Here is a 115,343-nt window from a genome sequence, read left to right on the forward strand (position 1 = left end):
AGCCCCGCGATCAGAACAATCACGGGAAATGGCACACCAAAGGCAAAGATCGCAATGAAGGCCAGAACCGAAATCCCGATCATCACATTGTTTTTAAGCGCACGTTTGCCAATGCGATAAACCGCCTGCGCCACGATCGCCAGAACCGCTGCCTTCAATCCGAAAAACAGGGATTCGACAATGCCGGTATTGCCCCAGATCGCGTAGATCCAGCTCAGCACCATAATGGCGATCATCCCGGGCAGAACAAACAAGACACCGGCAATTACCCCGCCTGCTGTCCTGTGCATCAGCCATCCGATGTAAACCGCAAGCTGCTGCGCCTCCGGCCCCGGAAGCAACATGCAATAGTTCAGCGCATGCAGAAATCGCTTCTCGCCAAGCCATTTGCGTTCTTCGACCAAAATCTGATGCATCAAAGCAATCTGTCCGGCCGGGCCACCAAAACTGAGCAACCCGATCCGCGCCCACACCCTGATTGCCTCTGTCAGGGTCGGGTATTGTGATGCTGCCATGTCACACCTGCGGCTTGTTGGTCGGCCAGTTATGCAGCTCATTGCTGGCATCACGGGCCCAGCGATAGAATGCGTCATATAGAAGCATGCCGGCATCAAGCTGCTCTAGATCATCGGAATAAATCCGTGACAGACCAAGTGATGCGGCCAACAGCCCGGCGGCCTCGGGCGCAAGATCAAGTCTGGCGGTATCAGCGCCACGCACAAGCAGGGCAAGCTGATCAAGGGCGGGTATCGACAAGCCAAATTCGGCAATCATCACATCAAAGGTACAAAGATCGCCCCGATGACTCCAGAACACGTCTTCGATATCAAAAGGCGCTGCCTGATAGCGTTCGGCGACACCAAGAACTTCGGCCGGTGCGACGTATAAAATCACGGCACGCGGATCAATGAACCGCCGGATCAGCCAAGGGCAGGCAATCCGATCTATCTTTGGCCGGGATCGCGTCACCCAAACTGATCGCCCCTGCTTGTCACGCTGGGGCAGTTTGCCGGGATTGAAAACCGGAAGGCCCGATGAAATCCAGGTCTCAAAGCCACCTTCAAGATATTCGGACGGGCAGCCTTCGGCACGCAGCCACGCTGCCGTGCCCTGACTTCGTTTATGTCCGGCCTGACAGATCACGATTGAGGGTGCACCATTCAGGCGTGATGCCAGATCCGCTAAATCGGCATCATCCATGTGGATGGAACCGGGGATCAGACGCGGATCCGCGTTAAAGTCCTCTTCGGAGCGAACGTCGAGAAGAAGCGGGACACGTGCAGTGCCAATCAGCTTGGAAAGTTTGTCGCAGGAAATTGCATTGGGCGCAGGCATGTGCGTTCCTCCTTTGCAGGGTTCATTGGAACGCGATCTTCAGCTGGCGCCTCGTGGGGAGTTCGCGTTTCCCCATGCCCTTAAGGAAACGCCATGCCGACTGGTTAGTCAAGATCAAAGCATTGCGGAGCAAAGATGCCCTGCACGAACTGAACCTAACTTTCGCGCGGCACACCGGCCGGGTCTTCGCTGCCGCGATGATATTTGAAGGTCCCGGTTGCTGTACCGATCACATCGCCATCGGCGTTATAGGCGGTTGCCTCGGTAAAGACGATCTTGCGGCCGCCGCCCTGCTTGCGCCCGACTACGCGAACGACACCGTCCTTGGCCATGCCGAGGAAATTGGTGGTCAGCGAAAGCGTCAGAGTCTTGCGTAAATTTCCCGGAACCGGGCAGTAGCAGACCGAATAGCCAGATGCCGTATCAATAAGGGTCGCCAAAACCCCGCCATGCAGGATGCCCGCGCGGTTGCGATGGTGGTCCTGAAGTTCAAGTTCGACCACCGCATGGTTTTCCGCCCATTCAACAAGGCGATAGCCCAGATGGCTTTGCAGGCCGCTGCCATTGGCCTGCTCATAGGCGAGATTTTCGTCAATTTCGGTCATGTCGCGACCCTGATTGTGAATGTTTCCAAACCTATAGCAGATTTGCATGCGCAGAAGATAGAAGCCCGCCTTCGAAAAGACCTCAGTGAGTCGCCGCAAATTCACTGTCTGGAAGGGCTCAAAACAGGATCAAGCAGCTCATCACATGCTTCTTGTTGCGCAGCGCAACATCGATTTCGTATTTATTATCAATGTAATAACAGTACCGTTCTCCAATCAAGAACGGGATAGCGGTGAAACGAGAATAGTCGCATCACCGGTCGTTTGGTATCTCTGAAATCACCCCAGACACAGACGATGTCGCAAAGGATTAGAGCCATGACGACGATTGCTTACAAAGACGCAACCAGCATTGAACGTGAAGTCCGTACCGGCTGGTTCACCAGCTTTGTCCGCGCCCTTCAGGTTGCCGTGATCATGAAAGCATCCCAGGCCAAGAACCACGCAGAACTGACTGCGGATTGGAACAAGGCATGGCGTCAGGTTGAAGGTTAAGGCATCTGCCTCCTTCGTTTGAGGTTGGTGCGACGATCTGCACATCTGCCGCACCCTCAAACTTCTTGACGCTTCGGGTTGAACCACCGACAACGGTTCCATGCAAAAGTTTGATATTGTGACCATCCGGCTTTTTGTCGCCATCGTGCGCGCCGGAAGCATCAATGAAGCCGCACGGCGCGAACATATCGCGACTTCGGCTGTTTCACGCCGCATTGGTGAGCTTGAAGCCATGCTGGGTGTCACACTTTTGCGCCGCCTGCCCCGCGGGGTCGAACCGACCGAAGAAGGCGCGATCTTTGCCCGATATGGCGAAAAGCTTCTGGGCGATCTGAACCATCTTTCCAATGAATTGCGCGATTACAACGCCGGTGAAAAAGGCAAAATCTATCTTGCTGCTGTCACCTCGGCGATCCTGACCGGCCTGCCATCTTTCCTGGCCGATTTCGAGCGCGACTTTCCCCACATCACTGTTGATGTCCGCGAACTGACATCGCGCGAAAGTGCCGATGCCGTACGTGAAGGCCGTGCTGATCTGGCGATCCTTGCTGATAACAGCCCGCTTGCCGGTTTATCCCATGATGTATTTTGTGATGATCCGATCTGGGTGGTAACGCCCAAGGGCCATCCATTGATCCCCAATGCCGATAATCCCAAGCCAGTCAAATTCACCGAAGCCGCTAAATACGACATCATTTCGCTGCATGAAGGTGGGGTGATTGACGATCTGATTTCCGAAGCCGCATCCAAGATCAAACTCGACATGCACCCGCATATCAAGGTGGTGCGTTTCGGATCGCTGCGTCAGATGATTGCTGCGGGTCTTGGCATCGGTTTTCTGCGCAAAAGCTCGGTCGCGGGATATCTTGGCCATATGGAAATTGCCGCTACCCCGATTTCTGATGAATGGGCAAAACGCCAATTGCTGATCGCGCATGAAGGGGATGCCAATCTGACCAGTGCGGCCAGATTGTTCCGTGATTACCTGCTGAAGAAAACTTCGGAAACCAGTTTCAAGCCCGTTTTGGGCTAAGCCAATCACAGACCAAAATCACGCCGAGCGCGCCATCCGATCGGCCCAGATATCATCACCCGTCGGGCCAAGCGGCACGGCCTGCCCGCCAAAGCGCGCAACATGACGTTCGGCTTCGGCCAGAACAAGTTCCGGCAAATCCGCCCATTGGCCGATCGGCGCCAGAATTTCAACTTCCTCGCCATCGCGCAGATCAATCATTTCGGGCAAATCTTCGCGGGCATGCATGCCACCACCGGCCAACATCGGAACAACCAGTGCCTTTTTGCGTGATCCGATTTCGCGCCAATCAGAAAGCGAAGGATTGCCTTCGATGTTGCCAATGCAAACTTCGGCTCCGACACAAATACGCCCCAACTGATCGGCAAGACGCACAGTTTCGGGCAAGGCTTCGCTCAATGTTTTCAAGCCATGCGGCACAAGAAACACCGATGTTTCTTCCATAAGCCAGCCGCGCTTGGTCACTGCGTTTTTCACATGGCGCGCAACCATATCGGTAAAGCCCGGAAGATTGATCGCAGGCGGCAAGATCACGGTGTCATTTAATCCGGCACGGTGCAGATCGCGCGGCAATTCTTCAAACACCAGATAACCTTCGCTGAAAAACAGCGGGAAAATGATCAGGCGTTCGGCAGTACCATTCTGTTTCAACGCGGCCAACTGATCGGGCAAAGCAGGCTGGCTGCGCATATAGCCATGCGCCATCGGGCCATCCCAATGCGGCGCAATTGATCTCGCCAGATCACCAGCCGGATCACCGCCATCGCCACTATTGCCGTGCGACACCATCATCAATGTTGGCATTTCAAACTGTGTCATGCCCGCCTCGTCGAGATTGGGATCAGAATTGGGATTGTTAAAATCGTAGTTTGTCTTACGCACAGCGCAAGTGTTTGGATCGGAAAAACCGCATATGAAAAGCGATAATTATTGCACCAAGTCCCAGCGCGGCTGATCCCCAAACCGTTCATGAATGAATTCGACCAACAATCTGATCCGCGATGCCAGCTGACGGCTGGGCGGATAGAGCAGATAAAGGAATATCTCGGCCGGGACATAATCACACAGGACCGTCACCAACCGCCCGGTCTGAAGCTCCGGCCCGGCGATAAAGGTCGGCATTTCAGCAATGCCAAGCCCGGCAATCGCCGCATCGCGCAGGACTTCTGCGTTATTACAACAAAATACCCCATTCACCTGCACCGCAACCGGCCCATCGGGCCCGGTCAATTTCCAGCTCGACCCAGATAAAAGATTGCCATAATGCAGGCACGGCAACCGGGCGAGATCACGGATATCGGTCGGCTCGCCATGTGTTTTGATGAATTCCGGCGAGGCACACATCACCCGGCGGATCGGGATGATTTCATGATCAATCAGCGCCAATGTTTCGGCCGGGCGGCTGATGCGCACCGTCATGTCAAATCCATCGGCGACCGGATCAATGAAATGATCATCAAGCTTCAGATCCACCCGAATATCGGGATAGCGTTTGGCAAAATCGACAAGGGCCGGTCCCAGATGCAATGTGCCAAAGGACATCGGCGCATTGATGCGAATATCGCCCGTCGGTCGATCACGACTTTCGCGAATTGAATCTTCCGCCTCCCCCAAATCGGCAAGGATACCCTTGGCCCGCTGATAAAATGCCTTGCCGCTTGGCGTGACCGATACCTGGCGCGTGGTCCGATTAAGCAACTGAACACCCAGATCATCTTCAAGCGCGACCACCGCGCGGTTCACCTGCGATCTTGATTGTCCAACCGTTCGGGCGGCTGCGGCAAAGCTTCCATCTTCGACCACACGAATGAAACTTTGCAGGCTGGCGAGCTTGTCCATTTTCCGGATCCTTGTTGACCGTAACCACATCATTGTCGTGTCATATGCAACACTATGGGCATTATTACGTTAATTGTCACATTTTTTGAAAAGCGTATTCTACCTCCAACAGCAAGACACCTCATGGAGGGTTAAAATGATTATCAAGGTAGATGCAGACACCCGTGGCCGCGCACAGTTTGGCTGGCTCGATTCCAACCACACTTTCTCGTTTGGTCACTACTATGACCCCAACCGCATGGGCTGGGGCCCGCTTCGGGTGATCAACGAAGACCGCGTTATTCCGGGTGCCGGTTTTGACACCCACGGTCACAAGGATATGGAAATCATTTCCTATGTTCTTGATGGCGCACTCGAACACAAAGACAGCATCGGAAATGGATCGGTTATCCGTCCGGGCCGCCTCCAGCGCATGACCGCTGGCACCGGCATCCGTCATTCGGAATACAACCATTCCAAATCCGATCCGGTCCACTTCCTGCAGATCTGGGTGATCCCCGAAGCTGCCGGTCTGGAACCGGGCTACGAAGAAAAAGACATCGCGCGTTCTGACGCCGGTTCGGGTCTGACCCTGATTGGCAGCCGTGATGGCCGCGAGAATTCCGTCACCATTCATCAGAATATCGATCTTTATGTCGCCCATCTGAGCGACGGCGAAAGTGCCAACCACAAGATCGAAAAAGGCCGCATCGCCTGGGTTCAGGTCGCACGTGGCAGTCTGACTGTGAATGGTGAAACCCTTAAGGCTGGCGATGGCGCAGCAATCAAGGATGAGGACGAACTGGTCTTCTCCAACGCCAATGACGCCGAAGCCCTTGTTTTTGACATGGTCGCCTAAGCAGCAAGGTCTGCGCGCACCATCGATAGGAGAACTATCATGACGACGTTTACTTCAAATACCGAAACCCGTTCGATCGTCCCGGCCTTTGGCAACATCTGGTCGGCCCTGCAACCGCTTTCACCTGTCATCATTCGTGTCACCACCGGTCTTCTGATGGTCCCGCACGGTGCACAGAAACTGTTTGGTGCCTTTGGCGGCTATGGCCTTGAAGGGACTGCTGGCTGGCTTGAAAGCATCGGCTTTGTTCCGGGCTTCCTGTTTGCCCTTGCCATCGGCCTTCTGGAATTCGTTGGCGGTCTGATGCTGACAGTCGGTCTTCTGACCCGCCCGGTTGCTGCTGCGGTTCTGGTCTTTATGGGTGTGGCGGTATCGACCCATCTGCCGGCTGGTTATTTCTGGAACGAAGGTGGTTTTGAAATGCCGCTGATGTGGGGTCTCCTTGCCCTTTCCGTTCTGATCCAGGGTGGTGGCAAATTCTCGATCGACCGGAAAATCGGTTACGAATTCTGATCTCTGATCAAAAGACCCAATGATTTTAACGGGCTACCGCATCGGTGGCCCGTTTTTCATTTGTCTCCCCAAATGGGGATATTGGGAAATGCGCAAACTGACGATGATGGGCATCAGAAAGGCTGGTTTTCATCACTAAACGACTTGGGTTTGAGCCATGAACAGTGCCGCAAAAAGCAACAGCATGAATGACATCGAAATTGCCGATGGTCTGCGCCTGTGCAAAGGCGACAACGCATTTGGCAAGGAAAACGCGAATAAGCGCTTCCTGATCGTTGATGACAGCATCGAAGTCCGTTTTTCCATTCGTCGCTTGCTGCGCAGTGCGGGCGCACGCCATGTTGATGTCGCCGAAAATGGCGAAACCGCATTGCAGATGATGGCTCAGATGGGCCGTAAACAGTCGGCTTATGACGTTGTATTTCTGGATTACATGATGCCGGGCATGTCGGGCATCGAAACCCTTTATGAAATCAAGCGTCGCGAGATCAAAAATGCCGACGGTACGCGCAAGATCATGCTGACCGGCTTTTCCGATCCCAATGTTTGCGAAGAGGCAAAATCGGTTGGTGCGGCTTTTGTCTTGAATAAACCCTGTGACTCGGCAAGTCTTGCAGCAGCAATAGCGTAATTACGCTGGATTTGATCATGCCCGATAATGCTTCGATCATTTTTGTGGATGACGACATCAATGTGCTGCGCGGTTTGCGCCGGCGCATGATGGGCCAACGCCCTAACTGGTCATTGCGCTTTTTCGAAAGTGCCGAGCAGGCCTTGGTCGGACTGGACCAAGAAGAAGCCGATGTGGTGATTTCCGACATGCGCATGCCATCCATGGATGGGGCGGAATTCCTGCGCATCGTTGCCAAACGTTATCCCCAGACATCCCGCATTCTGCTATCGGGTTATGCCGATGAAGTTGCCATTCAGAACGGCACCGCCGCCACCCAGCATTTCCTGACCAAGCCTTGCAAAGACACAGACATCATCCACGCGGTCGAACGCGGCCTGATCATGCGTCGCTACCTGCGCGACCCGATCCTGACGGATATTTTATCTCAGCTTCCTGAGAGACTTGCATGGCCCGAAACCTTCCAACGCTTGCACACGATTTTGCAGTTCAGTGGTCAAAAAAGCCGCATCGAGCTTGATGATTTTGCCCGACAACACCCCGGTCTTACTGCCCTTGCACTTGAGCAGGCAAAACGCGAACAGCTTGTCCCTCATGGTCAAACCATGGAGCTGATCGGGTTGGTCAGTATTTTGGGGATAGAGACCATAAAGGCGCTTTGTGTCCTTTGGTCCGAATGTGGACAGCCTGACATACTGGATCCCGATCACATTGATCTGAAACTGCATCGCCCGATGGTTCTTGGTCAGATGGCAGCAAGCATCGCACGGATGCAAAACATGGCCTATGAGACGGTTGATCACATTCGTGCGGCCGCCCTTCTGTGCCATATCGGCGAAGTCGTGATCAAACAGGTCCGTCCGGAGGGATATGAAGCAAGTCGCCGTCGTGCTGATCAGGATGAATGTGACATCATCTCGGCTGAAATTGCTGAAATGGGATTCGCCCACCCCGGCATTGCGGCAGGCCTGTGTGCTTATTGGGGGTTCCCGCACGAGATTGTCGAAAATATCGCCTTCCACCACCGCCCGGAGGCCGCACCGACATCTGCATCCCAAAGTCTGCTGATTGTCTATGCCGCACAGCATTTCGCCCGCAAAGCCGGCGTTGATGGTGCCGCCCGCGCTAGAAAGTATGACCTCGCAAGCACCTTTATTTCACAATGCGGGGCGGATCGGAAATGGGCACATTGGGAACAAAGCTGCATCTCCAACCACATTCCACTGGACCGCGTCACGCACTAGCTAACGTGATATCCGCTTGTGAAAACATAAGCAGATCGGTTGATTAACGCAGAAGCGCGTTGAGATCAGCCGGTCCCTCAACAGTGGTGGTCTGCGATTGCACATCACTGTTCGGATCAGGTTTGGGCAAGCGAATGACGAATTCTGCGCCCTCGCTATAGGTTGGTGACAGGGTCAGATCACCATTGAAATCATCCTGAATAAGTTTGCGGCAAATCGGCAAGCCCTGACCGGTCCCCACGCCACGTTCCTTGGTGGTGAAGAAGTAATCAAAGATGCGTTCACGGATATCGTCGGGCACACCGCCGCCATTATCGCGTAGCCGGATATAGACGTTGTCATCGTCGGAGCTAACAATAAGATCAATCCGTCCACGGCGTTGGCCACTTTCGCGAATGGCCTGGGACGCATTGACGATCAGGTTGATCAGTGCCTGTGACAGATGGTTGCGTCGACCATTGACCTCTGTCACGTCGGTTTGCATACCAACTTCAAGATCCGCAACATGTTTGACTTGGTTGCGCGTCAGGGTCACGGCGGTATCGATTTCTTCGGTGATCGAAATCATCTCAACCGCATCTGTGGTCGGATGGGCAAATTTGCGAATACCGCGGACAATCTCGGCAATCCGGTTCAGGCCCTGGATGCTTTCATCGATCGCCATGGGAATTTCTTCGGTCAGGAAGTCCAGTTTGTCTTTCTCAAGATTGAGGACCGCAGATTTTCCGTCTTCTTTGCGCTCCACCGCACCGACCAGATCGGCAAAGCTGTCAGACAGGAATTCCAGATTGTTCTGAATATATTGCGCGGGCGTGTTGATTTCATGCGCCACACCACCGGCAAGCGTGCCAAGCGCATGCATCTTGGCGTGATCGGCGGCTTCTTCGATGACTTCCTGTTCCTGACGCGCCTTTTGGGCGGCGATATCGGCAGCAAAGATTTTCTGGCGCTGGCGCACCATGAAACCGCCCAGAACCGCCATGACGACAACACCGCAGAAGAACAGATATGACAGGATTTCGATGTCGGTCTTAACGCTGGCAATGTTGTTGGCGTTATAGACCGACACAAAGTTGGTGGTGCGCACCACTGCCTGCTGCAGGGATTCGTTCATCGGCTCAAGCAGGCGATAGAGTGCCTGTAACTTTTCGCTCGAGTCTTCTGTTGCCAAAAGTGCGTCATCAATCTCTTTGATTTGTTGTTCAAGCAGATCGACCGATTGGGCAACTTCGGGAACAGAAAACAGCACCTTGAAGCCATCGCCATCACGCAATAGATGCACGCGACTGACAAAGATTTCATATTCCAGCAGGATTTCGTCAACGACGTCTTCAGACAGGCCGGTACGACCAAAAGCGGCCTCGATATCGCGTTGCACGATAAAGAACTGCCGCTGAATCTGAAACACCGCCCAGACGAAGTTTTCGCGGTAATTAAACCGCTCATCTTCGAGTTGGTGGACAATGGCTGTGGAAAACACGCCATACAACGCGACAAACAGGACCAATGCGATAAACATGGCCCTGCCTGATGCGTTCAAAAAAAATGTCTTAATTCTCTTCATCAACCGACTTTACTTGCCAGACGGAATAAGACCAGTAGGTATCCGTCTGGAACCGGACATCGGCGTCATAAGGGAAGATCACCCAGAAAGGTCCCTTTTCACGGATCGACATTTCCGCATCATTGAGGTGATAGGCAAGGATCGCCCCATCTTCGCGCAGAACACTGGCCGGGACCATGACGTTGTAATCATTGAGTGCCGAAACACGGACGATTTCCGAGCTGATCCCGTAGGCTTCAAACAAGGCATCAAACGGCACACCTTTGAACTTCTGAACACCGTCGGTCCACGGGGTCGAGGTGTAAATCTCGGTGGTTGGCATCGCCATGAGCTTGTTCATCGAAACCTTGACCACCTCACCATCGGATTTGGTCATCGTCAATGTGCCACCTGCCAGGGCCGGGCTGGCATAAAAACCAATCAATCCGACCACGACAGCAAACAGCTTAAGATAGCTTTTCATCTTCATCCCCTTGCTTCGTCACATGTTTAAACAGTGGTCACGGACCGGGTATATCTCAATGCCCGCAGGACCAATTTAACGGAAACTTTTATCTTCAAGAAGCACTTAGCGGCATGATTGCCTCAGCTTCCCATTGCTCAAGCGGCATCGGACTGCCCAGATGGAAGCCTTGGAGCTCGGTGATGCCATAGATTTGCAGCTTCTCGGCCACCTTCTGGCTTTCGATCCCCTTGGCCGAAATCGAAATCCCCATTTTTGCGCAAACCTGTGCGATCCATTCGACAAATGCATCGTCGAGGAAATCTGTCATCACACCGCGCACCAGATCACGATCAAGCTTGATCCCGGCAAAGACTTCGTGACGCAACAATTCCAGCGAATTATTGCCCGAACCAAAATCATCGACCAAAAGCCCGATACCACGTTCACGCAGGCGGCTGGCACTGGCAAGCAATTCAAGATCATTTGGCGACACTTGCCGTTCAGGGACTTCATAAGTCACCCGAACACCGCGCATGCGCATCTTTTCATAGAAGCGAATGGCCAGTTCCAAAAACTCCGGTGTCTTGAGCGAATAGGCGGCAAGATTGATCGAAAGACTTGCGCTATCGCCCATCAGCGCGCGATAGCGCGGCGCCTGATCGACCATGATCCCCATCAGTTGCCCGGTCAGCCGGTTGATCACCGGATGATCGTTGCAAACTTCAAAAATTTCATCGATGCCATATTCTTTGGCCAGTGTCGGCATCCGACACAGAACTTCGGCACCACAAAGGCCAAGGTCACTGGCGCGATAACGCGGCTGCAGGACCGTGTAAAAATCTGCGCGATCAATCGCGTTATTGACCATATTTGGTGACAGGCCGCTATTTGGCTTTGCCACTGGCACATTATTGTTCAAGACACGGTCAATCGCGTCTTTCAGAACGGCGACTGAAACCGGCTTGGCCAAGACACGAGTCACCATCGCCTGATTGATCGCTTCGCGAAGAGACACGCTTGAAACGTTGCCAGACAACAGCATCCTGTTGACCATCGGCGCCATGCGCGCAGCCTGTTTCAGGAACGTGATCCCATCAATGGCGGGCATGACAAGATCAGCAATAATCAGATCGGTCTGGTCACGATTGGTCGCAAGCCATTCCAGTGCCGACTGCCCTTCGGTGTAGGTGACAAAATCAAAGTTGCTCGACAGCGTGCGGCGCACAGCTGCAAGAAGCTTTTCATCATCATCAACCATCAAAATGATGGGGCGTTTTTTGCTGACCATATCCATAAATGGATAACTCCGGTGAACTTCGTGTCGTGGGTGTTGTCACCAAAGCCACTGTAATTTGTGCATCCGTCGCACGGCGGGGCTTTGAAGCTTCGGAGATTAGTGTCAGACTGGCCTTCTCCAATATCCCCATTTGTGGAGGGCATGTTGAATGGCGGCAAAAAAGTCGGTCCGAATTGCGTTTGTTGATGACGACGAGAACCTGTTGTCATCCCATCGGCGAAACTTTGCCCGCTTGCGCCCCGATTGGGATGCCGTCTTTATTAATGACCCCTATGCCGCACGTGATGCCATCAGCAATGATCGCGACATCCTTGCGGTAGTTCTTGATATCCATATGCCGGGCATGACAGGGCTTGAACTTGCCGCCGAGTTGCGCACAACACGCAATGATCTGATCATTGTCATGCTGACCGGTTATGCCGATCTGCAATCGGCCTTGCTTGCGGTGAATGAGCTTGGCGTGTTTCGTTTTTATCCCAAGCCAACTACGGTTCAGACGATCCTTGATGATATCGAGACAGAGCTGAAATCACGTGCGGGTCAAAGCGACGATACACTCCCGACCGAATTCCTTGATCTTTTTGAACTGGGCGTGATCGCCGTTGATGATGCGCTGACCATCTTGCATATGAATTCGCAGGCCGCCGAAGTGCTTAGAAGCTCATCACTGGTAAAGTCCGGCACGCAGGGCAAGCTTGTGATTGATCCAAGCCCGGATGGATTGGCGGGTTTCCTCACCCCGCCGACCAAACAGGTCCCGCGCAGCCATCAAAGCTTCTCGCTTGAACGCGATGGAGAAAAGCTCTCGCTCCTGATCCGGCGCGTGCCGCAAAAACCCGATAGCTCACCAACCTTCATGGTTGTCCTTGTCGATCCAAACCAACAAAAGCCACCGGCAATCGATGATCTGATGGATCTGTTCGGCCTGACCCGGTCCGAAGCCAAACTGACCCAAAAACTCGCCGAAGGCCTCGCCCTTGATCAGGCCGCCGAACTGGTCGGCATCTCGCATAGCTCGGCACGCACCTATCTTAAAACCATCTTCTCAAAGACGGGTGTCAACCGTCAGCCACAACTGATGAAAACCGTACTGTCAAGCATTCCGTCGCTCCGGTAATCCGTCATCGGGCAACACAGTCGGTAACTGCCCATATCCAAGCCAATCGATTTAATTACTTGAAATAACCCCAAACACATCTACCCTAAGTTACATTCCAATGGGTGATCATGATGGTTTTGGGGGCATCAAGATTGACTGGGACCAAACATCGCGCTGAACAGCAGCAGGCAAATAACCGGCGTAATCTGGTTGCCAAACGACTGCTCGACATATTTTTTGCAATCCTTGGCCTGGTCCTGCTTGCACCTGTCATGGTTGCTGTGGCTTTGGTTCTTTACGGTCTTGGCCACATGCGACCGATCTTCGTGCAGAAACGGGTCGGCAAAGACGGGCAGCTCTTTCCAATCTACAAATTTCGCACCATTCGGGACGGTTCGTGTCGATCATTATCAACGCGCCCTCAAAGGTATCAGAACGCTTTCACACAATTTCTTCGGGTCAGTGGCCTTGATGAATTGCCTCAGCTGCTCAACGTTTTGCGCGGTGACATGTCATTGGTCGGGCCACGCCCGCATACCTTGACGGATCACATTCTGTTTGCTGCGCGTTGCCCGGCGTATGAAACCAGACTCATTGTACAGCCCGGCATAACTGGCTGGGCGCAAGTTCACGGTTGGCGCGGAACGGTGCAAACCGAAGACCATCTTCAATCCCGTATTCATTTCGATCGCGCCTATGTCGAGCGCTGCGGTGTGCTGTTTGACTTGTTTATCCTGCTTTTGACAGTTTCCTTGCCTTTTCGGGCCGCAATCAAACGGGACAAACACCCCAGACTTGATGAACGGCGGGCTTGATGGGGCGATCCACGTTAAGCACATCAGCAAAGCAAAGTTGGGCATATCTGATTGCAATTTCGCTTTGCTTGCTTGCTGCCCAAACAAGTGCATTCGCCCAGACATCTGAAGATAAAGCACCGGACCAATCAAGCATTCGCTTTGGCCGCGTTCTCATTTCACCAAAGCTCACCACCAGCACGCAATTTAACGACAACATCTATCTGGCTGAATCTTCTCCAAAGTCCGATCTGATCACCACAATCTCACCAAGGATTTCGATCGAAAGTGATTGGCAGACATTTGGTTTACGGCTTGCTGCGGGTGCTGATCTTGGCCTCTTTGCAAAGTCCAAGCCTGATGACTATCAGGATCTGGAGTTAACAGCCGCAGGTGACCTGAAGATCGGAGATGCCACGCTACAGGGAAGTACAGAATGGAGACGTGCACATGACCCACGGGGTGGGAATGACGTCCCAACAGGCGCGGATGAGCCTGTCATTTATCACGATATGACAACACGCGCGGGCGCACGCTATGTGTCGACGCTTTTGCGATATGAAACAGAGGTCTCACTACGTCGCCTCGCATTTGACGACAGCAGAACAGTTTCCGGTAACTTGATCCGAAATGATGATCGTGATCGGCTCGAGATGCGTGAAACGCTGCGCTTTTTGGTACCGATAGACCGCGGGCGTGAAGTTTATGGAGAAGTAACCCTCAACCAGCGCCAATATGATAGCATACCCGATGATACGGGCATTGTCCGCGATTCTTCCGGTTATCAGCTCTTTGGTGGGTTGCGTGTTGATCTAACCAACCTGATTTCGGCTGATTTGGCCGCGGGATGGATGAGCCAAACCTACTCGGATCAAAGCTTTGGCGATATTAACGATTATACCCTTCGTGCAAACACGGATTGGGCAGTAACCCGCCTGACCTCCATTAACTTGGATGTCGCACGCACAATCCGCGAAACCACCCTTACCGGTGCAAGCGGTGTTCTGGCATTTGAAGCCGGGCTTGGTGTAACCCATGAGCTCCGCCGGGGATTAGACATCGGTGTTTCTGCCGGACATATCCGCGAACAATTCAAACAAATCACCCGACATGATGAAATCAGTAAGTTGGGTGCCAGCCTGTCCTACGATTTGAACCGTTTTGCTCGCATTGACGCGGCAATCAATCATGATCGTCGTTCGTCAAACAGTGCCGGACACGATTATCGCCGTTTTCAAACGCAGATCAGCCTCAAGCTGGAGATGTAGATGAACCGCACCCAGTCAATGCTCACAGAATCTAGCTTCTTAACCTTCATCACCTTGCTCTTTGTTTTCCTAGCGTCCGCAACACCCACTCGCGCACAAACCATCTATCCGATTGATAGTGGTGATACGGTCAAGGTCACCGTATTTGGTGAACGCGAGCTATCTGGCGAGTTTGTCGTTGATGCACAAGGCAGGCTTAACCTTGCCCTGATCGGACCAGTCGTTGTGCGTAACCTGACCGCGGATCAGGCACGCACCGTTATTCACGACGCTTATCTTGATGGTTATCTTCGTCACCCCGATGTTGCCGTCGAAGTCATTGCATTTCGGCCATTTTTCATCTTGGGTGAAGTTAATCAACCGGGTTCCTATGGCTTTGTGCCGGGCATGAATGTTCTAAATGCGATCGCGATTGGTGGCGGCATGACTTATCGCGGGGATGAAGATGATATCGAAATCCTGCGCGGGAATGACTCCAGCCGTGTCGCACTTGAAGCCAAGCTCAGCACTATCATCCTGCCGGGTGACATCGTTCGAGTGACGGAGCGGTACTTTTGAAATCACTGCGATTTTTGAGTTTCGCAGCAGAACCTGCTGCACATCCCTGCATCAATCCCCTCTGAATTAGAACAGCTAAACACTGCGTTGAATTTTGGTGATTTTTATCGCCTTGGCACCTTTACCTTTGCCCCGCATTCGTGATGAAATCGCGGATATGATTGCGCATCCACAGCGCCAAGAACAATGACAACAAAGCAATCCAAATTGCCCCACCACACGGAGTTCTTCTTTCATGTCCGGGAAAACGCAAATGCGCCACGGCGGTCGTATTCTGGTTGATCAATTGGCCCTGCACGGCGCGGAACGCGTCTTTTTGGTGCCAGGTGAAAGCTATCTTGCTGTTCTTGATGGCCTTGTGGATCATCCCGACATTGATCCGATCATTTGCCGTCAGGAAGGCGGGGCAGCGATCATGGCCGAGGCCTATGGCAAGCTGACCAATAAGCCCGGCATTTGCATGGTCACCCGTGGTCCCGGTGCGACCAATGCATCGGCGGGCGTACATGTTGCCCATCAGGACAGTACACCAATGATCCTGCTGGTCGGGCAAATCGGGCGGGATATGGTCGATCGTGAGGCGTTTCAGGAAGTCGATTATCGCAAGATGTTCGAACCGCTCGCCAAGTGGGTCGGGCAGATTGATGACATCAACCGCATCCCCGAATATATCAGCCACGCCTATCACATCGCGACATCCGGCCGCCCCGGCCCGGTGGTTCTGGCGCTGCCAGAAGACATGCTGTCTTCAAGCACAGAGGTTGCGGATGCCAAACCCTATGTCCCGGTTGAAGCCAAAACAGCCCCGGAAGACGTCGCGCGTTTCCGCGAAGCCCTATCGAAATCCGAAAAACCGGTGATGATCGTCGGGGGTGGTGGCTGGACCCGCGAAGCGACTGAAAACCTTAAATCGTTTGCACTTCGTAACAATGTCCCGATCGCGACGAGCTTCCGCTGTCAGGACTATATCCCTAACACGCACAGCCACTTTGTTGGCGATGTTGGCATTGGCATTAACCCGAAGCTTTCCGAATTCATCCGCGACAGCGATCTGGTGATTTTGGTCGGCTCGCGCATGGGCGAAATGACAAGCAGCGGCTATAGCCTGCTGGATATCCCCTGCCCCAAACAAAAGCTGATCCATGTTTATGCCGGACCGGACGAACTCGGCCGTGTCTATCGCCCCGATATCGCGATCAACGCGTCACAACGATCCTTCTTGCGTGCCATCGCCATGATGGAGCCTGTGGATGGATCAGCCCGTGATGACATGATCGAAACGGCACATGCCAATTACATCGCGTTTTCCACACCGCTTGATACGCCGGGCGACGTAAAAATGGCCCATGTGATTACCGAGCTGCGCGACAAACTGCCTGATAACGCCATTGTCACCAATGGCGCGGGAAATTACGCCGCCTTCCTGCATCGTTTTTTCCGCTACCGGGAATATCGTACCGAACTGGCCCCGACGTCGGGTTCAATGGGTTATGGATTGCCGGCATCGGTTTCCGCCAAGCTTGCCCATCCAGACCGCCCGGTAATTTGCCTTGCCGGTGACGGGTGCTTCTTGATGCACGGGCAGGAATTCGCCACCGCCGTTCAATATGGCGCGAATATCATCACGATTGTGGTCAATAACGGCATGTTTGGCACCATCCGCATGCATCAGGAACGCAACTATCCCGGCCGCGTTTCAGGGACCGAGCTCCATAACCCGGATTTCGCGGCCTATGCGGTCGCCTTTGGCGGATATGGCGATACTGTCACCGAAACGGCTGATTTCGGCCCGGCCCTGGATCGCGCGGTGGCAAGCGGCAAGCCCGCCATCATCGAAGTTCAGGTCGACCCACAGGCCCTGACCCCGATCAAAACCCTTGATCAGATCCGGGCAGGCACTTGAATAAGCTGAACTGCGTAGGCAAAGAAAATGGGATCAGCCTAATTGGCGGCTGATCCCATTTTTATAAGGCTTATGCAAAAGCCGAGTTTGACCGGCCGAGTATGACCCGTTGTTACCCCACTGTACTGCCAAGCCACAGCGTAATGACTGGAAACGCGACGAGCAGAACCAAACGGACCACATCAACTGCAATAAACGGCACCAATCCGCTGAAGATCCGCAGCACTGGGACGTCGGGCAATACTGACTTCATCACAAACACATTCATCCCCATTGGCGGGGTGATCAGCGCGATCTCGGTCACGATAATGATCAGAATGCCAAACCAGACCAAATCAAACCCCTGACTGGCAACAATCGGGGCAAACAGGGGCACAAAGATTAGAATCATGGCCATGGAATCCATGACACAGCCCAAAACAAGAAACACGGCCATAATGCAGAAAATCAGGGCCAGACCATCAAGACCACTTAGTTGAACGAGGCCAAGCAACCCACCCGCAAGCCCAGAAAGGGTCAAAAGCTTGGAAAACAGCATCGCACCAAACAAAACGGCGTAAAGCGAGACTGAGGTATATGCGGTTTCAACAATGACTTTCTTCAAAGTCGCGGGGTTAAGGCGTCCATGAAGAAAAGCAATCAGGATCGACAACCCGGCCCCCATCCCGGCCGCTTCTGTGGGTGTGAACAGCTTGCCATAAAGCCCGCCAATGATCAGACCAAACAGCAGAATGAATGGCCAAACTCCTTTAATGGACGCAAGACGCTCTGCCCAGGAAGCCCTATCCCCCTTGGGCGCATCAGACGGTCTTCGTGTGGCGATTCCGACAATGACAAGCAGATAAAGCCCTAATCCCAAGAGTCCCGGTAGAACACCGGCAACAAACAGATGGCCGATATTAGTCTGGGTCAGGATGCCATAGACCACCATGATGATCGATGGCGGGATCATGATACCGAGTGTTCCACCCGCAGCGATCGTGCCGGCAGAAATCTTGTCGGAATAGCCATATCGCTTAAGACTGGGATAGGCGACCTTGGTCATGGTCGCGGCGGTTGCGTAGCTGGAGCCACACACTGCCGAAAACCCGGAACATGCGATCATGGTCGAAAGCGCAAGCCCACCGCGCATGTGCCCGACAAAGGCAAATGCAGCCTTAAACAGGTCGCGCGCAATACCCGTTTTGGCAATGACGTTGCCCATCAAAATGAACATCGGCACAACTGCAAGATCATAGGAGAAGACCGCATCAGATATGGTAATTGGCACTAGCAGAAACGCAGTCTGCCAGCTCACGGCCAAGCCCATCCCGACAATCGAAACCCCAAGCAAAGCAAAGGCCAATGGCACACGCAACATCGCCAAAATGATGACGGCGAGCATGGAAATACTGCCGATCAACATAGCTCGTTCTCCGGATCTTGTTCTGAGGTTTCATCACGTCGGAACGTTGCAAACAACACGGCATAAGCTGCAAAAACCGAAAGACCACAACTGATTGCGATGTAAAAATAAAATGGTGCTCGTGGGATGTTTAGCGCCTGACTGACTTCTGAAATCGAACTGGCATTCTGTGCATGCCCAACAAACAAATAGGCAATCAACGCCAAAATAGCCGAGACCCCGACAGCCGTCACAACCCGCCACCAGTAGAACCCGGATTGGAGCAGATATTTATCAAAAATATCAACGGTCAGATGCATCCCCGCCACCGTCACCAACGGCAAGCCGGCAAAAACCACCAGCGCCATCAGATGTTCGATCAGATCATTTGCCCCATAGATCGGATAACCAAACAGATGACGCCCGATCACATCACAAAAGGTCAGCCCGACCATTGCAATCATAAGGACCGTAATCAGTGTTTCGGTAAGTCTGCGCACGCCAAGAGCAATGCCACGCATGGTATTATCCTTTGGATGACATAATCCCCGGGGCATTGATGACCTGCTTCCCGGGGCTTATGTGGTCTCAATGTCTGGTTCTATTTGGCGAGCACGTCTTTATAGGCCGCACTGTAGAAATCAAGAACTGCCTGCGGATCTTCCAGACCAGCTGATTTCGCGCTATCCACCCAGTCGGAAACCATGGTTGCGTATACTTCATCGACAGCGGCGACAAGTTCCGGTGAAGCGTCGACAAATTCATGTCCTGCGCCCTTGAGCTTTTCAGTGGCACTTGCACTTTGAACATCAAAGTTCTTGCCCCAAAGTGCTGACAAGCTCTCGCCGGATATACTGTCGATCGCGGCTTTGTCGGCATCACTCAGACCATTCCACTTCGCCTTGTTCATGACAAAGAAGAACGTGCCATCATAAAGACCATTTGGGAAAATGGTATGATGGGGAAGGCTTTCTTCAAGTCGGAAATTCACAATCGATTCCAACGGATGCAGCGATCCGTCGATCACATTGGCATCAAGCATTTCATAGGCCTTGGGGGCTGGTGCTGCAACCGGCACAGCGCCAAGCGCACTGAGAAGCTTTTCCTGAATCGGGCCGCCCATGCGGAACTTTTGATTGGCGACGTCGTCCGGCGCAACAATCTTTTTGCTGCCATGATGAAGCTGCCCGCCGCCAAGCATGCCGACAGCCAACATCTTCACATCGCTATATGGTGACATGTCAGAAAGATACGTTTCATAGGTCTGCCAAAGCGCACGGCTTTGGGCCTCTGCATTGGTTCCGGCATTCGGGAATTCAGCAAACCAGATCGATTTAAAACGTTCCGGCTCGTAAGTGAAATTGCCCCACGTAATGTCGGCAACGCCAGTACGCGCAAGTTCCCAATGTTGCGGCGGGCTACCAAGCGGGGCTGGAAGAATGTTGATCGTTACCCGCCCTTCGGTCGCCGCTTCAACATTCTTGGCAAATGGCACAAGGAAGTCGGTATGGACAAAGTGAGTTGCCGGCACCCAAGTTGACAGGGTCAGGGTTTCTGAATGTGCAGAACCCATTCCAGCGCCTGATATCGCCCCGATCACAATGGCCCCCAACACCATTTTTCGCATGTATTTATTCATCTGATCCACCTCTGATAAACCAAGTTTTTCGTCGTTTTTACGGCTGCTTTGCACAGCGCTTTTTCGCCAGATCAGCAAATATTTGCGCGCCGATCGGGATGATGTTCGGGTCAAAGGCATAATCCGGATGATGCGGATAGCGGCCATCTTGCCCAATAAAGAAATAAGCCCCGGGTACAAGTCCCAGCATTTCCGAGAAATCCTCTGACGCCATCAGGCTCTTGGAGGCTTCAACCACACGATCCGCACCAAACAAATCAATGGCCGTTTTTCTAACGGCATCAACGCCAAGTGCATGATTGCGGGTCAGCGGTGCTACGGTTTCCACAGTCAAGGCGATTTTTACGCCGTGCGATATCTCGATGGATTTTGCGCTGTCTTCCAACAGGCTTGTCAGGCGGTCGCGAACTTCCTTTGAGTGCGTCCGCATGGTGCCTTGCAGGGTGACGAAGTCTGGCAAAATGTTGCGCGCTGTTCCGCCCTGACACACCCCGAACGAGATCACACCAGCAGATCGGGTATCAATCACCCGGGTCGCAAGTTGCTGAACCGTCGTAATAAAGCTTGCCGCAGCAAGGATGGCGTCTTCGCCAGTCTGCGGCGCAGAACCATGCGTGCCATTTGCAAAAATCTTCACGTCTATATTGTCTGACGAAGCCAAGACCACATCATCAGGAATGCAAACATGCCCGACCGGCAGCCCCGGAATGTTATGCAGGGCATAGATCTCGTCACATGGGAAGCGATCAAACAGACCGTCTGAAATCATCGCCCGTGCGCCCTCAAGCAGCTCTTCGGCAGGCTGAAATATAAAGCGCACAGTGCCGTCAAAGTTGCCATGTTCGGCCAGATAGGCCGCGGCGGTCATGGCCGTCACGGTGTGGCCGTCATGGCCGCAACCATGGAAACGGTTTGGCAGTTCAGAGGCATAATCAACATCTGCCGTTTCGTTCATCGGCAGGGCATCAAGCTCTGCGCGAAAGCCGATGGTGCGCCCGTACCCGTTGTCATCACCCTTGGTCAATGAGGCGACAACGCCGGTACGCCCAATGCCTGTTTCGATGTCGTAACCAAGTGCATTGAGGGTTTCCGCAACCAAGCCAGCGGTGCGGACCTCTTCAAACCCAATCTCGGGATGGCGGTGCAATGCCTGAAGCCAGGACAGGCTTTTCGCTCTCTGGCCCTCGTACCAAGTTTCGAACATCGATCCCCCATATAGTTGCATATTGAGATAATTGCAGATTAAGATTGTTGAAAAGAAAGATCAATAGCGCATTTTGAGGAGGAAACCATGAAACCGGAGACACTGGCCCTAATGTCCGAGCAGAAAACCTTCATGAACATCCGACTGACCTACCGGCTTGAGCTGTTGGCGCAGCGGGCCATCGCAGAGAATGACGAGATTTTCCTGCGCGAAACCGGCTGTCGCATTCGTGAGCTAAGGGTTCTGCGATTGATTGATGACATGCCTGGAACGACATTCGCCAAAATCGCCAAGGAAACCGGCCTTGAAAAAAGCCTGACGTCGCGGATCATTCAGAATCTGATCGCAAAGGATCTTGTTTCGCGTGAAAACTCGGATGCAGACGCGCGCATCTTTCGCCTTTCAACCACGCAAAAAGGCAAAGACGTCAGATCACAAGCCCGCATCATCTCTGATGAGCTCGACCAGATTTTGCACAGCCCGCTCAACAAGATCGAGATGGAGCAGCTAGATAACCTGCTAGAAAAATTGGGAGAATGGGTCGCATCCGACACCTATCGAACTCGACTTTCCGAATTCTGATTGCTTGCACGACAAAAGCCACCGGTAGAACCAATACCGGATCAAGGCGTGTCGAGTGCGGAATGCGGGGAGGGAGTTACAAACAAGACCAAGATCAGCGTTTGGGAATGCTGATCTCGCCACTTTCAAGACCGGCTTTGAGCGCATCAACGGCCACAGCCAGCTTTTCATCAATCACATGCAGATAGGCCGTCCAGTCCGAAAGCTTCTTAAGCTCTTCCTTGCCATCGGAAATGCCGCGAAGACCGATCAGCGGCACATCAAATTTATGGCACGCGCGCAGGATGGCAAAGCTTTCCATATCGACCATATCAGCATCAATCACGTCATAGGTCGCACCCGACACCACATTGGCCCCGGTCGACAAACGTGCTTCCGGGACGCCTGGAATGCGCAACGTCATCTCGATCTCGGCTGGCAAATCAACAAAAGGCGTACAGCCCTTCTCAAAGCCCAGAACAGATGCATCCATGTCGCGATATGATACCGACACGGCCTGATAAACCTCGGCCTGCTCCAAGGTCCGCGACCCGGCCGATCCCAACGTGACCACCAGATCAGGCAAATCACCCGCCAGCTTCAGCTCGGTCAAAGCTTCCGTCAGATTGATCGCTGCCTCCACCGGGCCAACGCCGATCATCAAGGGCGTAAATCGCGCTTTGAGAAAAGCGCCATATTCCGCCGGTGCCGCCATTGCGAACAATACGTTATGGCCAGCAACATCATGAAGGTATCCGCGCATTTCTGATCTTTCGCTTTCTTAAAATCCTGCCCGCACCATAGCGACACGCACACGCTTTAGCAGCCCTAAATTGGCCTGATCACGCCGCCACATGACGGGATGGAACACACAGCTTGGCAAGAAACGCGATCCCCATAATCAGCGCAAGCGCATCAAAGAATGCCATCGATGCAACCCCAAACGCAGCCACAAACGTGTCTTCAAGCAGCGGTTCAAAACACTGATCGTTGATTTCCATGATCAGGCCGATGATCAGCAGATAAGCGCCGTATCGTTCGGAAAGTTCGTTCAGCTCATGCTGCTTCTCGGCGATTTCTTCGCCGTAAGCTCGTTTTGCCAGCATCTCGCGCATTTCAAGAAACACGCCGAATGCAACAAGGATGACGGCAACGTCTTCTTCGAGTGTGACATCGGCATCAAAAATACCGGTTTCAAATGCCAGTGACAGGGTCGCGAAATGTGCCCAGCCGGTTGTGACCACCATTGCCATGACGACAAGGGTCCAGACGGCGAGCGAAACCGGATGAATGGTGAACAGGAAGAAGAGTTTCTTCATCGATAAGCCCCAAAAGAATACGACAACTCAGTCCAGCCGGGCCTGGTAAGGCGAAGCGGTCCTTACGCGTCCTATCTGGGGATCGCCAATCATGTATCACTTTTTGGAGGAGTGGCGCACCCGACAGGATTCGAACCTGTGGCCTTTGCCTTCGGAGGGCAACGCTCTATCCAGCTGAGCTACGGGTGCGCAATAGATCGGTCCACAACTGGATCAAGTGGCCCGAATGCGATGGGTGATACAGGGTTTGGCTCTTACGGGCAAGGGTTTTTGAACCCGTCCCGCACGCCCGAGTATCACCTGATCTGGTTAACGTAACCTTGCGTCCGGATCGCGGCAATCAGCTTTCAACATCGCGGCGATCATATGGATCACGCACGACCCAGGTGCCATTCCATTCGCGGTCCTGCTCACGACGTTCAAGACGTTCCATCCGGTTCATCATCAGCTGGGCGGCAAAGTCGCTGTCATCAAACTCAAGGACTTTTTCATAAAGGGGGCGGGCCTGATCAAACTCGCCCTGGCGGTAATGCGCCATGGCAGTTTCATATTTGGTCCGCCAGTCACGGCGATCATCGGAAAGCTGCCCACCGCTTGCCAGAACCTCGTACAGGAACACGACCTTTTCCGTGCCGAGCAGCACAACATGATCAAGATCGCGCATTTCAATCTCGCCGGCTGCCATATTGGCAGTTTCGTGCGAGGCCAGAATGCGCGTGCCATAGACCCGGTTGGCCTTTTCCAGACGGTTGGCATAGTTCACGCAATCACCAACCACCGTATAGGCGCGCGATTTATCAGTCCCGATGGAGCCCACCACGACCTCGCCTGTCGCAATACCGACACGGATATCAAGCCCGTAATCACCGATCAGATCGGCATATTTGGTCTTAAGCGCGTTAAAGCGCGCGACCTGTTCAAGTGCCGCCTGACAAGCATGACGGGCATGGGCATTTTCCCCGCAAAACGGCGGGCCCCAGAAACCGATTACACGGTCGCCAACGAAATTATCAATGATGCCGCTTTGACTTGCGATCGGCTCGGTCATGGCGGTCAGATAGTCATTGAGGAAATCGACAAGCTTTTCAGGCGGGGTATGTTCGGCCAGCCAGTCAAACCCGGTCAGGTTCACGACACTGACCGTCATCACACGCTTTTCCGAGCTTTCAAGCGCGGTTTCCTGCGCAATAAGGTTATTCACAACCTTTGGATCGACATATTTGCCAAACCGTTCGCGCATCCGGAATCGCACGCGAAGTTCGCGCGTCATGCGGTTAAACGCATCGGCAAGCCGGGCGAAATCGCCCTTGGAACTAAATTCAAGCTTGGTATCCAGCTTGCCCGATTGAATGGAATTGAGCGCATTGGTCGTCTGACGCACCGCCACCACCACCGCATGGGCAAGGTAATAAGCCAGCGACACGCCAATGATGACCGCAGCCAGCATCATGATGAATTCGGCCTGGATCAGGAAATCTTCGCGCTTGGAAACGCTTTCGACCGTATCGGCCGAGTATTTTTCCAAAAGCAAAATCTCGTTACGCAGATCCAGCACAATGTTGCGATGAAGAGTGCGAACAATGTTTTCCTGACGCTGGGCATCAAGGATATCGCCGTCATTCACACGGCTGAGCAGCCGTTCAACACCCAGCGAAAATTGCGCAGAAACATCGGCGAATTCGCGCATGCGCACATCAAGATCAAGCAGGACACCTTCTTCAAAATGTCCGGCAGCCTGTGCACGACCAAGGGCGGCAAAGGTGAATGATTTGCGGAAAGCCTGTTCGATCTGGGTTTGTTTGGCATCGATTTCAATTTCGATGCCATTGAGCAGCGGCGCGCTAGAGCCATCATTTTCGACGACCCGCATATAGCGATCAATCAGCGAGATTTGTTCAAGCTGACGCGCACGCACGTCTGACAGCGCATCTTTGACCGGCGTCACATAGCGCGACACAGCTTCAAGATCACCATTAATGCCAAGGGACTGAATCACAGAGAACCCGGTGGCCACCACAAGCCACACGACGAAAAAGGCCGCGACACCCAGGAACTTTGCCCGAATGGTCCTTAGCATGCCGGTCCTGATCCTCCGTTTATGTGACGATGCACCATGGTCGCTGCTTGGCATATCGGGACGAAGCAGCGGTTCGACAACCCGCATAATGCATTGCAACTCTTTAAAAAAGGCTACCTGATCACCGATCCTTGGTCAAAAAGCAATCATGATCCTGCGCAGGAATAATTTTCTGCTGTTGCCCTGCCCATAACCCACCGACGGATATCTTCGATCACGGTTGGCCCATTCAAATCACGCAAAAGCATGTGATAGCCCGCCTCATAAAGGCAATGCCGATAAAATGGCAGATCAAGAGCCGAAAGATCGCGATCAAGGGCCACCACCGCATCGGGCGGAATGACCTGATCCTGAACACCTGATAGCAACAATGTCGGCACACGAATGTCAGATGCCCGGATGCGCGCCAAATCCATCAAATCCGCCACACCGGCCACCAGATCCACCCGAACGGCTGACATCATATGGGGATCACGCGACAGACGCCTGAGCATCTCGATATTATCTGATGGCCAGATCTCAAGCCCCCGCCCCGTCAATGGCAACCACGGAAGACTGTGCGATATGATCGAAAGCGGTGCTGTTTGATACCAAGGCATCATGTCGCGGTTCCATACCGCCGGTGCCACCAATATCACCCCATCCATCAAATGCGGGCGGGTGGCCGCCGTGATGATCGCCACAGCCCCACCCATGGAATTTCCCATCAGGAAAACCGGTCGCGTTGGATAACGGGCCTTGAGGATCGCTAAAACATCACTTGCATCATTAACCATGCTGTATGCTCCAGCCCAGAACGGCCGTGACGGGCTTCGGCCAAATCCACGTTGGTCAAAGGCATAGATCGCAAGGGTCTCTGATCCAATTTGTTCACCCAACTCCATGAAGGCATTGGCGTAATCCCCCATCCCGTGCAGGGCGAGGATCACCGCATCAGGATCATCAAGGTTGCCCCAAGTTTGCAGGGCAAGCTCGGCCCCGTCACCGGCGCGATAGGTGGTCGCGCTCAGTTCGGTTTGCGCAATTGGCGGCCCAGCCGGGTGAATGGTTGGTGCGCATGCCCAAAGTACGCTCAGCATCAGGCACGGGACCAAAACGCGGGCTGCGCGGGACAGAAAGCCGGATGCAAATTTGGTGATTTTGGCGCGCATGTGAACCCATATCAGCGACAGGAATTCAAAGTTAAAGCCATAAAACAAAACCCCGCAAGTCTTTGCGGGGTTTTGATAAAATCAGCAATCAATGATCTTGGATCAGGCAGCTTCGCCGGCGCGCTGCGCGTTATTGTCACGCGTTAGCATCAGGAAGATGTCTTCAAGATCACCTTCCTCGGTCGAGAGATCCTTGATCGCAAGGCCGCAACCATGAATGGCTTCAAGGATTTCCGCCATCTGGGTGTTGCTTGGACGGTAATGAAGCGCAATCTGGTTTTCAGATTTGAGCTCCGCCCCCCAGGGTGCCAATGCATCCGGTACCGCGTTCAGCACATTGTTCACCGTCAGAACCAGCGTCTTGTGATCAATGCGACGCAGAAGGCTGCGTTTATCTTCATGGGCAATGACCTTGCCCTTGTTGATGATCGCGATCTGATCACAAAGTTCTTCGGCTTCTTCAAGGTAATGCGTGGTCAGAACGATCGTCACACCGGCTTTGTTGAGTTCCTTGACATAAGCCCAAAGCTGCTGACGCAGTTCGATATCCACACCTGCGGTCGGTTCATCAAGCACAAGCACCGGTGGGGTATGGACCATCGCCTTGCCAACCAGAAGACGGCGACGCATGCCACCAGACAGCGAACGCGCATAAGAATCTGCCTTATCTGCAAGACCAAGGGCTGCGAGAATCTCGTCTGTCCGACGTTCCGGTTTGGGCACGCCATAAAGGCCCGCCTGCAATTCCATCACCTGACGCGGGGTGAAAAATGCATCAAGGTTCAATTCCTGTGGCACGATCCCGATCGAGCAGCGCGCAGCACGCATTTGCGCTTCGATATCGTTGCCCCAGATTTTAGCCGTCCCGTCGGTCTTGGTCACCAGACCCGCCAGGATGTTGATAAAAGTAGACTTTCCAGCCCCGTTCGGCCCAAGCAGGGCAAAGAACGAGCCACGCGGGATCTTCAGCGAAACGTTATCAAGGGCGAGTTTTTCGCCGTTCGACCCCTTATAGATCTTTGTCAGCCCTTCGACTTCGATGGCATAGTCGGGCATTGCGTTCATATGTCAGTGATCTCCACTCTTTTCCGCGTCGCTTGTTTGCGCTAAGACCATGGAGCGCCATGAGCATGCGGAAGTATTGATTGAATATGCCCAATCGGTATCATTCCCGGGAAACCGGGGTCAATGCTGACCACATCGCGTGGCCAATCCCGATGGTCACTCAAGCCTGAAATTGGCAAACTTGGAACTGGATATATGAAGATCACCGAAGAAATCAAAGTCGGCACGTTAAATGTTGCCTGTGACGGCGGTAAAGGTCACCTTGGCCACCCGACGGTTTACCTCAATCTTGAGGACAAGGGCGAGGTGGTCTGCCCGTATTGCTCGAAAAAATATATCTTCGACAAATCCCAGGCCGATCACGCAGCCCACTAATCCAAGCGCTACGTTTTTGGGTACAGTGTCGTGCCGGAATTCGCGTGGCAACTCGCCACCTGGTTTCTGGCAGACCATGTAACTGTCACCTGCCTATGCTGTCGTGAACGCCATCACGGCCAATCCACGGGGAACTTCCATGACGTCTTCTACGCCCTCGCTTAACAGCTATCGCGCTCTGCCGGATCCGGACGGGCATTTTGGTAATTTTGGTGGACGCTTTGTCGCCGAAACGCTGATGCCGCTGATCCTTGAGCTGGAGCAGGCCTATAAGGATGCCAAGAACGACCCCGCGTTCAAAAAAGAGATGGATTACTATCTCCGTCACTATGTTGGCCGTGAAAACCCGCTGTATTTCGCTGAACGCCTGTCTGATCACCTCGGCGGTGCAAAGATCTATTTCAAGCGCGAGGATCTCAACCATACCGGCGCGCACAAGATCAATAACTGCATCGGCCAGATCCTGTTGGCCAAGCGTATGGGCAAGACCCGTATCATCGCCGAAACCGGCGCCGGTCAGCATGGCGTTGCGACCGCGACCGTGTGCGCGCGCTTTGGCCTGCCTTGCACGGTCTATATGGGCTCCAAGGATATCGAGCGTCAGTCGCCCAACGTCTTCCGCATGAAGTTGCTCGGTGCTGAGGTCAAACCGGTTGTTTCCGGTTCCTGCTCGCTCAAGGATGCGATGAACGAAGCGCTGCGTGACTGGGTCACCAACGTTGAAGACACCTTCTACATCATTGGTACCGCTGCTGGTCCGCACCCCTATCCGGAACTGGTTCGTGATTTCCAGTCGGTAATCGGCAATGAAGCCCGAGCACAGATCCTTGAAGCCGAAGGCCGCCTGCCGGATCAGGTTCTGGCAGCTGTTGGTGGCGGTTCAAACGCAATCGGCCTGTTCCACCCATTCCTTGATGACAAGGATGTCGAGGTTGTTGGTGTTGAAGCAGCAGGCCACGGCATTCATACCGGCAAACATGCCGCAAGCCTTTCGGCCGGCAAGCCGGGCGTTCTGCATGGCAACCGCACCTATCTTCTGATGGATGATGACGGCCAGATCAAAGAAGCCGACTCGATTTCGGCCGGTCTTGATTATCCGGGCATTGGTCCGGAACATAGCTGGCTTAAAGATATCGGCCGCGCACGTTACGAGCCGATCACCGATACCGAAGCCCTTGATGCGTTCAAGCTGTGCTCGGAACTCGAAGGCATCATTCCGGCCCTGGAATGCAGCCACGCGATTGCGCAGATCGTCAAGGAAGCGCCCAAAATGGGCAAGGACAAGATCATCCTCATGTGTCTGAGTGGCCGGGGTGACAAAGACATCTTTACCGTGGCCGAAGCACTGGGAGTTAAACTGTGAGCGACGCTATCATCGGCGGCCAGGACCGCATCGCCAAACGTTTTGCCAAGCTCAAGGAAGAAGGCCGTGCCGGTCTTGTAACCTTTATCACCGCGGGTGATCCGGACCCGGAAGCTTCGTTTGAAATCCTCAAGCAGCTGCCAGAAGCCGGTGCGGATATCATCGAGCTCGGCATGCCGTTCACCGATCCGATGGCCGATGGCCCCGCCATTCAGGAAGCATCGAACCGAGCACTCGCTGCTGGCATGCATATGCGCAAGACCCTGTCACTTGTCCGTGGTTTCCGCGATCAGGACCACGAAACGCCGATCATTCTGATGGGCTACTACAACCCGATCTATATCTATGGCGTTGCCGAGTTCCTTGAAGATGCGCGCAATGCCGGTGTTGATGGCCTGATCGTCGTTGATCTGCCGCCTGAAGAAGACGCAGAGCTTTGCGTTCCGACTGTGGAAAAAGGCTTGTCCTTCATTCGTTTGACCACGCCGACCTCGGACGACAACCGTCTTCCGAAACTTGTTCAGAATACATCGGGCTTTGTTTACTATGTCTCGGTTGCAGGCGTGACCGGTGCCGGTTCGGCCAGCAACGATCAGATTGTCGAAGCCATGGGCCGCCTGCGTCGCCATACCGATCTTCCGATTGCGGTTGGTTTTGGTATCAAGACCGCCGAGCAGGCAGCCGATGTTGCAAAACAGGCCGATGCGGCCGTTGTTGGTTCGGCAATCGTATCAAAAATTGCCGAAAGTCTTGACGAAAACGGCAAGGCCACCGATAAGACCGCCTCTATGGTTACCGGCCTTGTTCGCGAACTTGCTGATGGGGTCCGAAACGCACGCAAGTAAGGGCGCTGCGTTTCATAGAACCGATATAGACAGAACCAAGGATCAGTATCCGATATGTCGTGGCTGACTGAATTCGTCCGTCCAAAGATTCAGAAACTCGTTCGCCGTACAGATGTGCCAGAAAACCTTTGGCACAAATGCAAATCGTGCGAACAGATGATCTTTCACCGTGATCTGGCTAAGAACAATCATGTTTGCCAGCATTGCGGCCATCACATGCGGATTTCCGCCAAAGACCGTCTTGAGATCCTGTTCGATGGTGGCAAGTACCAGACCATCGAACTGCCGAATGTTCCGGTCGATCCGCTGAAATTCCGTGATCAGAAAAAATACACCGACCGCCTCAAAGCGGCTCAGTCCAAGGCGACCTACAAGGACGCGCTGGCTGTGGCCCATGGTGAGGTTGGTGGTCATCCGACCGTTGTTGCCGTGTTTGATTTCTCCTTTATGGGTGGGTCGATGGGCATTGCCGTTGGCGAAGGCATCGTTGCTGCCGCTGAACTGGCAATCGTTCAGGATGCTGCACTGATCATCGTCCCGGCTTCGGGTGGCGCACGTATGCAGGAAGGCATCCTTAGCCTGATGCAGATGGCGCGTACGACGGCTGCGATCGAAAAGGTCAAGGAAAAGGGCCTGCCCTATTTCGTGCTCCTGACCGATCCGACCACCGGTGGCGTTTCCGCATCCTTTGCCATGCTGGGCGATATCCAGGTGGCAGAGCCGGGCGCACAGATCGGCTTTGCCGGTCGCCGCGTGATCGAAAGCACCATTCGCGAAAAACTGCCTGATGACTTCCAGACGGCCGAATACCTTCTGGAACATGGCATGGTTGATATGGTTGTTGCGCGTTCCGAACTGAACGCGACCTTTGGCCGCCTGATCGACATGATCCGCCGCACCAAACCGGGTGCCAGCGTGGTTCCGATCAAGGATGCCAAAGCCAAGGCTTCCAAATCCAAAGACCTGAGTGCGGATAAGTAACTTGGCGCGCAGCGACGCAATTCTTGCTCGTCTTGGCAAGCTGCACCCAAAAGTCATCGACCTTTCATTAGGGCGGATTACCCGGCTTCTTGAAAAGCTGGGCAATCCGCACCTTGCGCTGCCGCCGGTCATTCATTTGGCCGGGACCAACGGCAAAGGCTCCACCCAGGCCTATCTGCGCGCCATCTATGAGGCCGCCGGATTACGGGTTCATTGTTCGACATCCCCGCATCTTGTGCGTTTCCATGAACGCATCACGCTTGCTGGTGAAATGATTTCCGAAGACGCGCTGTGTGATCTTTTGGAAGAAGTCGAAACCGTTAATGGCGGTGAATCCATTACATTCTTTGAAATCACGCAGGCAGCAGCGTTTCTGGCGTTCGCGCGTGTTCCGGCCGATGTGCTGGTTCTTGAAACCGGGCTTGGCGGACGTGTTGATGCGTCAAACGTGATTGATCAGCCCGCCGCAACCGTGATTACCCCGATCTCGCTTGATCATCAGGGGTTCCTTGGCGACACGATTGCCAAAATCGCCTTTGAAAAAGCCGGGATCATGAAGCCCGGCGTCATTAGCGTTCTCGCCCCCCAGACCCTGGATGCGTTTAATACGCTGGTGACCCACGCCAATAACATCAATGCCCGCATCTTTAATGATTTCGATGTCATTGAAGAACGCGAAGACGGCTTTGATCTGCGCATTGGCAAGGATGTGATTTCCCTGCCCCACCCGGCACTTCCGGGGCGTCATCAATATACCAATGCCGCGACCGCAATTGCGACGGTACGCAAGGCCGGAATCCCCGGGTGTGACGGCATGGATGTCGATATTCTCGCCCGTGGCCTGCAAAACGCCAGCTGGCCTGCACGGCTGCAAAAGCTGACCAAAGGACCGCTATGCGATGCCCTGCCCGATGGCTGTGAGCTGATTTTGGATGGCGGGCATAATATTGCTGCGGCCGAGGTGATCTCGGACTGGCTGTCACGCCAGCCAAAGGGCGATACGCTGGTGATCATGGGCATGCTTGATAACCGTGACGCTGAGGCGTTCTTAAAGCCCGTCGCACCGCAAATCAGCGCCTTTGCCGGTGTCCCGATCCCCGGCGAACATCAGGCTCATCTCCCCGAAACCCTGCGCGACGCAGCAACGGCATGCGGCATCGCACCGTCATTTGCCTGTGACGGGTTCCAAAACGGCCTTGAAACACTTTTGGCAGCACATCCCAATCCCAAACGGGTTTTGATCCTGGGATCGCTGTATTTGGCCGGGCTGGTTCTGGAGAACCACGCCTGATCAGGCGTATATAAGAATTTTATCAATCAATAGATCAATATCACCGTCCAACATCATGTGTCCGGCGGTGTTTAGTGTAATCTGATTGGCGCTGGGAAGCCTGTCCAGATAGGTCTGGCAATGGGAAAACCCGACAATCTTGTCATCCTTGCTGTGACAGAAATGCATTGGGTTACAGTGCGCTAGAACGCCAAGCTCATCCTTGTTTAAAGCAAAATCTGTTACTTCCCAGTCTTCTAGCCCCCAAAATGGTGCGGCAATGCTAAAAACCGCTGCAAAGCGGTTGTTATCACGCCAAATTTGCGGATTTCGCGCCAGATATTGCAAGATCGACGACCCGCCCAGCGAATGACCGACCAAAACAGCGCCCGATTTGGCCTGTGACACTGCCTGATCAATGCCAGATAGCCACGCATTAATATCGGGACGTTCAGGGTCTGGCATGGCAGGTGCGATGATGTGACACGTATCGCCAAGCGCTTCATTCAGGCGGGAAATCAAACCACTACTGCCATTTTGCCCACCTTGTGGGCCAGCACTGTGGATAAAAACCAGATCGCGGCGCATTGTCGTGTTGCCTCCGTCTTCTGTTTGTCGGCACCCCGGCGGTCAGCGATCAGATTTCTGGCAAGCGGACCTTTGATCCATTACCACCACCGCCGGCAGCAGGTCCGTCATCCGTATCGGAACTGCGCAACCGCAGACTTCCTGCCTTATGGACCTTGCGGCGATCCCGGCGCACACCCGGTGCCAGATTGGCCGGGCCATCTTTGCCAGCCCCGCCATAGACCCGTTCAAAATCGCTGTTTTTAGCAGTATCACGGCGAACTTTCTGGCCGGTGACCCAGGTATATCCAAGGACATAAAGCAGGAACCCGCCAACACCGATGGTCAGGGTCAGGAACTGCAAAACCGGAATGAAACTGCCAAAAATCTGCCCGCCGCCATAGATCATGAAGATGCACAAGGCGGCAACCGGGGCCAGGGCCAGGAAGAAGATGCTGCGCACCTTGTGCCGGATCGGTCCGTAATGCATCAGCATCGCATAGAACAGATACATCAGGGCGACAAACACCACGAGTTTGATCAAAAGAATGAAGTGATCAAAATTGGCAAGGCGTTGATTACGTTCGTAAATACCGAAAAACAAAAACAGGCCATGGACGACAAGGCCGAAACTACCAAAGGTCAGGACAAAGCGCAGCCATGCGGTGACGCTGAAAAATCGGCGCCATCCGGTTCCGTTCGCCGTTGTGGTGCGACGGTTTTCCTTTTTGCCTTTGCGCTTCCGGGTGGCGAGTTTCATATCGTCTGAAATCTCGCGCGCCGGACCGGCGGTTTCCACACCGATGCCCTTTGGGCTGAATACTGGCTTTTCTGATTTCCGGGCCACGAACCCGATCTCCCATGTCCCTTGGGATGAATTTATTCATCACCATAGCAATCCGAAGTCAGACTGATAAGCACAAAGAACCCGGTCTGAATAAATCTTCGGAAAACCGCAGCTTAACTCGCTTATTTCGACACCGTAATATTATGACATTTCCCATTTAATCATCAGACAAATATCCTGACATTTCCTGTCAGGAACCGGGCTGTTTTTGCCCAAATCGCGCAGGCTATACTCGACTTGCGTGCCCGGATCGGGCATTCTTCGGGCCAACTCATTTCACGATCAAAAGAGCACGAGACGCATGACAGATTCCGCCCCGTCCACCGCCAATACGTCCACTGGCTCAGCACCGCGCCGTGTCGTACTGGTTGACGGTTCCGGCTTTATTTTCCGCGCTTTCCACGCCCTGCCGCCAATGACCAGCCCCGATGGCACCCCGGTCAATGCGGTTTATGGCTTCTGCACCATGCTGATGAAGCTGCGCGAAGATACCAAACCCGACCATATGGCGGTGATTTTCGACACCAAGGGCAAATCTTTCCGCAACGATTTCTATCCGGATTACAAGGCACACCGTCCGCCAGCCCCCGAAGAACTGGTGCCCCAGTTCGGACTGATCCGGGATGCGACGCGCGCCTTCAACCTGCCGTCGATCGAGCTTGAAGGATATGAGGCCGACGATCTGATCGCGACCTATGCCCGTCAGGCCGAGGCCGAAGGTTCTGACGTGATTATCGTGTCTTCGGATAAAGACCTCATGCAGCTTGTCACCGATCGGGTGCAAATGTTTGATGCGATGAAGAATCGCACCATCGGTGCTGCCGAAGTCATAGAAAAATTCGGGGTCAATCCGGACAAGGTCATTGATATTCAGGCACTTGCCGGTGATTCCGTCGATAACGTGCCCGGTGTTCCGGGTATTGGCATTAAAACCGCTGCCCAACTTATTGATGAATATGGCGATCTTGATTCTCTACTGGAACGCGCAGGCGAGATTAAACAACCCAAGCGCCGCGAGAAACTGATCGAGAATGCCGAACTTGCCCGTATTTCGCGCGATCTGGTGACGCTCAAGACCGATGTTCCGGTGGTCGAGGCACTTGATGGCTTCGAGCTTAAGGAACCGGACCCGGAAGTTCTTTTGAGCTTCGTGGCAAGTCACGGCTTTAAATCACTGCTTTCTAAAGTAAAAGCCAAATTTGGTGGTGACGTTGAATTTGAAAGCCCGACGGCCGCCGGTGTTGGTGTTAATGATATCAAGGTCGAAAAGGCCGAATATGAACTGGTGCAAGATGAAGAACGTCTAAAGCACTGGATTTCCTCGGCTGAGTATCTTGGCACCGTTGCGGTTGATACCGAAACCACATCGCTTGATGCCCATCAGGCCAAACTGGTTGGCATTTCGCTTTCGACCGAGCCGGGCAATGGCTGCTATATCCCGCTTGGCCATGTCAGCGGCGAAGCACAGGGCGGCTTTGATTTCGGTGACAATCCCGCAGAAAGCAGCGACGCACCCAAGCAAATCAAGCTTGAGCGCGCGATTGAACTGCTTAAGCCGCTTCTCGAAGATCCGGGTGTTCTCAAGGTCGGTCAGAACCTGAAATACGATATGATCGTTCTGTCGCGTCACGGCATCAATGTTGCGCCGATGGATGACACCATGGTTATATCCTATGTCCTTGATGGCACCAGCCACGGGCATGGCATGGATGAACTGGCCGAACTGCATCTTGATTACAAGCCGATCCCGTTCAAGGACGTCTGTGGCAGCGGCAAGACCCAGATCACCTTTGATCAGGTCCCGCTTGATAAGGCGCTTGATTACGCTGCTGAAGATGCCGACATCACGCTGCGCCTGCATCGCTTGTTGAAGCCGCGCATTGCCCAGGAACATATGGCAAGCGTCTATGAAACGCTTGATCGTCCGCTGGTGCCGGTTCTGGCGCAAATGGAACGCCTTGGTGTGAAAGTTGATGCGGAAATCCTCAAAGGCCTGTCTGAGGACTTCGCCAAACGCATGGCAAGCCTTGAGGTCACCATTCATGAACTGGCTGGTGAGCCGTTCAATCTGGGCAGTCCCAAGCAGCTTGGCGAAATCCTGTTTGACAAGATGAGCCTGCCGGGCGGTAAAAAGACCAAGACCGGCGCATGGCAGACCGGCGCAGACGTGCTTGAAGGCCTTGCCGCCCTTGGCCATGACCTTCCGGCCAAGCTTTTGGAATGGCGTCAGCTTTCCAAGCTTAAAAGCACCTATACCGATGCGCTGGCCCATCACATCAATCCGCAAACCGGACGCGTGCATACCAGTTACGGTCAGACGCATGTGAATACCGGGCGTCTGTCGTCAAACGATCCGAACCTGCAAAACATCCCGATCCGTAGCGAAGACGGCCGGAAAATCCGTACCGCCTTTGTCGCAGAACCGGGTCACAAGCTGATTTCTGCCGACTATTCGCAGATCGAATTGCGTCTTCTGGCCCATGTTGCGGAAATTGAGGCGCTTCGCGAAGCCTTCAAGAACGGCGAGGACATTCACGCTGCGACCGCGTCCAAGGTCTTTGGCGTTCCGATCGAGGGCATGGACCCGATGGTCCGTCGTAAGGCCAAGGCGATTAACTTTGGCATCATTTACGGCATTTCTGCCTTTGGTCTCGCCAATCAGCTTGGCATTCCACAAAAAGAAGCCAAGGCGTTTATCGAAGCCTATTTCGAGATCTATCCAGGCATTCGCAAATATATGGATGAGGCCAAAGAATTCGCCAAAAAGCATGGCCATGTCCGCACCCTGTTTGGCCGCAACATCCATATCAGCGGCATCAATGACAAGAACGGCATGCGCCGAAGCTTTGGCGAGCGTGCGGCGATTAACGCCCCGATCCAGGGCGGTGCGGCCGACATCATCAAACGCGCCATGATTGCGGTGCCCGGTGCCTTACTTGATGCCGGGCTTAAGACCCGCATGTTGCTTCAGGTCCACGATGAATTGATCTTTGAAGCCCCGGAAGACGAGGCGGAAAAGGCCATCAAGGTCATCCGTGATGTCATGGAAAATGCCGCCCATCTGTCCGTACCGCTGATTGCCGATGCCGGCATTGGCGATAGCTGGGCGGACGCGCATTAACCGCGCGATCTACCTTCAAGGTCCCAACCAAAAGCCTCGATCCGTGATCGGGGCTTTTGCACATTCACCTTCTGCATTGAAATTCTTCATTGTTTGGTAAACCAGCAGGTTCTGATACCGTATAGAGGTTAGCCTGATCAAACGAGGCAACCTTTGACCAACATCGCAAGAAAACCTGCCGTGACAGTGCAAGGACGGCTCTGCATACCAATTTTCCGTATGCTGGCTGTTACTATGTTTGGTCTGATGTTTGCGATTCTCGGCGGACCCATGGCGATTGCGCAGGAGCCACTGCCGGGATCAATGGACCATGTCCGGCTGGTAACGACCGAATGGCCCCCCTATTCCGGCGAAGACCTGCCCGGCAAGGGTCTTGTCAGCATCATCGTCAAAGGGGCCTTTGCCCGCAACGGCACGGAAATCCAACTCAGCGTCATTCCGTGGCGGCGCGCCCTGCGGTCGATGTCGCCAGGCGAAAACACGGCCGATGCCATCTTTCCGCTTTATGGCAGCGCATCGCGCCGATCCACTTTCTATCTCAGCGAAGCCATCAGTTTCAGCCCTGTCGGTTTTGTCTTTATCCGCGGCAGCACCTTTGACTGGCAAACCCTTGATGATCTTGACGGTCTGACGATCGGAACGGTTGGAGGATATGTAAATACGCCGACATTTGACGCCCGCGTCGCATCGGGGAAAATCAAAACCATTGAGGCCAATGATGATCTGTCCCTGCTGCGCCTGTTACAGGCCGGCCGGGTTGATGCTGTCGTGATGGATCAACTCGTTGCCCGGCAACTACTGGATACCTTGTCAGAATTTCAGACCACACGACGCTTGTTTGTCTTTCATAACCAGCCACTTGCCTTTGAATCCCTTCATGTCGGGTTCAAACGCACGCCTGACGGACGACTTCTGCGCAATATCTTTAATCGCGGCCTGCGTGCGCTTCGCTGCACCGATAATGACTGTCGGAATTCATGGCCAAGCACTGCCTATTTCTCATATGACAATCGTCATTAACACCACCGTACCGAACGGGTTTGCCTTTTCTGTAACTTGAATTTCCCCTGACAGCCGCACAACATAAAGAAGACCGGATATACAAGGTCCAACAACCAGGCGAGTGAAGATTGGTAGGGCAGTTAACCCACATTGGCGCAAAGCCCCCCTCCCGCGATAAGAGTATGTGTCGTTTGGCAAAGTGCGCGCTTGTGACCGTTCTGATGGCTTTTATCGGCTTGTCCACATTTAGCGCAAGTCATGCACAGCAGAAGCTTGATAGCGCGCCTCCCGAAACATCGGGCCAATCCAAGACCTTCCAGTTGGCAACACTTTACTGGCCACCCTATACCGGTCAGGAACTCCCTGGCCGTGGGCTGAGCAGCATGATCGTACGCAATGCGCTTGCATCGGAAGGGATCACGTTCTTGCCGATCTTTTATCCCTGGCGCCGGGTCACCAGCAGCTTTAACAACGATCCCAGCATCATCGGCTATTACCCGGAATATCGCGCACCGGAACTTGAAGAGCGCTATCTGTTTTCCGATCCGATCGGCTACAGCCCGCTTGGTTTTGCCTATATCGTCGGAACAGATTTTGACTGGGAAACGTTTGATGACCTTCGGCAATTTGAACTGGGGGTGGTTGCCGGTTATATCAACGAACAGCATTTCGACGACATGGCCCGACGCGATGAACTTTCCGTGGTCGAAGCCAACGATGACCTGACCCTGATCCGGCTTTTGGTTGCCGGACGCATTGATGCAGCGGTCATGGATCAACAGGTGATGCATTACCTGATCGGCACCCAACCCGATCTGACAAAGCATGCCGGACAACTGATTTTCCACCCGCATCATCTTGATAACAAATCCCTGCATGTGGTGTTCCCTCGATCGGCCGAGGGCAAACATGCGCTTGAAGCGCTTAATCAGGGGCTTGAACGATTCAAAGTTAGCCAGTAACGCTGCTATTATCCTCAAAGGTACGTTTTCCGTAACGTAATTTCGCAATCTTACCCTTTTAAACCTCCCCACACCCCCCACTTATGGATAGGGAGCGACACATTGGCGGGAGGTACAAATGAAGGCCACGGCAGCATGCCGGTTTGCGCCTTTGATATCGAGATTGGCGGGACTGGCAACGGGTGTAACATTGATTTTCGCGACAGCCGTCACCTTTGTGACGACAGGCAGAGCGATGCCAGACAGGGTCGATCTGGTCACACTTGATTGGGCACCCTACACAGGTTTGGATCTGTCAGGCCATGGTCAGACATCGCAAGTCATCACTGCTGCGTTCAATGCGGTCGACATCCACTACACCATCAATGTAATTCCTTGGAAGCGCGCCCTGCAAGGAATACTTCATGACCACACTTATGATGCGATTTACCCGCTATATCGCACGCCGCAACGACTGGAACATTTTTTGTTATCCGATCCGGTCGGAACCAGCCCGCTTGGCTTTGTCCATCTGCAATCAACCAAACTGACATGGGACCATTACGTGGATCTCAAAGAATATGTGATTGGCTATGTCATTGGATATACTTATAAATCCCGCCTTCGCAAAATGCTTGAGAGCAACCAGCTCAAAGCCGTTTCAGCCCATGATGATGAAACGCTGTTGCGCCAACTGATCGCCGGCCACATAGAAATTGTCCTGATGGATCACAATGTCGCGCAGCATCTTGTCACAACGCACCCTGAATTTTCCAATGTCGCAGACTTACTGATCTACAACCCACATTTGGTGATCGAACAGAGCTTGCATGTCGGTTTTCCAAAGACTGAACAGGGTCGGCATTTGCTCGAACAGTTCAATCTAGGGCTTCGTATAAATGATTGCAGCAACCGTGATTGCGGATCGGAAACAGTCCCTGAGCCGCTACCGCTGGCAGAAGCAATTAACGGCCAATAAAAAAACACCACCCTGTTTCCAAGGTGGTGTTTTGCATTTCAGTAATATTTTCAGATCTTAAAGGCCCAAAACTTCGCGCATGGAATATAGGCCGGGTGCCTTGCCTTCTGCCCATTTCGCGGCACGAACCGCGCCCTTGGCAAAGACTTCACGCGACGATGCCTTATGGGTGATTTCAATGCGTTCGCCCTCGCAGGCAAAGACTACCGTGTGATCACCGACCACGTCACCGCCGCGAAGCGTTGCAAAACCAATGGTGCCATCTTCACGCGCGCCGGTATGGCCATCGCGCGAACGCACCGACACATCATCAAGGTTCACACCACGGCCCTTGGCCGCCGCTTCACCCAGACCAAGGGCGGTGCCAGACGGTGCGTCGACCTTGTGCTTGTGATGCATTTCAACGATTTCGATGTCAGCCACATCCTTGTCCAAGATGCTTGCGACCTTTTCGACCAGCGCAAAGGCCAAATTCACGCCGACACTCATATTCGGGGCGAAAATGATCGGGGCCTTTTGGGCAGCGACCTTAAGCTCATCTTTCTGATCGTTTGAAAGACCGGTGGTGCCGATCACAAGGATAGTGCCGGTTTCAGCTGCCAGGCTTGCATGTTTCATGGTTGCGGCCGGCGCGGTGAAATCAATGACCGCATCCACGGTTTCAAACAGCGTGCGTGCATCATCGCCAACCAGAACGCCGCTTTCTTCGAGACCGGCAATCAGGGTGACGTCCTTGCCGATGAAGGGGCTTCCGGGAAGGTCGGTGCCGCCACCAACTTCACAGCCCTTGGTCTTGGCCGTTTCATTGACCAACATCCGTCCCATACGGCCAGCACATCCAACAATCCCGATCTTCATTTCCGGTCTCCTCCGGGCAAGCATTTCAAACGTGCATTTGCTTTAACACAAGGCCCAGCGCAGGCAAAACAAAACCCCCGACAGAACTGCCGGGGGTGATGATTTTAGCTTTGAAAAGCCGACCTGACATTAATCCGTCAGGTCTTTCCAGATTTCTTTCATCTTGGAGAAGAACCCTTCGCTTTCCGGGCTGGAGCCTTCTTCGCGGGAAATCTCGTCGAACTCTTCCAGAAGCTCTTTCTGGCGGTCGGTCAGATTGACCGGGGTTTCGACACTGATTTCGACAAACATGTCACCGCGTGCCTGACTGCGCAGGATCGTCATGCCCTTGCCGCGCAGACGCAGCTGCTGACCTGATTGGGTTCCGGCAGGGATATTGATCCGGGTGCGTGTGCCTTCGATCGTCGGGACCTCGATGGTGCCGCCAAGGGCAGCTTTGCTCATCGGGATCGGAATCCGGCAATAGAGGTTGGCACTTTCGCGCTGGAAGAAGCGATGATGCCCGATATCAAGGAAGATATAGAGATCACCGGGAGGCGCACCGTTCGTGCCTGCCTCGCCCTCGCCCGCAAGGCGAATGCGCGTGCCGTCTTCGACACCGGCCGGGATGGTGACCTGAAGGGTCTTTTCCTTTTCGACGCGACCAACACCGTGACAGGATTTGCACGGGTTTTTGATGATCTTGCCTTTGCCATGACAGCTTGGGCAGGTGCGTTCAATGGTAAAGAAACCCTGCTGGGCGCGGACTTTGCCGTGACCATTACAGGTCGGGCAATTGACCGGCTGGGATCCAGCTTCGGCACCGGTTCCATCACAGCTTTCGCATGAAACAGAACCCGGAATAGTGATTTCGGCCTTTTTGCCTTCGAACGCTTCTTCAAGCGTGATGGCCATGTTGTACCGAAGGTCCGCACCGCGCGATGATCCACCGCCGCCGCGACGACCGCCACCCATGGCACCGAAAATCTCGTCAAAGACATCGGCAAAGCCACCGCCACCGAAACCGCCGCCGCCAAAGCCGCCTCCACCACCGGGGCCGCCCTGTTCAAAGGCTGCGTGACCAAAACGGTCATAGGCCGCACGCTTTTCCTGATCTTTCAGGACTTCGTAGGCTTCATTGACTTGCTTGAATTTTACTTCGGCTTCAGCATCGCCCGGGTTCTTGTCCGGGTGAAATTTCATCGCCTGTTTGCGATAAGCGCTTTTTAGCTCAGCTGCGCTGGCGTCTTTACTGACACCCAACAGCTCGTAAAAATCTTCTTTCGCCATCTGTAACTCCGAAATACGGTCGGGCCGTTCCCGCAATTATCTGCGTCCGGAACGGCCCGATTTTTCTTTACAGGGCGTCGTTCAAGACGACCTCTGCGGTCGTCTTACTTGTCTTTTTTGTTGTCATCGACTTCTTCAAAGTCGGCATCAACAACACCGTCATCAGCCTGGGCCGATGCACCCGCGTCAGAAGCTTCGCCGTCACCAGCTTCTTCCTGCTGCGCCTGATACATGGCTTCGCCAAGTTTCATGGCTGCCTGCTGCAGTTCGTTCAGCTTGGTGGTGATCGCTTCGGCATCGTCACCGTCCTTGGCTTCTTTCAGAGCTGCCAAAGCGCTTTCGATTTCCGATTTGGTTGCGTCATCAACCTTGTCACCATGCTCCGAAAGGTTCTTTTCGGTCGAATGGATGATGGCTTCTGCCTGGTTGCGGGCTTCAACAAGTGCCTTACGCTTCTTATCCGCTTCGGCGTTGCTTTCCGCGTCCTTGACCATGTTTTCGATTTCGTCGTCCGAAAGACCACCAGATGCCTGAATACGGATCTGCTGTTCCTTGTTGGTCGCCTTGTCTTTGGCAGACACGTTGACGATACCGTTGGCATCGATGTCAAAGGTCACTTCAATCTGCGGAACACCGCGCGGTGCCGGCGGGATACCAACCAGATCAAACTGACCAAGCATCTTGTTGTCGGCTGCCATTTCGCGTTCGCCCTGGAAGACGCGGATGGTCACGGCCGTCTGATTGTCTTCAGCGGTCGAGAAGGTCTGCGACTTACGGGTCGGGATCGTGGTGTTACGGTCGATCAGGCGGGTGAAGACACCACCCAGCGTTTCAATACCGAGCGACAGCGGGGTCACGTCGAGCAGAAGAACGTCTTTAACGTCACCCTGCAGAACGCCGCCCTGAATTGCTGCGCCAAGGGCAACAACTTCGTCCGGGTTAACGCCTTTGTGCGGCTCACGACCGAAGAACTCTTTAACGCGTTCCTGAACCTTCGGCATACGGGTCATGCCGCCGACCAGAATAACGTCGTCAATTTCACCCGCGGTGATGCCGGCATCCTTAAGGGCGGCTTTGCACGGGGTCATGGTGCGTTCGATCAGATCACCAACCAGACCTTCAAGCTTCGCACGCGACAGCTTGATGTTGAGGTGTTTCGGGCCAGATGCGTCTGCGGTGATGAACGGCAGGTTGACATCGGTCTGCATCGACGAGGAAAGCTCGATCTTGGCTTTCTCAGCGGCTTCTTTCAGGCGCTGCAGAGCCAGACGGTCTTTACGCAGGTCGATCTGCTGTTCTTTTTTGAACTCGTCCGCAAGGTAATCAATGATCTGTTTGTCGAAGTCTTCACCACCAAGGAAGGTGTCGCCGTTGGTCGACTTAACTTCGAAAACGCCATCGCCGATTTCAAGAACGGACACGTCAAACGTACCACCGCCAAGGTCATAAACGACCACGGTGCCACCGTCTTTCTTGTCCAGACCGTATGCAAGTGCTGCTGCGGTCGGCTCGTTGATGATACGTTTGACTTCAAGACCCGCAATCTTGCCGGCATCTTTGGTCGCCTGGCGCTGGGAGTCGTTGAAATATGCCGGAACGGTAATCACGGCTTCAGTTACCGGCTCACCCAGATGGGCTTCTGCGGTTTCCTTCATTTTCTGAAGAACCATGGCTGCGATCTGGCTCGGTGCCATTTTCTCGCCATTGACTTCAACCCATGCATCGCCGTTCTCGCCCGATACGATTTTGTAAGGTACGAGGTCTTTGTCTTTTTCGACTTCCGGATCGCCATAGCGACGACCGATCAGACGTTTAATGGCAAACAGGGTGTTTTCCGGGTTGGTCACTGCCTGGCGTTTCGCCGGCTGACCAACAAGGCGCTCACCATCATCGGTGAAAGCAACCATGGACGGGGTAGTGCGGGCACCTTCACTGTTTTCAATCACGCGGCCTTCTTTGCCATCCATGACTGCAACGCAGGAGTTGGTAGTGCCAAGGTCGATACCAATAATCTTACCCATAGTAAGTTCCTCTTTTAGCGGCCGGTCCGTCCCGCAGCCTCCAAACTGAAGCACCGCGCAGGACCTCCTGGGACCAATGGTTATAATACACGCAAATTTTCTGGGGTCTCTTCATGACCCCGCGCACCTATATATGAAAGTCCCCACAAAGTCGCAAGCGGTCAAAGTGGGGAATCTTGGGTGATTTTGGCGATCAAAGTGCAATTTTTATCCAATGACGGGCAATTTGACCGGTGCTATCACGCAGATATGGCGTATCAGGCTGGTTTTAGGCCGCGAAATCACTGCTTTTCAAATCGCTCATAACCGGGTTGCAAAAGCCTCAGATCAGCCCGATCACATCGGCATAGGCGCCGGATAACAACGGGTCTGACGCAAAACCGCCTCAAGCCGCGCAGCCAGATCGGTCTTTTCATCGGCCCCTAAAAAGCGCGCAATTTCGAGACTTTTGCCATGTGTTCGTAAAAACAGCGCACATTGATCATCCTCGCCACGCTCCAAAACCACGCGCAGCCAATAGGGCTGAAAATCAAACTCGGCGCGTTCGCCGCGTGCCGAGATTTGTGTCACGCGCAGGGTGCCTGGCCGAAGCTCAATCCGTTCTTCGGCGCGCGCAGACCGGAAGCTGAAATGAAATGCCAGGGCAAGCAAAATCACATCAACACCCAAAAACCCGATCACCGGCCAAGCCCCAACCGACCAGAAGATAAAGCCAATCGTCGTGGTGAGTGCTGCCAGCATAAAAAGGATGTTGCGGGCCGCCCGGCGCGACAGCGATCGGGGCGGAAACAGATCCACCCGAAAGATCGGCTTTGCACTGCGTGGCACGGCGGACATGGATGGCACCTGTTGCTGTGATCGGCAATTTTGCGCCCGTGTTTGGCACGACTGCAATCAAAATTCGATTTTTCGATATGTCACGTTTATATATTGGAACTTCAGGAGATCGGATCAGGGGCAGCGTGCTTTTTCGCAAATGCCTGTCCCCAAATCGGCTGCCAAAGCAGCCCATAAATAAAAGAGATTGCTGTCCATGGCCCGCCCGATGAACAAAGCCGCCATCGAAGAATTTTTCCAGCGCCTGTCTGATGCCGACCCGGAACCCAAGGGGGAGCTTGATTACACCAACCCCTATACGCTTTTGGTCGCTGTTGCCCTGTCCGCACAAGCAACCGATGTCGGGGTGAACAAGGCAACCAAGAAGCTGTTTCAGATCGTCGTGACCCCGCAAGACATGCTTGATTTGGGTGAAGAAGCGCTGATTGATCACATCAAGACCATCGGGCTTTATCGCGGCAAGGCCAAGAATGTGATGGCCGCGGCCAAAATCCTTGTCGAAAAGCATGGCGGGATTGTGCCCAACGATCAGGAAGCGCTTGAAGAACTGCCCGGTGTTGGCCGCAAAACCGCCAATGTGGTGCGCAACATCGCCTGGGGCGAACATACCATGGCGGTCGATACCCATATCTTCCGTCTGGGCAACCGTACCGGCATGGCCAATGGCAAGACGGTTCTGGCTGTGGAAAAGGCGCTGCTTAAAAAGGTGCCGTCGCGGTTTATGACCCATGCCCATCACTGGCTGATCTTGCATGGGCGTTATATCTGCAAGGCGCGCAAGCCGCGCTGTGGCGACTGCATCGTCAATGATCTGTGTAATTTCAAAGACAAAACGCCTGCCGAGGCTTAAGTCGGCAGGCGTTTGAGGCTGATATAACCCAGTATTCCATGGCCGATCAGAAGACCTGATCAAACGCTGCTGGTGCCGGTGCAACCACCTTCGCACCATCTGGCTGGATTTGCATGATGGCGTATCCGCGTTCGGACTGACCATCGGCGGTCAGACGGAAAATACCATCCACACCGACAAAGCCGCTTGGATTGGTAAGGGCCGATTGCGCCATGCCATTTTCTTCGCGTGCCATCAAAGCAGCCAAAGCCGTGCTGTCATAGGCAAGACTTGAGATGCGGGGTGGCTGAGTGCCAAATGTGCGGGCAAAGCGGCTGGCAAACAGTTCCCAGTTTTCCGGATTGGGCGCTGCAAAAATGCCACCCTTAAGGGCTGGTTCGGCAAACAGGCCCGGATCGTTCCAGCCAAAGGTGCCAATGAACTGCACCACAGACGGATCAATATCGAAATAGGCCAGAAGTGCCGATACCTGACGCAGATCACCACCGGTGGCCGGCAGAATCAAAGCATCAAAATCAAGCTCGCCATAGGTATCGATACCTTCAAGCCGGTTCAAGGCACGCCGTGCGCCTGCACTGCCATCTGCTTCAAGCTGCGCCTTGTGCGCACGCAGATTTGCGCGCCTTGCATCATAATTGGCAAAATCACGAATGGTTTGCTGCAGGCTTTCCGAGCCCGGCTGATAAAACGCCACCCGGCCCATGGTTCCGCCAACCCGCGAGACAACGGAATTAAGCGCACTGGCGATCTGACGACCATAATCGTTCTGCGGCAAAAGGGCCGCAAACCGATAACGCCCCTGCGTCGTTGCAAACCCAACCGCACGGGCAATCTGATCTTCGGGGATCAGGCCACTGACCCAAACACCGTTTTCCGCCACGCGACGGTTGTTGGAAAAGGCAATGACCGGAACATTGGCCGATTTGGCAACTTCACTGGCGCCACTAACCGATTCGGAAAATAGCGGACCGAGGATCATTTTCGCACCGGCATCAACCGCTTCGCGTGCAGCCTTTTGACCGCCTTGATACGTGCCCGCCGTGTCGATCGGCATCAGGACAAAATCGTCCCCTGCAATATCAAACATGGCAAGTTCGGCCGCGTGGCGCATCGCGCGGCCAAGATCGGCATGCTGACCTGAAAGCGGCAGCAACAATGCCACGCGTTTTTCAAACAGTGCGGCATCATCGTTATAAAGTGTCGGAAGCTGCGCCCCTTCACCTTCGGGAAGGGCTGCTTCGCTTGGCCACGGGTTGGCGTCGGGGATCAGGCCCTGATCGGGTGCGCCTGTTGGGTCAACACCAGGCTGATTGGCGGTTTCGACCGGGGCCCCACGTTGCGTACCAAACAGGTCCGTGATACTCGTGGTCGCATTACATGCGGCAAGCCCGACAGAGAGGACAACAACTGATGCCGTCCGGCGTGCAATCCGGCTCCGAGCCGACAACCGATCCTGATTTAGCAACGCCTGACGCGGCAGCGCCTCTTTCTGCATCCGATTTGGCATCGGATGACGTTTCGGACAACGCAATCTCACCTCCCGATAAGTCATTTAGCACGCAGGGTAATGCGGGCGAAGATGCAAGTAAACATGATCAAAGCCATTTGCCGTTATCATCTGGTCTTTATCTGGTTGCTACTCCAATCGGAAATTTGGGCGATATTACGTTCAGAGCGCTCGATATCCTCAAAAGAGCCGATGTGATCCTGTGCGAAGACACCAGAACATCGGGAAAATTGCTGTCGCGATATGGCGTCAAGACCAAGCGAATCGCCTATCACGAACATAATGCCGCCAAGATGCGCCCGGAAATCATGGACCGCCTTGGTAAGGGTCAGGGACTTGCTCTTATTTCAGATGCCGGAACACCGCTGATCAATGATCCGGGTTATAAACTGGTACGTGATTGCAAGGCAGAAGGTTTCATGGTCACCGCGGCACCGGGTGCCGCATCGCCGATTACCGCCCTGATCCTGTCGGGTCTTCCCAGCGATCATTTCTTTTATGCCGGTTTCCTGCCGCCAAAATCCATGGCGCGCAAAAAGGAACTTGGTCGCTTTGCCCCGATCCCGGGCAGCCTCATCTTTCTTGAAAGCCCCAAACGCCTTGCCAGCAGTCTGGCCGATATGGCCGAGATGCTGGGTGGCACGCGCGAGGCCGCGGTCACCCGCGAACTGACCAAAATGTTTGAAGAAGTCCGCAACGGCACCCTTGGCGAATTGGCTGCACACTATGCCGAGGCCGGCGCGCCCAAGGGCGAGATTGTTGTCATTGTCGGTCCGGCAGATGCTTCAGAAAATGAACCAGATGCCGAAGACATTGATGCAAGGCTGCGCGAGCTGATCCAGACGCACCGCACCAAAGAGGCCGCCGACATCCTTGCCAAGGAAACCGGCCTTAAGAAGCGCGACCTTTATAACCGCGCGCTTGAACTCGCCAAATCAGAGAACGACTAGCCATGTCCCGATCCCGCCGCTTGCAAGATGACACATCAAACCGCAAGCGGGCGGAACGGACCGGTCGCAGGGCAGAATTGCTTTGCCAGTTTTGGCTAAGGCTAAAGGGATATCGCATCCTGGCAACCCGCTATAAAAGCCCGGCGGGCGAGATTGATATCATCGCCCTGCGCGGCAAAACGTTGATCGCGGCCGAGGTCAAAGCGCGCAGCAATCGCACAGACGCCCTTTATGCCGTGAGTTCGGATCAACAACGCCGCATTGCCCGCGCCCTTGAAGCCTATGCGGGCATTATTGGTCATTCGGGTGATTTGCGACTTGATCTGATGATTGTCAGCACATGGGGCCGGATCGGGCATATGACAAATGCCTGGCAGGCGCACTAACGCCTAGAACCTGCCAAACAGTTCATGGGTGCATCTTTGCGCCCTTGGTGATTTTATCGACAATGCGCTTATCGGCATGAATGCCAATACCAACGAATTTGGCGGTTTCCGGGTCTGCCTTGGCGAAGACATCGCGATTGGCCGCGTCATGGCCGGTGGCAAACATTTCCTCGATATAGGCTGATGCCCGGACACCACGGTTAAGTGCGCGCTGATGGATCTTCGCGATGGTGTCGCCATCTGCGGCCAATACAATCGCAGGCTGGCGCGACAGCGGGTTATAGATATTTTGCTGCGCATCGATATAGGGTTCACCGATAATATCGGGGTTCTGTGCGACAATGCCGCTCATCAGGAACGCTGTGACATTCAGGGATTGCCAAGCTTCTAGGTCATTGCGCAAAATCAGGGCAACTTTGGTATCAAACATTAACTTCCTCCAATCGGTCGGATGATCCGGTAATGAAAGAAGCAATAGAACAGGCAGAGGATCACGGTATTGAACGTTTGTGCAAAAAGCGCGAACGTTTCATCGCGGCACCGATCGCACCGGGGATCGAGCGGATCGAAGCCCTGTTCTATGGCAATATGTTTACCCCGCATCGCCACGATACCTATGCGCTTGGCATCACCATGCAGGGTGTTCAGACCTTTAATTACCGCGGTGAATTTCGCGCAAGCAATCCGGGTAATATCATTATCCTCCATCCTGACGAGCTTCATGATGGCGGGGCTGGAACCGATGACGGGTTGCAATATCGGATGCTGTATCTTGAACCGGCATTGCTGCGATCGGGCCTTGATCACGACACCGATCCGCTTCCTTTTGTCGGGGAGCCGGTTATTCAGGACCCCGTCCTTTGGTCGATCATGGCCTCAGCCCTGGGCGAGCTTGAACGTGATATGGATCCGCTTTTGCGCGACCAGTTTGTCAGCGATATCGCGGGCAGGCTTTCATTGCATGCCAAGGCACCGCTAAAACGCCCGCGCTTTACCGCCAGCCAATGCATGGATCAGGTTCGGGCATATCTTGAAGATAACTATGATCGGCCTGTTCAGTCTGATGAGCTGGAACAGGTGGCGGATATGGACCGGTTTCGCCTGATCCGGCATTTTCGTGCGCGGTTCGGGACGACACCCTATCGATATTTGATGATGCGTCGCCTGCAAAAGGCCCGCGCACTGATGACGCTTGGCCAACCACTGGCCGGGATAGCGGCCGAAACCGGTTTTGCCGATCAAAGCCATTTTAACCGCCATTTCCGCCAGACCTATGGCGTATCACCGGGCCGCTGGGCGGAGCTTTTCGGTGGCAAAACCCACTAAGATCAGCCCGACAATCCCCCAATCAGATCATGAATTTTGCAGAAAAATGCATTTTTGCTGATAAACCGGCCGGGATTTTAAAACTCTTTAACCCCAACCGGCGATGATTGACGCTTGAGACCGGGGGATTAGGGGCGAGACATTCTTAGATGTCGTCAGAGTATAAGATCAAGCGACAGTCGCACGCGAAGGGGCTGAGCCACAAACATCTGCCTTTTCGCGGCTTGCGGACACTGTTGCTGACAGGCGCTTGTTTATTGCCCCTTAGCGGATGTGCATCCTTTGTCATCGGTGCCGGTGCGACGGCGGGCGTGGCTGCCTTTCAGGAACGTGGGTTGGATGGTGCAGTAAGCGATACGGCGATTACTGCGGAAATCTGGCAAAAATTTTTGGCAAAAGATGAGAAACTGTTTCTCGATATCGAAATTGAAGTCGTCGAAGGCGAAGTTCTGCTCGCGGGGCATGTCCCCGATGTTGCCGATCAACTTGAAGCCGTAAGGCTGAGCTGGCAGGTTGGGGGTGTACGCAGTGTGATCAATGAGATTGAGGTCGGCTCAAACGGCTTCTCCTTGGTCGATTTGCTGGTGATCTGTTGATCACGACCAAGATCAAAACCGCACTGATGTTTGATGGCGATGTTTTTGCGATCAATTACAGCATCGAAACCGTCAACGGTACCGTATATCTGATGGGCATCGCCCAGAACGATCTTGAACGCAATCGCGTGATTTCGCATGCACGTGAAACCAGTTACGTCAAACGAGTGGTCAGTCATATCCGACTGAAAGACGACGCAAACCGGCAAGGAACCTGATCCATTAGTACTGTTAGCCACATAACCGCACCAACAGATCCGGACCGCCAATGGCTTGTCGATTACGGCAAGGGCCAAAAGCCTGACGCCAGCGTCGCCGAGGCAGCGCTGCATTTTGCGCGCCTGAACCAATCAAGTGGCGATTTCAAACGCGATATCGCGCCCTACCTTGTCCATCTTGATGATCTTGCAAGCCAGCTTCGCAATGAAATTGCCCGCGTGACCTTGCAGCCCGATCTAAGTGCTGGATCAAGTGATCGCGACCTTCCTGTCGATGACAAGGAAGCTGAACCAACAATTGAGCAAGTTGTGCGCGCCCTTCAGAACATCATTGCCGAACGTAATGGTTTTCAGGGCGATGCAGAAAACTATGACGACATAGCCAATGCCGATCTGATCCAGGTGATCGAACGCAAACGCGGTTTGCCGGTCGCCCTTGGCATGCTCTACATCCATGCAGCGCAAAGATGCGGCATTGAAATCACCGGAATTGATTTCCCTGGTCATTTTCTGTTGCGCGTGCAAGCCAATGGCAAACGCAAGATGATTGATCCGTTCCACGGTGGCATCAGCCTTGGCCCAGCCGAGCTACGGGAACTTTTGAAGTCGTTTAGTGGCCTGGATGCCGAATTGGAGCCCCGTCATTATCGCCCGTCTTCGGACATCGCGATTTTGTTACGGCTTCAAAACAACATAAAGGTACGGGCGCTTCGCGCCGGTGAACTGGCCCTTGCAACCCGTGTGATCGAACATAGTTTGCTGATCGCACCAGAGCATGAAGGCCTATGGCATCAGCTTGGTGCCCTTTATGCCCGCCTTGATCAGGACCATAAGGCCCTTGGTGCGTTTGAACAGTTCGTGAAGCGGTGCGAAGACCCGCTTCATCGGGCCCGAATTGAAGCCGTGATCGAAGAATTGCGAGATCGGCTAAGTACGGAGCCAACCAACGAAGATGATCTCGGCGATCTTTCGAACCAAATTGCCAACACCCCCATCAGTGCGGATGAAAATCCGATCAAATCCGATGGCACGATCGTCCTTTTCCCGGATCGCAATAGCTGATTCCGGGCTGAAAAACGCCCCGATAAGCCATTCACCAACCAGAATGCCCGTTGCATGCCAACAATCGGAATAGTGACGTCAGACGCTCTGAAATGGCCAGTTTCACAAATTAAGAATAAATAAATAACACTATAATGAATTATATAATATAATTCTGATAATCTTATTTAAAGACAAACTGGTTTGTCTGGTTTCGGCACATTAGCGAACCAGTGCCATTTCCCACCTCAAAATCACCTGAAACATCTTGTTTATGGGTTTTTGGCCCATTTTTCCGCTAGTTCATGGGACAAACATCAGATTTAACTGAATCACACCCAATCCCTTGATACTCGGGGCTTTCAGCGGATCAACTTCAAACTGATTGACCACTGCCCGCAAAAATTCAACCCAGAGATCCGAAATCGAACCGGACCCAGATCGAATTTCGCCTGATGACTTTCGAAAAAAACATCTTTTGTAGTTTTTCTCGATGTTAACGGCAGGTTAAACAACCGGGCACGAAACGGTCGCGAGACTTGCACCGCGATCCGCAATGCATATACTCCGCGCCAGTCAGTTTTTAGGCGCCCGATTACGGACAATCCCGGATCGGCCTGCCTGTGCGGCTTACCGACCTTTAGACGGTGCCGTTCAAACCGAATAAACCGCAGGAATGAACTACATGAACGACACCACAGTCGACGTCGTTGGTATCGGCAACGCAATTGTTGATGTCCTTGCCCATTGCAAGGAAGAAGACCTTACCCGTCTTAGCCTCGTTAAGAACGCCATGACCCTGATTGATGCCGAAACGGCAGACAGTCTTTATGAACAGATGGGTCCGGGCATGGAAATGTCAGGCGGTTCTGCAGGCAACACCATGGCTGGCATCGCAGCGCTTGGTGGCAAGGGTGCCTATATCGGTAAGGTACGCGACGATCAGCTGGGTCAGGTTTTCCGCCACGACATCCGCGCGATTGGCGTTGAGTTCAACTCCGCCCCGGCGACCGCTGGTTCACCGACCGCACGTTGCCTGATCTTTGTCACCCCGGACGGTGATCGCACGATGAATACCTTCCTTGGCGCCTGCACCGAGCTTGGCCCGGAAGATATCGACGAAGATCTGATCAAGTCCGCCAAGGTCACTTATATGGAAGGCTATCTTTGGGATCGCCCGGAAGCGAAGGAAGCCTTCATCAAGGCAGCCAAGATTGCCCATGAAGCCGGTCGCCAGGTTTCCATCAGCCTGTCTGACTCGTTCTGTGTTGATCGCCATCGTGATTCGTTCCGCGATCTGGTTCACAACCATATCGACGTCCTGTTTGCCAACGAAGACGAGATCAAGTCGCTCTACGAGGTCGAGACCTTTGAAGAAGCGCTTGCCGAAGTTCGCAAGCATTGCAAGGTCGCTGCCCTGACCCGCGGGGAAAAAGGTGCGGTGATCGTTGCGGATAACGAACTTTATGAAATCAGTGCCGAGCCGGTTGCCAAGGTGATCGATACCACCGGTGCAGGCGATCTGTTCGCATCGGGCTTCCTTTATGGTTACACCCAGGGTCACGAACTTCCGGTTTGTGGTCAGCTTGGTGCGATCTGCGCATCCGAGGTGATTTCGCATATGGGGGCACGCCCGGATGCGGACCTTAAGGAACTGACCGCAAAGGCGATCTGATCACGTTTCGACCCAATAAACGGGTCGCATAAGAAGATTTCACGGGACGGCAACAATTGGTTGCCGTCCCGTTTTTGCTGGCAAAAGTCGCGGATTGCAGGGCAGTGCAGCGCAACACAATCATTGACTTTGTCCAGAGTTTGGCGCAAACAGCCCGCATTGCAGAAAAATCAACCCCGCATGGCGCGCACAAAGCTGGTCATTCGCCTCCACATTGGCTATGACAGGGCGGCCTTCGGGTAAATGAGATTGGGCCAAGGCCCAAAACGGACCAGTAAACATTCAGCACATGGGTTGATGTAGGGTTCCCGCCGTCGCAAGCGGCGCGAGGAAACCGCCTCGTTTATTGCTGAATATCTACTGGCCTTGAAACGTTTGTACTGACCGATGCGCGAGGGCAGCCCCCGGCGCGCGGCATTTTTATTTCTGGAGTCCGCGCCAATGAGCTTGCGCAATATCGCCATCATCGCCCACGTTGACCACGGCAAAACCACGCTGGTCGATTCCATGTTCCGTCAGTCCGGTGTCTATCGTGACAACCAGCGCGTCGATGAACGCGCAATGGACAGCAACGATCTGGAACGTGAACGCGGCATTACCATCGTTGCAAAACCGACCGCAGTTCAGTGGGGCGACACCCGCGTGAACATTGTGGATACCCCGGGCCACGCCGATTTCGGCGGTGAGGTTGAGCGTATCCTGTCCATGGTCGAAGGCGTTGTCCTGCTGGTTGACTCGGCCGAAGGCCCGATGCCGCAGACCAAATTCGTTCTGGGTAAAGCTCTTAAGCTTGGTCTGAAGCCGATTGTTGTCATCAACAAGATCGACCGTCCGGACCAGCGCGCAGAAGAAGTTCTCGACGAGATTTTCGACCTGTTCGTATCGCTTGAAGCATCTGAAGAACAGCTCGACTTCCCGGTTCTGTATGCATCTGGTCGTGATGGCTGGGCGGCTGAAAGCCCGGAAGGTCCGAAAGAAAACCTGACCCCGCTGATGGAACTGGTTCTGAACCACGTTCCGGCACCGGACGTTGATGAAAACGCACCGTTCGCGATGCTGGCAACCATGCTGCACGCTGACAACTTCCTCGGTCGTATTCTGACCGGTCGTGTTTATCAGGGCCGTGCAAAACTCAACATGCCGGTTAAGGTTCTTCGTGGCGATGGCACCGTTGAAACCGGCCGTCTGTCCAAACTGATGGGCTTCCGTGGTCTTGAACGTGTCCCGCAGGACGAAGCTATTGCTGGTGACATCATCGCGATTGCCGGTCTGACCGAAGCAACCGTTGCTGACACCATCTGCGCGACCGACAACACCACCGCGATTGAAAGCCAGCCGATCGATCCGCCGACCCTGGCGATGACCTTCTCGGTCAACAACTCGCCGCTGGCTGGCCAGGAAGGTGACAAGGTTACCTCGCGTATGATCCGTGCCCGCCTTGAGCGTGAAGCAGAAGGCAACATCGCGATCAAGATCGGTGAAACCGCCGATAAAGACGCGTTTGAAGTTGCTGGTCGTGGCGAACTTCAGCTGGGCGTTCTGGTTGAAACCATGCGTCGTGAAGGTTTCGAGCTGTCGATCTCGCGTCCGCGCGTTCTGTTCCAGGAAGTCGACGGCGTCATGTCCGAGCCGTACGAAGAAGTCCAGGTTGACGTTGACGAAGAATATTCCGGCGTCGTGGTCGAGAAAATGAGCCTGCGCAAGGCTGAAATGACCGACATGCGTTCTTCCGGTGGTGGCAAGACCCGTATCATGTTCCTGGCACCTTCGCGTGGCCTGATCGGTTACCACGGTGAATTCCTGACCGATACCCGCGGTACCGGCGTTATGAACCGTGTGTTCCACTCCTATGGTCCGGTCAAGGGTGCGATTGCTGGCCGTCGTAACGGTGCGCTGATCTCCAACGATCAGGGCGATGCGGTTGCCTATGCACTGTTTAACCTTGAAGATCGTGGCATCATGTTCATCGAACATGGTGAACGCGTTTATCAGGGCATGATCATCGGTGAACATAACCGTGACAACGACCTTGAAGTGAACGTGCTGAAGGGCAAGAAGCTGACCAACGTTCGTGCATCGGGCAAGGACGAAGCCGTTACCCTGACCCCGCCGCGCCGCATGACGCTTGAAGAAGCACTGTCCTACATTCAGGACGACGAACTGGTTGAGGTTACCCCGAAGAGCGTACGTATCCGTAAGCTGCACCTTGATCCGAACGTTCGTAAGCGCGAAAGCCGCAAGAAAGAAGGCTAAGCCTTTCTCTTCGGAACGAATTTCAAAAGGGCCGGTCCATTGGATCGGCCCTTTTTGTTTTGGCTATTCATTAACCTGTTTGCCCTAGTTTCTTCGAAGTGTTGTAAACGGGGGAAAATCGATGCACAGCGCAGAAAAGCGAAGCTGGGGCGAGGCCTTTGGCGCTTTTATTCATCCACGGGTGATCACAATGCTGTTTTTGGGACTGTCAGCTGGCATTCCCATCTTGCTGATTTTCTCAACGCTTTCGATCTGGCTGCGCGAAGCGGGCGTTGATCGCTCCACCGTGACCTATTTCAGCTGGGCCGCCCTTGGATATTCCTTCAAGTTTGTCTGGGCGCCGCTGATTGACAGGCTACCCTTCCCAGTCCTGCACGGCATTCTGGGCCGTCGGCGCAGTTGGCTGATCATTGCCCAGATCTGCATCATTGCCGCCATCCTGTGGATGGGCCTGACCGATCCGGCCGAAAACCTGACCATGATGGCCTTTGCCGCTGTCGCACTTGGTTTTGCATCCGCCACGCAGGATATCGTAATTGACGCCTATCGCATTGAGGCCGCCAATGCCGACCTTCAGGCGATGATGAGCTCGGCCTATATCGGTGGCTATCGCATCGGCATGATTGTCGCTGGTGCCGGTGCACTGACCATTGCTGGCCTGTTTGAGGCCGAAGGCACCTATCAGCACTTTGCCTGGACCGTAGCTTATGGCTGCATGGCGCTTGCGATGTGTGTTGGCGTGATCACGACCCTTTTGGTGGGTGAACCCGATTCCAAACAGAAAGAAAGCAAGTATTTCCACGAAACGTCTGACTATGTCCGGTTCCTGGCGATGTTTGCCATCACCGTTGTCGCCTTCATCATTGCCAATCTTTATGCTGGTGACATCACCAACCCGCTGAAAGCGGCGCTGACCGATGGCGGCATGATCAAGGAACTCTCAGGCTTCATTGCAGGCACGCTCAAGCTTGGTATTTCGGTTGGGGTTGCGATCCTTGTGGCTTGGCTGACGACCCGTGTTGGCCTGACGCCAACCGGGATGGTGCAGGAAACCTATATCTCGCCGGTCAAAGACTTCGTTGATCGCTATGGCAAGGCCGCCATCGTAATCCTGGCCTTGATCGGGGTGTACCGTATTGCCGATATCGTCATGGGCGTGATGGCCAACGTGTTTTACACCGATATCGGCTTTTCAAAAGAAGAGATCGCCGCAGTTTCGAAAACCTTTGGTCTGTTCATGACGATTGGTGGCAGCTTCCTGGGTGGGGTTCTCTCGGTGCGCTATGGCGTGGTGAAGATCCTGTTCCTGGGTGCGCTCCTATCGGCCATCACCAACATCCTGTTTGCCTTCATGGCGCAGGTCGGACCGGACACGATCATGTTTGCCGTCGTGATCATGGCCGATAACCTGTCAGGTGGCTTGGCGACCGCGGCCTTCATTGCCTATCTGTCTGGCCTGACCAACATTTCCTTTACCGCCATGCAATATGCGATCTTTAGCTCGATCATGACGCTATTCCCGAAAATCCTTGCCGGGTTCTCGGGCAGCGTGGTCGATGCGGTTGGTTATAGCTGGTTCTTTATCGGCACCGCCGTGATCGGCATTCCGGTCCTTTGGCTGGTGCTGCTGGCCGGTCGTTTGACCGATGTGAACTCATCCTCGGATGACACTGTCATAGATGCTGAATTCAGTGAAGTAGATGAGCCCTTACTTGAGCACAAAGACAAGAGCTCAAGCCAAAACAAAACCGGACGCCTTTAACGGGCGTCCGGTTTTTTATTCTGTCGTCTTGTCTATGCGATTACGGGGGTTACCCGCCTCTCACTGACCGTTTCACGCAGCCTGTTCGGCTTCGTCCTGGGTCAGGAGTGCATAGATCGCGTCGGCTGAGCCGGCCCCGCGGAGTTTGTCACACATGCCCTGATTGCGCAGCAGGCGGGAAATCCGCGCCAGTGCCTTCAGGTGATCTGCGCCGGCTTCTTCCGGGGCGATCAGCATGCAGAACAGGTCGACCGGGTGTTCATCAACTGCATCGAACTCGATCGGGTTACCTGCACGGGCAAAGACCATGTACAGGCGATCAAGATCATTCAGCTTGCCATGCGGAATAGCGACACCACCGCCTACGCCAGTGCTGCCCAGTTTCTCACGATCAAGCAGGACAGAGAAAATCTCGCTTGCATCGCGTCCGGTAACTTCGGCTGCTTTTTCGGCAAGTTCCTCAAGCACAGCCTTTTTCGCACCGGACCGCAGTGCCGGAATGACCCCGGACGGGGTAAGTATAGATGATATGTCCATTTTTCGCGTTGCGTTGTTTGGCTCGGAATCCGTGTTTGTCACGCGCCACCAGCTTCCTTATCGTTTGGATCTAGCCAACCGATATTTCCGTCTGAGCGGCGATACACGACATTCAATCCGCCATGTTTGCCATTCCGGAACATCAGTGCCGGAATGTCCCCCAAGTCGAGCCGCATGACAGCTTCCCCAACGGAAAGCGTATCAATACGATCCGGTGTCTCGGCGACAATCAATGGTTCATAGCCATTTACGTGATTGTCATCCGAATGATCGTCATCTTCTTGTGCGATCACATAGTGAATCGCTTCCAGGCGGGCCTGCTCATGATGGTCACGGCTTGCGTGATGGTCACGCAGGCGCCGTTTATAGCGCCGCAACTGTTTGGCCACTCTGTCGCAGGCCGAATCAAAGGCGGGATATACTTCATCCGCCGATGCTTTGGCCTGTACCATCATGCCCTTGCCAACATGGACCGAAATTTGTGCGTTATAGAGATGTGCCTGTTTGGTGATGGTCACCGTGGCTTCGATCGCATGATCGAAATATTTCTCTACTGCAGGGTCCAAGGTCTCGACGACGTGCTGCCGAAGAGCATCGCCAACGTCAAGTTGCTTACCGATAACCGTAATTTGCATGGATCGCCTATCCCCAGTTGAGTGACTTCCCAGTACATATGGATGTTTGGTGCCCCTCAATCAGGAGGCCGCACCATATTCCCTCGTCATTGCCAAGTCAAGATATGGGTATGTTTCCTTAGATTACAGTACCTTAAGGTACGATTTTTCGAAAAATGCATGCTAGGAAGCACGTGATTTTTTTTCGCGCCGACGTTGGACCGACGAAGGAATGCGCATCGCCTCCCGGTATTTTGCCACTGTTCGACGGGCAATGTCGATCCCTTCCTTGCCAAGAAGCTCCACGAGTTTGTCATCTGACAGAATCTTTTTGGGTTCTTCGTTATCGATCAATGACTTGATGCGATGACGCACAGCTTCAGAAGAATAGGCATCGCCCCCGTCAGAAGACGAAATTGCCGTAGTGAAGAAGTATTTCAGCTCAAAAACACCGCGCGGTGTCGCCATATATTTGCCATTGGTGACACGCGAGACCGTACTTTCATGCATGCCGATTGCCTCGGCAATGTCGCGCAGAATCAACGGCCTTAGATGCGACACGCCATAGGTAAAGAATCCATCCTGCTGACGGACGATCTCGCTTGCGACTTTCATGATGGTGGTCGCACGCTGATGCAGCGCCTTGACCAGCCAGTTCGCGGTCTGGAGCTTCTCGCTCATGAAGCTGCGTTCTTCACGGTCACGCAGACCCGATCCGATCTGGGCCACGTAATCTTCGTTAACCAGAACACGCGGCAATGCCTCGGAATTAAGCTCAAGATGCCAATTGCCATTGCCGGCCGCGCGCATCAACACATCGGGGATCACCGGCGTTGCGATTTCGCCATCAGCCGTCCGGCCCGGGCGCGGATCAAGGGTTTTGATTTCGGCGATCATGTCGTGAAGATCATCCGAATCCACGCCGCAAACTCGACGCAGACGATCAAATTCACGTTTCGCCAACAGATCAAGATTGGCCAGCAATGCCGCCATCGCCGGATCAAACCGGTTCAGTTCGCGCAGTTGAAGCTCAAGACACTCCGCCAGATTGCGCGCAAAGATCCCAACCGGATCAAAGCCCTGCATCACGGCCAAAACACGCTCAACCTCGACAATTGGACACTCAAGCGAGTTTGAAACTTCCTCGAGCTCGCCGCTGATATAGCCGTTTTCATCGAGCATATCGATCAGGTAGCTGCCGATCATGCGCGAGGTGGCATCGCGAAACGCGATATTCAGCTGATCATCAAGCGATTGGCGCAGGGTGGCTTCATCAGCAAGGGTCTGTTCAAGGCCCGGCAAATCATCGCTGCTGCCCGACCCGCCACCAGCGCCCGCACCACCGCCATAGGGGGCGGAATAGTCGTGACTGCCTGATACAGGCTCGCCATTGCGGGTAATCTCGCCCTCGCCGCCATAAAGCGCATCGCTGGCAACATCAAGCGGGCCGTCATCACCGCCCATAGTTTCGCTTGATGTCAGGCGATCGGTGCCAAAGCGGTCATCGCGGTCGGTGAAATTGTCAGAAGATCGGCTATCAATACCGTCATCGCCATTGCCAACCGCGCCGTCACCGGTCTCGGCAAAGGTCTGGCCGGGATCGGCCCGTTCGAGCAGCGGGTTTTCCAGAAGCTCGCTATCGATGAAATTGGAAAGCTCAATATTATTGAACTGCAGCAGCTTGATCGCCTGCTGCAGCTGGGGCGTCATGACAAGTGACTGGGACTGACGAAGATCTAGCCGCGCCTTCAGGGCCATTTATGCACTACCCCGTGTCAATCCGAACTCCCCCAAGACTGAATATCTGTCGGGTGTCTATATCAAAGGCTGAAGCGATCGCCCAGATAAACCCTTCTGACATCGTCATTTCTGACAATCTCGTCAGGACCACCTTCCATCAAAACACGACCATCATGCAAGATATATGCCCGGTCGATGATGTCGAGAGTCTCGCGCACATTGTGGTCAGTAATCAAGACCCCAATGCCACGATCTTTCAGATGACGTACAAGATCACGGATATCACCCACCGCAATCGGGTCAATCCCGGCCAGTGGTTCGTCCAGCAAAACGAAGTTTGGATGGGCTGCAAGGGCGCGCGCAATCTCGCAACGGCGGCGTTCCCCGCCCGAAAGGGCCAGGGCTGGCGTGCGGCGCAAATGCTCGATCGCAAATTCCGCCAGAAGGTCTTCAAGATTTTGTTCGCGCTTGATGCGGTCGTCTTCGACCACTTCAAGGACCGACATGATATTTTGTTCGACCGTCATGCCACGGAAAATCGATGCTTCCTGTGGCAAATAGCCGATTCCAAGGCGCGCACGCTGATACATTGGCATCGCGGTAATGTCGCGCCCATCAAGGGAAATCGTCCCCCGGTCAGAAGCAATCAGGCCGGTAATGATATAGAAACTGGTGGTCTTTCCCGCACCGTTCGGCCCCAAAAGACCAACCGCTTCGCCACGCTGGACCGATACGGAAACATCTTTAAGCACCGGGCGCTTCTTGAAGCTTTTGCCAAGGTTATGCGCAACCAGACCCTTATTGGCGCTAATCAAACGCGGACCCGAAGCTGAGCCCGAGGACGAAGCAGCCCCGTCTGTTGCGTCATGCGCCTTTGCGGTAGCGGGTTTTACGCCTTTGCGCGACCAGAACAAATTACCGACCTTTCTCAGTTACCGGTCCCGGCATCGGCCGGGCTTTTATCATCATCTTTTTCTGGAACCAGAAGGCCACGAACGCGGGCTTTGCCGTCGCCATTGCCGTTTGCTGTCAGGCGGCTGATACCGGTATTGAGATCAACAACAGCACGATCCCCGTTCAACTGATTCCCTTCGCGCGTGATCTTAACCGATCCGATCAAGGTCGCGATACCTGTTTTCGCATCATAAACGCCCTGATCGCCAACAACAAAGTCGGTCGAAGTGCGGATATTCACATTGCCCTGACCATCGATACGGCTCAATTCATTGCCACCTGCCTTGGTCGGCTCAAACCGCGCGGTCAGGATATCACCGCGAAGAGTGCGATCCTCGGACACAGCAACCGCGTCGCCGCGTGCCACGGCAACCCGTTCGGTTTCCCAATATTCAAGGCTGTCACGCGCGGTCAGGGTTTCTTTGGGCGTCTTGTATTGCAAGTTTTCGCCGGTCAGAACGACAACCGCTTCGTCAATGTCATAGACGGCCTTGTCACCGGTCGCGACATCGGTGTCGGACGACAGTTTCACATTGCCAATCGCAATGATGCGGTAAATCTCGCTATTGCCGTCACGATCACGATAAAGCGCCTGAAGTTCGTCGGCATCCACGCGCGATGTTCCGCGTTTTGCCACCGCATTGCCGCGCGCGATCAGGATCTGTTCATTACGGCGCCATTCAATGCCGTTATCAGACTCGACCTCAAGCCCGCCGCTGCCGTTCTGGGCGAGTCCCAGCGGGTTTGCCTGTGTGGCACCCGGCATGAAAGACATTCCGATAACAGCTGATCCCAGCAACAGGGCTGCCAGAAGCTTTGCCGTTTTGCGCCCAAAATGCGGCGTTGCGATCATGACTTCCCTTTCATAGCGCTATCGAAAATCACCAGCTGTGATTTCCCCAAAAAGCGGATCACCGCCCCTTTATCTTCCAATTCGAACCCGGAATCCGATTTGATCGTGCCAAACGGGCCTTGGCCATCAACCGGGACATCGCCACTGGCACTGCCGGCATTCATTGCGATTTCAGCTTCTTCAGTATGAATTTCAAAGCCGTTATCGTGATACATATTCACCATCCCAACAAGATCGAGCATCCCGTCGGTTTCGGTATAGAACCCTTCCGTCGCCGTCAGCGCAATCCAGGAGCCGTCTTCAAGCGTGATATCGGCCTGGGGTTCATCAAGATAGATATGATCGCCGCGCGACGGGCTGTTTTTGGCTTCAATTGCTTCGCGTGCCGTCACGGTAAAGGGCTGACGCTTGCCATCCACGCCAAAGAAGCGCGGTTTGGTCATGGCGACATTTTCCATCAGATCTTCAGGCGATGTCGAAAAACCAAGGCGGAACCCGCTATCCTGAACCTGTTCGATCTGCGGCCACAGCACGACCAACGCCATGAGCGTCATGGCGATCATTGGCAGTACGAATTTAAGGATGGTCACGATCATCCGGCGCAGCGGATTGATGCGGACATCACGCCGGCCTGAAGGCAACCGGTCGCGCGAAAGGCCTTCAGCCCTTTGCGATACAACCTTTGAATTGCCCTCACTGCTCATGGATCAGGCGACCCCCGACCGCAGAAGATCGTGGATATGCACCAGACCAACCGGCACACCGGCCTCATCAAGAACAAACAATGCGGTGATCGAACGGTCATTCATGATGGCAAGCGCCTCAACCGCAAGCGCACCTTCATGAGTGACTTTCGGCCCGGCAGTCATGACATCACCAACCTTCATGGCGACAAGGTTATCGGCCATGTGACGGCGCAAATCGCCATCGGTTACGATACCGACCAGCTCACCCTTATCGCCCAGCACACCAACGCAGCCAAATGAACGGCTGGTCATGGTGACCAAGGCTTCGGACATCAGCGCATCGCGCGCGATCAGCGGCAGATCATAAGCTCCATGCATGACATCACGCACATGAAGTAAACGCTGACCAAGCTTGCCACCGGGGTGGAAGGTCCGGAAATCTTCTGATGAAAAGCCGCGACGCTCCATCAATGTCACCGCAAGCGCATCGGCAAAGGCCAGCATCGCGGTTGTCGAGGTCGTCGGGGCCTGTTTGTTCGGGCAGGCTTCCGGGCTTGCTGGCAAAACAAGCGGGCAATCGGATTGCTTGGCAAGCGAGCTTTCCGGTTTGCGGGTCATGCCGATCAGCGGCACGTTAAAACGACGGGTAAAGGCAATAATGTCAGACAGTTCTGGGGTTTCACCGGAATTGGACAGTGCCAGAACCGCATCATCCTTGCCAATCATGCCAAGATCGCCGTGGCTGGCTTCGGCCGGATGCACAAAAAAGGAAGGTGTGCCGGTGGAGGCAAAGGTTGCCGCGATTTTCTTGGCGATATGACCGCTTTTGCCCATGCCGGTGACGACAAGGCGGCCTTTGAGGCCTTCGATCAGGTTAATCGCGTCACAGAACTCGCCATTAAGCGAGTTTGCCAGTTCGCGCAGCGCGTTTGCTTCGATATCAAGAACCCGGCGCGCAATCGCAAGATCGGCGTCATTTGCCGGGGCCGGAACGTTTTTGGGATCTTTTGGGACGTCTGGGGTCACTGTCATCTGTTTCTTGGTTGCGTTTCCCGCCCGGAGATAAGGCGTTTTGCCCAATATGCAAGAGCATTGGGCAGAAACTATGAACCTGCCGGGCAGCCCGGTCAATTGCCGAGCTACTCCGTAACAGATTTAATCTTCACAGGCGGTTAACCGCCAATCTTGATGGCCAATCTTGATGGGCAAACTTAATGGGCAAAGATGTCGGTTTCTTCCCAGCCCGACAGATCAAGCGTCGCGCGCGTCGGCAGGAAGTCAAAACAGGCCTGCGCAAGCTCGGTCCGGCCTTCACGGGCCAGACGACGATCGAGCTCTTCTTTGGCCTTATGCAGGTAAAGAACATCTGATGCCGCGTAATCGATCTGCTCTTTGGTCAGTTCCGCTGCACCCCAATCAGAGCTTTGCTGCTGCTTGGAAATCTCGACACCGACCAACTCACGCAGAAGGTCTTTCAGACCATGGCGGTCGGTATAGGTGCGGATCAGCTTGGAGGCGATTTTGGTGCAATAGACCGGCGCGCAACGCACACCGAGATATTTGTCCATCACCGCAATGTCAAAACGCCCGAAATGGAACAGCTTAAGCACCGACGGATCGGCCAGAAGTTTCTTGAGGTTCGGCGCGCTGTAATCTTCCCCATCAAACTTGACCAGATGGGCGTTGCCATCCCCGCTTGAAAGCTGCACGACACACAAACGGTCGCGGTGCGGGTTCAGGCCCATGGTCTCGCTGTCGATTGCCACGACCTTACCAAGGTCAAGGTCATCAGGCAGATCTCCGAGATGGAGGAAATTGGTCATCGCGGTTCTCCAAATGTCAAAATTTGCCTGTTCTTAACACAGCAAACCGCGCATGGCACCGCAAAAGTCATACCAATTGGAGGGTTATGATCGTCCAACGGAGTGTCACGCCCTTCCCTGTAGCTAGGCTTACTTAATCGTCTTCAAACGGCAATTCCAATGTATCGCCGTAACGAGGATGAATTACATCAAGCTTGTCAATGAAGTCGTCATAGCCCTCGCTCAACTTCATTATCGTTACCACAGATGACATATGCTCCCTTAACTTTGGATGCCCCACTTCAGGAGTCAATTTTCTGTGCATCTGCGTCGCAAGCCTTCCTCTATCATTCTTAGGCGTCGACTTCTTCAGTTCTTCTAAAACTGCCGGTGCCAACCGTCGGTAAACGATGTCATTGGTCAGGTGGCCAAAATACTGTGGACGACGGACATTCTCAGTCGGATAGTCCAACCCACGGAGCCTGAATAGTTGCTCATAGAACGAATCTGGAAATGTTTTCACCCATGGGCGCAACTCTTTATCAATGAAGGCTTCAAGAATTTTTGCCAGGGCATCACTAGCTCTTTCGCGCTGAAAACCTGTCGCTTCATCAATGAGCGCCACAATGCCAACTTCAGCCAAGCCGCGCATAATGATGTCAGCCTGCAAAGACATCGGGACCTGACTTTTATGCAGTTCATCAGCATCGCGTGCTTTCAGGAATACATTGCACACCTTCGGAAGCAATGACGCCTCGAGACCGTGTGCAATATTACCCTTCTCAGTTTTATATTTTATCGGCGAGGTAAGAGCATCAGCCAATCCTTCATCAATAAAAGGCTGATAGTTATTGGCAGAGAGGTAGACTGGCAAACTCGCGCCACCTGCCTTCAATCTTCTCCAATGTGAGCCACCACGCTTACCACCAAAAGCGCGCGTCATAGCTCTTTCTGAAATCACGCGCCGACCATCAGACAAGACCGCACATTCAATCTCAAGATCACCTAGCGTTATCTTGGCTTCGTGCGTCGCGTTTGGCGCATCCTTATTCCAACGCGCCTCAGCAGCCTGCTTTGCTATCTCTTTCTTTCTGGATGCTGAGAGCCTCTGTGCACGAACCGTACCACCTTTGCTTTGACGACTTTCCGGCATTTTTGAACCTATGCTTGCTGAATATGCAAGCAAGCATATTGCTTTCTTAAAAACCTAGCAAGCATTAGTTTCAAGCAACAAAAAACAGTTGCTTGCACAAATACTTACATTGCGGCCTTCGGAAATAGGATTGTGTCTGTGAGGACTTCAACCCTACAGATGCTTGAGCTTAGAATTTACATGAAGAGAAACAGGCCCAAAACGACAATACCCCAGCACATCAGAAATGTGCTGGGGTATGGTGCCCAGGAGAAGACTCGAACTTCCACGACCTAATGGCCACTGGCACCTGAAGCCAGCGCGTCTACCAATTCCGCCACCTGGGCATAGGGGCATCTGGTTTTGTTCGGGCGGTGTCCGCCGGAACGGGGCGGAATATACGCGGTCAGCTTAAAGTGTCAACCAACTTTTTGATGGTTTGGTGAAACTAAATCACGCCAAGGCGCATTTACCCGAAAACATAAGGTTTTTGTTGGGTTTCTGGCGTTTTTGCCGTCACACCGAATGGTCGAACAAATAGGCCAATACACCGTTCAACCGGTTCCTGCCCTGCTGGGTCGCCCGAAGACCCGAAGAATCACAAACAAGATCGCCCGACGCGATCAGGGTTTCGAGCCGTTCCGAATCCAGAACATCACGTGGTGCCTTGCCAATAATCCGGTCAAACCGGGCATTGGGAATGGTTTCATTGAGCCGCAGCCCCATCATCACCATCTCAAGCAGGCGTTCGTCTGTCTCAAGAACGGTTTCTTCCTGCGTGCCATGGCCATGCTTTTCGACACGATCAAGCCAGATATCAGGTGCACGGTGACGGCGGACGGCCATCGGCAGCGTACTGCCATCGGGTTGAATGACCGCTTCGCGGCCATGCGCACCCGGACCAATGCCCAGATAATCGCCATAGCGCCAGTAAACCAGGTTATGGCGGCTTTCCTGACCGGGGCGTGCATGGTTGGAAACCTCATAGCAGCGATAACCTGCCGCTTCGGTTTCTTCCTGGGTGATTTCATAAAGCTCGGTCGCGAGGTCCTCATCAGGCACGACCAGCTCACCACGTTGATGGAGCGTATAGAACTGGGTGCCCGGCTCGATCGTCAGCTGATAGAGCGAGATATGCCCATTGGCGATATCAAGCCCTTCGCGGAGCTCCTTTCGCCAAGCCTTGGGGTCATGTTCCGGGCGGGCATAGATCAGATCAAACGAGAATCGGTCAAACACCGTGGTCGCAACATCCAATGCGCGCAGTGCTTCCTTGGCGGAATGCACGCGACCGAGGAACTTCAGATCACGGTCATTGAGCGCCTGAATACCAATCGAAACACGGTTGATGCCATTGGCAGCAAAGGCCGAGAAGCGGTCAATCTCGACCGTGCCCGGATTGGCCTCCAACGTGATTTCAAGATCATCGGTCACCTGCCAAAACGCTTTGATATCGGCAATCAACGCACCGGCTGTTTCCGGGTCCATCAGCGACGGTGTACCACCGCCAAAGAAGACCGAACCCACCACACGGCCCGGATTGCGCGCAGCCCCGGCTGCAAGCTCCGCACGCAGCGCCTTGCGCCAGCGGGCATGATCAACACTGTTCGCCACATGGCTGTTGAAATCGCAATAAGGGCATTTCGACAGGCAGAACGGCCAGTGGATATAGATGCCAAACGGCGCTGTTTCGGCAATCGGTGCGGACACGCGGGACTCTTTTCAAAATCGGGAATGGTGGCAGATAAACTAACACGCACCGCCGATCATGACATCAGCGATGCGTGCATATGTTCAATGCAGGTGTTGAGCCTGCGAGCTGCTTATTCGAAGCAGGCCTTGACCAACTGGGCAAAGGCATCGGCACGGTGGCTCATTTCATGCTTCTTTGCTGGCTCCATCTCGCCAAAGGTTTCTTCATAACCTTTGGGTTGGAAAATCGGGTCATAGCCAAATCCATGGCGGCCACGTTTCGGCCAGATGATTTCGCCTTCCACCCGGCCTTCGAAATTCTCCACATGGCCATCGGGCCACGCAAGCGACAGCGCGCAGATGAAGGATGCACGACGGTCGGGATGATTGCCGATACCGTTCTGGACCTTTTCCATTGCCATATCGAAATCCTTGTCCGGCCCGGCCCAGCGCGCGGAATAAATTCCCGGTGCACCATCAAGGGCAGAAACGGCAAGGCCGCTATCATCGGCAAGGGCAGGAAGGTTCGCGCCATTGGCGGCTGCGGTCGATTTCAGCTGCGCGTTGCCGATGAAGGTTTTTTCGGTTTCTTCGGGCTCTGGCAGGTCAAGGTCACCGGCTGAGAAAACCTCGATCCCGAAAGGTGCCAGAAGTTCGCCGATCTCTTTGATCTTGCCTTTGTTATGGCTGGCGATGACGAGTTTTTTATCCGTAAAGCGACGGGCCATTTTGCTGCCTGAAAATGCGGTATCAATCAGATGTGAAAAGCGGCAGGTGGGATGCCTGCCGCTGGAAATGCTGTGTCTTAAAGGCCAAGCGCTTCGCGCTGTTTGGCAAACAGCTCTTTGCAGCCTTTTTCCGCCAGCGCGAACATCTGATCGTATGCAGCGCGATCAAATGGCACATCTTCGGCAGTGGCCTGAACTTCAACAATGCCGCCATTGCCTGCCAGAACGAAGTTGGCATCGGCACCGGCATTGCTGTCCTCGGCGTAATCAAGATCAAGAACCGCTTCGCCGTTATAGATCCCGCACGAAATGGCAGCAACCGGCTGGGTCAACGGGATTTCCTTGATCAGGCCAAGGCGACGCACGCCCTGAAACGCCAGATGGGCCGCAACATAGGCACCCGTGATCGATGCGGTACGCGTGCCGCCATCAGCCTGGATGACGTCACAATCAAGGCGCATCTGCATTTCGCCCATTGCCTTCATATCGGCAACTGCACGGATCGAACGGCCGATCAGGCGTTGAATTTCCTGGGTACGGCCAGACTGACCACCACGGGCAGCTTCGCGGTTCATACGCGAATCAGTCGCGCGCGGCAGCATACCGTATTCAGCAGTGATCCAGCCCTTGCCGGAATTACGCATCCAACCGGGAACCTTGTCTTCGACCGTTGCAGTACAGATGACATGGGTATCACCAAATTTAATCAGACAGGACCCTTCGGCATATTTCGAAATGCCGGTTTCAATCGTTACGTCACGAAGCTGATCAGGGGTACGGCCGGATGGGCGCATGGGTGGAAACCTCTTGGTTGTCTTGGCGACGTTCACACATTGGAACGATGCAAAGTTGTCCTATAAAATTTGGCCCAAAGTAAGATGTGACCCACCAAACGTCCAGCAGTTTCCCCGGATGTTTTTGCACGCTTTGGTGCAATGCAGGTAAACCAACCACTTGAACCGATTGGCCGTGCAATTGACGCAATGCAATTGCCTGACTAAATTCTCAACAACCTTGAGTCTGAAACGGCTTGAGGTCGAAACATTCCGGTTGGCACAGGTACCCATGGCGCATTTTGACGATACATTGCTGGGCGATATGAATGCACGGTCACGTGAAGTGTTCCGTCAGATCGTCGATGCCTATGTCGAAACCGGCGAGCCGATTGGATCACGATCCATTGCGCGGCGCATGTCAGAAAACCTGTCTGCTGCGACGATCCGCAATGTGATGTCCGATCTTGAAGAAATGGGTCTTTTGGTGGCCCCGCATATTTCGGCTGGTCGATTGCCCAGTGAAAAAGGATTGCGGCTGTTTGTGAATGCGTTGATGGAGGTCGGAGACCTTCCCAATGCAGAACGTGATCAGCTGACCAAAAATTGCGAACAGGCGGGCTATTCGCTCGATCAGATGTTGGGCGAAGCCACCACGATGTTATCGGGCCTGTCGCGCTGTGCCGGGCTTGTGGTGGCACCAAAGACTGATGGCATTCGTTTAAAACAGATTGAATTCGTCGCACTTTCGCCTGGCAAGGTACTTGCGGTACTGGTGTCGCAAAATGGTAGTGTCGAGAACCGAATCCTCGACGTTCCGGCAGATTTACCCGCCTCGGCATTGACAGAAGCGGCGAATTATCTAAATACCCGGTTGGCTGGAAAGACACTTGATGATGCAAGATTGCTGATCACGCAGGAGCGCGATTTGCTCAAGCAGGAGCTTGATGATCTTTCGGCCAATCTGATTGATGCGGGCCTGGCAACATGGGCTGGCGGGGTCAAGGGATCGTCCCTGATTGTAAAGGGCCAATCCCAGTTGCTGGAAAATATCGATACGATAGAACAGCTTGAGACCGTTCGCCGCCTGTTTAACATTCTTGAAGCCCGCGATCAGATGATTGAATTGCTCGATGTGACGACGGATGCCCAAGGCGTTCAGATCTTCATCGGGTCGGAGAATAAACTGTTCGGCGGATCGGGTCTTTCGATGGTGATTTCGCCCTATCAAAATGCTGAAGGCAGCATTGTGGGTGCAATCGGGGTTGTCGGACCGACCCGGATCAATTATGCCCGGATCATTCCGCTGGTCGATTACACCGCCAAGCTGGTCGGTCGACTGATTGGATAAATCGCGGCGCTGCGTGTCAGGCCGCATAACGTGAAAGTAGCAAGGTTAGCCATGTCGGAAACCGCAAAGAACACTCCGGAAGATCTGCAGGATGTAAATGCCGCAGAGGAAACCGCTTCTGAAGACGTCGCAGCAGAGGCGACCGAAGAAGTCGAAGAAGTTGTCATTGAAGATCCGGTCGCGGCACTCGAAGCCGAAGTTGCCGAACTGAAAGACCGTCTGCTGCGTCAGGTCGCCGAGGTGGAAAACACCCGCCGCCGCGCAAAAAAAGACGTCGAAGATGCTGGCAACTATGCGATCACCAAATTTGCCCGTGACCTTCTGGATGTCAGCGACAACCTGCGCCGCGCCCTTGATGCTGCTGGCGACACGTCTGCTGCTGACCCGGCGATGAAGACGCTGTTTGAAGGTGTTGAAATGACCGAACAGGCGCTGCTCAAGGCGCTTGAAAAGAACGGCATCGAAAAGCTCGAACCGCTTGGCGAGAAGCTTGATCCGAACAAACATCAGGCCGTGTTTGAAATGCCCAATCCGGCTTATCCGGATGGCCATGTCGCACAGGTCATGCAGGCCGGTTACGTCCTTAAGGGTCGTCTGCTTCGCCCGGCAATGGTTGGGGTTACCAAAAACCCGGCTGGCGAAGCACCGGCCAAGGAAGACGGCCCGGGCAGCAATGTCGATACCTCGGCCTAAGGCCAAGAGAATTCATAAACCGATTTTAGCGGATCGGGTTTAGCAATCACCCCTGCCAGACATACTTGGCGGGGGTGTTTTGTTTATACATGCCACAACAGATTCCCGCCTGCGCGGGAATGACTTAGTCTATTGGCCCATGCGCCCCAAAAACTGTCATGCCCGCGCAGGCGGGCATCCATAGGCAGCAAAGGACAACACTATGCCGCTCCGAGCCGATCTGATTGACATCCTGCGCGAAGAAGCCGCCCCGATTGTCATCCTGACCGGCGCTGGCATCTCCAAGGAAAGCGGGCTTCATACCTTTCGCGATCCCGATGGCATCTGGGCGAAATACGATATCTCCGAAGTCGCAACACCCGATGCATTTGCGGCCAATCCGGGCCTTGTGCATCATTTCTATAATGACCGCCGTGCAGGCCTTATTGATCCGGCGGTAAAGCCCAATGCCGCCCATCATGCGTTGGCAAAGCTTGAGGCAAACTGGCCGGGCGACGTGTTGCTCGTCACCCAGAATATCGATGATCTGCATGATCGCGCAGGATCAAAGAACCTGATCCATATGCATGGCGAGCTTTTGAAAATCCGCTGCAATCATTGTGGTCTTCTGACCGACTGGGCAGATGACCTTGCCAAGGAAACACCCTGCCCGTCTTGCGGCAAGGCCGGGGGATTGCGCCCACATGTCGTCTGGTTCGGGGAAATGCCCCTTGAGATGGAACGCATCTATGAAGCACTTGGAAAATGCGGGCTTTTCATCTCGATCGGGACATCTGGCAATGTCTATCCGGCGGCCGGGTTTGTACAGATCGCACAAGAAGACGGCGAAGCCGAAACTGTCGAGCTCAACCTTGAACCCAGTTCGGGTGCGACCCTGTTTGAATATAGCCAATATGGCCCGGCCACGGAGCTGGTTCCGGCATTCGTCAAAGCCCTTCTAGGCGCGTAACAAGCCTTAGGGATTCACCAAGGCCCGAAACGCTTTATCGCCCGCGGTGCTAAACCGCACAATACGCGAATCCGCGACACGCTTGGCCCAGCCAAGATCATAAAACCGGTCCAGCAAGGCCGCCCCAAACGATCCGGCCAGATGCGATTGTCGGGCACTCCAATCAAGGCACTCCCGGCAAAGCGGACGGCGTTTGGCCCGCAAGCCGTCCAGATCAATGCCAAATTCTTCGGCAAAGGTGATCCCGGCGGGTGTCAAGGAGACACCATTCAAATCGGCTTCGATCAGTTTGCGGTCACTTAACCCGTTAAACAGCGCAACACCCATGTCACCTGCCAGATGATCATAACAAACGCGCGCCTTGCGCAATTCCGGGTCCTTTGGCCCCGTACGCACCCGGTTATGCCCGACCCGGTTGGCAATCCCCATCAGGACTTCGAGCGCCTCAACAATATCAGGACCAGAAAGCGTGAAATAGCGATGTCGGCCTTGCTTGCGCGGCAAAACGATCTGGCCTGCTTCAAGTTTTGCAAGGTGGGAGCTTGCAGTTTGCGGTGTCACACCCGCTTCTTGCGCCAGCTCAGCCGCCGTCAAGGCACGGCCGGACATCAACGCGGTCAGCATATTTGCGCGCGCCGGATCGCCAAGCAATGCAGCCACGCGGGCAATATCAGGTCCTTCTTTCATAGTTCGATATTAATCGAAATATGCTATGCAAACAACCATCGCCGCACAAAAACGGGCGGGTTTGATCCCGCCCGTTCGCTCAATATTTTTGCCAGCTATCAGTGCGAAAGTCCGGAACCACCGATTGCGACAATGTTGAACGGAAGCCCGCCAATTTCAATACCACCTTTGTCCGCAAAAGTTTCTGCATCAACAAGACGCACAAGCTGTTCACGTGGATCGGTTATCGTGATGATGTCCCCCGCAATCGCAAGACGCGGACGCGGATCGCGCCAATGCCCATCCTTGCTATAGGGTTCGGTGATCTGTTCAGAACGGGTAATTTTGCCACTCAGAAGATCGACCGCATGCAGATAGCCATCTTCGGTAAAGACATAGGCCGTCGTGACCCGAACCGGGTCGAGAATGAAGTGCACATAACGCACCGGCAAATCGATCAGCTGGAACGGATTTTCTTCCGACCAGTCGATAAATACCAGTTTATCCGCACCATAATTGCCAAGGAAGAACTGCATTGCCTTGCCGCCGACCAGTGTTCCAACACGCCCGGATGGCATATCGGCACCATAGGCCAGCATCTTGATTGTCGGTGCGTCTTCGCCACCCGGAAGGGCGATGATGACCCCCTCCTCGCAGCCAAATGCGGTGACACCGGCCGATGATGCCTCCCCATGAAGGCCGGTGCAGGTGTGAACCGGTCCGACTTGCTTGCTACGCTGATCCAGAACCTTAAGGCCAAGCCGCGGCGGCAGGCTGCCCGGCTTTGTCTCCACCTCAAGATTTGGTTTTGAAATCAGGTGATAGTTCCCCATGGGCACGACAACGCCGTGATGAGGGGCCGCTGCCTTGACCGGTTCGAAATCGCCATTGCCGCCGATCAAACTATCTTCGTTAAAGATCCGGGCTTCGCCCTCGCCATCAAAGAAAACGTAAAACGCGCCATGATCTGGAACGGCGTGGACCGGTCTTTTGCCGGTGATGGTCACGGGCAACAGGGCAGCATCATTGATTTCAATATCGCTATGATCACCGTGGGAGGAAATTTGAATGCCGCTATCAATCATGTGCACGGCGTCGTGGTCCATCTGGACTGCGGCAAGCGACTTGCCACTTTCACTTGGTACCAGATGTGTGACGTAGCCGGTTGTCGCAAAACGATCGATGATGGCTTTGTTTTCAAGATCGACGACGGTCACACCACCTTCATTCTGATCGGTGACGAAAAGACGCCATGCCTGCCTGGTTTCATCAGCAGCCTGGGCAACTGATCCACCAAGAACCGGTAGCAAAACTGCTCCGCTCACCATGGCGGCCTGTAGCAAATGCCTGAACACGAAAATCTCCTATGAAATGTTACGTTATAACATAACATTTCATATCCGGCTTTGTGAACTCTGTCCACATGCCCGTGACATCATGACGACTTTTCGACAACAGTTCGATCCGCATCGAAACATCGGACCGTGTGATTGCGCTATCTCCCTGAAATGCCCCGCACCCGTCGGGTCACCCCCCGTTCAATCAAGGAAGACTGTCATGATCACCTGCTTCATTCGCTATGAAATCGATCCCTATAAAAAAGATGCCTTTGTCGAATATGCGCGCAATTGGGGTCAGGCCATTCCACGCTGCGGGGCGGACCTTGTTGGCTATTTCGCGCCGCATGAAGGGTCGGTTTCAACCGCCTATGGCATCTATCATTTGCCTGATCTGGCATCATATGAAGCCTATCGCGCACGGTTAAAGGATGATCCGCTGGGCCGGGAAAACTATGAATTTTCTCAGCGCGAAAAGTTTATCCTGCGCGAGGAACGCCAGTTTCTGAAAATCGCATCGACGCCACATACGGAGCTGATCAAACCATGATTGCCGTAATTTTTGAGGTCACACCGCGCGAAGGCCATTATGACGACTATCTTGCGATTGCCGCCGAGCTCAAACCGGTTCTTGAAACCATGGATGGTTTTATCTCGGTCGAACGATTTCAAAGCCTGACCACTCCGGGAAAGGTCCTATCACTGTCATTCTGGCGTGATGAGGACGCGGTAAAGGCATGGCGTAATGTCGGTGAGCACCGCGGGGCGCAGGCCAAAGGCCGCGAAAGCGTCTTTGAAGATTATCGGCTACGTGTCGCCGGGGTCATCCGCGATTACGGCATGCATGATCGTGATCAGGCCCCGACGGATTCGCGGGCCCAACACGATCATTGATCTGAATTCTGTTTGGTTGATGGCTTAAGCCTTGACCGGTTTCGGGGATGCATCGTCATCCCCGATCGCCTCAAGTGCCTCTTCTTCGGCCTGCTTTGCCCCGCCCTTGTAATCCAGCAGCATGACGGCCAGCACGACAATCCCCGCCCCGACAAAGATCACCGGAACCGGCAGCATATCAAAGAAGATCAAATCCATCGCCACCGAGAACGGCAAAGCCGTATAGGCCGCAGGCGACACAACACTGGCATCGGCAACCCGAACCGCACGCAAAACCATGTAATTGGTGCACATGGCAAAGAAACCCGCCCCCGCAGAATATAGCCAATCGGCAATGCCTGCTGGTTGCCAGGTGATCATGGCAATTGGTACCCAGATCACAAGTGCGATGATCTGCGGCCAGAACAGCATGGAAAAGTTGGTTTCCGTCCGGGTCAGAATTTTGGCCAGTAAGGTTTGCGCCGAAAAGCAAAACGCCCCGATCAGGGCCGCCGCCACACCAAGCGGCACACCAAAACCATCCATACGCGGCGCACACATGACCCAAACACCAACAAGGCCAAGCACAGTCGCGATCAATTTGCGGGATGTGAGTTTTTCACCCAAAATCACCACCGCCATCAAGACGGTCAGAAGGGCCTCGATAAACAGATAGGCGTTGACCTCGGCGATGCTCATTTGGCGGAGCGCAAAGAAAACAAAGAATAGCGATCCATACCAAAGCACGCCGCGCGCAATATGCGCCATCGGACGCCGTGTTCTGATCGAGCGAGTGCCGATAAACATCACGATGATCAGAAAAACCGGAACCGTGGTCAGCGCACGCATCGCAAGGATTTGCGATGTCGGGACATCAAGCGACACAAGCTTTGCACAGACATCGACAAACACGCCCGATGCCATTGCAGCCGTCATCCATAAAACGCCACGGACATTGCCGCTCAGGCGCATCAGCGTCCCGGTCATGATCGTTTCCAACTCTTTGAAGTTTTTGAGGGTTTCCGACAGTCGGGAGTGACTGGCTTACGTGGTGGCGCAAGGAGACATTTTGAGCTTACGGCCGGAAACCCTGTATGAGGATGATATTGCCCGCTTGTTTGGAAAAATACGAATGAGGAGTTTTCAGCCATTGTTGAGATTTTTTTGCCCCATTTTAACGCCCGTCCTGATAGACAGGTAAAACCTTGCAATCCTGTTCTGATGGAACCGCACGATGCGCAGAAAATTGCCCCCCTTGCGCGCGCTTGTCGCCTTTGAAGCCACCGCCCGTCACCAGAGCGTGAAGGGTGCCGCCGAAGAACTGCATGTCACCCAAAGCGCGATCAGCCATCAGCTGCGCCAGCTTGAAGAAAATCTTGGTGTTGTGCTGTTTACCCGCAAGGGCCGTGGCCTCAGCCCGACCAAGTCGGCAGAGCTCCTTTTGCCGCGCCTGACCGAGGCACTGGATGGCATTGCGGATATCACAAGCGAGTTTGGACCGGACAAGGGCAAGGCGATCCGGATTGGCGCGCTGGCGACACCTGCACTGACGGTATTGCTGTACGAACTTGATAACCTGCGTGACCGGCTCCCGGCTGACATTCCCGTTCAGTTCCGCAAGATCGAGTTTGATGACGGGCTTGATCCGCTTGAGATTGATCTAGCCCTTCAGATCGCGCCAAAAGACCTGCCGGGACCGGAAGACTGGGTGACCGAACTTCTGACACCCGAAGTCTACACCGCGTTTGCTGCACCAGAATGGTTGGAGAAGCGTGGTTATGATGCAGGCAACATTGATGTTTGCACACTCGGTCCGCGTGACATTTTGCTGATTGATAGCGACAGCGAACAGTTTTCCCAGATTGAACAATGGTTCAAGGATGCCAATTTCTCGCTGTCAGATTGCTGGACCTTCAGCCATCACATCTGGGCACTTGAAGCTGCACGCGCCGGTCAGGGCATCGTGGCCAGTACCGATGTTGTCGCACGCAACTATGTCGAACGCGGCGAGCTGGTCGCGCTTAATTTCCCGGATTTCATTTCGCACTGGTGGTATCGCCTTCTGATCCGCCCGGCCCGGCAAAAAGACCCGGTGGTGATCGAAGCCGCCAACTGGATCCGCGAACTGATCAATCCACGCGCCGCGTCACTGGCACGCAAAAAGGTGATGTAGTGTTTTTGTCCGTTGCTCTGATCGCCTCGAAAGTATAGGGTTCGGACACAAAAAAGCGTGCAAAACTGCCAATTTGAATGGGGTATTTGGGGACGATGACATCCTTGGTCTCGGTCGTGGTTACGACATATAATTGGCCCGAAGCGCTGTCCTTGGTGCTGAATTCTCTTGCAGATCAACAAGATCGCAATTTTGAGATCGTTATTGCCGATGATGGATCGGGCGGGGAAACCACCAGCGTGATTGAGAATTTTGCCGCTAATTGCGAAATCCCCGTCAAGCATTACTGGCATGAGGATAGCGGTTTCCGTGTTGCCAAGGCGCGTAATGGCGCGATTGCCATGGCCACTGGTGAGCTGGTCATTTTCATTGATGGCGACTGTTGTGTGATGCCCGATTTCATCACCCGTCACCGCAAGGCCGCTGAACAGGGCTGCTTGGTATCGGGCAAACGCGTGTTCCTGAAGGAACACCTGACCAAGACATTACTGAAACGCAAATGGGCGTTTCACAAATGGCCACGCCCTTTGCTGTTTTTGACAGCCCTTTCAGGTTTTGCCAATCGCCCGTTCCAGTTCATCCGCCTGCCGCACCAAGGCCCGTGGCTTTGGGAGCATGAGAATTGCTGGCGCAAGGCGCAGACCTGCAACCTTGCGGTCTTCAAAGCCGACATCGATAAGATCAAAGGGTTTGATGAGGCCTATCAAGGGCACGGCTGGGAAGATTCCGATTTTGTGCTGCGTTTGCTGCGATCCGGATTGAAACGCAAGAATGTCGAATATTGCTCGCCGGTTTTGCATCTGTTCCATGATCGCAAAATCGCTGCACGCCACGAAGGTTCAGGCTGCAACTGGCAGCTCTTCAATGAACAGCTTCTGGATGATGCAGGTCGTTTTCTGCCATCGGATGCAGAGCAACAGCGCAAAGCACGTGAATCTGCTGGCGCACCTGCATTGGAAAAGCAGATAGCCTGACTTTCGACCAAGGATGGATGTGGACCCCCTTGGAAGCTACGACGTTTCGCGATAAAAGGGCGGCATCATTCTCCTTCGGGTGTGTTTGCACGCCTTGAAGTTCAAAATAGCCGCTCCGTTTTTCGGGGCATGCCTTTATAAAAGCGAAAGGGATTTTCCCAGATGGATCTCAGCAAGATTGCCGTTGGCAAAGATGTTCCGTGGGACGTAAATGTCGTCATCGAAATTCCGCAGGGCGGACCGGTCAAGTACGAAGTAGACAAAGACTCCGGTGCTGTCTTCGTTGACCGTTTCCTGCACACCTCGATGTATTATCCGGTCAATTACGGCTTCATCCCGAACACGCTTGGCGAAGATGGCGACCCGGTTGATGCCATGGTCATGTTCCGTGAGCCGGTCGTTGCCGGTTCGGTCATCCGTGCACGTCCGATCGGCGTTCTGATGATGGAAGACGAAGCTGGTCAGGACGAAAAACTTATCTGCGTTCCGCATGACAAGATCGACCCGTACTACACCGACATCAAATCCCACGAAGATCTGCCGCAGATCCTGCGCGATCAGATCCAGCACTTCTTCGAGCGTTACAAAGACCTCGAAAAAGGCAAATGGGTAAAAGTCACCGGTTGGGAAGGCGCTGAGAAAGCCGCCAGCCTGGTCGAAGAAGGTGTTGCACGCCTCGGCAAAGACAGCGATCGAGAAGGCCTAGCAATTGCTGCCAAACTGAACAAAGAAGGTCTGACCCAGCGGGGTGAATAAGCTAAGCATACCGTCGTCTTCGGACGGACACTGATTGTAAACGTAACGCTCCGTCACATTGGCGGAGCGTTGTTTTTTAACTTTTCGGTAGCGGCGAGATACTTTGATGCGGACGCGCCACCCTTATAGGGTGGTATTGAGGGAAACACTCACGTTACAGGATGCCGTTTGTGATCAGTAAACCCGCGCCCGACAACACACACCATCAACATCATTCTTAAAGACAACATGAGGCTTGAGGTTAACGTCATCGTCAACGCTGCCAATCAGGCTCTTGTGCCGGGCGGCGGTGTTTGTGGTGCAATACATGCTGCCGCCGGGCCGGAACTGGCCGTGGCTTGCAAGCCACTGGCGCCCTGCCTGATTGGTGAAGCACGCATCACGCCAGGATTTGGACTGCGCGCACGCTATGTGATCCACACGGTCGGTCCCACATGGCTTGGTAGCAATCAGGGCGAGGCCGCATTACTTGCCGCCTGTTATCGAAACGCGGTCTTGCTTGCCGCCGAGCATCACTTGCAATCCATTGCCTTCCCGGCAATCTCGACAGGTATTTTTGGCTAACCCGAAGACCAGGCTGCGCAAATTGCTGTATCAACCCTTTGTGAGCTGACTTGCACACATACCGCAATGCCACAAATTTACCTTTGTTGTTTCACATCCTTGTCGCACGAAATTATGCAAAACGCCTATCACCACTGCCAGAAGGGAACTGATTGAATGCAAAGCGATGCTCTTGCACATTCACCGTCCCAGCCGTTCGAGATTGAAGCCTCGTCGGATGGCATTCTGCGCGTGGGGGATCACGAATTTCGCTGTGCATTCGGAACCAATGGCATCATTGATGCCGACAGCAAAACCGAAGGCGATGGCAAAACGCCCGCTGGTCGTTGGCAGTTACGCTATGTGATGTATCGCGCCGATCGCAGAACCTGCCCGCGCACCAAACTGCCCGTCACCACCATTTCATTTTCGGACGGCTGGTGTGATGACCCGGCACATCCCGAATATAACTGCCCGGTACGCCTGCCCTTCAAGGCAAGCCATGAGCGGCTTTGGCGCGAAGATGGCCTCTATAACATCGTCGTGGTCTTGGGCCATAACGATGCCCCGCCGGTTCCTGGCAAAGGGTCAGCGATTTTCATGCATATCGCCAAACCCGACTATAGCGGGACTGAGGGCTGCGTTGCGCTGTCTGAAAAGGATCTTGAAACCCTTTTGGGTCTGGTGCGCTACGAAACCTTTATCACCATCACCAAATGAAATCATGGACTTGCCGTTTTGGCGCACAGCGCCTAGGTTCAATGGCCGGATAAATTCACAGGACAAGTCATGATTGAAGACGATTATCTCTATAAAAAGGGTGGTATTGCGGGCTTTGGGTCGCGTCTGAAAGCTGTTTTCGGATCGGGCAAATTCTGGGTCCGGACCCTTGGCGTAATCGTTCTGGTTGCTGTGATCTATTATCCAGCCGGTACGGCGCTTGTGCATCGCATTGATGATAACCCTGACTTCGCGGGCAATTATCAGGGTGGCAGCCACGCGGTCAGCACTGCCGCCAGCCTGATTGATCGTGAGGTCAATCAGAACCGCTGGACGGCCAATGATCCGTTCTTCCTGCCAAGTGCCGCACTCGACAATATGCCGAACTTCCAGACCGGCATTGTCTATGCCCTGTCACGCTTTGCCATCGAGCTTTCTGATCAGATCGGTCGTACCCGTGGCTCAAGCCAGGTTGACCCCGATCTGGACGATGCCGCCGGTCTTTTGAAATTCCGCGGTGACAAATGGGTGTTTGATCCATCTGTATCGCTTTTGCCGGGTGTCACGTCCGAGCAGCAATACCGTCAGGCCATCCGCTCGCTTGAAAATTACAACAAACGCCTGACGACCGGTGAAGCTGTGTTTGAACGCCGCGCAGATAACCTGCAGGAAACGCTCAACCGCTTTGCAAATGATCTTGGTTCGGCCTCTGCCCTGATCGATGACAAGGTCGATCAACCTTCGATCTTTGATCGAACGGCCGATGACGTTTTTTATGCTACCAAGGGCCGCCTTTATGCCTATAGCCTGATCCTGCGCGATCTTGGCACCGACTTTGAGCAAATCATCAATGAACGCCAGATTGCACCAGCTTGGGCAGAAATGATTGCGTCCCTGCAATCTGCTGCCGCCCTTGATCCACTGGTGGTGGTTAACGGGTCGGCTGATGGCATTGTTTTCCCTAACCATCTGGCGGGTCTTGGTTTCTATCTGCTGCGTGCGCGCACCCAGATGCGCGAGATCAGCAATATCCTGCAACGCTAGAAGCCTTTTCGATCGCTGATTGTCATGGTGCGAATACCTGACTTGCGCGCTGCGACTTGATCTTTTCGGAATTTTGCCCCATTTAGGGCCTAACCAAATGAAATGCAGATTGTTGAGCGGGCGGAAAACAGCCCCGGCAATCAGAGTGAGAGGACAAGCCGACCATGTTCATTCAGACCGAACCGACCCCGAACCCGGCCACACTCAAGTTCCTGCCGGGCGAGGAAGTCATGGGCCGTCTCGGTACCGCCAACTTTGTTAAGGGTGACGAAGCCGTCAAATCCCCGCTTGCACGCAAGCTGTTCGAAGTTGATGGCATCGCAGGTGTTTTCCTGGGCGGCGATTTCATCACCATCACCAAGGATGACTCCAAGGATTGGCAGACCCTGAAACCGCAGATTCTTGGCGGTATCATGGAACATTACACCTCTGGCCAGCCGGTACTTGATCAGAATTCAAACGCAGCAACCGGTGCCAGCACCGCGGCTGAGGGCGATAACGAGCTGGTGAGCCAGATCAAGGAACTTCTTGATACCCGCGTACGTCCGGCTGTTGCCCAGGACGGTGGTGATATCGTGTTCCACAAGTTTGAAGACGGCGTTGTATATCTTGAGATGCATGGCGCATGTTCTGGCTGCCCAAGCAGCACCGCGACCCTGAAAATGGGCATCGAAAACATGCTGCGTTACTACGTGCCTGAAGTTCAGGCCGTAGAACCGGTCATGGCTGACTGATCTCTTCGAGTCGTTAAAAAAATATTGAGCCCGGCGCAAGAAAACACCTGCGCCGGGCGTTATTATTATGCGTGAAACGAGAAGGTTTACGCGACGTTTTCAACTTGTAGAAATTTTGTCCGTTGCGGTCTTGGACTGCGGCAGGCATAGATAACGTCCACTTGGGGCGGACAGTTCGGATCCAGTATCGCGGTACATGAAACTGGAACGTTATGATCCTGGAGATTAACGAATGAGTAGCGCAAAAGCAGGAAACTACCGGAAAGTTGCGCTTGCTTCGATCATCGGGGCAGTCTGCTTGCTGTATATCAGCTTTTTCGCCGGAATTGATATTTCGCCGATCCCCAAAGGGATTGATGCCGAAGACACTGCAGAAGTCGTCACCGACGCCCCTGTGAAAACGAAAAAACCGGTATATCGCCGTGGCCCGGAAGTGGTCGCGTTAAACCAGTATTTCAAAAGCATTGGCTATAGCCTCAATGACGTCACCGAAGTCCCGCGCGTTTACATCAAACGCGTGCCAAAGGGCCTTGGCGAACTGGCATCGGTCGATGAACGCAAACGTATCTTCCTGCGCATCATGCTGCCACTGGCCATGCGGGTGAACGAGGAAATCGGCGCACGCCGTGAACGCCTGATGGCAATTCAGGCCAAGGGTATTTCCGGCACCCCGGTTAGCGAACACGACCAGCAATGGGTCGAGCAGCTGATGAAGCGCTATCGCGTGACCGATGGCGGTATTGCTGCCCTGCTTGAACGTATTGATATGATCCCGACCTCCCTTATTCTTGCCCAGTCGGCGGAAGAAAGCGGTTGGGGCACGTCGCGCTTTGTGCGCACTGGCAATGCCCTGTTTGGTCAGTGGGCCTGGGGAGATGACGAAGGCATCGTTCCCAAGGACCGCGAAGACGGCAAAACCCACGTCATCAAATCATTTGGCAGCCTGATGGACAGTGTTCGCGCCTATGCACGTAACATCAACTCGCACCCGGCCTATCAGGGCCTGCGCGAGCGCCGTGCGATCCTGCGCGCCGAAGGCCAGCAGATCAGCGGCTGGGAACTGGCCGAGACGCTTACGAAGTATTCCGAGCGCGGCGAAGAATATGTCGAAAGCCTGCATGCAATCATGCGTGCCAATGGCCTGAATGACTTGGACGGTCTGGAATTCGCCGTGGGCGACGTTCCCCCGCCGCCACAGCTGTTTGCAGCGCTGGAAGACTAAGCTTCGCGCAGTATCGCAAAGAAAAAGGGATCCAGACGGATCCCTTTTTCTAATGCAAAAAGCTGATTTACTCAGGAGCCGGTTCGGTAGATCCAGCCGTTTTCCGATTTCAGCAACCGGATTTCATTTTCGACCACGCGACGATCACCAACTTTGTACTCGCCTTCCTTGAAGGTCAGCATCTTGGTCTTTACCAGATCAATCGCATCCTTGACCGTATTGCCGACATCATCCATCGACCCGGCAGCCTTGCCCTTTTCGGACACGTCATCGGCAAATTCGGCAACCGTGCGATCAAACACCAGCTCATAACGCACCATCACGATCACTTCGTCATCGCCTTCAGCAATGCTGTTGGTCTTGGTGACGTTTTCAACATGGCCGACCTTGGCATAGGGATCATCACGGAACCGTTCGATCACAGCCGTGGTGATTTCATCCGCACTTGGGCCGCTGGCCTGTTCATCTTCGCAGGCGGCCAGAAGTGGGAAGAACATGAAAACGGCGAGAAAGCGGGTCAATTGGCCCATAAGCTGTTACCTATTTACTTGCATAATCACTGATACGCCTATCTGCCCAAAGCATGTGGCAAAAATCGGGTCGTTATGACCAACCCCATTATTCCAGATTTCGCACACCAGGTCAGGTCACGGTTTTGCGGATATAAAAATGGCGGGGAAGCCACAGCCAACCCCGCCATTTCCGATCATCTTTGTAAACGCGGCTTAGCCGTGCTCGGCCTCGTGTGCGGCAAGGGCAGCCAAGTTCACAAGATCGTTCACGGTCGCCCCCATCTGGGCGATCTGAGCCGGTTTTTCCAGACCGATCATGACCGGACCAACCACTGTGCCACCGCCAAGCTTATCAAGCAGCTTGGAGGACGTGGTTGCCGCATGAAGGGCGGGCATCACCAGAACGTTGGCCGGACCCGACAGGCGGCAGAACGGATAAAGCTTGAGCAATTCGGTATCAAGCGCGACATCAACGGCGATATCACCATCAAACTCGAAATCGACATTGCTGCGCTCAAGGATGCCCACTGCCTCGCGGATACGGTCAGTATCAGCGCTGTAGGGGTTGCCAAAGGTCGAGTGCGAAACCATCGCCACACGCGGCTCATGACCAAGCTGACGGGCCTTCTCGGCCGCCTGAATGGCGATCTCGGCCAGTTCTTCGGCGTTTGGCAGGTTATGCACGCGGGTATCGGCGATAAACACCGTACGGCCCTTGGCAATCGCGATCGAAAGACCCATCGGGATTTCACCCGGTTTGGCATCAATCACACCGGCAACGTCGCTGAAGCTGCGGTTGAAGTTACGGGTCAGACCCGTGATCAGGCCATCCGCATGCCCCTTTGCCACCATGACAGAGGCAAAGACGTTACGCTTCTGGTTGACCATACGCTGGCAATCACGCCACAGGAAGCCTTTACGCTGCAGGCGCTGATAGAGGAATTCTGCATATTCTGCATTGTGCTTGGACAGTGCCGCGTTGCTGATTTCCACACCATCCAGGCTTTCGATGCCAAGATTCTTGGCACTTTCATGGATGCGGTCTTCGCGACCGATCAGGATCGGCGTGCCATAGCCCGAATTGCGATAGGCAACAGCCGCACGAATGACGGTTTCTTCTTCGCCTTCGGCAAAGGCGATGCGTTTCGGGTGGGCTCGGACATAATCAGAAATCAGCTGCAGATGGGCAGCAGTCGGGTCAAGGCGACCACGCAGCTGATTTTCATATTCCGCCATGTCAATGATCGGACGACGCGCAACACCGCTATCCATCGCCGCCTGTGCAACGGCCTTTGGCACCGCCATGATCAGACGCGGATCAAACGGGGCCGGGATGATGTATTCCGGGCCATATTGCAGGCGACGACCGGAATAGGCCGCTGCCACTTCGTCCGGAACGTCTTCCCGCGCAAGCGATGCCACAGCATGGGCCGCGGCGATCTTCATTTCCTCGTTAATCGTTGATGCCTGAACATCAAGCGCACCGCGGAAGATGTAGGGGAAGCCCAGAACGTTGTTGATCTGGTTCGGATAGTCCGACCGACCCGTGGCGCAGATCGCATCACTGCGGATGGCGGCAACTTCTTCTGGCGAAATTTCCGGATCCGGGTTGGCCATCGCAAAGATGATCGGCTTTTTGGCCATGCTTTTGACCATGGCAGAGGTCACCGCACCCTTGACCGACAGGCCAAAGAACGCATCCGCGCCATCCATGGCTTCTTCAAGGGTTCTGGCATCGGTCTCGGCCGCATGTGCCGATTTCCACTGGTTCATGCCATCTTCGCGACCCTTATAGATCACACCGCGCGAGTCACACATGATGACATTGTCATGGGAAACACCCATGCTTTTTACCAGCTCGCAGCAGGCGATTGCCGCGGCACCGGCACCATTGATAACAAGCTTGATGTCTTCAAGTTTACGGCCGGTCAAATCACATGCATTGATCAAGCCGGATGCAGCAATGATCGCGGTGCCATGCTGGTCATCATGGAACACCGGAATGTCCATAACTTCGCGCAGGCGCTGTTCAATGATGAAGCATTCAGGTGCCTTGATGTCTTCAAGGTTGATGCCGCCAAACGATGCGCCAAGGAAGCGCACGCAATTGACAAACTCGTCAACATCCTCGGTCGAGACTTCAAGATCAAAGCCATCAACATCGGCAAAGCGTTTGAACAGAACAGCCTTGCCTTCCATGACCGGCTTGGATGCCAGCGCACCAAGATTGCCAAGCCCCAGAACGGCTGTACCGTTAGAAATGACTGCAACGATATTGCCCTTTGACGTGTAGTCATAGGCAGTCGCCGGGTTCTTGGCGATTTCAAGACAAGGCACCGCAACACCTGGCGAATAGGCCAGGGACAGATCGCGCTGTGTGGTCAGCGGCTTGGATGCGGTGATTTCGATTTTGCCCGGGCGGCCGCTGGAATGGAACAGCAGCGCTTCGCGGTCACGAACCTTGATTTCTTTATCTGACATTATGTTTTCACTGACGCTTGCGTGGTGGGTTGGAAAGCAACGTGTATGGTCTTGGTGTAGATTATCCTGATCGACAAATTTCCGGTGTGGGACCGTCATGTCGGACCGCCCAATAAATCAGGCTTCTGGCTGCGGGTCAAAGGGGACGTTAACGGCAACCGCAAAATTACGTAGCGTTTTCCGTATGTTGCGACGCAACATCCCGATGCTGTCTGGCATCATTTTTACCCCCCAGTTTTGGTTACGGGTTGACCCGTTGCGCGATCATGACAAATCTGTTGGCAAATAGACGTGACTTTTCAGTGACGTAATTCAGCGTGCAAGTCCCTGCCATCAAAGCAAAATTCACGTTGCGCCGCGCAAAGAATAGACGAATTTCGAGCCATATTTCGTCTTTCCACAATCTGAAAAACTTTCAAAAACCCGGGGGAAACATGAAATCGCAGTCACTTAACCGGACTTTGGCCCTTGTTGGACTGGGCATGGGTACCGGACTCCTTTCCCTGCCCGACGCACAGGCAAGTGATGCGATCGATTTCCCGTTTGACCCGGTGATTGGCGAAACACGGACCTATCAGGTCGAAAAAACCCGCGAGACCCACCGCAACGGGACGATCACGAAAAACACACTGACCATGTCGGTACCCATCACGGTGCGCGCGACGGATCAGGATGGATTGGAGATGGAAGTTACATACAACGACATTGATGTCGTTGGCGCAGAGGCGGGTGATAAAAACACTGCCCTTGCAGCGGGCCTTGCCAAACTGACCGAGGGGTTTGTTTTTCACTATCGTGCATCCCCGACAGGTGTTCCGATCACGCTAAGCAATATGGATGCTGTGCAAGCCGATCTTTTGCCCGCTGTGTTTGAACGCCTTGATGACATCATCGCCCAATACAGCAGCGACCCGCAAATCGCGGCAAGTCTGGCACCGATCCGCCAAGCCTTTGCCAATATGACCCCGCAGGCCGGTGCACAAATGACGCTTCGCGATATTCAGCCGATCTTTGCCCTGACCGGGTTGGAAATGCCCGAAACCGGTGTGATTGAAATCAACAATGATGTGCCCTGGGAGCTGACCGGATCGAACCTGAAGGCAGTTGGCGAGATCAAGCTGATCGACAGCACCGATGAGCAGGCAACAATCGAGCTTCATCAAAACTACACCCGCGAAAGTGTTCGCAACGGCATTGCCTTTTTGATGGCGCAAACCGCCGGGATGGATAAGGCATCCATGGAACGCGCAACCAAGCAAATCCGCGCTTGGGAAGATTATGATATCCAAACAGATATCACAGCCACCCTGCCGCGCACCGGCAGCTGGCCGCAGCGGGTTGATCATACCCAGACCTTCATTGCCGCCGGGCAAAAGCAAATTACTCAGATGACTTTTATCCTGCAGGACTAGCCGCGCAGCAGGCGATTATTTCGGCACATGCATGTGGATGTTCGTCGCACCGTTGGTTTTGAGGATTTCGGTCGCACGCACTTCTGCACCGGCATGATCGGTGGCAATACGCACCCAAAGGATCACCGACCCGGCATCGACCGAGCGGGCGAAATCCTCGGTATGGGGGGTGGACGTGACTTCATCGATGAATTCGCGAAGGGCAACAGCCCCAACCCCGGCTCCAACCGCAATTGCCGCAGGTGCCGTCGCAGCCCCGCCAAACAGGGCAATGGCACCCGATGCAACCAAGGGCACCTCATATTTCACTTCGCCAACAAGGGCGGTCAAAACATCGGACCAGGATCGGCCGTCTGACCCGGCGACATCGATGGATTCATGGGAACTTAGAACCGAAAGATCGGTGCGGGCAAAACCGTTTTCGAGAAGACTTCGAACTGCGGCATCGAACTTGTCCTTGGTGTCAAACAGTCCGACCAGTTCGGGGGCTTGGGAGGTGGTCTGCTCTGCTGCCATTATATGCTCTCCTTGGTGACTGTTTTCAGCTGGAAAAACTGACGGGTTTCTGCGCCAATTCAATTCGCTACCATCTTTATATATTTTGCGGAAATTCAGGCGTTGCAATGGCATAGATCAAAAACTATGACTTCGCCCCTTCCCGCCTCTCGTCAATGCCTTCCGGGTTTGCTATCAAAGTCGACATGAACAACATCGCCGATACATCCGACACCACACCGAGCGCGCCGTCCTTCTCCAAAGAGGGCGCGACACCAATGATGATCCAGTTCCTTGAGATCAAGGAACAGTATCAGGACTGCCTGCTATTTTATCGGATGGGCGATTTTTACGAGCTGTTCTTTGACGATGCGGTCAAAGCCGCCGAAGCCCTTGATATTGCCCTGACAAAACGCGGCAAACATCAAGGTAACGAAATTCCCATGGCCGGTGTTCCGGTCCATAGCCACGAAACATATCTTCAGCGCCTGATCCGCAAGGGTTTCCGGGTTGCCGTTTGTGAACAGATGGAAGACCCCGCCGAAGCCAAGAAACGCGGCGCAAAATCCGTAGTCAAACGCGGTGTTGTCCGCCTGATCACGCCGGGTACGCTGACTGAAGACAGCCTTCTTGATGCACGGCGCCATAACTATCTGGCAGCCGTATCAGAAGTGCGCGGCAAGGTGGGTCTGGCCTGGCTTGATATGTCCACCGGTGATTTTTATGTCCAGGCGACTGAGATGGCCGGCCTTGGGGCTGCCCTGGCGCGCCTTGATCCGGGCGAGATTCTGTTTTCGGAAAAGATGCTGAACCGGTCTGAAGTGTTCGACATCTATGCCGAATATAAAAACATCATCACCCCGCAACCGACCGCGCGCTTTGATGCCGAAAATGCGCAATTACGGCTGAAAAAGCTGTATCAGGTCGAGGCACTGGATGCTTTTGGCGGCTTTGAAGTGGCTGAGCTGTCTGCGGCCGGTGCGCTGATTGATTATGTCGAACTGACCCAAAAGGGTCAGATGCCGCGCCTATCACCGCCGACCCGCGTCGCCGAAGGTGCGGCGATGGAGATCGATGCGGCAACCCGTCGATCGCTTGAACTGATCCAGACCCAGTCGGGCGAACGCAAGGGATCGTTGTTGTCGGTCATTGACCGTACCCGGACCGGTGCCGGTGCCCGTTTGTTGGCAGCCCGCCTTTCGGCCCCGCTGACCAATGCGGACGAGGTCAATAAGCGCCTTGATCTGGTTGAATATTTCCATGATCGCGATGGCCTGCGGTCTGATCTGAGATCCGCTCTTGGCGAATGCCCCGATATTGAACGCGCGCTATCGCGTTTGTCGGTCGGTCGTGGAGGGCCGCGTGATTTGGCGGCGATGCGTGATGGCCTATCTTGCGCCTTTGCGATTGGTAACCTTCTGGCCAAGCCCGATGGCGGCAATGATGGCCTGACAGCCCAGCCGGAATCGCTTGCGGATCATTTGACCATGATGGGTCACCACGGTGACCTGATTGATCTTTTGCGTCGCGCCATTTCGGAAAACCTGCCGCTTTTGGCCCGTGATGGTGGCTTTATTGCCGGTGGCTATCATCCACCGCTTGATGAGCTCCGCATGCTTTCAAGCGAAAGCAAAAAGCTGATCGCCAATCTGCAGGCCCGCTATACCGAGCAAACCGGCATTGCCAACCTGAAAGTCAAACACAACAATGTGCTTGGCTATTTCATCGAAGTATCGGCCAAAACCGCCGATAAAATGATGGAAGAGGATGAGTTTATTCACCGTCAAACCATGGCCAATGCCGTGCGTTTCACGACGGTGGAACTGTCCGAACTTGAAAGCAAGGTCTCAAAGGCCGGTGATCAGGCATTGGCCCTTGAACTTGAGCTGTTCGAAGAACTGGTCCAAGCGGTTCTGGCCAAGGCAGACGAAATTGCCAAATGCGCAACTGCGCTGGCGGGGCTTGATGTCTCAGCGGCACTTTCGGAACTGGCACGCGATCAGGGCTGCATTCGCCCGCAAATCGACAGCAGCCTTGCCTTTGACATCACTGCTGGCCGCCATCCGGTGGTTGAGGCCGCGCTTCGCGAAAACGGTGATTCGCCCTTTGTTGCCAATGATTGCCGTCTTGAGGATGAACAAAGCCTGTGGCTGATTACCGGTCCGAACATGGCTGGTAAGTCGACATTCCTGCGTCAAAACGCGCTGATTGCCGTTCTGGCCCAGATCGGCGCATTCGTTCCGGCGGCCAAGGCACATATCGGCGTGATCGACCGCCTGTTTTCGCGCGTGGGTGCGGCCGATGATCTGGCACGCGGGCGTTCGACCTTCATGGTCGAAATGGTCGAAACCGCATCGATCCTTAATCAGGCGACTGACCGATCCTTGGTCATCCTTGATGAAATCGGGCGTGGGACCGCGACCTTTGACGGTCTGTCAATTGCCTGGGCGGTGGTTGAAAACCTTCATGAAATTAATAAGTGCCGAGGTCTTTTTGCCACGCATTATCACGAACTGACGGCCCTGGCTGCGAAGCTTAAACACCTGTCCTGCCACACCATGCTGATCAAGGAATGGCAGGGCGAAGTTGTTTTCCTCCATGAAGTTGGTGCGGGAAGTGCCGATCGGTCCTACGGCATTCATGTCGCCCAGCTGGCGGGTCTGCCAAAGCCCGTGATCAAGCGTGCAGAACAAGTTCTCAAGACCCTTGAGAAAGGCGAACAAGGGGGCGCTGTTTCCAAGCTTGCCGATGACTTGCCGCTGTTTGCCGTTGCCATCGAACAGGCTGCCAAGGAAGAACGCGCAAGTGCACCTGCCCTTTCTGATGGACAGAAGGCTGTTCTGGACGCTGTTGCTGATCTTGATCCGGACAACATGACGCCACGCGAAGCGCTTGATGCGCTGTATCGCTTGCAGTCACTGAAAGGCTGATCGATCTGCTGGTTCGATTTTGCGATTTAAACGCATGAAAAACAGGCACCTTGCTCCTATATCAGGCAGGTGCCTGTTTTGGTTTGGGTACAGGATTCGGTGCATTTGGCCAATCCGCCCAGATTGGAAATTCGGCACAGCACATGCATAGCGTGCGGTTACAACCGATTGTCGTTATTGTAAGATTTCGGCAGTACAAAAGACGGTAGCAGACCGCAGACCAGCGCCAAGGAAACCGACCAACGTGACCTACAAGATCAAGAAGCAGCGCGAAATCATCGACCGGAAGAAAGTCTTTGCCGAGCTCGAAGAAATCGCAAAAAACCCGGATCTGAAAAGTTTCAAGCAGCGCGCAGAAGTGCTCAAGAAGCTAAAATCGGTCATGGAAGCCGGTCGCAAGGTCATTCGTGCGCGCTTTGAAGAAAGTAATTCAGGTCAGGAAACCGTCTTTTCCAACAGCTTCCTGATGGATCAAATGGTCCGTCTGATCCATGATTTCGCGATCAGCTTTGTCTATCCGCTGCATAATCCAACCAATGAACAGCGCATGTCAGTCGTCGCTGTTGGCGGTTATGGCCGTGGCGACATGGCCCCGCATTCGGATGTCGATATCCTGTTTCTGTTTCCCTACAAGCAAACCGCGCACGGCGAACAGGTTGTCGAATTCATCCTTTATATGCTTTGGGATCTTGGGCTTAAGGTCGGCCATGCGACGCGGTCGGTCGATGATTGCCTGCGCATGGGCAAACAGGACATCACCATCCGTACCAACCTGCTTGAAAGCCGGTTCGTCTGGGGTGATGAGGAAACCTATAACCTGTTTCGCACGCGCTTCATGGATGAGCTGGTCAAGGGAAGCGGCCTTGAATTCATTGAAAAGAAACTGAACGAACGCGACGAACGCCATGTCCGCATGGGTGATTTACGTTATGTGGTCGAACCCAACGTCAAAGACGGCAAAGGCGGCCTTCGTGACCTTCATACCCTGTTCTGGATTGGCAAATACCTTTATCGCGTCAATTCCCCGATGGAGCTGGTTGATCTTAAGGTCCTGACACGCAAGGAAGCGCAAGGGTTCCTGAAAGCCCAGAACTTCCTTTGGGCGGTGCGGTGCTGGCTGCATTACATCTCGGACCGCGAAGAAGACCGCCTGACCTTTGACATGCAGCGCGATATCGCCGAGCGGCTTGGCTATACCGACCATGCAGGTGCCTCGGGTGTCGAGCGCTTCATGAAGCACTATTACCTGATGGTCAAACATGTGGGCAATCTGACCCGCATCTTCTGTGCCGCCCTTGAAGAACGTCACCAACGCCGCCCATTGATCCGATTCCCGGGCAAGCTGTTTGGTACGCGTGAGATTGACGGGTTTGAACTGCGCAATGATCGCTTGACGGTCGAAAACTTGGCCGTATTTGAAAATGACCCGATCAAAATTCTCAGCCTGTTTCTGGTTGCCCATCAAAACGGCGTTGGCATTCACCCCGAAACGCTGCGTTGGGTAACCCAAAGCCTGAAATTTGTTGATCACAAGTTACAAAATGATCCGGCAGCCAATGAAGTCTTCCTTGAAATCCTGACCCTGCGCAACAGCCCCGATATTGCCCTTCGCAAGATGAACGAGGCCGGGGTTCTGGGCCGCTTCATCCCGGATTTCGGACGTGTCGTCGCCCAGATGCAGTATGACATGTACCATACCTACACCGTGGACGAGCACACCATCCGCGCAATCGGTATCCTCAATCAGATCGAAAATGGCGAACTGGCCGAAGACGCACCGATCGCGACCCGCATCATGGGCAAGGTGATTTCGCGCCGCGTTTTGTATGTCGCGGTCTTGCTACATGACATTGCCAAGGGCCGGGGTGGCGATCATTCCGAACTTGGTGCCGAAGTTGCCGAAAAGCTCTGCCCGCGTCTGGGCCTGTCCCCTGCCGATACCGAAACCGTTGCCTGGTTGGTCAAAGCCCATCTTTGGATGAGCCTGACAGCGTTTAAACGTGACCTGAATGACCCGACCACGATCAAGGCATTTGGTGATCTGGTGCAGTCGCAGGAACGTTTGCGCCTGCTGCTGTGCCTGACAGTTGCCGATATCCGTGCGGTTGGGCCCGATGTCTGGAACGGGTGGAAGGCAACCCTTCTGCGTGAGCTTTATTACGCAACCGATGACCATCTATCGGGCGGTTTGAACGCCGATAGCCGCGATTCGCGTGTTGCCCGCGCACAGATGGCGCTTCGCGAAGCACTGGTTGATTGGCCAACCGATGACATCGAAGATTTCATTGATCGTGGTTATCCGTCCTATTGGCTCAGTTTCGATACCGACATCCACGTTCATCACGCCCATCTGACCCGTGATGCCAAGAAATCCGGTGCGGAAATCACGGTGGATGTCCGCATCGATACCGAGATTGATGCAACCGAAATCACGGTTCACTGTACCGACCATCCGGGCCTGTTTTCCCAGATTGCCGGATCAATGGCGCTGTGTGGGGCGAACGTTGTTGATGCAAAGATCCTGACACTTGCCGATGGTATGGCGCTTGATACCTTCTTTGTTCAGGACACCAATGGTGAAGCATTTAATGACACCGCCAAGCTTGAGAAACTGCGCGAAACGCTTGAAAAGGTGATCTCTGGCCAGCTGCGCCCAAGCCATGAAATCCAGCGTCGTCAGACCAAGGATAGCAAGCACCGCACGGCCGTGTTCAAGGTCGAACCCAACGTTATCATCGATAACAAGGCCAGCCGTACGCATACGGTCATTGAAATCACCGCCCGTGATCGGCAGGGGCTTCTCTATGACATCACGCGTGCCTTGCGCGACCTGTCGCTTCAGATCGCATCAGCGCGAATTTCCACCTTTGGCGAGCGCGCGGTCGACGTTTTCTATGTGAAGGATGTGTTTGGCCTGAAGATCGACAGCCGCACCAAATTTGTTCAGGTCAAGGAAACCCTGACACAGGCCATCCAGAACAATTAGGGCACCCTAGCAAACCCCAGATACAAACCAAACTTGGTCCATACCCATGCGGCATCATCAATACCGCCACGGTATGGATCAAGTTCGGTGTTCCAGTCCATTGGACCGGAACGTGCTCGTATATTTTTTGGAAATTGTGACGGACGAGGAAGAGTAAAACCAAACCCGACAGCGTGACCTGTTATCCACGGTGTCGAAATCCTCGGAGTGCAGCAGGTTGAGGTGTTTTCCCTTATTTCCCCGCCCGTCCAATAAGAGGCTCGCGTCCCAACGAATCCTCAGCGACCCCGAATTTATGCCTGCGACCAGCGAATTTCTGTGACGGTTGTCACAGGAACCCGGAAAAATCGCCCCAATTCAACGACTTTCACAAAAATGCGATATAACAAGCGGCCGTTCGAGCACTGTCATTACGACTATTTTCACTTTCGGCTGTCAAATTTCACTGTTTCAGGCTTGAAAAGACCGCAATTGGCGATCATCACAGCCAAGATTGCCGACTCCATTTTACGGATTGCACACGCATGTCGCTTGTTCGCTCGATCGCCACGGTAAGTGGTTTTACCCTGCTGTCACGGTTGTTGGGATTTTGCCGTGATATCCTCATTGCCGGGATGTTGGGTGCGGGCGGCATGGCCGATGCGTTCTTTGTTGCGTTCAAATTCCCCAATCTGTTTCGCCGCCTGTTTGGCGAAGGCGCGTTTTCCGCAGCCTTCATCCCGCTTTTGGCGGGCGACATCGAAAAACGCGGCATGGACGTGGCACGTGAATTTGCCGCACGCGCCATGTCGATGCTCGTCCTCATCACAGGCTTTCTGGTTGCGATCATTGAAATCCTGATGCCTTGGGCGATGTATGTGTTTGCGCCGGGCTTTGCCGAGGACCCGGAAAAGTTCACCCTTGCCGTTGAACTGTCGCGCATCACCTTCCCCTATCTTGCCTTTATCTCTGCCGTGGCCCTGATGTCAGGTGTGCTCAATACGCTCCATCGCTATGCCGCCGCGGCCGCAGCACCGATCATTTTAAATATCTGCCTGATCGCTGCCCTTCTTGGACTGACACCTGTCATGGAAACCCCCGCGCACGCCCTTGCATGGGGGGTCGCGTTTGCCGGGGTGGCACAGTTCATTGCCCTTGTGATTGCTTGCAAGCGCGCCGGTTTTGCCATCAAATGGCAGTTGCCCCGCATTGATGACCGGATAAAGCTTCTGGGCAAACGCATGATCCCGGGCATGATTGGCGCCGGGGTTTATCAAATCAATCTTCTGATCGACACCATGCTGGCGTCCCTTGTATCGGACGGTGCGGTGTCCTGGCTCTATTACGCAGATCGGGTGCAACAACTGCCCCTTGGCGTGATTGGCATTGCGATTGGCACCGCCCTTTTGCCGACATTGTCGCGCCAGTTGCAGGGCGATGATGCCAAAACCGCGATGTATAGCCAGAACCGCGGCATTGAAATTGCCCTTCTTCTGACCCTTCCGGCCGCGATTGCGCTTGGTGTCATGGGCTTGCCGGTGATTAACGTTCTGTTTGAACGCGGTGCGTTTGGCGCGGAAGAAACCCTTATGACCGGCATGGCATTGACCGTATTTGCCTTTGGCCTGCCGGCATCGGTACTGGTCAAGGTGTTGGCACCGGGCTTCTTTGCGCGCGAAGACACCAAAACACCGATCCGCATCGGTATTTCCTGTATGGTGCTGAACATCGTTCTTATCGTTGTGCTGATGCCATGGTTCGGGCATCTGGGCATTGCGGCGGCGACGTCTGTTTCGGTCTGGGTCAATGCGACCTCGCTTGGCATTATTTTGCACCGGCGGGGGGATCTGACCTTTGATGCCCGCCTTGCCCGACGGGTGCCGCGTATTTTGCTGGCATCCGCCCTAATGGGGGCGGCCCTTTGGTTTGTCATTGATACGTTCTGGGAAAATGACGCGCTTTCGATCACGCGGATCATTACCATGGCGATCTGTGTATGTGGTGGCATGGCGGTCTATGCGATCAGCGCCCAACTGCTTGGTGCCACCAGCTTTTCCGAACTCAAAGCGACCCTGAAGCGCGGAAAAACCGCCTGATCGCAATATTTCCGGTCATTTCCCGACATGCTTCTTGACCTGATGGCGCGGGGCGGCTTAACTCCGCGCTGTTTGCTTGCATGCTCGTCCGCCGGCGGGTGTCCAAAACCTGGCGGAGTATGCAGGCTTTATTGATCAACATTTGAAATGGACGACGACGTTATGGAACGTGTGTTTTCGGGCGCTCAGCCCACCGGTAACCTTCATCTTGGCAACTATCTTGGCGCAATCCGCAACTGGGTAACGCTGCAGAAGCAATATGAATGCATCTTCTGCGTCGTGGACATGCATGCCATCACGGTCTGGCAAGATCCCAAAGAACTGCGTTCCAACATTCGCGAACTCGCTGCCAGCATGATTGCAGCCGGCATTGATCCGGAAAATCAGGTTCTGTTCAATCAGAGCCAGGTTTCCGCACATGCTGAACTGGCCTGGATCTTTAACTGTGTTGCGCGTATCGGTTGGCTCAACCGCATGACCCAGTTCAAAGAAAAGGCTGGCAAGCATCGCGAAAACGCGTCGCTTGGTCTTTATGCCTACCCGTCGCTGATGGCAGCTGACATTCTGACCTATAAGGCAACCCATGTTCCGGTTGGCGAAGACCAGAAACAGCATCTTGAGCTGGCCCGCGATATTGCGTTGAAGTTCAACAATGATTACGAAGTTGAAGGCTTCTTCCCGCAACCCGAACCGCTGATCCTTGGTCCGGCAACCCGTGTGATGTCGCTGCGTGATGGTTCGAAAAAGATGTCAAAGTCCGATGCATCGGACATGGCACGCATCAACATGACCGATGATGCCGATACGCTTTCCAAGAAAATCCGCAAGGCAAAAACCGATCCGGAGCCGCTGCCATCCGAAGCAGCCGGTCTTGAAGGCCGCCCGGAAGCCAAGAACCTGATCACCATCTATGCTGCGCTTACCGACAGCACCGTCGATGCGGTTCTGGCAGAACATGGTGGTACCCAGTTCTCTGGCTTCAAACAGGCTTTGACCGACGTTGTTGTCGACAAGCTGGCACCGATTACCGAGAAAATGGCACGCCTGAAAGACGATCCGGCCTATATCGACAGCGTTCTGGCAAAGGGTGCAAATCGCGCCAATGCCATCGCCCAGCCGATCCTCAAAGAAGTCAAGGAAATCGTCGGTTTCCTCGGTCGCTGATCGGTTAAGGCACCAGATAAAGAAAGGCCCGCTTGTCAATGACAGGCGGGCTTTTTTCATGCGTGAATTCTCGTGATCAACCCAACTGGCTTAGATTGAATTTCCAGACGGCTGTGACTGCTTTTGCATTGCCTGATACTTTTTCAAGCCGTCCATCATGGTCTGGCTGAACCAGGCACCAACCGGCTCATCGCCACCCATATGGTTTGATGCGCGCTGCATCAATGGATGAACAGCCTCTTCTTCCGCGCCGGAAGCCTCTACCGAAGCATTATGGGTGACACCTGCAGACTGGTTTTCTTCACGCGCGCTCAAACGCCCCTGATCTGCAACCGCATTGGTGCCAGAAACAGCATCTGCTGCCATTGTCTGAGCCTTCTCACGGCCCAATGCTGCATTAAAGCGCGCCGCCATTTCGGCGGCCGACAGCGGCCCACCACTATCAGACATGATATTCTCATCGATCACTGACTGCCGCTCTTCTTTGACCAGATTACGCTTTGCATAACGTGTTTCATGCGCGGCCATCTCTGCCGAAATCGCAAAGGTATTTTCCTGACGGCTTACCCGACCACTGCTTGCCGCGCGGGCCCAGACGGTATTGCCGGCATCACTGCTAAAGGATGCGCGTTTGATCGGGGAACCGGTATCCGAGTTCGAGGCAATTGTTTTTGTCATCGTGGTGGCTGGCGCTGCCGGGTTTGCTGTCCCGGCCGCGGCCATGGCAACGCTCAGTTCTGCCGGATCAGGCTCGGGGCCTGCTTCTGCGACTTCGGTTGTCACGGCATGGGCCTGCATCTGGGCTTGAAGCTGTGGACTTACATTTGAAGCCGCAACATGGGTCGCTTGACCCCATGGCACATTCAGATCAGACGGCTTGACGCCAGTAAATCCGTTCGAGCTGGGGGCTGCGGCACTGGCCGGAATCGCCTGATCCACCGGAGCGGTCGGTGCGGCCTGAACAATCGTTGCCTGTTCCGCTTGGCTGGCTGCATATGCCGATGACGCGCTATCTGTAGTCATCCAGGGCAATACCAACTCACCCTGATAGCTGCCATCATTGGCTGCTACGGTTGCAGCACCAGCTGCGCTACCTGATGCATCAGCAACCGCCGTTCCGTCATCAGGCGTACCGCCCCCAAAGCCATCTTCAACAAACGCCATGATATGGCTACCGGTATCGTCACCAGTTACCGCATCCACCACAGCATCGATCGCTGCACCCGCAAGACCGAAAACACCACCAAACAGCCCGCCGCCAACAACGCGTGCGCCATTGCCGAGCTCATCACCGGTCAGCGAACGGTAAATCATGCCAACGCCGGGAATATGCTGCAGGGGGTTAATCACATCGAGGAAATCGGTGAACTCAAATCCGTCTTCTCCGAACATATATTCGGAGAAGGTCCGTCCTTCTGCATTTTCAGAAAGCTGGTCAGCCGCATTCGACTGGGCAAACTTGTTGCCCGCTACGTCGCCTGCTGTACCCGGAACGCTACCGGGCGAAATTTGCCGCCAATTTGCACCAATCGACATGTCTGTCCTCCTCTTGCGGTTTAATTTGCAAAAGGGGTGCCAGTTTTAGATCGGCTTAAATCGTGGGGTTTCCGGGATTTTTGTTTGAAGGATGTCGCAACGAAGCTACCCGTCGGAATCTTCTGCCGGGTAGGGTTGGCTTATTTAAACTGTGTTGAATGTGGCGAAAGTGACGGGTTGGCGAGCACTGGCGCGCAGCGTACTTCAGGTACGTGAGCACCATGCGCAGACGGAGCCGTTATTTGCAGGCCATTCCACGCAGTTTAAAACAGGTGCCCTGCCCGGTCCTTTTTGGTCTGCAGATAAAACTCGTTATGACCATTGGACGGGAATTTGTGCGGCACGCGCTCGGACACCGAAACACCCCAGTTTTCCAAACCTGTGAGTTTTTCCGGGTTGTTGGTCAACAAACGCACTTTTTCAAACCCAAGCTGACGGAGCATTTCGGCCGCCGGGCGATAAACGCGTTCATCGGCGTCAAAGCCAAGCTCTTCGTTGGCATCAAGGGTGTCAAACCCGCGATCCTGAAGCGCATAGGCGCGCAGCTTGTTCACAAGCCCGATGCCACGGCCTTCTTGACGCAAGTACAGAACGATGCCGCCCTGCCCGCTATTGGCGATTTCTGAAATCGCGCCACGCAACTGCGGACCACAATCGCAACGGAGCGATCCGATCAGATCGCCGGTAAAGCATTCGGAATGAAGACGGATCAGAACCGGTTTGTCCTTGGTCGGTTCATCAATCACGATGGCCAGATGTTCCTGCCCACCATCTTCGGGACGGAACGCAATCACCGTGGCGTTTTCTGCATCTTCCAGCGGCACACGTGCTTCGCTGACCTGACGCAGGGATGCCGCCGATGCATTTTCATAACCATTAATGCTATCTGATTGCAGCACCAAAAGGTTCTGACCACGTGCAAGGTTTTCCAGCTGATCTGCGCCAACCGCAACCGTCACCACAGCGGGCAGAAGCCGTGCAAGCTTTGCCAAACGGATGGCCGCACTTTCGGCCATGCTGACCGGACGCCAATCACCGCTCGGCAGTTTATCAAGATCGAGCAACGGATTGGCGATTTCGCCCAAACGGTCGGCATTGATGTCTGACTGGCTCTGGCTCACAAACGCGATGAAGGCATCATCCTTGCAGGCACGGCCCAGTGATTTGGCGCGCACACGCGGAATGACGATTGCTGGTGCTTCGCCATTTGCCGCGATATCACACAGACGTTCAAAACCATGTTGCGATAATGGTTCAGCGGCGATGACAGCAACGGAATGGGCTTCGCCATTATGATGGCCCTGCACCAGCACGATCTCGCCACGGCGCAAATCGGCCACGGCACGGGATACTGTCACCAGATCGGTGGCCGGGATCAGATTGCTGTCATTTTGGGCCGTCGCGGCAGAGCTTTGGGTCATCGGTATCTTGTCTTTGTGATCACAACATCGCGATCCGGTGGGTATGGGGCTGGATAAGGTATAGGTCAATGGGTTAAAGCGAAAACAGTTTGTTCTTGAAAATACACTGTAAGACGCTGATCCTAGAACGAGTACTACATATATGGCGGGCTTGGAGCTTAAGTTCCACAAAAACAATGGTGTGATACAGCACCAATTCGAGCCCAATATATAGACGGGATCTGGCAAGCAGCAAGGGATGGTGAATGTCGACAGGTAAACAGGTTCTCGTGGTTGAGGACGATGCAGCGCTCAGCCAGTCTTTAACTGAACAGCTTCGCCTGCATGAAGAGTTCGAATGCGTTGTCGCTCATAGTGGCAAGGATGCGCTTGATGCCGCCAAGGAATCCTATTTTGATGTGATCCTGCTTGATGTCGGTTTGCCCGACATGGATGGCCGCGATGTGTGCAAATTGATGCGCCGCGCCGGGGTCAAATCCCCAATCATCATGCTGACCGGGGCCAATAGTGATTCAGACACCATTCTGGGCCTTGAATCCGGCGCCAATGACTATGTCACCAAGCCATTTCGCCTCAATGTCTTGTTGGCGCGCATTCGCGCGCATATCCGCCAACATGAACAAAGCGAGGATGCCGTTTTTGTTATCGGCCCCTACAGTTTCCAGCCAAGTGCCAAGATCCTGATCGAAACCGCGACCGAGAAAAAGGTCCGCTTGACGGAAAAGGAAACCTCGATCCTGAAATTCCTGTTCCGGGCTGGCGACAAACCGGTCACGCGCGAAACCCTTCTGGACGAGGTCTGGGGATATAATGCCGGGGTCACCACCCATACGCTGGAAACCCACGTCTATCGCTTGCGCCAAAAGATCGAAAAGGATCCATCCAACGCGGCGATCCTGATTACAGAGCCCGGCGGGTATAAACTGATCCCGTGATTTCAGGTCCGTTTCATTGCTGAATAAAAAAAATCCCGTTTTATCGGGATTTTTTTATCACAAAGTTCGGACCCCAGCGTCATAGGACTCGTGCCAATTATCCACAGAATCCCCAAAAATCGAGTTTTCACTCAAATCGATAGAGAAACGCCTGAAAATGAGTGCGAATTACACGATTTCCGATTGAACATCGGATTTTTGGCACAAAAATCAGCCTGAAATGTCGATTAGTAGCCTCGTGACCCAAAAATCGCTGTTCCAACCCGCACATGGGTCGCCCCAAGTCGGATTGCAGCCTCGTAATCACCGCTCATTCCCATGCTTTTGATTTTAAGGCCGTGGCGTTCGGCAATCTTGCCAAGCAGGGTGAAATGCGGTGCCGGTTCTTCATCAACCGGGGGAATGCACATAAGGCCAATGATCGGCAATTTCAGCTCATCGCGGCACATCTTGATGAAATCATCAGCATCCTTGGGCGCGATGCCGGCCTTTTGATCTTCTTCACCCGTATTGATCTGAATGAACAAATCAGGGCACTGGCCGGTTTTATCACGATACTTTGCCAATGCATTGGCCAGTTTCGGGCGATCAACCGTCTCGATCACATCAAACAGCTCAACCGCATCCTTAAGCTTGTTGGTTTGAAGCGGCCCGATCAGATGAAGCTCCAGGTCCGGAAATTCGTCTCGTAAAGCAGGCCATTTGCCCGCGGCTTCCTGAACCCGGTTTTCTCCGAAGACACGACGCCCATCAACCAGCGCCTTGCGCACATGGTCCGCTTCATGGTTCTTCGACACACAAACAAGGGTCACATCATCCGGGTTCCGACCAACAGCGGCACAGGCAGCATTGATATTGCTTTGAATTTCAGCAAGATTCTTGGCGACATCCTTGTTGTCAGACGCGGTGTCATGAGTGCTCATGGAAGATGACCCTTGGTGATTGGTGCATGGGTGGTTGGCGCATGATTGCTTCGAGAATTTAGGCGCAGAATCGGGATAGTATCAATGGATGACACCCTGTTAAAGCAGGCAAGACAGCTCAATCTGCGCAATGGCGGAAAACACTGCGTCATCCCGCCGATTGTTCTTATGACCGATGATGTGCGTTTGCCCGATCCGGAAACGGCAATCAAGGCTTTGCCAGCTGATAGCATGGTCGTTTTTCGCCACTACAATCACCCCGAAAGGGCAATACTCGGTGCCAGATTGAGCAGACTTTGCCGCGCCCGAGGCATCCTGTTCCTTGTTGCCAACGATCTTGCACTCGCACTCAAACTTGATGCCGACGGCATCCACCTACCCGAATACCGCATCCATCAAACACCGCAGATTTACACGCAGATCCCGCATGACTTGATCCGAACATCTGCCTGTCACCAGATCAATACGATCCGTGAGTTACAACAGTTGTCGGGTATCGCCCGCCCTGACGGAGTTTTTATCTCCCCGATCTTCCCAACCCAAAGCCACCCAGGGGCCAACATACTAAAGCAGAGCGATATGCTGGCAATGGCAAGGCTCTGCAAAGAAGCTGAAATGTCGCCCATCGGGCTTGGCGGCATCACAGGAAAAACAGCCACTAAACTGCGAACATCCGCCCTTGCCTCTTTGGCGGGGATAGGGTTTTCTGCACCCGTCAGCTGACCAGCTTTGAGACTGGAGAACGACCCCAAATGCCCCGCAAGCCCCATCCGTCACGCAAGACATTTACCCGGTTTTCGTCGCGATTGCCGTTTCAGTTCGGATTGCCAAATGTCAGCCCATCATTGGGTCAGGCATCGGATGACAGCGCGGTTTACTTTACGCGCGCAACATCCCTCTTGCGGCAGCAGGTTTTGGCGAAGGCCTCCGGGGTAAAGATCAAATCAGACAGCTATCGGATGCAGGTCGTTCCGCGCGATGGCTGGCATGAACTTGATCTGACGAAGAAATCGATACTCTTTTTGATACCTGATGATGCCCTTGGCGACTGCGTGGGCATGACCTTGTTCCTTAAGGCGCTAAGGCTTCGCTTCCCCAATGTCAGGATCGGCGTTTTGAACGGCGGTAGTGCATCAGATATCTTCGCACTTATTCCCGATATCGAGATTTTCCAACTCTTTATGTCGTCAAAACAATTCGCGCGTTTTGACCACGTCGTTGATCTCAGCGAAATGGAAGGCTGGAAAGACATCGCAACCATGCCGGTGAACCCGGAAGAAGCACTGTGCGAGGCGTTCGGGATTGATCCCTGTCCGCTCGATGAACGAGAACCGGTGGCAAAAGCGGGAATGCGCATCGGAATTGTCCCGATGGCTTCATCACCGCTTCGTACCCTGCCACCGAAGCTGGTTCAAACCATTACCGAAACACTGGCAAAGCAAGACGTTCACATCACCATCGTGCTCAATGCCTATCAAGGTGTGATGAAGGAATACAAAGCCGCCCTTGGCGATTTAAGTGGTGAAAACATCGAGCTTGTCGATGGCTTTAAAACCATCGGCGATCTTGTCCAGTTCGTTGGTGAACAGGACTATCTCATCGCTGCCGATAGTGGCCCCGCCCATATTGCGAAGCTCTTCCAAACGCCGGGATTGGGCATCTATAGCTCTGCTTCAGCAGCAACCCTTCAGGGACGCCATAAAAACCTCAAGACGTGGCAAAGCAGTTTCAAAGGCACCTATTGCGAGGCACCCTGTGGGCTCGCAAAGCTTCGCGCGACCTCTGATGGCCAAATTGGCTGCATGGGAAGTTTGAATGTGCCGATTAACGAACTCAAGCAAGTTCCCGGAAACAGTGACCTATCGCTTGCAAACGCGCTTGTAACAGATGATCCGGTTCCGTGCGTTGCTCAGCTGGCGCGCTCTGACACATCGATTGCTTCGACAATCTGTGACGATCTGGGATATCCGACGACCAACTAAGACCAGGCACTACTCAAAAGAAAAGGGGTGGCCGAAGCCACCCCTTCATATCCGCTTCAAATTCCGAAGAATTAGAAGTTCAGGACCAGACCGGTTACTGCGCCGTAGCCGTCATTGTCAGCAATCGCTGCGTTGTCGGACTCGTCGTCGAACCAGAAGATCGAGGATTTCCAGGTCACGCCTGCACCAAGGGTGTAAGCAAGGCCAAGATCAACGGTGCTGATTTCGCCGGTACCCGACAGATCTTCAGCCGAGGAGCTGTCGATGTCGCGGTTGCCGTATTCAGCATAGCCGTAAGACAGGGAAACGGTGGCTGCGTCCATTGCGTAGGAAACGCCAACGTCGAATGCGTCTGTGTCGTCGCCGGTGCGGGAGTTTTCACCCTGTGCGAAATCGTCTTCGATGTGTCCCCAGGAGGTGCCAACTACGAAGTTGCCAAAGCCAACGGTTGCACCAAGGCCGTACCAGTTGCCTTCACCCTGGTTTTCGCCAACAGCAGAAACACCAACGGAAACGCCGTCGAATTCACCCTGGTAGCTAACACCAGCGGAAATAACGTTGTCACCACCCGTTGCGGTGTCGTTGTTGTTCGAGGTGTCATCATCTGCGTAAGAAACGCCAGCCTGGAAGCCACCAAGATTCGGGGTGAAGTAGGTGACACGCTTGTGGTCGCCGGTCGACGGAACGGTGTCGATCAGGTACGCATCAACCCAGTTGGTAAGGTCGCCATCGTTAACGCCAACCGGACCAACAGACGGTGCGGTGATGCCGAGCGAGTCGGCTGCACCATCGTCTTTACCAAGCTTGACCTGACCGAAGCCACCGTTGACGAACAGATACTGTTCATCGATCTGGTCAGAGGAGGTTTCAGCTTCGAGTTCGATTTTCGCACCAACTTCGATGCCGTTATCGAGCGTGGTTTTACCGGAGAAGTGAACTTCTGCGTCGGACTGGAAAGCGTTTTTGGACTCACCGACGTCCTGATCAGCAACACCGGCCCACTGTTCCATGTAACCACCAACTTCAAGCTGGATCGGCTCGGAAGCCTGTGCGGTGCCTGCAGCAGCAACAGCGACGAGTGCGCTGGAAGCAAAAAGAATCTTTTTCATCTTAACCCTCAATAGAATGACGTTTAGGGACGAAGGGGTTTGAACCGGACGGCCCTTCGTTCTGTCGAGGGTCATAAAGACATCCAGATGACCGTTGGTCAATTAATATACGTGACCAATGGTCATTTACAAAACAAAGTGTAATAATTTCGCAACACAACCCTATCGCAAGAAACTGTCATGCAGTACTATAGGCAATTACTATTCTACCATTACAGAAATATTCCAGTCCCTAAACCTCTACCCACAGAAGCTCACTACCGTACCTGTCTGATGGTCATTATTTGTTTTGAATTGAGCTGAAATTTGGTTCTGGTAATAGTACCTTTCCCATAAGTGAGTCACTGCCACGCGCACAAAAAAAGAAGGGGATGGAAAATCCATCCCCTTCAACTCTTCAACTAATCCGTTAGGGATTAGAAGGACAGTGCGAGACCGGTAACTACACCGAAGCCTTCGTTGTCGTCTGAGTTGCCAGCAAGCTGACCTTCAGAATCGAACCAGAATACGGAAGACTTCCAAGTCACGCCTGCACCAAGGGTGTAGGCAAGACCAAGGTCAAGAGCAGAAACTTCGTCCGAACCGGTTGCATCGTTGCTACGATCGTCTTCAGCGTATGCGTAGGTCAGGGAGACGGTTGCTGCATCCATTGCGTAAGAAACGCCCACATCAAAGTGAGTGTCGTCGTCTGCAGTGGTACGGTTACCATTGGTACCGGTACCGATGTTTGCAGTTACGTTTTCACCGAAGCCAAATTCTGCGTCGCGGTGCATCGCAGATGCACCAACGGTGAATGCACCGAAGCCAACGTTTGCACCAACGCTGTACCATTCGCCTTCACCCATGTGCTCGCCGGTTACTGCAACGGCAACGGAAACGCCATCGAAGTCGCCGTTGTACTGGATGCCAGCAGAAACGCGGTTGTCACCGGTTGCTACATCATCATCGTTCTCAGAGCTGTCGTCGTCTGCATAGGAGAAGCCAGCTTTGAATCCACCGAGCGACGGGGTGTAGTAGGTGATACGCTTGGAGTCACCACCAGCCGGAACAGTGTCCGGGGTCGCAGCCAGAGCAACCCAGTTCGGCATATCGCCATCGTTGGCGCCAACCGGGCCAACTGCCGGAGCGGAGATGCCCATATCAGCTGCAGCGCCGTCTTCTGCACCAAGCTTAACCTGACCGAAGCCACCGTTAACGTACAGGTACTGTTCGTCAACCATGGTGCCGGAGTTGCCGCCTTCACCGACGAGTTCGATTTTCGCACCAACTTCGATGCCGTTGTCCAGAGTAGTCGCACCGGAGAAGTGAACTTCGGTGTCAGACTGGAAAGCGTTGTAGTTGTCCTGAGCGTTGTTGTCCTGATCAGCAACACCGATCCACTGTTCCATGTAACCGCCAACGGACAGGCTGATTTTCTCAGAAGCCTGTGCCTGGCCTGCGAATGCGACAGCGACGAGTGCGCTGGAAGCAACCAGAATCTTTTTCATCTTTTCCCTCAACGTCTTTGCTTACGCCTTGTGGCGCTACAACAAATTTTTGGACAGCTTTTGCCGCCCGGTTCGACACGAATGGAGCCACTAATCTTGCGCCACGTCAACAATTGCTGTGACGCAAAAACCACATTAGGCAATGCGTGTTGCAGAAAAAGCACACTGGTTTTCTTTGCTCATCGCACATTTCCGCCCTATATTCGCGGGAAATATTGATTTTGATCGTCACAAACTTGTCTAAAGGCCGGAAATGATAACCTTTTCTTCGTTCAAGTCGCTGGTTGCCGGGGCAGGTGTAGCACTGGTTTTGACAGGCTGTGGTTACACTTCAGTGGACTATGACCAGTTTCCTGGCTCCGCAAATACTGACGAACGCGTAAACGGCCGGGCTATGACCCGCGCGCAGGAAAAAGAACGGGGTGGAATATTTGGGTCAAATGGCCTGAACATTTTTGGTGGCGAACAACAGCAGCAAGGTGGTGGATCCGGCATCGGCGTGAACAGTTTCTTGTGGCGCGCTACGCTCGACACCCTGTCATTCATGCCGCTGAACTCGGCCGACCCGTTTGGCGGCGTGATCATTACCGACTGGTACACACCTGCTGAAACGCAGAACGAACGTTTCAAGCTGACGGCGTACATCCTTGGCACCGCACTTCGTTCTGACGCAATCAAAGTCTCGGTATTCCGTCAGGTCAATGTAGGGCCTAACCAATGGCAAGATGCGGTTGTTGAAGACGGTACAGTAACTGCGCTGGAAGATTTGATTCTAACTCGTGCACGCCAGTTGCGCATTGATAGTGCGAATGCCGAATAGGCCGTTGGCAAACGACACCTTATATATCTCACCAGAATATAACCCCCACTCGCTTGAACGTGACTGGGGGTTCTTCGTGCGCGAGCAGCGTGGGCGTGTATTTGAAAGAATGTCGTCGGGGCTAGAGGATCTGAGGGCTGCGCTTTGCAACGTGGGCAGGTCAGGAAATCAGGTACATGCTCCGAAGCCTGCAAAAGTCACGACGGATGCATTAGCTGAAAATGCTGAGCAGCTTTGCAGCGAAGTTGGGTTGGATGTGGTCTCGTTGGCCTTGCTTGCTGATGTACCAATGCACAGGCCACTGCACGTGACACATAACAGCCTTATCGGACATTGGCGCTGGTTGCGCGCTGTTTGGCGTTTCGCGGCCGAACTTCCTCAATATGGACTGCAACACTCAGATCCGAGGCCCGATCCCGCCATCAGTGCTTTTCTGACCGATGGTAAGAACAATCTTGCCATTGCAGCACTAAGGGAAAAGTTCAAGCAGCTTGAGCAAGAAGGCTTTGATCCCGAGAACTACCTTTCTTTCGCAAGCGGCCTAACTCTGTTTTGCCCTTTTATCGGAACCGAACTATTGTGGCGCCAAGGTCTGATCACGGCGTCCAAGGCAAAAGGCACAGTTAAATGAGATTGCGCGCGGTATTTCCGGTTCTTGCAGTAGCTGCACTCACACTCTTGAGCGCATGCGGCTTTCGGCCGCTTTATGCGACCAGCGGCGACAATTATAACACCGCCGCCAACATGGCGCGGGTCAATGTTGCCCTGATCAATGACCGTGTCGGACAGGTCACCCGCAATGCACTGATCGAAACTCTGACCCCACGGGGCCAGGTTGCGAGTCCGCTTTATGATCTTAAGGTCACTGTAACGGAATCGACGAGCGGGCAAGGCTTTACCAAGGACAACGAAGCCACCATCTCTGATTACCTGATTAGCGGCAATTACGAACTCACGCGCCGGTCCGACTCCAAGGTATTGCGCAAAGGTAATGTACGTGCGCGTACCAGTTACAACATCGTCGATTCGGATTTTGCCAGCATCGAGGCTGAGAGCGCGGCACGTAATGACGCAGCACGCAATCTCGCCCAGCAACTTGCCAATCAGGTCGCGATCGGGCTTCGCTCGCAATAACGCAACCAGACTTCCCCGTTCACAATTCACCACCAAGTCCTCTCATGAAGCTCAAAGCGGCCCAGGTCGAAAACTTTCTCCGTGCTCCGGATGCCAAGGTTCAGCTCGTTCTGATCTATGGCGAGGATGAAGGACTTGTGCGCGAGCGCGCCGTGAAACTGGCCAAAACCGTGGTTGAGGATCTCAAGGATCCCTTCCGGGTGATCGAGCTCGGTATCCCACAACTCAAAGAAGACGGCGGGCGCCTGCGTGATGAAGCCGCCGCCATTAGCTTTGGCGGCGGACGCCGTGTGATCCGAATCCGCGATATTGGCGAGGCTCAGGCCCCGATCATCGCCGATTTCCTCGGTGACCCTGCTGGCGATGCCCTGATTGTGATTGAGGCCGGAAGCCTTGCCACCAAATCCAAGCTGCGTCAGGCCGTTGAAAAATCCACCAATGGCATGGCCCTGCCCTGTTATGCCGATAGCGGCCGCGACATTGAAGGGCTGATCAACTCGATCATGGAAGAGCACAAGCTTCGCATTGATCGCGATGCCACGCGTTATCTGGTCGCCAATCTGGGCTCTGACCGTATGATTTCGCGAAGTGAGCTCGAGAAACTTGCCCTTTACGCGCTTAAAGAAGGTCAAGTCACACTGGCTGACGCGATGGCCTGCGTCGGGGATAGTTCCGCGCGCCATTATGACGATGTCATTCAGGCCGTTTCACAGGGCAATGTGGTCAATCTTGATGCCGCCCTGACGCGGCTGGTCGAAGAGGGCCTTAATCCGGTTGGGGCCCTTCGCATGATGATCAGCTATTTTCAAAAGCTGCATCTGGTTAAGGGACAGGTCGCCCAAGGCACCAATGCCGACCAGGCCATGAAATCACTGCGCCCGCCCCTGTTTTTCAAGGCAGCAGACCGGTTCCGCGCAAATCTGAACAACTGGGCCGTCAATAACCTTCAACGCGCTCTGCAGATCCTTCTCGAAGCAGAACGCGATTGCAAAAGCGGCCTCGCCATACCCGAAACCATTGCCCATCGTGCAATGATCAAGGTTGCAGTTGCCCGTCAGAAGCAAGGTAGGCGCTAGTTTCCATCGAGTCGGAAACTTAAGAGACTTTTTATATTGCAACGCAACATTGCATCCCACTTCCCTATACCGGCTTCCTGCCTTACCCCAAAGCGTTAGCCTTCCCCCCCATTCAGTATAGCCCGCCTGTTCAAACACCGCTGGCATCCCCACCTCAATCCCACAGGTATTTGATAAACAACGATGCTTGCGCCCCGCAACGCAGGCACAGGGGATACTTGGGGACATATCTGCATATTCAGATCTGATGAGAGAGGGACATCACAATGAAGACTGCATTCCATCGCGTGCTTGGCGCTGCGATCGTTTCTGGCGCCGCCTTGGCGGCTTCAATTCCGGCCATGGCACAAACATCCATCCTGCCATCCGACGCCTATGACGCCTGCCCGCTTGATAAGACGGAACTGGCAACCTGGTTCAAAGACGGTCAAATCACGCTGAATGGCAGCGTCACGGCCGCCGACAGCGCCAAGTTTCCAACTAACAACACCAATTGCGATTTCTTCAAATGGTCATCGCAGATGTTTCTGTGGCTGACATCGCCGACAAAGCTCAAAGCCACCGGTGATATGAGCTACATCTTCGATGCGGATGGTTTTTATGATGTCTCGCCGGAAAACGACAAGGGTGTTCGCAAGTTCTTAAAGAACGATACGCCGATCAACAATTTCCTGGTCCGCGTCAATAAGCAGGACGAAGCCGTTCCAACCACCATCGGTGAAACGGGTCAGGCCGGCGGCGGCGGGATCCTGATTTCCCAAGCCGGATCGATTGTCTATTACGGCATCCATACCAACACCTTCTATGGTGCGTTCCTGACCGGGCAAAAGGCCGGCACGATCAAACTGGGCACCTTCCCCACGACCGAGGCCGACAAGGACGAAGTCGTTGCCTATGCCAAGGCCAACGGCCTTGATGCGTCCGCCCCCATGGCGCTTGCGATCGAGCTTAAAACATCCTGGGTCGATGCCAGCACCGTCGCAAACCCGGAAAGCTATGTTCAGGTAAAGGCAGAAGTCCCGAAATACGATCAAAGCGTCGCAACCGAATGGAAGCTTACGGGGACGGAAACAAAAACACTGGCCCTGACCGGTATGCACGTGGTGGGTTCCGTTTTGGGTCACCCGGAAATGATCTGGGCGACGTTTGAGCACCAAAACAACACGCCCAATGGCACCTTCTATTATCAAAGCGCTGCAAACGCCGTGACCGAGGCAAGCTTTGATCCTGCGGCATCCGGCTATACCTTCTATGCGCCCAACACGCCGGATAATGGTGTGAATGTCGAAACGGCTCATGTCGGCAAAAATGGCAATATCGTTCTGACCGCACCGGCCACCCGGATTGTGCCGACATCGGTTGTCCGCACCAATCCATGGGGAACACCGGGGTCAGATGCCAACAGCGCCACGGTCAATGCGCAGATCATCTCGATGAACAATAACGTTCTGGGCAACCTGGTGTCCGGCGACATCCGGGCAAACTATGTGCAGATCGGCGCAGTCTGGACCCAAAACGGCATCATCCCGCAAAGCCCGCTTCCCGATCAAACCAACAGCAATGTTGCCCTGCTGGCCCCCGAAGTCGGATCATCGCGTTTGGCCAACACCACCATGGAAACCTATTTCCAGGGCACCCAGATGGGCAATTGCTTCCTGTGTCACAATGCCGGTGGCTCCCCTGCACCAACGGCAAGTTTCGGGGATGAGGAACTCAGCCATGTCTATTTTGATCTGGCACCGCTGAAATAATTTCAGCCACCACTGATCACACGCTGAAACGCAAAACGGGCCATCAATGTGATGGCCCGTTTCACGTGGAACAATCAGCAGATCAGATCACTTGATCAACTCATCAAGCTCGTCCTCGCCGACCTCGTCGCTTTCGATCGGATCGTCGCCTTCCGGACCGTCGATCATGAATGCTTCTTCATCATCCTCTGGTTCGGGCAAGGCGACTTCGGCGATGTTTTCAAGCTCAGCTGTCAGATCGTCTTCATCGATCTCACCCTGCTCTTCACCGTCTTCGTCCTCGATAAACATCGAGTTCAATTCGTTCTCATCCGAATCTGCCGAGTTGTCGATGTCGTCTTCCGCATTCAGCTCATTGGCTTTGCCGTGTGTCAGGCGCTGCAGGATGTCGTCAAGTTGCTCAAGCGTATCGTAGCGAATCGAGATTTTGCCCGATGCGCCGTCAAAGTCGATATTGACCGCCAACCCCAACATGTTGCTAAGGTCACGCTCCAAAGCCACAGTATCTGGGTCTTTTTCAACAGATGACCCGCCCGATGATCTTTTCGGACGCGAAGATTTCCCGCCATCCGTTTTCACAAGCTTTTCGGTCTGACGAACGTTGAGGCCCTTTTTAACGATCTGTGCTGCCAGCTCAACCGCGTTATCTGCGCCAAGCAATGCACGCGCATGGCCAGAGCTCAGAACCTTGTCAGACAGCATCTGTTTGATCGGTACCGGAAGAGCCAAAAGACGCAAGCTGTTAGCGATGTGGCTTCGACTTTTGCCAAGGGCCTGGCCAAGCGCTTCCTGCGTATGAGAAAACTCGCTCATCAGGCGGTTATAGCCTTCGGCCTCTTCAAGCGGTGAAAGATCCTGACGCTGCAGGTTTTCGATAAGGGCAATCTCGGCCGTCTCACGATCGTCGAAATCACGCACCAAGACCGGAACTTCATGAAGCTGTGCACGCTGTGCGGCACGCCAACGACGTTCACCAGCAATGATTTCATAGGTGGTCTCGCCGGTCGATGACGCACGCACCAAGATCGGCTGAATGATGCCCTTTTCGCGAATCGAAGCCGCAAGATCATCAATCGCTTCGTCGTCAAAGTTGCTGCGCGGCTGGAACGGCGACGGTTTAAGATCGGTAATCGCAATCAGCTGCGTTGTACCACCCGGCCCAGGATGCGCTGCGGCACCCGCCTTGTCACCACCAGAAACGGCAACACCGACATCCTCGTCTTCTTCCCCAAGAAGTGCCGACAGTCCTCTCCCCAAGCCGCGTTTTTTTGCATCGCTCATGCTTTAACCCCTTCGCGTTTCAGGACTTCGCTTGCAAGATTCAAATAGGCCCGTGAACCCGGGCACTTCATATCATACACCAGCACCGGCGTGCCGTGGCTTGGTGCCTCTGACACACGGACGTTGCGCGGAATAACGGTGCGATACACAACATCGCCAAAGTAATCGCGCACGTCATTGGCAACCTGTGCAGACAGGTTATTACGCTTGTCATACATGGTCAGAACAATGCCCTGGATCTCGAGATCCGGGTTGAACGCCTTCTTCACGCGTTTGATCGTACGTACCAGATGGCTGACACCCTCAAGGGCAAAGAACTCGCATTGCAACGGAACCAAAACCGCGTCTGAGGCGACCAACGCGTTAAGCGTCAGCAGGCCCAAGGACGGCGGGCAATCAATCAGGACGTAATCAACATCATGCGGAAGCTTACCAAGCGACTCCTTAAGTTGCGTTTCGCGACGTTCGAAATCGACCAGCTCGATCTCCGCACCAGACAAATCCATACCCGACGGGACAATGGTCAAACGCGGGATCGCGGTATCAAGCCGCGCTTCTTCCAACGAGTTTCCATTGATCAAAACGTCATAAGAACTGATCTGACGGTCCGACGGGCGCAAACCCAAACCGGTGCTGGCGTTGCCCTGCGGGTCAAGATCGACGATCAGAACCCGCTGGTTTACCGCGGCCAATGCGGTTGCCAGATTGATGGTGGTGGTGGTTTTACCAACCCCGCCCTTCTGGTTGGCAACGGCGATGATACGCGGACGATGTCCAGCGCCCTGAGACTGGGTAGAAAGCGGCAAGTCAATTACATCGGTCACCGGCTAACTCCTTTTAAGATCATCACGACACCGTCCGGATCGACCAGGCTGGCATGCGTGGTTACATCAAATGTCCAACCAGCGTCGCGTGCGTCCGCCAGCTCATCCTCAAAGGCACGTCCCTTCAGCAGCACATAATGGCCACCGTCTTTTAGATGTCTTTGGCCAAGCTCAAGCAATTTGGGCAGTGGCGCGAAGGCCCGGGCAGTGATCACGTCGGCACCGCACGGTGCAGCCGCTTCGATTTGCTCACGGGCAATCTCGGTTTGACCTAGTACACCGCAAACACGTGCTGCTTCCATCAGGAACACGGTCTTTTTGGTGTTGGATTCCATCATGGTCACGTTTCCGGCACCAAGAATTGCCAGAACGATGCCTGGGAAGCCAGCACCAGAGCCAAAATCAACAATCTTGCCCTCGGCTGCAACATCGTGCAGATGGGGCCAAAGCTGAGCAGAACCCTGTAAATGACGTCCCCAAACGTCTTCTGCCGTGCTGGCGCCAACGATATTAATGCGTGGCTGCCACTTAACGACAAGGTCTGCATATAGGCTTAAACGGTCCAATGTTTCACGTGAAACACTCAAATCGCGTTCAAACCATGTTTTTACGGGTGCGGAAATGGGTTGCATAAATGATTTATACGTTCAGTTTGAAAAACACACCAGCCAAGATTTTTATGTTTTGTGATTTTTCACGCTAACAGATTTGATAAAAACGATAAAAAACATCGAAAATGTTTCACGTGAAACACCCACGTCCATCTTTGCATCACTTTTTCTGCAACGACGCGTCGCTTCCACGAATCGCCACCGCGTCGAATCGAATTCCCCACGCACGTCGTATCCAGAACAACGGATGTCAGCCCCAACAGATGTTTCACGTGAAACATCTGGATCGCCCTCCCTCACCTGCGCCAGACGTATCCAGGTTTGGGGGTTGGGTTTCAGTCCTTTCGTTGCTTGTGGCGCGGACTTGAGTTTCGGTTTGAGTCTGAAGTTAGGCGACCCCGACCTGAACATACGCCCTGCACATGGATCAAGGCCAGCGGGGCGGATGACTGACCCACACACCGATAAACCTGGCTATCGCACGAAATCCGACTCTCGGTTAAGGTCGTTTGGCAATGCGGAGCTATCGGGGTAATACCCTTCCGTCTGTTGCCTCATTCTTCCCATTCCGTTAGGTCACAACAAGGCAAAATAAAAGACCCGGCTGTCGTCACAATCGGGTCCTGAAAATCGGATTGGTCTGTAGCTGCCGTCGAAAAGATCAGGCACTTTTGACAGTCTGACCATCGGCCTTGTGTTTGTGGCTTTTGATGTGACCAAGCAGGGCGGTCACCGCCGCCGGGGTCACGCCAGGGATACGCGATGCAGCGCCGATGGTTTCCGGCTGAATTTCTTTCAGCTTAAGGCGGATCTCAGCCGACAGGCTTCCGACTTTATCGAAGTCAAGACCGCGCGGCAGGCGAAGTTCCTCGTCACGGCGGAAAGCTGCAACGTCAGCCGACTGGCGTTCGAGGTAGCCTTTATACTGCGCATCGATCGAGACCTGCTCCTTGATCGCCGGGTCAACCTCGCCCAGTTGCGGCCAGACTTTGGTCAGGGTATCGAAGTCGATATCCGGATAAGCCAGCAAATCATAAGCCGTACGACGTACACCGTCCTGATTGATCTTGATGCCAAATTTGGCAAGACCATTCGGGGTTTCGGTCAAGGTCGATACTTCGGACTTGGCGGCATCAAGGGCTACTTTTTTA

General features: G+C 54.0%; 109 protein-coding genes and 2 tRNA genes (2 of these 111 running past the window's edge). 57 read left to right on the top strand and 54 right to left on the bottom strand.

Going from position 1 to position 115,343, the window contains the following annotated elements; translation table 11 throughout:
- The 3 genes from chrA to ACMZ66_RS01165 form a co-directional block, all read right to left on the bottom strand.
- On the bottom strand, positions 1–515 hold the 5' end (the start) of the coding sequence (gene chrA / locus ACMZ66_RS01155) for a chromate efflux transporter (RefSeq protein WP_416933634.1). The gene continues 853 nt to the left of window position 1, outside the view; 515 of the gene's 1,368 nt are visible here — the first part of the coding sequence; its start codon is at positions 513–515; the stop codon falls past the left edge of the window.
- 1 nt (position 516) lies between these two features.
- Positions 517–1,335: a chromate resistance protein ChrB domain-containing protein gene (locus ACMZ66_RS01160; RefSeq protein ID WP_416933636.1), complete on the bottom strand. Its 819-nt coding sequence runs from the start codon at positions 1,333–1,335 to the stop codon at positions 517–519.
- A gap of 155 nt (positions 1,336–1,490) precedes the next feature.
- Positions 1,491–1,940 (bottom strand): PaaI family thioesterase, encoded by a 450-nt coding sequence (locus ACMZ66_RS01165; protein ID WP_416933638.1) that lies wholly within the window; start codon positions 1,938–1,940, stop codon positions 1,491–1,493.
- A 318-nt stretch (positions 1,941–2,258) separates the two neighbouring features.
- Between ACMZ66_RS01165 and ACMZ66_RS01170 the strand changes: the two genes are divergently transcribed.
- Together ACMZ66_RS01170 and ACMZ66_RS01175 are read left to right on the top strand one after the other, a co-directional pair.
- The gene (locus tag ACMZ66_RS01170; protein ID WP_350044975.1) at positions 2,259–2,435 is read left to right on the top strand and encodes a hypothetical protein; all 177 of its coding nucleotides are present in this window, start codon (positions 2,259–2,261) and stop codon (positions 2,433–2,435) included.
- A gap of 100 nt (positions 2,436–2,535) precedes the next feature.
- Positions 2,536–3,468: a LysR family transcriptional regulator gene (locus ACMZ66_RS01175; RefSeq protein ID WP_416933641.1), complete on the top strand. Its 933-nt coding sequence runs from the start codon at positions 2,536–2,538 to the stop codon at positions 3,466–3,468.
- Between the two features lie 18 nt (positions 3,469–3,486).
- Here ACMZ66_RS01175 and ACMZ66_RS01180 read toward each other — a convergent pair whose 3' ends face one another.
- On the bottom strand, positions 3,487–4,287 hold the full coding sequence (locus ACMZ66_RS01180) for a sirohydrochlorin chelatase (RefSeq protein ID WP_416933643.1): 801 nt from the start codon (positions 4,285–4,287) through the stop codon (positions 3,487–3,489).
- 108 nt (positions 4,288–4,395) lie between these two features.
- The gene (locus ACMZ66_RS01185; protein WP_416933645.1) at positions 4,396–5,307 is read right to left on the bottom strand and encodes a LysR family transcriptional regulator; all 912 of its coding nucleotides are present in this window, start codon (positions 5,305–5,307) and stop codon (positions 4,396–4,398) included.
- A gap of 136 nt (positions 5,308–5,443) precedes the next feature.
- Here ACMZ66_RS01185 and ACMZ66_RS01190 point away from each other — a divergent pair, with 136 nt between their 5' ends.
- The 4 genes from ACMZ66_RS01190 (at position 5,444) to ACMZ66_RS01205 (ending at position 8,533) form a co-directional block, all read left to right on the top strand.
- Positions 5,444–6,145 (top strand): pirin family protein, encoded by a 702-nt coding sequence (locus tag ACMZ66_RS01190; protein WP_416933647.1) that lies wholly within the window; start codon positions 5,444–5,446, stop codon positions 6,143–6,145.
- 39 nt (positions 6,146–6,184) lie between these two features.
- On the top strand, positions 6,185–6,658 hold the full coding sequence (locus ACMZ66_RS01195; RefSeq protein WP_416933649.1) for a DoxX family protein: 474 nt from the start codon (positions 6,185–6,187) through the stop codon (positions 6,656–6,658).
- A gap of 157 nt (positions 6,659–6,815) precedes the next feature.
- A complete protein-coding gene (locus ACMZ66_RS01200) occupies positions 6,816–7,289 on the top strand; it encodes a response regulator (protein ID WP_416933651.1) in 474 nt (157 codons plus the stop codon).
- Positions 7,290–7,306: 17 nt separating this feature from the next.
- Positions 7,307–8,533, top strand: coding sequence for a response regulator (locus ACMZ66_RS01205; protein WP_416933653.1), 1,227 nt, complete (start codon positions 7,307–7,309; stop codon positions 8,531–8,533).
- A gap of 43 nt (positions 8,534–8,576) precedes the next feature.
- On the opposite strand, the gene ACMZ66_RS01210 is transcribed toward ACMZ66_RS01205, so the two are convergent.
- The 3 genes from ACMZ66_RS01210 to ACMZ66_RS01220 form a co-directional block, all read right to left on the bottom strand.
- A complete protein-coding gene (locus tag ACMZ66_RS01210) occupies positions 8,577–10,052 on the bottom strand; it encodes a sensor histidine kinase (RefSeq protein WP_416933655.1) in 1,476 nt (491 codons plus the stop codon).
- 31 nt (positions 10,053–10,083) lie between these two features.
- Positions 10,084–10,560 (bottom strand): hypothetical protein, encoded by a 477-nt coding sequence (locus tag ACMZ66_RS01215; RefSeq protein WP_416933657.1) that lies wholly within the window; start codon positions 10,558–10,560, stop codon positions 10,084–10,086.
- A gap of 94 nt (positions 10,561–10,654) precedes the next feature.
- Entirely contained in the window at positions 10,655–11,836 is a 1,182-nt protein-coding gene (locus ACMZ66_RS01220; RefSeq protein ID WP_416933659.1) for an EAL domain-containing protein, read from the bottom strand.
- Between the two features lie 151 nt (positions 11,837–11,987).
- On the opposite strand from ACMZ66_RS01220, the gene ACMZ66_RS01225 reads away from it, so the two are divergent.
- The 5 genes from ACMZ66_RS01225 to ACMZ66_RS01245 all read left to right on the top strand — a co-directional run bounded on the left by ACMZ66_RS01225 (position 11,988) and on the right by ACMZ66_RS01245 (position 17,461).
- Complete coding sequence (locus ACMZ66_RS01225) at positions 11,988–12,956, top strand: DNA-binding response regulator (protein ID WP_416933661.1); 969 nt, start codon at positions 11,988–11,990, stop codon at positions 12,954–12,956.
- 110 nt (positions 12,957–13,066) lie between these two features.
- The gene (locus ACMZ66_RS01230; protein WP_416934590.1) at positions 13,067–13,753 is read left to right on the top strand and encodes a sugar transferase; all 687 of its coding nucleotides are present in this window, start codon (positions 13,067–13,069) and stop codon (positions 13,751–13,753) included.
- Positions 13,753–15,000: an outer membrane beta-barrel protein gene (locus tag ACMZ66_RS01235; RefSeq protein WP_416933663.1), complete on the top strand. Its 1,248-nt coding sequence runs from the start codon at positions 13,753–13,755 to the stop codon at positions 14,998–15,000. Before ACMZ66_RS01230 ends, ACMZ66_RS01235 begins: the two co-directional genes overlap by 1 nt.
- Complete coding sequence (locus ACMZ66_RS01240; RefSeq protein ID WP_416933664.1) at positions 15,001–15,558, top strand: polysaccharide biosynthesis/export family protein; 558 nt, start codon at positions 15,001–15,003, stop codon at positions 15,556–15,558.
- A 235-nt stretch (positions 15,559–15,793) separates the two neighbouring features.
- Entirely contained in the window at positions 15,794–17,461 is a 1,668-nt protein-coding gene (locus ACMZ66_RS01245) for a thiamine pyrophosphate-binding protein (protein WP_416933666.1), read from the top strand.
- Positions 17,462–17,573: 112 nt separating this feature from the next.
- On the opposite strand, the gene ACMZ66_RS01250 is transcribed toward ACMZ66_RS01245, so the two are convergent.
- The 4 genes from ACMZ66_RS01250 to ACMZ66_RS01265 form a co-directional block, all read right to left on the bottom strand.
- The gene (locus ACMZ66_RS01250) at positions 17,574–18,866 is read right to left on the bottom strand and encodes a TRAP transporter large permease (protein ID WP_416933668.1); all 1,293 of its coding nucleotides are present in this window, start codon (positions 18,864–18,866) and stop codon (positions 17,574–17,576) included.
- Complete coding sequence (locus ACMZ66_RS01255; RefSeq protein WP_416933670.1) at positions 18,860–19,366, bottom strand: TRAP transporter small permease; 507 nt, start codon at positions 19,364–19,366, stop codon at positions 18,860–18,862. The genes ACMZ66_RS01250 and ACMZ66_RS01255 overlap by 7 nt, the downstream gene beginning before the upstream one ends.
- 80 nt (positions 19,367–19,446) lie before the next feature.
- Positions 19,447–20,484, bottom strand: a complete 1,038-nt coding sequence (locus tag ACMZ66_RS01260; RefSeq protein ID WP_416933672.1) for a TRAP transporter substrate-binding protein — start codon at positions 20,482–20,484, stop codon at positions 19,447–19,449.
- 37 nt (positions 20,485–20,521) lie between these two features.
- Positions 20,522–21,688: an amidohydrolase gene (locus tag ACMZ66_RS01265; RefSeq protein ID WP_416933674.1), complete on the bottom strand. Its 1,167-nt coding sequence runs from the start codon at positions 21,686–21,688 to the stop codon at positions 20,522–20,524.
- Positions 21,689–21,775: 87 nt separating this feature from the next.
- Between ACMZ66_RS01265 and ACMZ66_RS01270 the strand changes: the two genes are divergently transcribed.
- On the top strand, positions 21,776–22,270 hold the full coding sequence (locus ACMZ66_RS01270) for a MarR family winged helix-turn-helix transcriptional regulator (RefSeq protein WP_416933676.1): 495 nt from the start codon (positions 21,776–21,778) through the stop codon (positions 22,268–22,270).
- Between the two features lie 94 nt (positions 22,271–22,364).
- Here ACMZ66_RS01270 and ACMZ66_RS01275 read toward each other — a convergent pair whose 3' ends face one another.
- The 6 genes from ACMZ66_RS01275 to ACMZ66_RS01300 form a co-directional block, all read right to left on the bottom strand.
- Entirely contained in the window at positions 22,365–23,012 is a 648-nt protein-coding gene (locus ACMZ66_RS01275) for a 5'-methylthioadenosine/S-adenosylhomocysteine nucleosidase (RefSeq protein ID WP_416933678.1), read from the bottom strand.
- Between the two features lie 79 nt (positions 23,013–23,091).
- Positions 23,092–23,568 (bottom strand): hypothetical protein, encoded by a 477-nt coding sequence (locus tag ACMZ66_RS01280; protein WP_416933680.1) that lies wholly within the window; start codon positions 23,566–23,568, stop codon positions 23,092–23,094.
- A gap of 112 nt (positions 23,569–23,680) precedes the next feature.
- Positions 23,681–23,757: transfer RNA gene (locus ACMZ66_RS01285), tRNA-Arg, on the bottom strand.
- A 151-nt stretch (positions 23,758–23,908) separates the two neighbouring features.
- A complete protein-coding gene (locus tag ACMZ66_RS01290) occupies positions 23,909–25,645 on the bottom strand; it encodes an adenylate/guanylate cyclase domain-containing protein (protein ID WP_416933682.1) in 1,737 nt (578 codons plus the stop codon).
- Positions 25,646–25,791: 146 nt separating this feature from the next.
- Positions 25,792–26,796, bottom strand: coding sequence for a lysophospholipase (locus ACMZ66_RS01295; protein ID WP_416933684.1), 1,005 nt, complete (start codon positions 26,794–26,796; stop codon positions 25,792–25,794).
- 102 nt (positions 26,797–26,898) lie between these two features.
- Positions 26,899–27,861 carry an ABC transporter ATP-binding protein gene (locus tag ACMZ66_RS01300; RefSeq protein WP_416933686.1) on the bottom strand — a complete coding sequence of 321 codons (963 nt, stop codon included), beginning with the start codon at positions 27,859–27,861 and terminating at the stop codon, positions 26,899–26,901.
- A gap of 123 nt (positions 27,862–27,984) precedes the next feature.
- Between ACMZ66_RS01300 and ACMZ66_RS01305 the strand changes: the two genes are divergently transcribed.
- The 5 genes from ACMZ66_RS01305 (at position 27,985) to ACMZ66_RS01325 (ending at position 32,716) form a co-directional block, all read left to right on the top strand.
- The gene (locus ACMZ66_RS01305; protein ID WP_416933688.1) at positions 27,985–28,236 is read left to right on the top strand and encodes a zinc-finger domain-containing protein; all 252 of its coding nucleotides are present in this window, start codon (positions 27,985–27,987) and stop codon (positions 28,234–28,236) included.
- A gap of 139 nt (positions 28,237–28,375) precedes the next feature.
- Positions 28,376–29,599, top strand: a complete 1,224-nt coding sequence (gene trpB / locus ACMZ66_RS01310; protein WP_416933690.1) for a tryptophan synthase subunit beta — start codon at positions 28,376–28,378, stop codon at positions 29,597–29,599.
- Positions 29,596–30,444 (top strand): tryptophan synthase subunit alpha, encoded by an 849-nt coding sequence (gene trpA, locus ACMZ66_RS01315; RefSeq protein WP_416933692.1) that lies wholly within the window; start codon positions 29,596–29,598, stop codon positions 30,442–30,444. Before trpB ends, trpA begins: the two co-directional genes overlap by 4 nt.
- A 54-nt stretch (positions 30,445–30,498) precedes the next feature.
- Complete coding sequence (gene accD / locus ACMZ66_RS01320; protein ID WP_416933694.1) at positions 30,499–31,425, top strand: acetyl-CoA carboxylase, carboxyltransferase subunit beta; 927 nt, start codon at positions 30,499–30,501, stop codon at positions 31,423–31,425.
- Position 31,426: 1 nt separating this feature from the next.
- Positions 31,427–32,716: a bifunctional folylpolyglutamate synthase/dihydrofolate synthase gene (locus ACMZ66_RS01325; RefSeq protein WP_416933696.1), complete on the top strand. Its 1,290-nt coding sequence runs from the start codon at positions 31,427–31,429 to the stop codon at positions 32,714–32,716.
- On the opposite strand, the gene ACMZ66_RS01330 is transcribed toward ACMZ66_RS01325, so the two are convergent.
- Positions 32,717–33,283: an alpha/beta fold hydrolase gene (locus ACMZ66_RS01330; protein ID WP_416933697.1), complete on the bottom strand. Its 567-nt coding sequence runs from the start codon at positions 33,281–33,283 to the stop codon at positions 32,717–32,719.
- A 49-nt stretch (positions 33,284–33,332) separates the two neighbouring features.
- Positions 33,333–34,109, bottom strand: coding sequence for a hypothetical protein (locus ACMZ66_RS01335; RefSeq protein WP_416933699.1), 777 nt, complete (start codon positions 34,107–34,109; stop codon positions 33,333–33,335).
- A gap of 301 nt (positions 34,110–34,410) precedes the next feature.
- On the opposite strand from ACMZ66_RS01335, the gene polA reads away from it, so the two are divergent.
- The 4 genes from polA to ACMZ66_RS01355 all read left to right on the top strand — a co-directional run bounded on the left by polA (position 34,411) and on the right by ACMZ66_RS01355 (position 40,152).
- Positions 34,411–37,230, top strand: a complete 2,820-nt coding sequence (polA, locus tag ACMZ66_RS01340; RefSeq protein WP_416933701.1) for a DNA polymerase I — start codon at positions 34,411–34,413, stop codon at positions 37,228–37,230.
- 270 nt (positions 37,231–37,500) lie between these two features.
- Positions 37,501–38,250 (top strand): substrate-binding periplasmic protein, encoded by a 750-nt coding sequence (locus tag ACMZ66_RS01345; RefSeq protein ID WP_416933703.1) that lies wholly within the window; start codon positions 37,501–37,503, stop codon positions 38,248–38,250.
- Between the two features lie 164 nt (positions 38,251–38,414).
- A complete protein-coding gene (locus tag ACMZ66_RS01350) occupies positions 38,415–39,194 on the top strand; it encodes a substrate-binding periplasmic protein (RefSeq protein WP_416933705.1) in 780 nt (259 codons plus the stop codon).
- Between the two features lie 118 nt (positions 39,195–39,312).
- The gene (locus tag ACMZ66_RS01355; protein WP_416933707.1) at positions 39,313–40,152 is read left to right on the top strand and encodes a substrate-binding periplasmic protein; all 840 of its coding nucleotides are present in this window, start codon (positions 39,313–39,315) and stop codon (positions 40,150–40,152) included.
- Positions 40,153–40,209: 57 nt separating this feature from the next.
- Here ACMZ66_RS01355 and dapB read toward each other — a convergent pair whose 3' ends face one another.
- From dapB to ACMZ66_RS01375, 4 genes are all read right to left on the bottom strand, one after another.
- Positions 40,210–41,010: a 4-hydroxy-tetrahydrodipicolinate reductase gene (gene dapB / locus ACMZ66_RS01360; RefSeq protein ID WP_416933709.1), complete on the bottom strand. Its 801-nt coding sequence runs from the start codon at positions 41,008–41,010 to the stop codon at positions 40,210–40,212.
- Between the two features lie 129 nt (positions 41,011–41,139).
- Entirely contained in the window at positions 41,140–42,279 is a 1,140-nt protein-coding gene (gene dnaJ / locus ACMZ66_RS01365) for a molecular chaperone DnaJ (protein ID WP_416933711.1), read from the bottom strand.
- 104 nt (positions 42,280–42,383) lie between these two features.
- On the bottom strand, positions 42,384–44,300 hold the full coding sequence (gene dnaK, locus ACMZ66_RS01370; protein ID WP_416933713.1) for a molecular chaperone DnaK: 1,917 nt from the start codon (positions 44,298–44,300) through the stop codon (positions 42,384–42,386).
- A gap of 336 nt (positions 44,301–44,636) precedes the next feature.
- Entirely contained in the window at positions 44,637–45,137 is a 501-nt protein-coding gene (locus ACMZ66_RS01375) for a DUF2244 domain-containing protein (protein ID WP_416933715.1), read from the bottom strand.
- Positions 45,138–45,345: 208 nt separating this feature from the next.
- Between ACMZ66_RS01375 and nth the strand changes: the two genes are divergently transcribed.
- The gene (gene nth, locus ACMZ66_RS01380; RefSeq protein ID WP_416934592.1) at positions 45,346–45,987 is read left to right on the top strand and encodes an endonuclease III; all 642 of its coding nucleotides are present in this window, start codon (positions 45,346–45,348) and stop codon (positions 45,985–45,987) included.
- A 46-nt stretch (positions 45,988–46,033) separates the two neighbouring features.
- Here the strand turns inward: nth and ACMZ66_RS01385 are convergent, their stop codons facing one another.
- Positions 46,034–47,434 (bottom strand): penicillin-binding protein activator, encoded by a 1,401-nt coding sequence (locus ACMZ66_RS01385; RefSeq protein WP_416933717.1) that lies wholly within the window; start codon positions 47,432–47,434, stop codon positions 46,034–46,036.
- Between ACMZ66_RS01385 and rsmI the strand changes: the two genes are divergently transcribed.
- Both rsmI and ACMZ66_RS01395 read left to right on the top strand, forming a co-directional pair.
- Positions 47,398–48,444, top strand: a complete 1,047-nt coding sequence (gene rsmI, locus ACMZ66_RS01390) for a 16S rRNA (cytidine(1402)-2'-O)-methyltransferase (RefSeq protein WP_416933719.1) — start codon at positions 47,398–47,400, stop codon at positions 48,442–48,444. The genes ACMZ66_RS01385 and rsmI overlap by 37 nt on opposite strands.
- A 2-nt stretch (positions 48,445–48,446) precedes the next feature.
- The gene (locus ACMZ66_RS01395; protein WP_416933721.1) at positions 48,447–48,830 is read left to right on the top strand and encodes a YraN family protein; all 384 of its coding nucleotides are present in this window, start codon (positions 48,447–48,449) and stop codon (positions 48,828–48,830) included.
- Positions 48,831–48,852: 22 nt separating this feature from the next.
- Here ACMZ66_RS01395 and ACMZ66_RS01400 read toward each other — a convergent pair whose 3' ends face one another.
- Positions 48,853–49,260 (bottom strand): DUF2000 family protein, encoded by a 408-nt coding sequence (locus ACMZ66_RS01400; RefSeq protein ID WP_416933723.1) that lies wholly within the window; start codon positions 49,258–49,260, stop codon positions 48,853–48,855.
- Between the two features lie 32 nt (positions 49,261–49,292).
- On the opposite strand from ACMZ66_RS01400, the gene ACMZ66_RS01405 reads away from it, so the two are divergent.
- The 7 genes from ACMZ66_RS01405 to ACMZ66_RS01435 all read left to right on the top strand — a co-directional run bounded on the left by ACMZ66_RS01405 (position 49,293) and on the right by ACMZ66_RS01435 (position 57,701).
- Positions 49,293–50,156 carry an AraC family ligand binding domain-containing protein gene (locus ACMZ66_RS01405; protein WP_416933725.1) on the top strand — a complete coding sequence of 288 codons (864 nt, stop codon included), beginning with the start codon at positions 49,293–49,295 and terminating at the stop codon, positions 50,154–50,156.
- Between the two features lie 257 nt (positions 50,157–50,413).
- On the top strand, positions 50,414–50,752 hold the full coding sequence (locus tag ACMZ66_RS01410) for a BON domain-containing protein (protein WP_416933727.1): 339 nt from the start codon (positions 50,414–50,416) through the stop codon (positions 50,750–50,752).
- Entirely contained in the window at positions 50,749–50,970 is a 222-nt protein-coding gene (locus ACMZ66_RS01415; protein ID WP_416933729.1) for a BON domain-containing protein, read from the top strand. The genes ACMZ66_RS01410 and ACMZ66_RS01415 overlap by 4 nt, the downstream gene beginning before the upstream one ends.
- Positions 50,971–51,189: 219 nt before the next feature.
- Positions 51,190–52,032 (top strand): SirB1 family protein, encoded by an 843-nt coding sequence (locus ACMZ66_RS01420; RefSeq protein WP_416933731.1) that lies wholly within the window; start codon positions 51,190–51,192, stop codon positions 52,030–52,032.
- A 664-nt stretch (positions 52,033–52,696) separates the two neighbouring features.
- Entirely contained in the window at positions 52,697–53,686 is a 990-nt protein-coding gene (locus ACMZ66_RS01425) for an adenosine kinase (protein WP_416933733.1), read from the top strand.
- A gap of 441 nt (positions 53,687–54,127) precedes the next feature.
- Complete coding sequence (gene typA, locus ACMZ66_RS01430; protein ID WP_416933735.1) at positions 54,128–55,939, top strand: translational GTPase TypA; 1,812 nt, start codon at positions 54,128–54,130, stop codon at positions 55,937–55,939.
- Positions 55,940–56,060: 121 nt separating this feature from the next.
- Positions 56,061–57,701 (top strand): AmpG family muropeptide MFS transporter, encoded by a 1,641-nt coding sequence (locus tag ACMZ66_RS01435; protein ID WP_416933737.1) that lies wholly within the window; start codon positions 56,061–56,063, stop codon positions 57,699–57,701.
- 72 nt (positions 57,702–57,773) lie between these two features.
- On the opposite strand, the gene ptsN is transcribed toward ACMZ66_RS01435, so the two are convergent.
- From ptsN to rph, 13 genes are all read right to left on the bottom strand, one after another.
- Entirely contained in the window at positions 57,774–58,238 is a 465-nt protein-coding gene (ptsN, locus tag ACMZ66_RS01440; protein WP_114100324.1) for a PTS IIA-like nitrogen regulatory protein PtsN, read from the bottom strand.
- 38 nt (positions 58,239–58,276) lie between these two features.
- Positions 58,277–58,873 (bottom strand): ribosome hibernation-promoting factor, HPF/YfiA family, encoded by a 597-nt coding sequence (gene hpf, locus ACMZ66_RS01445; RefSeq protein ID WP_416933740.1) that lies wholly within the window; start codon positions 58,871–58,873, stop codon positions 58,277–58,279.
- A gap of 162 nt (positions 58,874–59,035) precedes the next feature.
- Entirely contained in the window at positions 59,036–60,610 is a 1,575-nt protein-coding gene (gene rpoN, locus ACMZ66_RS01450; RefSeq protein ID WP_416933742.1) for an RNA polymerase factor sigma-54, read from the bottom strand.
- 62 nt (positions 60,611–60,672) lie between these two features.
- The gene (gene lptB / locus ACMZ66_RS01455; protein ID WP_416933744.1) at positions 60,673–61,506 is read right to left on the bottom strand and encodes an LPS export ABC transporter ATP-binding protein; all 834 of its coding nucleotides are present in this window, start codon (positions 61,504–61,506) and stop codon (positions 60,673–60,675) included.
- Positions 61,507–61,520: 14 nt separating this feature from the next.
- Complete coding sequence (locus tag ACMZ66_RS01460; protein WP_416933746.1) at positions 61,521–62,399, bottom strand: LptA/OstA family protein; 879 nt, start codon at positions 62,397–62,399, stop codon at positions 61,521–61,523.
- Complete coding sequence (lptC, locus tag ACMZ66_RS01465) at positions 62,396–63,103, bottom strand: LPS export ABC transporter periplasmic protein LptC (RefSeq protein WP_416933748.1); 708 nt, start codon at positions 63,101–63,103, stop codon at positions 62,396–62,398. The genes ACMZ66_RS01460 and lptC overlap by 4 nt, the downstream gene beginning before the upstream one ends.
- 3 nt (positions 63,104–63,106) lie before the next feature.
- Complete coding sequence (locus tag ACMZ66_RS01470) at positions 63,107–64,117, bottom strand: KpsF/GutQ family sugar-phosphate isomerase (protein WP_416933750.1); 1,011 nt, start codon at positions 64,115–64,117, stop codon at positions 63,107–63,109.
- A 179-nt stretch (positions 64,118–64,296) separates the two neighbouring features.
- Positions 64,297–64,908, bottom strand: a complete 612-nt coding sequence (locus ACMZ66_RS01475) for a ribonuclease D (protein ID WP_101246631.1) — start codon at positions 64,906–64,908, stop codon at positions 64,297–64,299.
- Positions 64,909–65,041: 133 nt separating this feature from the next.
- Positions 65,042–66,073: a P63C domain-containing protein gene (locus ACMZ66_RS01480; RefSeq protein ID WP_416933752.1), complete on the bottom strand. Its 1,032-nt coding sequence runs from the start codon at positions 66,071–66,073 to the stop codon at positions 65,042–65,044.
- Between the two features lie 206 nt (positions 66,074–66,279).
- Positions 66,280–66,366: transfer RNA gene (locus ACMZ66_RS01485), tRNA-Leu, on the bottom strand.
- 169 nt (positions 66,367–66,535) lie between these two features.
- The gene (gene hemW / locus ACMZ66_RS01490; RefSeq protein ID WP_416933754.1) at positions 66,536–67,729 is read right to left on the bottom strand and encodes a radical SAM family heme chaperone HemW; all 1,194 of its coding nucleotides are present in this window, start codon (positions 67,727–67,729) and stop codon (positions 66,536–66,538) included.
- A 113-nt stretch (positions 67,730–67,842) separates the two neighbouring features.
- Positions 67,843–68,439, bottom strand: a complete 597-nt coding sequence (rdgB, locus tag ACMZ66_RS01495; protein ID WP_416933756.1) for an RdgB/HAM1 family non-canonical purine NTP pyrophosphatase — start codon at positions 68,437–68,439, stop codon at positions 67,843–67,845.
- Between the two features lie 77 nt (positions 68,440–68,516).
- Positions 68,517–69,233 carry a ribonuclease PH gene (gene rph, locus ACMZ66_RS01500; protein ID WP_416933757.1) on the bottom strand — a complete coding sequence of 239 codons (717 nt, stop codon included), beginning with the start codon at positions 69,231–69,233 and terminating at the stop codon, positions 68,517–68,519.
- Positions 69,234–69,504: 271 nt separating this feature from the next.
- Between rph and hrcA the strand changes: the two genes are divergently transcribed.
- From hrcA to ACMZ66_RS01515, 3 genes are all read left to right on the top strand, one after another.
- Positions 69,505–70,563: a heat-inducible transcriptional repressor HrcA gene (hrcA, locus tag ACMZ66_RS01505; protein WP_416933759.1), complete on the top strand. Its 1,059-nt coding sequence runs from the start codon at positions 69,505–69,507 to the stop codon at positions 70,561–70,563.
- A 51-nt stretch (positions 70,564–70,614) separates the two neighbouring features.
- On the top strand, positions 70,615–71,256 hold the full coding sequence (gene grpE / locus ACMZ66_RS01510) for a nucleotide exchange factor GrpE (RefSeq protein WP_416933761.1): 642 nt from the start codon (positions 70,615–70,617) through the stop codon (positions 71,254–71,256).
- Between the two features lie 202 nt (positions 71,257–71,458).
- Positions 71,459–72,205, top strand: coding sequence for an NAD-dependent deacylase (locus tag ACMZ66_RS01515; protein ID WP_416933763.1), 747 nt, complete (start codon positions 71,459–71,461; stop codon positions 72,203–72,205).
- Positions 72,206–72,211: 6 nt separating this feature from the next.
- On the opposite strand, the gene ACMZ66_RS01520 is transcribed toward ACMZ66_RS01515, so the two are convergent.
- Both ACMZ66_RS01520 and ACMZ66_RS01525 read right to left on the bottom strand, forming a co-directional pair.
- Positions 72,212–72,892 (bottom strand): ArsR/SmtB family transcription factor, encoded by a 681-nt coding sequence (locus tag ACMZ66_RS01520; RefSeq protein ID WP_416933765.1) that lies wholly within the window; start codon positions 72,890–72,892, stop codon positions 72,212–72,214.
- 98 nt (positions 72,893–72,990) lie between these two features.
- The gene (locus tag ACMZ66_RS01525; protein WP_416933767.1) at positions 72,991–74,226 is read right to left on the bottom strand and encodes a hypothetical protein; all 1,236 of its coding nucleotides are present in this window, start codon (positions 74,224–74,226) and stop codon (positions 72,991–72,993) included.
- A gap of 202 nt (positions 74,227–74,428) precedes the next feature.
- On the opposite strand from ACMZ66_RS01525, the gene ACMZ66_RS01530 reads away from it, so the two are divergent.
- Both ACMZ66_RS01530 and ACMZ66_RS01535 read left to right on the top strand, forming a co-directional pair.
- A complete protein-coding gene (locus ACMZ66_RS01530; RefSeq protein ID WP_416933769.1) occupies positions 74,429–74,758 on the top strand; it encodes an NIPSNAP family protein in 330 nt (109 codons plus the stop codon).
- Positions 74,755–75,102: an antibiotic biosynthesis monooxygenase family protein gene (locus ACMZ66_RS01535; RefSeq protein ID WP_416933771.1), complete on the top strand. Its 348-nt coding sequence runs from the start codon at positions 74,755–74,757 to the stop codon at positions 75,100–75,102. Before ACMZ66_RS01530 ends, ACMZ66_RS01535 begins: the two co-directional genes overlap by 4 nt.
- Before the next feature lie 24 nt (positions 75,103–75,126).
- Here the strand turns inward: ACMZ66_RS01535 and ACMZ66_RS01540 are convergent, their stop codons facing one another.
- Complete coding sequence (locus ACMZ66_RS01540) at positions 75,127–76,068, bottom strand: DMT family transporter (RefSeq protein ID WP_416933773.1); 942 nt, start codon at positions 76,066–76,068, stop codon at positions 75,127–75,129.
- 247 nt (positions 76,069–76,315) lie between these two features.
- Between ACMZ66_RS01540 and ACMZ66_RS01545 the strand changes: the two genes are divergently transcribed.
- The 8 genes from ACMZ66_RS01545 (at position 76,316) to ACMZ66_RS01580 (ending at position 83,247) form a co-directional block, all read left to right on the top strand.
- Positions 76,316–77,254 (top strand): LysR family transcriptional regulator, encoded by a 939-nt coding sequence (locus ACMZ66_RS01545; protein WP_416933775.1) that lies wholly within the window; start codon positions 76,316–76,318, stop codon positions 77,252–77,254.
- A gap of 95 nt (positions 77,255–77,349) precedes the next feature.
- Positions 77,350–78,228, top strand: coding sequence for a glycosyltransferase family 2 protein (locus ACMZ66_RS01550; protein WP_416933777.1), 879 nt, complete (start codon positions 77,350–77,352; stop codon positions 78,226–78,228).
- Between the two features lie 162 nt (positions 78,229–78,390).
- Positions 78,391–78,984: an inorganic diphosphatase gene (gene ppa / locus ACMZ66_RS01555; protein WP_416933779.1), complete on the top strand. Its 594-nt coding sequence runs from the start codon at positions 78,391–78,393 to the stop codon at positions 78,982–78,984.
- A 228-nt stretch (positions 78,985–79,212) separates the two neighbouring features.
- Complete coding sequence (locus ACMZ66_RS01560; RefSeq protein WP_416933781.1) at positions 79,213–79,548, top strand: macro domain-containing protein; 336 nt, start codon at positions 79,213–79,215, stop codon at positions 79,546–79,548.
- A gap of 156 nt (positions 79,549–79,704) precedes the next feature.
- On the top strand, positions 79,705–80,247 hold the full coding sequence (locus ACMZ66_RS01565) for a L,D-transpeptidase family protein (RefSeq protein ID WP_416933783.1): 543 nt from the start codon (positions 79,705–79,707) through the stop codon (positions 80,245–80,247).
- 69 nt (positions 80,248–80,316) lie between these two features.
- Entirely contained in the window at positions 80,317–81,291 is a 975-nt protein-coding gene (locus ACMZ66_RS01570; protein WP_416933785.1) for a DUF2333 family protein, read from the top strand.
- 164 nt (positions 81,292–81,455) lie between these two features.
- The gene (locus ACMZ66_RS01575) at positions 81,456–82,025 is read left to right on the top strand and encodes a NifU family protein (RefSeq protein ID WP_416933787.1); all 570 of its coding nucleotides are present in this window, start codon (positions 81,456–81,458) and stop codon (positions 82,023–82,025) included.
- 232 nt (positions 82,026–82,257) lie between these two features.
- On the top strand, positions 82,258–83,247 hold the full coding sequence (locus ACMZ66_RS01580) for a glucosaminidase domain-containing protein (protein ID WP_416933789.1): 990 nt from the start codon (positions 82,258–82,260) through the stop codon (positions 83,245–83,247).
- A gap of 71 nt (positions 83,248–83,318) precedes the next feature.
- On the opposite strand, the gene ACMZ66_RS01585 is transcribed toward ACMZ66_RS01580, so the two are convergent.
- Together ACMZ66_RS01585 and ACMZ66_RS01590 are read right to left on the bottom strand one after the other, a co-directional pair.
- Positions 83,319–83,777, bottom strand: coding sequence for a hypothetical protein (locus ACMZ66_RS01585; protein WP_416933791.1), 459 nt, complete (start codon positions 83,775–83,777; stop codon positions 83,319–83,321).
- Between the two features lie 195 nt (positions 83,778–83,972).
- Positions 83,973–86,240: an NADP-dependent malic enzyme gene (locus ACMZ66_RS01590; RefSeq protein WP_416933793.1), complete on the bottom strand. Its 2,268-nt coding sequence runs from the start codon at positions 86,238–86,240 to the stop codon at positions 83,973–83,975.
- Between the two features lie 434 nt (positions 86,241–86,674).
- On the opposite strand from ACMZ66_RS01590, the gene ACMZ66_RS01595 reads away from it, so the two are divergent.
- Complete coding sequence (locus ACMZ66_RS01595; RefSeq protein ID WP_416933795.1) at positions 86,675–87,652, top strand: hypothetical protein; 978 nt, start codon at positions 86,675–86,677, stop codon at positions 87,650–87,652.
- Between the two features lie 15 nt (positions 87,653–87,667).
- Here ACMZ66_RS01595 and ACMZ66_RS01600 read toward each other — a convergent pair whose 3' ends face one another.
- A complete protein-coding gene (locus ACMZ66_RS01600; RefSeq protein WP_416933797.1) occupies positions 87,668–88,168 on the bottom strand; it encodes a hypothetical protein in 501 nt (166 codons plus the stop codon).
- Between the two features lie 185 nt (positions 88,169–88,353).
- Between ACMZ66_RS01600 and mutS the strand changes: the two genes are divergently transcribed.
- The 4 genes from mutS to trpS all read left to right on the top strand — a co-directional run bounded on the left by mutS (position 88,354) and on the right by trpS (position 97,302).
- Complete coding sequence (mutS, locus tag ACMZ66_RS01605) at positions 88,354–91,077, top strand: DNA mismatch repair protein MutS (protein WP_416933799.1); 2,724 nt, start codon at positions 88,354–88,356, stop codon at positions 91,075–91,077.
- 244 nt (positions 91,078–91,321) lie between these two features.
- Complete coding sequence (locus tag ACMZ66_RS01610; protein ID WP_416933801.1) at positions 91,322–94,063, top strand: [protein-PII] uridylyltransferase; 2,742 nt, start codon at positions 91,322–91,324, stop codon at positions 94,061–94,063.
- Between the two features lie 524 nt (positions 94,064–94,587).
- On the top strand, positions 94,588–96,138 hold the full coding sequence (gene murJ, locus ACMZ66_RS01615; protein ID WP_416933803.1) for a murein biosynthesis integral membrane protein MurJ: 1,551 nt from the start codon (positions 94,588–94,590) through the stop codon (positions 96,136–96,138).
- A 162-nt stretch (positions 96,139–96,300) separates the two neighbouring features.
- Positions 96,301–97,302, top strand: a complete 1,002-nt coding sequence (gene trpS / locus ACMZ66_RS01620) for a tryptophan--tRNA ligase (protein WP_416934594.1) — start codon at positions 96,301–96,303, stop codon at positions 97,300–97,302.
- Positions 97,303–97,392: 90 nt separating this feature from the next.
- On the opposite strand, the gene ACMZ66_RS01625 is transcribed toward trpS, so the two are convergent.
- Entirely contained in the window at positions 97,393–98,838 is a 1,446-nt protein-coding gene (locus ACMZ66_RS01625) for a hypothetical protein (protein ID WP_416933805.1), read from the bottom strand.
- A 263-nt stretch (positions 98,839–99,101) separates the two neighbouring features.
- Complete coding sequence (ribA, locus tag ACMZ66_RS01630) at positions 99,102–100,259, bottom strand: GTP cyclohydrolase II (protein ID WP_416933807.1); 1,158 nt, start codon at positions 100,257–100,259, stop codon at positions 99,102–99,104.
- A 245-nt stretch (positions 100,260–100,504) separates the two neighbouring features.
- Here ribA and ACMZ66_RS01635 point away from each other — a divergent pair, with 245 nt between their 5' ends.
- Entirely contained in the window at positions 100,505–101,194 is a 690-nt protein-coding gene (locus tag ACMZ66_RS01635) for a response regulator transcription factor (RefSeq protein WP_416933809.1), read from the top strand.
- A gap of 227 nt (positions 101,195–101,421) precedes the next feature.
- Here ACMZ66_RS01635 and ACMZ66_RS01640 read toward each other — a convergent pair whose 3' ends face one another.
- Positions 101,422–102,117, bottom strand: a complete 696-nt coding sequence (locus ACMZ66_RS01640; RefSeq protein ID WP_416933811.1) for a YggS family pyridoxal phosphate-dependent enzyme — start codon at positions 102,115–102,117, stop codon at positions 101,422–101,424.
- 84 nt (positions 102,118–102,201) lie between these two features.
- Here ACMZ66_RS01640 and ACMZ66_RS01645 point away from each other — a divergent pair, with 84 nt between their 5' ends.
- Together ACMZ66_RS01645 and ACMZ66_RS01650 are read left to right on the top strand one after the other, a co-directional pair.
- Entirely contained in the window at positions 102,202–102,840 is a 639-nt protein-coding gene (locus tag ACMZ66_RS01645) for a thiamine phosphate synthase (protein WP_416933812.1), read from the top strand.
- A gap of 29 nt (positions 102,841–102,869) precedes the next feature.
- Positions 102,870–104,099 carry a glycosyltransferase family 9 protein gene (locus tag ACMZ66_RS01650; protein WP_416933814.1) on the top strand — a complete coding sequence of 410 codons (1,230 nt, stop codon included), beginning with the start codon at positions 102,870–102,872 and terminating at the stop codon, positions 104,097–104,099.
- A gap of 71 nt (positions 104,100–104,170) precedes the next feature.
- Here ACMZ66_RS01650 and ACMZ66_RS01655 read toward each other — a convergent pair whose 3' ends face one another.
- Entirely contained in the window at positions 104,171–105,208 is a 1,038-nt protein-coding gene (locus ACMZ66_RS01655) for a porin (protein WP_416933816.1), read from the bottom strand.
- 416 nt (positions 105,209–105,624) lie between these two features.
- A complete protein-coding gene (locus ACMZ66_RS01660; RefSeq protein ID WP_416933818.1) occupies positions 105,625–106,695 on the bottom strand; it encodes a porin in 1,071 nt (356 codons plus the stop codon).
- 253 nt (positions 106,696–106,948) lie between these two features.
- Here ACMZ66_RS01660 and ACMZ66_RS01665 point away from each other — a divergent pair, with 253 nt between their 5' ends.
- The 5 genes from ACMZ66_RS01665 (at position 106,949) to ACMZ66_RS01685 (ending at position 111,476) form a co-directional block, all read left to right on the top strand.
- Positions 106,949–107,515 (top strand): DUF3576 domain-containing protein, encoded by a 567-nt coding sequence (locus ACMZ66_RS01665; protein ID WP_416933820.1) that lies wholly within the window; start codon positions 106,949–106,951, stop codon positions 107,513–107,515.
- A 4-nt stretch (positions 107,516–107,519) separates the two neighbouring features.
- Positions 107,520–108,146: a hypothetical protein gene (locus ACMZ66_RS01670; RefSeq protein WP_416933822.1), complete on the top strand. Its 627-nt coding sequence runs from the start codon at positions 107,520–107,522 to the stop codon at positions 108,144–108,146.
- On the top strand, positions 108,143–108,649 hold the full coding sequence (lptE, locus tag ACMZ66_RS01675) for an LPS assembly lipoprotein LptE (RefSeq protein WP_416933824.1): 507 nt from the start codon (positions 108,143–108,145) through the stop codon (positions 108,647–108,649). The genes ACMZ66_RS01670 and lptE overlap by 4 nt, the downstream gene beginning before the upstream one ends.
- 44 nt (positions 108,650–108,693) lie before the next feature.
- Complete coding sequence (holA, locus tag ACMZ66_RS01680) at positions 108,694–109,725, top strand: DNA polymerase III subunit delta (protein ID WP_416933826.1); 1,032 nt, start codon at positions 108,694–108,696, stop codon at positions 109,723–109,725.
- A 266-nt stretch (positions 109,726–109,991) separates the two neighbouring features.
- Positions 109,992–111,476: a hypothetical protein gene (locus ACMZ66_RS01685; protein ID WP_416933828.1), complete on the top strand. Its 1,485-nt coding sequence runs from the start codon at positions 109,992–109,994 to the stop codon at positions 111,474–111,476.
- A gap of 87 nt (positions 111,477–111,563) precedes the next feature.
- On the opposite strand, the gene ACMZ66_RS01690 is transcribed toward ACMZ66_RS01685, so the two are convergent.
- The 4 genes from ACMZ66_RS01690 to mnmG form a co-directional block, all read right to left on the bottom strand.
- Entirely contained in the window at positions 111,564–112,757 is a 1,194-nt protein-coding gene (locus tag ACMZ66_RS01690) for a ParB/RepB/Spo0J family partition protein (RefSeq protein WP_416933830.1), read from the bottom strand.
- The gene (locus ACMZ66_RS01695) at positions 112,754–113,581 is read right to left on the bottom strand and encodes a ParA family protein (protein WP_416933832.1); all 828 of its coding nucleotides are present in this window, start codon (positions 113,579–113,581) and stop codon (positions 112,754–112,756) included. Before ACMZ66_RS01695 ends, ACMZ66_RS01690 begins: the two co-directional genes overlap by 4 nt.
- A complete protein-coding gene (gene rsmG, locus ACMZ66_RS01700; RefSeq protein WP_416933834.1) occupies positions 113,578–114,168 on the bottom strand; it encodes a 16S rRNA (guanine(527)-N(7))-methyltransferase RsmG in 591 nt (196 codons plus the stop codon). The genes ACMZ66_RS01695 and rsmG overlap by 4 nt, the downstream gene beginning before the upstream one ends.
- A 685-nt stretch (positions 114,169–114,853) precedes the next feature.
- Positions 114,854–115,343 carry the end of a tRNA uridine-5-carboxymethylaminomethyl(34) synthesis enzyme MnmG gene (gene mnmG / locus ACMZ66_RS01705; protein ID WP_416933836.1) on the bottom strand. The gene runs 1,415 nt beyond the window's last position, so only the last 490 of its 1,905 coding nucleotides appear in the window; its start codon lies off the right edge, out of view — the gene reads right to left on this strand; its stop codon occupies positions 114,854–114,856.

Origin of the sequence: Thalassospira sp. (assembly GCF_048059015.1) — a bacterium.
Taxonomy (GTDB): Bacteria; Pseudomonadota; Alphaproteobacteria; order Rhodospirillales; family Thalassospiraceae; genus Thalassospira.

Excerpts from the sequence above, each read along its gene's own strand:
- ACMZ66_RS01160 (WP_416933636.1), bottom strand. The coding sequence starts at position 1,335 with ATGCCTGCGCCCAATGCAATTTCCTGCGACAAACTTTCCAAGCTGATT.
- ACMZ66_RS01165 (WP_416933638.1), bottom strand. The coding sequence starts at position 1,940 with ATGACCGAAATTGACGAAAATCTCGCCTATGAGCAGGCCAATGGCAGC.
- ACMZ66_RS01170 (WP_350044975.1), top strand. The coding sequence starts at position 2,259 with ATGACGACGATTGCTTACAAAGACGCAACCAGCATTGAACGTGAAGTC.
- ACMZ66_RS01175 (WP_416933641.1), top strand. The coding sequence starts at position 2,536 with ATGCAAAAGTTTGATATTGTGACCATCCGGCTTTTTGTCGCCATCGTG.
- ACMZ66_RS01180 (WP_416933643.1), bottom strand. The coding sequence starts at position 4,287 with ATGACACAGTTTGAAATGCCAACATTGATGATGGTGTCGCACGGCAAT.
- ACMZ66_RS01185 (WP_416933645.1), bottom strand. The coding sequence starts at position 5,307 with ATGGACAAGCTCGCCAGCCTGCAAAGTTTCATTCGTGTGGTCGAAGAT.
- ACMZ66_RS01190 (WP_416933647.1), top strand. The coding sequence starts at position 5,444 with ATGATTATCAAGGTAGATGCAGACACCCGTGGCCGCGCACAGTTTGGC.
- ACMZ66_RS01195 (WP_416933649.1), top strand. The coding sequence starts at position 6,185 with ATGACGACGTTTACTTCAAATACCGAAACCCGTTCGATCGTCCCGGCC.
- ACMZ66_RS01200 (WP_416933651.1), top strand. The coding sequence starts at position 6,816 with ATGAACAGTGCCGCAAAAAGCAACAGCATGAATGACATCGAAATTGCC.
- ACMZ66_RS01205 (WP_416933653.1), top strand. The coding sequence starts at position 7,307 with ATGCCCGATAATGCTTCGATCATTTTTGTGGATGACGACATCAATGTG.
- ACMZ66_RS01210 (WP_416933655.1), bottom strand. The coding sequence starts at position 10,052 with ATGTTTATCGCATTGGTCCTGTTTGTCGCGTTGTATGGCGTGTTTTCC.
- ACMZ66_RS01215 (WP_416933657.1), bottom strand. The coding sequence starts at position 10,560 with ATGAAAAGCTATCTTAAGCTGTTTGCTGTCGTGGTCGGATTGATTGGT.
- ACMZ66_RS01220 (WP_416933659.1), bottom strand. The coding sequence starts at position 11,836 with ATGGATATGGTCAGCAAAAAACGCCCCATCATTTTGATGGTTGATGAT.
- ACMZ66_RS01225 (WP_416933661.1), top strand. The coding sequence starts at position 11,988 with ATGGCGGCAAAAAAGTCGGTCCGAATTGCGTTTGTTGATGACGACGAG.
- ACMZ66_RS01230 (WP_416934590.1), top strand. The coding sequence starts at position 13,067 with ATGATGGTTTTGGGGGCATCAAGATTGACTGGGACCAAACATCGCGCT.
- ACMZ66_RS01235 (WP_416933663.1), top strand. The coding sequence starts at position 13,753 with ATGGGGCGATCCACGTTAAGCACATCAGCAAAGCAAAGTTGGGCATAT.
- ACMZ66_RS01240 (WP_416933664.1), top strand. The coding sequence starts at position 15,001 with ATGAACCGCACCCAGTCAATGCTCACAGAATCTAGCTTCTTAACCTTC.
- ACMZ66_RS01245 (WP_416933666.1), top strand. The coding sequence starts at position 15,794 with ATGTCCGGGAAAACGCAAATGCGCCACGGCGGTCGTATTCTGGTTGAT.
- ACMZ66_RS01250 (WP_416933668.1), bottom strand. The coding sequence starts at position 18,866 with ATGTTGATCGGCAGTATTTCCATGCTCGCCGTCATCATTTTGGCGATG.
- ACMZ66_RS01255 (WP_416933670.1), bottom strand. The coding sequence starts at position 19,366 with ATGCGTGGCATTGCTCTTGGCGTGCGCAGACTTACCGAAACACTGATT.
- ACMZ66_RS01260 (WP_416933672.1), bottom strand. The coding sequence starts at position 20,484 with ATGAATAAATACATGCGAAAAATGGTGTTGGGGGCCATTGTGATCGGG.
- ACMZ66_RS01265 (WP_416933674.1), bottom strand. The coding sequence starts at position 21,688 with ATGTTCGAAACTTGGTACGAGGGCCAGAGAGCGAAAAGCCTGTCCTGG.
- ACMZ66_RS01270 (WP_416933676.1), top strand. The coding sequence starts at position 21,776 with ATGAAACCGGAGACACTGGCCCTAATGTCCGAGCAGAAAACCTTCATG.
- ACMZ66_RS01275 (WP_416933678.1), bottom strand. The coding sequence starts at position 23,012 with ATGCGCGGATACCTTCATGATGTTGCTGGCCATAACGTATTGTTCGCA.
- ACMZ66_RS01280 (WP_416933680.1), bottom strand. The coding sequence starts at position 23,568 with ATGAAGAAACTCTTCTTCCTGTTCACCATTCATCCGGTTTCGCTCGCC.
- ACMZ66_RS01290 (WP_416933682.1), bottom strand. The coding sequence starts at position 25,645 with ATGCTAAGGACCATTCGGGCAAAGTTCCTGGGTGTCGCGGCCTTTTTC.
- ACMZ66_RS01295 (WP_416933684.1), bottom strand. The coding sequence starts at position 26,796 with ATGCGCGCCAAAATCACCAAATTTGCATCCGGCTTTCTGTCCCGCGCA.
- ACMZ66_RS01300 (WP_416933686.1), bottom strand. The coding sequence starts at position 27,861 with ATGAACGCAATGCCCGACTATGCCATCGAAGTCGAAGGGCTGACAAAG.
- ACMZ66_RS01305 (WP_416933688.1), top strand. The coding sequence starts at position 27,985 with ATGCTGACCACATCGCGTGGCCAATCCCGATGGTCACTCAAGCCTGAA.
- trpB (WP_416933690.1), top strand. The coding sequence starts at position 28,376 with ATGACGTCTTCTACGCCCTCGCTTAACAGCTATCGCGCTCTGCCGGAT.
- accD (WP_416933694.1), top strand. The coding sequence starts at position 30,499 with ATGTCGTGGCTGACTGAATTCGTCCGTCCAAAGATTCAGAAACTCGTT.
- ACMZ66_RS01330 (WP_416933697.1), bottom strand. The coding sequence starts at position 33,283 with ATGCGCCGCGATCTGGTTTTTATCCACAGTGCTGGCCCACAAGGTGGG.
- polA (WP_416933701.1), top strand. The coding sequence starts at position 34,411 with ATGACAGATTCCGCCCCGTCCACCGCCAATACGTCCACTGGCTCAGCA.
- ACMZ66_RS01345 (WP_416933703.1), top strand. The coding sequence starts at position 37,501 with ATGGCGATTGCGCAGGAGCCACTGCCGGGATCAATGGACCATGTCCGG.
- ACMZ66_RS01350 (WP_416933705.1), top strand. The coding sequence starts at position 38,415 with ATGTGTCGTTTGGCAAAGTGCGCGCTTGTGACCGTTCTGATGGCTTTT.
- ACMZ66_RS01355 (WP_416933707.1), top strand. The coding sequence starts at position 39,313 with ATGAAGGCCACGGCAGCATGCCGGTTTGCGCCTTTGATATCGAGATTG.
- dapB (WP_416933709.1), bottom strand. The coding sequence starts at position 41,010 with ATGAAGATCGGGATTGTTGGATGTGCTGGCCGTATGGGACGGATGTTG.
- dnaJ (WP_416933711.1), bottom strand. The coding sequence starts at position 42,279 with ATGGCGAAAGAAGATTTTTACGAGCTGTTGGGTGTCAGTAAAGACGCC.
- dnaK (WP_416933713.1), bottom strand. The coding sequence starts at position 44,300 with ATGGGTAAGATTATTGGTATCGACCTTGGCACTACCAACTCCTGCGTT.
- ACMZ66_RS01375 (WP_416933715.1), bottom strand. The coding sequence starts at position 45,137 with ATGTCCGCCGTGCCACGCAGTGCAAAGCCGATCTTTCGGGTGGATCTG.
- nth (WP_416934592.1), top strand. The coding sequence starts at position 45,346 with ATGAACAAAGCCGCCATCGAAGAATTTTTCCAGCGCCTGTCTGATGCC.
- rsmI (WP_416933719.1), top strand. The coding sequence starts at position 47,398 with ATGCCGTCCGGCGTGCAATCCGGCTCCGAGCCGACAACCGATCCTGAT.
- ACMZ66_RS01395 (WP_416933721.1), top strand. The coding sequence starts at position 48,447 with ATGTCCCGATCCCGCCGCTTGCAAGATGACACATCAAACCGCAAGCGG.
- ACMZ66_RS01400 (WP_416933723.1), bottom strand. The coding sequence starts at position 49,260 with ATGTTTGATACCAAAGTTGCCCTGATTTTGCGCAATGACCTAGAAGCT.
- ACMZ66_RS01405 (WP_416933725.1), top strand. The coding sequence starts at position 49,293 with ATGAAAGAAGCAATAGAACAGGCAGAGGATCACGGTATTGAACGTTTG.
- ACMZ66_RS01425 (WP_416933733.1), top strand. The coding sequence starts at position 52,697 with ATGAACGACACCACAGTCGACGTCGTTGGTATCGGCAACGCAATTGTT.
- typA (WP_416933735.1), top strand. The coding sequence starts at position 54,128 with ATGAGCTTGCGCAATATCGCCATCATCGCCCACGTTGACCACGGCAAA.
- ACMZ66_RS01435 (WP_416933737.1), top strand. The coding sequence starts at position 56,061 with ATGCACAGCGCAGAAAAGCGAAGCTGGGGCGAGGCCTTTGGCGCTTTT.
- ptsN (WP_114100324.1), bottom strand. The coding sequence starts at position 58,238 with ATGGACATATCATCTATACTTACCCCGTCCGGGGTCATTCCGGCACTG.
- hpf (WP_416933740.1), bottom strand. The coding sequence starts at position 58,873 with ATGCAAATTACGGTTATCGGTAAGCAACTTGACGTTGGCGATGCTCTT.
- rpoN (WP_416933742.1), bottom strand. The coding sequence starts at position 60,610 with ATGGCCCTGAAGGCGCGGCTAGATCTTCGTCAGTCCCAGTCACTTGTC.
- ACMZ66_RS01460 (WP_416933746.1), bottom strand. The coding sequence starts at position 62,399 with ATGATCGCAACGCCGCATTTTGGGCGCAAAACGGCAAAGCTTCTGGCA.
- lptC (WP_416933748.1), bottom strand. The coding sequence starts at position 63,103 with ATGAGCAGTGAGGGCAATTCAAAGGTTGTATCGCAAAGGGCTGAAGGC.
- ACMZ66_RS01470 (WP_416933750.1), bottom strand. The coding sequence starts at position 64,117 with ATGACAGTGACCCCAGACGTCCCAAAAGATCCCAAAAACGTTCCGGCC.
- ACMZ66_RS01475 (WP_101246631.1), bottom strand. The coding sequence starts at position 64,908 with ATGACCAATTTCCTCCATCTCGGAGATCTGCCTGATGACCTTGACCTT.
- rdgB (WP_416933756.1), bottom strand. The coding sequence starts at position 68,439 with ATGGCCCGTCGCTTTACGGATAAAAAACTCGTCATCGCCAGCCATAAC.
- rph (WP_416933757.1), bottom strand. The coding sequence starts at position 69,233 with ATGCGCCCATCCGGCCGTACCCCTGATCAGCTTCGTGACGTAACGATT.
- hrcA (WP_416933759.1), top strand. The coding sequence starts at position 69,505 with ATGGCGCATTTTGACGATACATTGCTGGGCGATATGAATGCACGGTCA.
- grpE (WP_416933761.1), top strand. The coding sequence starts at position 70,615 with ATGTCGGAAACCGCAAAGAACACTCCGGAAGATCTGCAGGATGTAAAT.
- ACMZ66_RS01515 (WP_416933763.1), top strand. The coding sequence starts at position 71,459 with ATGCCGCTCCGAGCCGATCTGATTGACATCCTGCGCGAAGAAGCCGCC.
- ACMZ66_RS01520 (WP_416933765.1), bottom strand. The coding sequence starts at position 72,892 with ATGAAAGAAGGACCTGATATTGCCCGCGTGGCTGCATTGCTTGGCGAT.
- ACMZ66_RS01530 (WP_416933769.1), top strand. The coding sequence starts at position 74,429 with ATGATCACCTGCTTCATTCGCTATGAAATCGATCCCTATAAAAAAGAT.
- ACMZ66_RS01535 (WP_416933771.1), top strand. The coding sequence starts at position 74,755 with ATGATTGCCGTAATTTTTGAGGTCACACCGCGCGAAGGCCATTATGAC.
- ACMZ66_RS01540 (WP_416933773.1), bottom strand. The coding sequence starts at position 76,068 with ATGACCGGGACGCTGATGCGCCTGAGCGGCAATGTCCGTGGCGTTTTA.
- ACMZ66_RS01545 (WP_416933775.1), top strand. The coding sequence starts at position 76,316 with ATGCGCAGAAAATTGCCCCCCTTGCGCGCGCTTGTCGCCTTTGAAGCC.
- ACMZ66_RS01550 (WP_416933777.1), top strand. The coding sequence starts at position 77,350 with ATGACATCCTTGGTCTCGGTCGTGGTTACGACATATAATTGGCCCGAA.
- ppa (WP_416933779.1), top strand. The coding sequence starts at position 78,391 with ATGGATCTCAGCAAGATTGCCGTTGGCAAAGATGTTCCGTGGGACGTA.
- ACMZ66_RS01560 (WP_416933781.1), top strand. The coding sequence starts at position 79,213 with ATGAGGCTTGAGGTTAACGTCATCGTCAACGCTGCCAATCAGGCTCTT.
- ACMZ66_RS01565 (WP_416933783.1), top strand. The coding sequence starts at position 79,705 with ATGCAAAGCGATGCTCTTGCACATTCACCGTCCCAGCCGTTCGAGATT.
- ACMZ66_RS01570 (WP_416933785.1), top strand. The coding sequence starts at position 80,317 with ATGATTGAAGACGATTATCTCTATAAAAAGGGTGGTATTGCGGGCTTT.
- ACMZ66_RS01575 (WP_416933787.1), top strand. The coding sequence starts at position 81,456 with ATGTTCATTCAGACCGAACCGACCCCGAACCCGGCCACACTCAAGTTC.
- ACMZ66_RS01580 (WP_416933789.1), top strand. The coding sequence starts at position 82,258 with ATGAGTAGCGCAAAAGCAGGAAACTACCGGAAAGTTGCGCTTGCTTCG.
- ACMZ66_RS01585 (WP_416933791.1), bottom strand. The coding sequence starts at position 83,777 with ATGGGCCAATTGACCCGCTTTCTCGCCGTTTTCATGTTCTTCCCACTT.
- ACMZ66_RS01590 (WP_416933793.1), bottom strand. The coding sequence starts at position 86,240 with ATGTCAGATAAAGAAATCAAGGTTCGTGACCGCGAAGCGCTGCTGTTC.
- ACMZ66_RS01595 (WP_416933795.1), top strand. The coding sequence starts at position 86,675 with ATGAAATCGCAGTCACTTAACCGGACTTTGGCCCTTGTTGGACTGGGC.
- ACMZ66_RS01600 (WP_416933797.1), bottom strand. The coding sequence starts at position 88,168 with ATGGCAGCAGAGCAGACCACCTCCCAAGCCCCCGAACTGGTCGGACTG.
- mutS (WP_416933799.1), top strand. The coding sequence starts at position 88,354 with ATGAACAACATCGCCGATACATCCGACACCACACCGAGCGCGCCGTCC.
- murJ (WP_416933803.1), top strand. The coding sequence starts at position 94,588 with ATGTCGCTTGTTCGCTCGATCGCCACGGTAAGTGGTTTTACCCTGCTG.
- trpS (WP_416934594.1), top strand. The coding sequence starts at position 96,301 with ATGGAACGTGTGTTTTCGGGCGCTCAGCCCACCGGTAACCTTCATCTT.
- ACMZ66_RS01625 (WP_416933805.1), bottom strand. The coding sequence starts at position 98,838 with ATGTCGATTGGTGCAAATTGGCGGCAAATTTCGCCCGGTAGCGTTCCG.
- ribA (WP_416933807.1), bottom strand. The coding sequence starts at position 100,259 with ATGACCCAAAGCTCTGCCGCGACGGCCCAAAATGACAGCAATCTGATC.
- ACMZ66_RS01635 (WP_416933809.1), top strand. The coding sequence starts at position 100,505 with ATGTCGACAGGTAAACAGGTTCTCGTGGTTGAGGACGATGCAGCGCTC.
- ACMZ66_RS01640 (WP_416933811.1), bottom strand. The coding sequence starts at position 102,117 with ATGAGCACTCATGACACCGCGTCTGACAACAAGGATGTCGCCAAGAAT.
- ACMZ66_RS01645 (WP_416933812.1), top strand. The coding sequence starts at position 102,202 with ATGGATGACACCCTGTTAAAGCAGGCAAGACAGCTCAATCTGCGCAAT.
- ACMZ66_RS01650 (WP_416933814.1), top strand. The coding sequence starts at position 102,870 with ATGCCCCGCAAGCCCCATCCGTCACGCAAGACATTTACCCGGTTTTCG.
- ACMZ66_RS01655 (WP_416933816.1), bottom strand. The coding sequence starts at position 105,208 with ATGAAAAAGATTCTTTTTGCTTCCAGCGCACTCGTCGCTGTTGCTGCT.
- ACMZ66_RS01660 (WP_416933818.1), bottom strand. The coding sequence starts at position 106,695 with ATGAAAAAGATTCTGGTTGCTTCCAGCGCACTCGTCGCTGTCGCATTC.
- ACMZ66_RS01665 (WP_416933820.1), top strand. The coding sequence starts at position 106,949 with ATGATAACCTTTTCTTCGTTCAAGTCGCTGGTTGCCGGGGCAGGTGTA.
- lptE (WP_416933824.1), top strand. The coding sequence starts at position 108,143 with ATGAGATTGCGCGCGGTATTTCCGGTTCTTGCAGTAGCTGCACTCACA.
- holA (WP_416933826.1), top strand. The coding sequence starts at position 108,694 with ATGAAGCTCAAAGCGGCCCAGGTCGAAAACTTTCTCCGTGCTCCGGAT.
- ACMZ66_RS01685 (WP_416933828.1), top strand. The coding sequence starts at position 109,992 with ATGAAGACTGCATTCCATCGCGTGCTTGGCGCTGCGATCGTTTCTGGC.
- ACMZ66_RS01690 (WP_416933830.1), bottom strand. The coding sequence starts at position 112,757 with ATGAGCGATGCAAAAAAACGCGGCTTGGGGAGAGGACTGTCGGCACTT.